Below are 112963 nucleotides of genomic sequence, written 5' to 3'. Positions count from 1 at the left end.
AGGTCACCCGAATAACCGACGGCGACGCAGATGTTGCCGTTGGCCAGGTCGGAGATGTACTTGGAAGAGTGGAAGTAGGCGACCGACGGACGGATCTTCAGGAACAGGTCTTCGGCGGCTTTCAGATCAGCCTTGTCCTTGCTGTTGGTCGGCTTGCCCAGATAGTGCAATGCCGCCGGAATCATTTCGGTCGGGGCATCGAGGAAGCTCACGCCGCAGCTTTTGAGTTTCTCGATGTTTTCCGGTTTGAACACCACGTCCCACGAATCGATCTTGTCGATGCCGAGCGCAGCCTTGACCTTGGCCGGGTTGTAGCCGATGCCGATCGAGCCCCACATATACGGGAAGGCGTGCTTGTTGCCCTGGTCGCTGGCATCGCCAACGGCCTTGAGCAGGTCTTCGTCGAGGTTTTTCCAGTTCGGCAGCTTGGACTTGTCCAGTTCCTGGTAAACGCCGGCCTTGATCTGCTTGGCGAGGAAATTGTTGGAAGGCACCACGATGTCATAACCGGACTTGCCGGCCAGCAGCTTGGCTTCCAGGGTTTCGTTACTGTCGAAGACGTCGTAGACGACTTTGATCCCGGTGGCTTTTTCGAAGTTGGCCACGGTGTCCGGCGCGATATAGTCGGACCAGTTGTAGACGTGCAGTACCTTGTCGTCCGCGTGCACCGCACCTGCCATCATGCCCGCCATGGACAGCGCGAGCAGAGTCTTGCCAGCTAGCTTTTTACCTAATGCCTTCATGCGTCATGCTCCAAATTTTTCTTTTTTGAACCACTTTGTTCAGCGGCCGAACCCGGACAACTGGAACCGCGGCTAGTCTGGCAAGATCCGAGGCGGTCTTTCAACAAAAGACCAGCCTTTCTGACAGCTTTGAGCGAGTGCGCCGCAGCTCCCCCGCTCAAAGCCTAGCACCTAGGCCTGCAGCGCACCGAGGGTCAGGTCCAGACACTTGCGTGCTTTTGTAACCAGCTCATCGATCTCGGCTTTGCTGATCACCAGCGGCGGCGCGATGATCATGGTGTCGCCCACCGCGCGCATGATCAGGCCGTTGTCGAAGCAGAACTGCCGGCAGATCATGCCCACGCCCTTGCCTTCGTAACGCTTGCGCGTGGCCTTGTCCTGCACCAGCTCGATCGCCCCCAGCAGACCGACGCCGCGAACTTCCCCCACCAACGGGTGATCGTTCAGCTCGCGCAGACGTTTCTGCAAATACGGTGCCGTTTCGTTGTGGGCGGTCTCGATAATTTTTTCATCGCGCAGGATGCGGATGTTTTCCAGGCCCACCGCGGCTGCCACCGGGTGGCCGGAGTAAGTGAAGCCATGGTTGAAATCGCCGCCTTCGTTGAGCACGGCCACCACCGAATCACGCACGATCAACCCGCCCATCGGGATGTAGCCGGAGGTCAGGCCTTTGGCGATGGTCATCATGTGCGGCTTGAGGTCGTAGAAATCGCTACCGAACCACTCACCGGTACGGCCGAAGCCGCAGATCACTTCGTCGGCAACAAAGAGGATGTCGTACTTGGCGAGGATTTCCTTGATGCGCGGCCAGTAGGTATCAGGCGGAATGATCACGCCGCCGGCACCCTGGATCGGCTCGGCAATAAAGGCACCGACGTTGTCGACGCCGACCTCGAGAATCTTTTCTTCGAGCTGATTGGCCGCCCAGATGCCGAACTCTTCCGGCGACATGTCACCGCCTTCGGCGAACCAGTACGGCTGGGCGATGTGAACGATGCCCGGAATCGGCAGGTCGCCCTGCTCGTGCATATAGGTCATGCCGCCGAGGCTCGCGCCGGCCACGGTAGAACCGTGATAACCGTTCTTGCGGCTGATGATGACTTTCTTGTTCGGCTGGCCTTTGATCGCCCAGTAGTGACGGACCATGCGCAACATGGTGTCGTTGCCTTCGGAGCCGGAACCGGTGAAGAACACGTGGTTCATGCCTTCCGGCGCCACGTCGGCAATCGCCTTGGCCAGTTCCAGTGCCGGCGGGTGTGCGGTCTGGAAGAACAGGTTGTAGTACGGCAGTTCGCGCATCTGTTTGGCGGCGGCATCGGCCAGTTCATCGCGACCGTAACCGATCGCTACGCACCAGAGGCCGGCCATGCCGTCGAGGATCTTGTTGCCTTCGCTGTCCCACAGATAAACGCCCTTGGCGTTGGTGATGATCCGCGGACCCTTTTCTTTCAGTTGCTTGAAGTCGCTGAACGGGGCCAGGTGGTGATCGCTGCTCAGCGCTTGCCACTCACGGGTTTGCGGGTTGTTGCTGGTCATGCCAATTCTCCTTGTTATCGGTGAAGGCGCGACGGCTGGCCGCCGCGCCCGGCGCATCAGACGGCGAAGAGCAGGTACTCACGCTCCCAGGAACTGATCACGCGCTTGAAGTTTTCATGCTCGGCCCGCTTGACCGCGACGTAGCCGGTGATGAAGGTCTTGCCGAGATACTTCTCGATGGTCGCGCTGTTTTCCATACGCTCCAGCGCGTCTTCGATGGTCAGCGGCAGGCGCAGGTTGCGGCGCTCGTAACCACGGCCGACCACTGGCGCGCTCGGGTTCAGGCCCTCGACCATGCCGATGTAACCGCAGAGCAGGCTCGCGGCGATCGCCAGGTACGGGTTGGCATCGGCGCCCGGCAGACGGTTTTCCACGCGGCGGTTCTGCGGGCCGGCATCCGGTACGCGCAGGCCGACGGTACGGTTCTCTTCGCCCCACTCGACGTTCACCGGTGCCGAAGTGTCCGGGAGGAAGCGGCGGAACGAGTTGACGTTCGGCGCGAACAGCGGCAACAGCTCGGGAATCAGTTTCTGCAACCCACCGATGTGGTGCAGGAACAACTGGCTCATCGTCCCGTCTTCGTTGGAGAAGACGTTCTTGCCGGTCTGAATGTCGATGATGCTCTGGTGCAGGTGCATGGCGCTGCCCGGCTCGCCGGTCATCGGCTTGGCCATGAACGTCGCCGCCACGTCGTGCTTGAGCGCGGCTTCGCGCATGGTGCGCTTGAATACCAGAATCTGATCGGCCAGCGACAGGGCGTCACCGTGACGGAAGTTGATTTCCATCTGCGCGGTGCCGTCTTCGTGGATCAGCGTGTCGAGATCCAACTCCTGCAATTCGCACCAGTCGTAGACGTCTTCGAACAGCGGGTCGAACTCGTTGGCCGCTTCAATGGAGAACGACTGCCGACCGATTTCCGGACGGCCCGAGCGGCCGATCGGCGGCTGCAACGGATAGTCGGGGTCGTCGCTGCGCTTGGTCAGGTAGAACTCCATTTCCGGCGCCACGATCGGCTGCCAGCCCTTGTCGGCATACAGCTTCAAGACTTTCTTGAGGACGTTGCGCGGCGACAGCTCGATCGGGTTGCCTTGCTTGTCGTAGGTGTCGTGGATCACCTGCGCGGTCGGCTCTATGGCCCACGGCACCAGGTACACGGCGTTCTGGTCGGGCCGGCAGATCATGTCGATGTCGGCCGGGTCGAGCAGTTCGTAATAGATGTCGTCTTCGACGTAGTCGCCGGTCACGGTCTGCAGCAGCACGCTCTCCGGCAGACGCATGCCTTTCTCGGCGATGAACTTGTTGGTCGGCGAAATCTTGCCCCGGGTAATACCGGTCAAGTCGCCGATCATGCATTCGACTTCTGTGATCTTGCGGTCTTTCAACCAATCGGTGAGCTGGTCGAGGTTGTTACTCATAAATGCCTCTGGGCTGAGTCTCCTGACGCGATGTCAGGCAATTTTGACGCTTGCGGCGTCGCGTTAAAGGGGGCTTGCTCGCGCAGTGCCGGCTTACGCCTGGCACCGCGCATAGACAATGAAAGAGGAGCTTACCTGCCCTTGACGCTGGCGTTGCATTTCCCGTGCACTTTGCGAACGTGCAGAATCACAAGCATGACGCTGAGTGCGGCACGGGCTTTGGGAGGGAAAGAGTTCTATAGTGAAAGGAGACGCCATAAAGCGGATGCTGTGCCCGACGTCCAGAATATCGGACGCTGCCGTGTTGCCGGATGTTGGCGAGCGTGTCGTCAACAGGCTGCGCGCCTTGCTGGCTGCGCTACGGACGGATTGATCGCCACTGATGTGATGAGCATGCAGACCGGACTGTTGCGAGCAGTCGGTGATGCCGATTAACGGCAGGCGAGACATGAAGCACCCCGGTATTATTGCTGTTATGGGTTTGACCGGAGCTTAGCCTTGTTCATTTTTTTACACAACACCCCCGTAAAAAATACAACACGGCCTGCTCAAGCCCGCAGCTGAGCAACGTTCAAGGTTTGAAAAAACGCCCCAAAGTGCCCCATTAATGCCCTTCAAGCGCTTTTTCGGGGCAAAAAAGGCCTCGCTTGACTTCGGCAGGCCGTTCGGGTTGACTGAAACCAGAAAAGATCAATGATTGATATTTTTAACAACAAAGGTGTTGCATCATGTCGGTACCCCCGCGTGCCGTTCAGCTTAACGAAGCGAACGCGTTCCTTAAGGAACATCCTGAGGTTCTGTACGTTGACCTTCTGATTGCGGATATGAATGGTGTGGTGCGCGGCAAGCGCATCGAACGCACCAGCCTCCACAAGGTTTACGAGAAAGGCATCAACCTGCCGGCCTCTCTATTTGCTCTGGATATCAACGGCTCCACGGTGGAAAGCACCGGTCTGGGCCTGGACATCGGCGACGCCGATCGCATCTGCTATCCGATCCCCGATACCCTGTGCAACGAGCCATGGCAGAAGCGCCCGACCGCGCAGCTGTTGATGACCATGCACGAACTCGAAGGCGATCCGTTCTTCGCCGATCCCCGTGAAGTGCTGCGCCAGGTGGTGACCAAGTTCGACGAGCTCGGCCTGACCATCTGCGCCGCCTTCGAACTCGAGTTCTACCTGATCGACCAGGAAAACGTGAACGGCCGGCCGCAGCCGCCACGCTCGCCGATCTCCGGCAAACGCCCGCACTCGACGCAGGTCTACCTGATCGACGACCTCGACGAATACGTCGACTGCCTCCAGGACATTCTGGAAGGTGCCAAAGAGCAAGGCATCCCGGCCGATGCGATCGTCAAGGAAAGTGCCCCGGCGCAGTTCGAAGTGAACCTGCACCACGTCGCCGACCCGATCAAGGCCTGCGACTACGCCGTCCTGCTCAAGCGTCTGATCAAGAACATCGCCTACGACCATGAAATGGACACCACCTTCATGGCCAAGCCGTATCCAGGCCAGGCGGGCAATGGTCTGCACGTACACATATCGATTCTGGACAAAGCCGGCAAAAACATTTTTGCCAGCGAGGATCCCGAGCAGAACGCCGCGCTGCGTCACGCGATCGGCGGTGTGCTCGAGACCCTGCCGGCGCAGATGGCTTTCCTCTGCCCGAACGTCAACTCCTACCGTCGCTTCGGCGCGCAGTTCTACGTACCGAACTCGCCGTGCTGGGGCCTGGACAACCGCACCGTGGCGATCCGCGTACCGACCGGCTCTGCCGATGCCGTACGTATTGAGCACCGCGTGGCCGGCGCCGACGCCAACCCGTACCTGCTGATGGCTTCGGTACTGGCCGGCGTGCACCACGGTCTGGTCAACAAGATCGAACCGGGCGCGCCTGTCGAAGGCAACAGCTACGAGCAGAACGAACAGAGCCTGCCGAACAACTTGCGCGATGCCCTGCGCGAGCTGGACGACAGCGAGGTGATGGCCAAGTACATCGATCCGAAGTACATCGATATCTTCGTCGCCTGCAAGGAAAGCGAGCTGGAGGAGTTCGAACACTCCATCTCCGACCTTGAGTACAACTGGTATCTGCACACTGTTTAAGCGTTGTAAAGTCCAAAGAAACGCCGTTGGCTTCGCGCCCACGGCGTTTTTTTATGGCCGAACACAAAACCTGTGGCGAGGGGATTTATCCCCGTTGGGTTGCGAAGCAGCCCCAAATCCATCCCACTCGGTGTGTCAGGAATACCCGGCTCTGAGGGTTTACGACTGCTGCGCAGCCGAACGGGGCGGTGCGACGTTTCGCTAAATCCCCTCGCCACAGGGTACCGGCAGACAACACCTGAAGCGCCTCGTACAATGCCCGCTGCCCCGCAGGAGACTTCCATGACGCGACCCGCCACCGTTCGCAAACCCCGTGCCCGCAGTCAGGCGCGGATCGATTCGATCCTCGATGCCGCGCGCACGCTGCTGGCGGCCGAGGGCGTGGCCAGTCTGTCGATCTACAGCGTCGCCGAGCGCGCGCAGATTCCGCCCTCCTCCGTGTATCACTTCTTCGCCAGCGTCCCGGCGCTGCTTGAAGCGCTGACCGCTGATGTCCACGCAGCCTTCCGCGCCTGCCTGCAAGCGCCGATCGATCACGACGCGTTACGCGACTGGCGAGATCTGTCGCGACTGGTCGAACAACGCATGCTGGAGATCTACGACCAGGATGCGGCCGCGCGACAATTGATTCTGGCGCAACACGGCCTGACCGAAGTGACCCAGGCCGACCGCCAGCACGATCTGGAACTGGGCGACCTGATGCACAAGCTGTTCGACCAGCATTTCGAATTGCCGAGGCTGCCGGACGATGTCGATGTGTTTGCCCTGGCGATGGAACTGGGCGACCGGGCTTATGCACGTTCGGTGCAGCAGCACGGGCAGATCACTCCACGCATGGCCGAAGAAGGAATGCGGGTGTTTGATGCCTATATCGGGTTGTATTTGCCGCCGTATCTACCCAAGCGCTGAGACATGATCGTTCCCACGCGCAGCAAAGGAATGCAGCCCGTGACGCTCCGCGTCACTGGACGCGGAGCGTCCCTAGAGGCATTCCCACGCGGAGCATGGGAACGATCGACAGGCACAAAAAACCCCGCAGGGCTCACACCCTCCGGGGTTGTTTTTTGTTCACCGGCTTACAACTTGGCGATCGATACCTCGGTGGATTTCACAAAGGCGATTACCTCACTGCCGACCACCAGCTCCAGCTCTTTCACAGAGCGGGTAGTGATCACCGAAGTGACGATGCCCGAAGCGGTCTGCACGTCGATTTCCGACAGCACGTCGCCGAGGACGATTTCCTTGATCGAGCCTTTGAACTGGTTGCGCACGTTGATGGCTTTGATAGTCATGGCATTTCTCCTAGGATCGAAATGAGCTGCAAGCGGCAAGCTATAAGCTGCAAGTAAAAGCACCAGGCTTGTTCTTGCGGCTTGTAGCTTGAAGCTTGCAGCTGCTTCATTGCGCCCAACGCAATTGCGCAGGCAGGGGTGAAACGGGTTCCGGCGCCGGCGGTTCGCCGGGCAGGGACAGAACACGGTTGAGCACTTCGGTTTCCAGTGCGGCGAGGCGATGCGAGCCACGCACTCTGGGGCGCGGCAGATCGACGTGCAGGTCGAGGCCGACTTCGCCGTCCTCAATCAGGATCACCCGATCGGCAATCGCCACCGCTTCACTGACGTCATGGGTCACCAGCAGCACGGTAAAACCGTGTTGCTGCCAGAGCCGTTCGATCAGTTGCTGCATCTCGATGCGGGTCAGGGCATCCAGTGCGCCGAGCGGTTCGTCGAGCAGCAGCAGGCGCGGCTGGTGAATCAGCGCCCGGGCCAGCGCCACGCGCTGCTTCTGGCCACCGGACAATGCTGCCGGCCACTCATTGGCGCGATCAGCCAGACCCACGGCTTCCAGTGCATCCAGCGCTTGCTGGCGCCAGTTGCCCTTGAGGCCGAGACCGACGTTGTCGATGATCTTTTTCCACGGCAGCAGCCGCGCTTCCTGGAACATCAGCCGCGTATCGTCGCGCGCCTGGCTGAGCGGCGCGGAGCCGGCCAGCAGCTCGCCGCCAGTCGGTTGATCGAGGCCGGCGAGCAAGCGCAAGAACGTGCTCTTGCCACAACCGCTGCGCCCGACCACGGCGACAAACTGCCCCGCCGGAATGTGCAGATCGATGTCGCGCAGCACCTGGCGCGCGCCGAAGGTTTTCTGCAGGTTGCGCACCGCCAGTGGAATCCCGCGCAACAGGCGTGGAGGTTGTTGAGCGGTCATGCCGCACCTCCCTTGGCAACCTGATAGGCCGGATGCCAGCGCAGCCACACACGTTCCAGTCCACGGGCGGCGAGGTCGGCGAGTTTGCCGAGCACCGCGTAAAGCAGGATCGCCAGCACCACCACATCGGTCTGCAAGAACTCTCGAGCGTTCATCGCCAGATAGCCGATACCGGAGCTGGCCGAGATGGTTTCGGCGACGATCAGCGTCAGCCACATGAAGCCCAAAGCGAAGCGCACGCCAACCAGAATCGACGGCAACGCGCCCGGCAGAATCACCTGCCAGAACAGGCTGAAACCGCTCAGACCATAACTGCGCGCCATCTCCACCAGCGCCGGGTCGACGTTGCGGATGCCGTGATACGTGTTGAGGTAAATCGGGAACAAGGTGCCCAGCGCCACCAGAAAAATCTTCGCTGACTCGTCGATGCCGAACCACAGGATCACCAGCGGAATCAGCGCCAGATGCGGCACGTTGCGGATCATCTGCACCGAGCTGTCGAGCAGGCGCTCGCCCCACTTCGACAGGCCGGTGATGAAGCCCAGCACCAGGCCGATGCTGCCGCCGATGGTAAACCCGAGTGCCGCGCGCCAGCCGCTGATCGCCAGGTGGGTCCAGATCTCGCCGCTGCGCACCAGACTGACGCCGGCTTCGATCACCGCCACCGGTGCCGGCAGAATCCGCGTCGACAACCAACCGGCCGACACCGACAACTGCCACACCGCCAGCAGCAACACCGGCAACGCCCAGGGCGCGAGGCTGTGGATAAATTTGTTCATGGCTGCGCCTCAGCTCTGCGATGCGGCTTTGGGCAGGATGTCGTTAGCGACCATCTCGCCGAACGGGCTGACATAACCGGCGCTCTTCGGCAGTTCCGGGCGTTCGACGTCGAGGTGCGGGAACAGCAGTTCCGCCACCCGATACGATTCTTCGAGGTGTGGATAACCGGAGAAGATGAAGGTGTCGATGCCCAGATCGGCATATTCCTTGACCCGCGCTGCCACGGTCGGGCCATCGCCGACCAGCGCGGTACCGGCACCGCCGCGCACCAGACCCACTCCGGCCCAGAGGTTCGGGCTGACTTCAAGGTTGTCGCGGCTGCCGCCGTGCAGCGCGGCCATGCGCTGCTGGCCGACCGAATCGAAGCGCGCCAGCGAAGCCTGGGCACGTTGGATGGTGTCGTCGTCCAGATGCGAGATCAGCCGGTCCGCCGCCTGCCAGGCTTCAGCATTGGTTTCACGGACGATCACATGCAGACGAATGCCGAAGCGCACGGTTCGGCCGAGCTTGGCGGCTTTGGCGCGCACTTGTGCGATCTTCTCGGCCACCGCGGCCGGCGGCTCGCCCCAGGTCAGGACCATCTCCACTTGCTCGGCTGCCAAGTCCTGCGCCGCTTCCGAGGAGCCACCAAAATACAGCGGCGGACGCGGTTGTTGGATCGGCGGATACAGCAGCTTCGCGCCCTTCACGCTGATGTGCTCGCCGTCGTAATCGACGGTTTCGCCTTCCAGCACTCGGCGCCAGATGCGGGTGAATTCCACCGAGGCCTGATAGCGTTCCTCATGGTTGAGGAACAGGCCGTCGCCGGCCAGTTCTTCCGGATCGCCACCGGTGACCAGATTGAACAGCGCACGCCCGCCGGACAAGCGATCCAGCGTCGCTGCCTGCCGCGCCGCGACCGTCGGGGAAATGATCCCGGGGCGCAGGGCGACGAGGAATTTCAAACGCTGGGTCACCGGAATCAGCGAGGCTGCCACCAGCCACGAGTCTTCGCAGGAACGCCCGGTCGGAATCAGCACCCCGCCAAAACCCAGACGATCCGCCGCTTGCGCGACCTGTTGCAGATAACCGTGATCAACCGCGCGGGCGCCTTCGGCGGTGCCAAGGTAATGGCCGTCGCCGTGGGTAGGCAGGAACCAGAAGATGTTGAGGCTCATGGAGTGGTCTCCTTGTGGATTCGAATTACTGGGCTTGGGAGCTTTGGGCCACAGCGGCCGGCGGGGTCCAGATCACATCCTTGATGCTCAACGGCTTGGGAATCAGCTTGAGCTGGAAGAACGTGTCGGCGATTTTCTGTTGCGCGGCGACCACTTCCGGGGTCAGGAACAGCGCGCCGTAGCCCTGGCGTTTCACCGAGGTCAGGGTGATGTCCGCCGGCAGGCCGAGCAATGGCGCGACCTGTTGCGTCACGTCTTCGGGATTGGCTTTCGACCATTCACCCACCGCGCGCACCTCTTCGACGAGGGTCTTGATCACCTCGGGATTTTTCTGCGCGTAAGGTTTGGTCGCGAGATAGAACTGGTGGTTGTCGACGATGCCTTTGCCGTCACGCAGGGTGTGCGCTTGCAGTTGTTTCTCGGCAGCGGCCTGATACGGATCCCAGATGACCCAGGCGTCGACACTGCCACGCTCGAACGCAGCGCGGGCATCGGCCGGCGGCAGGAACACGGTCTGAATATCGCTGTACTTGAGGCCGGCGTCTTCCAGTGCACGCACCAGCAGGTAGTGCACGTTGGAGCCTTTGTTCAGGGCGACTTTCTTGCCCTTGAGGTCGGCTACCGATTTGATCGGCGAGTCTTTCGGTACGAGGATCGCTTCGCTGTTCAGCGCTGGCGGTTCATAGGCGACGTAGAGCAGATCCGCGCCAGCGGCTTGGGCGAAAACCGGCGGGGTTTCGCCGGTCACGCCGAAATCGATCGAGCCGACGTTGAGGCCTTCGAGCAGCTGCGGGCCGCCGGGAAACTCAGTCCATTGCACGTCGACGCCTTGCGCGGCGAGGCGTTTTTCCAGCGTGCCCTTGGCTTTGAGCAGCACCAGTGTGCCGTACTTCTGATAACCGATCCGCAATGTCTCGGCTTGAGCATGGGTGATGGCGCCGAAGGTGACAGCCGCAGCAAACAGAGCGACCAGACCACGACGCAAAAATACAGTGCGCATAGCGCTCTCCTTTTTGCTGTTGGGTTTTGGCTGCACCTGCTTGCCCGTTGGCGGGCGAGTAAGGCCAGTACTTCAAATTTCGATGAGGCTTAAATGCTCCAGCGAGCACTCAACAAACGTTCGTTCAGCAGGCCCGGCTCCAGCGGTTTCGGCCGGCGCGCCATGGCGCCGATGAACTGGTCCAGGGCCTCGTGCAAGCGTTGCTCCAGGGCCGGCGCCAGTTGCGCGGTGGCACTGCCTTCGCCGTAAGCGATCTGGCTGTCCTCGGCGAAAATGCCCTGAAGCATTTCCTGCGCTTTGAGTGCCGACAGCACAGGCTTGAGCGCGTAATCGACCACTAGCATGTGGGCGATGCTGCCGCCGGTAGCCATCGGCAAGACAACCTTGTGATTCAAGGCACGCTCCGGCAGCAGATCCAGCAGGGTCTTCAGCGCACCGGAAAACGAGGCCTTGTACACCGGTGTGGCGATCAGCAGGCCATCGGCGTTTGCGATCTGTTGCAGCAGGTCGAGGACCTTCGGGCTGTCGAAGCGCGCGTGGAGCAGATCCTCGGCCGGGAAGTCCCGCACCTGATAACTCACCACTTCCACCCCTTGCTGTTGCAACCAGCGTTGCGAACGCTCCAGCAGCACCCCGGAACGGGAGCGCAGGCTGGGGCTGCCACCGAGTGAGACGACCAGCATTGCAGATTCCTTTAAGCGTTACGGGCGATTCGCAGGCTGCGATCTCGCTTCAATGGCAGTGACCTTACCAGCTGATTTATATATCCATAAATCATATTTATTCATTTGGTTATGCATTTAAGAGATATACCGCTGCGCAGAATACAGGCGAAAAAAAAGGCCGTCGAAACGGCCGAAATTCCCCTGCGTTGTAGTCACACGAAGATCGTTCCCACGCTCTGCGTGGCAATGAATCCATGGACGCTCCGCGTCCACTGTGACGCGGAGCGTCACGGGCGGCATTCCCACGCAGAGCGTGGGAACGATCAAAATCTCACTGACTTATTTGTTCGGCTGCGGCGTCAGGCGCAGGTACGGCTTCACCGCGCGATAGCCTTTCGGGAAGCGCTGCTTGATCTCGTCTTCGTCCTTGAGCGACGGCACGATCACCACTTCTTCACCGTCCTGCCAGTTGGCCGGGGTGGCGACCTTGTAGTTGTCGGTGAGCTGCAGCGAGTCGATCACCCGCAGAATCTCGTGGAAATTACGCCCGGTGCTCGCCGGGTAGGTGATGGTCAGGCGGATCTTCTTGTTCGGATCGATGACGAACAGCGAACGCACGGTCAGCGTGTCATTGGCGTTCGGGTGGATCAGATCGTAGAGATCGGAAACCTTGCGATCGGCATCGGCCAGGATCGGGAAGTTGACGATAGTGTTCTGGGTTTCGTTGATGTCCTCGATCCACTTGTGGTGCGAGTCCACCGGGTCGACCGACAGCGCGATGGCCTTGACGCCACGCTGGCTGAATTCATCCTTGAGCTTGGCGGTGAAGCCCAGCTCCGTGGTGCACACCGGGGTGAAGTCCGCCGGGTGGGAGAACAGCACGCCCCAGCTATCGCCCAGCCATTCGTGGAAACGAATCTTGCCGGCGCTGGAGTCTTGTTCGAAATCGGGGGCGATGTCGCCGAGTCTGAGGCTCATGGTGCTGCTCCTGATGAGGGATGGGAGACAACAACTTTAGCTCGGGATCGATCAGTGTGAAAAAGAATAAATAAATAGATATCTAGATGATTAGGGAATATTAAAGATCTGTTCATTGGACACCGGCCGGCATCGCGACGAACATCCAACGCAAGGTTCGAGAAGGCCTTGAGTTGCAGCAAAGAGGGAAATCGAGAAAGGCTTACGGGGGTGAGCCTGACTCGAAACGCAAAAGCCCCGTCCGGCGCGATGCCGGACGGGGCTTTTTTTGCTTCAGTTGCTCGAGCGCTATTACAACAGCGGGATCGAGTAGCTGAGGATCAGGCGGTTTTCGTCCTGGTCGCGTTGACCGGCGATGTCGGTGCGCCAGGTAGCGTTTTTCCACATTACGCCAACGTTTTTCAACGGGCCTTCCGGAACAACGTACGCCACGGTCAAATCACGTTCCCATTCGGAAGCGCCATTCGAGGTCTGGACGCGACGAGCGTTGTAAGTGTCAATGTTATCGCCACGCAGGTACACCATGCCAGCTGTCAGGCCAGGCACGCCCACCTTGGCGAAGTCATAGGAGTAGCGTGCTTGCCAGGTGCGCTCGCCGGCACGGTTGAACTTCTGGATCTGCATGTCGGTGATGGTGTAGTTCGACGAACCGTCACCTTGGTTCAGCCAAGGGAAGTCGCTGCTACCGTTGCTCACCTGATAGCCGCCACCAAAGGTGTGACCGGCAACGGTGTACAGGAACAGGCCGCTGTACAGGTTGTTGTCGACTTTGCCTTTGCCGTTTGCCGCGTGACTGTAAGCACCAGAGCTGAAGTACGCTGGGTCGTGGCCGTTCGCGCCGTCGTCGGAGCTGTTGAAGTAACGGAAGTCAGACTTCAGCACGCCTGGACCAATGGACCAGTTGTGAACCAGCCCAAGGAAGTGCTGTTTGTAGAAATCTTCCAGGTTGCCGTAGTAGTACTGGGCAGTCAGATCTTTGGTGATCTTGTAGTCACCACCGGCGTAAATGAATTTGTTGCTATCGCGGAAGTTCGGACCGCGAGAGTTGGCACCGCCAATGCTCAGCTGTTCATTGTTGCTGGAGTTACGGCCTTTGACGTGCTCGATCTGACCACCGACCAGAGTCAGGTCCTTGATCTCGCCGGATGTGATCTGGCCACCCTGCCAGGTTTGCGGCAGCAGACGACCGTCGTTGGTGACGATGACCGGGTTCTTCGGCTGCAAGGTACCCAGCTTCAGTTCAGTCTGGGAGATCTTGGCTTTGGCAGTCAGGCCCAGGCTGGAGAAGTTGTCTACGGCTTTGCCGTTGGACTCGCTCGGGAACACGGTGCCGCCGTAGGCGGTGCCGCTGTTGCCGTTGGTGCCACCGCCCGAATCAAGACGGATGCCGAGCAGGCCGATCGCGTCGAGACCGAAACCGACGGTGCCTTGGGTGTAACCGGAGATGAAACGCAGGTCGAAGCCTTGGCCCCACTCTTCGTTCTTGTTGGCGCCAGTGCCATTACGGTTGTCAGTGTTGATGTAGAAGTTACGCAGACCCAGAGTAGCCTTGCTGTCTTCGATGAAACCGGCGGCGCCTGCCTGCTGCGCCATAACCCCAACGGCCACAGCCAGGGCCAAGGTGGACTTGTTCATGTATCGCTCCTCTCGTTCTAATTCTTGTGTTCCTGGTTCGGGGTCGATTTGCCCTGAATCCTAAGATTCGCGATTAGCGCCAGACCGTGACTGCCAAGTCAATCGTAACCTTGTATGTCTACGACCATCGTCTAATCGCGAGTGATTTGGTCCCTGCAGGGTAAAGACTTCCTGATAATCCCAAAAAGAATTTATTCGTTCTTTTTCATGCCATTCAGGTATATGGCCCATTAATGGCCATCCGCGCCGGGAAACAGCGTATCGGCGCCTAAGCTCATTCCTAAATGGTATTTGTTGACCTTTTTTTAGATCGATTAGCTTTGCCGTGCTCCCAACACGTCAACTCCCATCGAAAAGGCGACGCATCATGGCGAAACGCGCACTATCAAGTCAATTTGTTACAGTTTGTGTGTCGGCACTGTTTTCTTTTTCCGCACAGGCCGCCGGTCTGACTGTGGGCTATCAAACCGGCATTGATCCAAGCAAAGTGCCGCAGGCCGACGGCGTCTACGAGAAAACCATTGGCGAGAAGATCGACTGGCGCCGCTTCAACAGCGGCCCGGAAGTAGTGACTGCCATTGCTTCTGGCGACGTGCAGATCGGCAACCTTGGCTCAAGTCCACTGGCAGCAGCTGCCTCACGCAATCTGCCGATCGTGGCGTTCATCGTTTCGGCACAGATCAATGCCGCAGAAGCCTTGGTGGTGCGCAACGGCAGCGGCATCGACAAACCGCAGGACCTGATCGGTAAAACCATCGCCACGCCGTTCGTGTCGACCTCGCACTACAGTCTGCTTGGGGCGTTGAAGCACTGGGGCCTGAATACTTCGCAAGTCAAAGTGGTCAACCTGCAACCGGCGGAAATCGCCGCCGCGTGGAAGCGTGGCGACATTGACGGGGCGTTTGTCTGGTCGCCGGCGCTGGGCGAGATCCGCAAGACCGGCAAGACCCTGACCGACGCCGCCCAGGTCGGCCAGTGGGGTGCGCCGACTTTCGAAGTCTGGGTGGCGCGCAAGGACTTTGCCGAGAAGCATCCCGAGGTCGTGGCCAGGTTTGCCAAGGTCACCCTGGACTCGTTCGCTGACTACGCCGCGCACAAGGACAGCTGGACGGCCGACTCGGTGCCTGTGCAGAAAATCGCCAAATTGACCGGTGCCAACGCGACGGATGTGCCGGATCTGCTGGCCGGTTCGGCGTTCCCGGATGCCAAGGCGCAGCAAACCACGGCGCTGCTGGACGGCGGCACCGCCAAGGCCATTTCCGAAACGGCGAAATTCTTGAAGGAACAAGGCAAGGTCGAGACGGTGCTGGCGGATTATTCGCCGTACGTCAGCGCCAAATTCATCACTGACTGAATGCAGAACCTGTGGCGAGGGGATTCATCCCCGTTGGGTCGCGTAGCGGCCCCCTATGTTTTCACTTGGAAACGCAAGGGGACTGCTGCGCAGTCCAACGGGGATGAATCCCCTCGCCACAGACCTCGCTGTTGTTCAGAGGGTCTTTTCGAAGATCTTCGAATTGCGCTGATAGTTGTACAGCGACGCCCGTGCCGCTGGCAGGCGTTCCACGCTGCTCGGCTCGAATCCGCGCTCGCGGAACCAGTGCGCGGTGCGCGTGGTGAGCACGAACAGCGTTTTCAAACCCTGCGCCCGCGCGCGGGTTTCAATGCGTTCGAGCAATTCGTCGCCGCGTCCGCCATGGCGGTATTCCGGATTCACCGCCAGACACGCCAGTTCACCAGCATCGGAGTCGGCAATCTGATACAGCGCCGCACAGGCGATGATCATGCCTTCGCGCTCGACCACGCTGAACTGCTCGATCTCGCGCTCCAGCACTTCCCGCGAGCGGCGCACCAGAATGCCCTGCTCTTCCAGCGGACTGATCAGGTCGAGCAAACCGCCGACGTCTTCAATCGCTGCTTCGCGCACCAGTTCGAACTGCTCCTGCGCCACCAGCGTACCGCCACCGTCACGGGTGAACAGCTCGGTCAGCAGCGCGCCGTCTTCGGCGTAACTGACGATATGACTGCGCGCCACGCCGCCACGGCAGGCTTCGGCGGCGGCATCGAGCAACTCCGCTTGGTAATTGCTCATGCCGAGGCGCTGCAAATGTGCCGGCACTTGTTGCGGGCGCAGTTCGCGTACCAGTTTGCCGTTTTCGTCGATCAGGCCGAGCTCGGCGCCGAACAACAGCAGCTTGTCCGCGCCCAGATCAATCGCGGCGCGGGTGGCGACGTCTTCGCAGGCAAGGTTGAAGATTTCGCCGGTCGGCGAATAGCCCAGCGGCGACAGCAATACGATCGAGCGTTCATCGAGCAGGCGATTGATGCCCTTACGGTCAACCCGACGCACTTCACCGGTGTGGTGATAGTCGACACCTTCGAGCACACCGATCGGCCGTGCGGTAACGAGGTTGCCGCTGGCCACGCGCAGGCGCGAGCCCTGCATCGGCGACGAAGCCATGTCCATCGACAGCCGCGCTTCGATAGCGATGCGCAACTGGCCGACCGCGTCGATCACACATTCCAGGGTCGCGGCATCGGTGATGCGCATGCCGTGATGGTAATGCGGGGTCAGGCCACGAGCGGCGAGGCGGGTTTCGATCTGAGGGCGCGAGCCGTGCACCAGCACCAGACGCACGCCGAGGCTGTGCAACAGGACCAGGTCGTGGACGATGTTGCCGAAATTCGGATGCTCGACGCCGTCGCCGGGCAGCATGACGACGAAGGTGCAATCGCGGTGGGCATTGATGTATGGAGACGCGTGGCGAAGCCAATTGACGTATTCGGGCATGAACCTGGGCCTGTAATAAAGAGCAGCCGAAAAAAGGGGCGAAACGAAAAACGCACAGCGGGCTGATGGTTATCGTCGGAACAGGCTTGGCGACACGCGCGCTCTCCTCATGAATACGGGTTGGGGTGCAGGCAATTTACCGGGTTGATGCAAGACATTTAACCCTGTGGGAGCGAGCCTGCTCGCGAAAGCGGTGGATCAGGTTCATCAATGGCGACTGACAAAACGCTTTCGCGAGCAGGCTCGCTCCCACACAGGGCCGTCATCGTTCGTCTGTCGTCAGGCAGTAATGTTCAATCAACTGCCGAATCAGATGCACGGTAGGCTGCAAACGTGACATTTCAAGGTACTCGCCGGGTTGATGCGCGCAGGCAATGTCGCCGGGGCCGAGGACGATGGTTTCGCAGCCGAGGCGCTGAAGATAAGGCGCTTCGGTGCCGAACGCTACTGCTTCGGCGCGATGGCCGGTGAGCTTTTCGGCGATGCGCACCAGTTCGGCATCCTCTGACTGTTCGAACGGCGGCACTTCCGGGAACAGCGGTCGGTAGTCGATCTTCACCTTGTGCCGCTCGGCCACCGGGTTGAGCTTGCGCAGGATTTCCGCACGCAGCAGGTTCGGGTCCATGCCCGGCAGCGGCCGCAGGTCGAACTCCAGCGAACACTGGCCGCAGATGCGATTGGGATTGTCGCCGCCATGAATGCAACCGAAGTTCATCGTCGGTTGCGGCACGCTGAATTGTGGATTGCTGAATTCGCGCTGCCACAACAGGCGCAAACCACGCAGTTCGCCGATGGCATCGTGCATCGCTTCAAGCGCGCTGTGGCCCAGACGCGGATCAGACGAGTGGCCGCTCTGCCCGAGAATGTCGATGCGCTCCATCATGATGCCTTTGTGCATGCGGATCGGCTTGAGCCCGGTCGGCTCGCCGATCACCGCCGCGCGGCCCAACGGTTGCCCGGCCTCGGCCAGTGCGCGGGCGCCGGACATCGAGCTTTCTTCGTCGCAGGTGGCGAGGATCAGCAGCGGTTGCTTGAACGGCTGATCGAGCAGCGGCCGTACGGCTTCGATGATCAGCGCAAAAAAGCCCTTCATGTCGCAGCTGCCCAGTCCGACCCAGCGACCGTCGACTTCGGTGAGCTTCAGCGGGTCGGTCTGCCACAACGCGTCGTCGTACGGCACGGTGTCGCTGTGCCCGGCCAGCACCAGGCCGCCGGGGCCGCTGCCGAAACTGGCGAGCAGATTGAATTTGCCGGGGCTGACCTGCCGGATATCGCAGCTGAAACCCAGGTCACCGAGCCAGCCCGCCAGCAGATCAATGACGGCGCGGTTGGACTGGTCCAGGTTCGGTTGAGTACAGCTGACCGATGGCGCGGCAATCAGCGCGGCGAACTGGTCTTGCATGGACGGCAATGGCATCACTGACTCCAGGTCCCGGATTGAGGCCCACTATAGAACCATCCGGCGCGCGGAATAAACCGCCGCAGGGCGTAGGAAGTTTGACTCCTGTACACTGCACGGCCTTGGCAGCCACCCATTCCCCCGGCTGCGCTCCCGATTCTGGATGTTCCGGCCATGCAAAAAGAAACTGAAATCAAACTCCGCGTCAGCCGCGAAACCCTCGCTGCCCTGCGCGAGCACCCGCTGCTGAAGAAACGCAACAAAAGTGGCTGGGAACGCCGTGAGTTGATGAACCAGTACTTCGACACCCCCGAGCGCGACCTCGCCCAAGCCAAAGTCGCACTGCGCCTGCGCAAGGACGGTGACGAAGTGATTCAGACCCTCAAGACCCGTGGCCAAAGCGTCGCCGGTCTGTCCGAGCGTAACGAGTACGACTGGAAACTGGCGAAAGCCAAGCTCGATGTGAAGAAACTCGACGGCGAATGCTGGCCCGAGGCACTGGCCGAGCTGGACAAGAAAACCCTCAAGCCGATCTTCACCACCGATTTCGTCCGCGAGCGCGCCGAAATCGCCTGGGGCCGTGGCAAGACCAAAGTGGTCATCGAAGCCGCGTTGGATCTCGGTCACGTAGTGGTCGGCAAGCAGAAGGAAGAAATCTGCGAGCTGGAACTGGAGCTGCGCGAAGGCGAGCCTGCCGCGTTGCTGGAACTGGCTGCCGAACTGGCCGAAACCCTGGCGCTGATGCCATGCGATATCAGCAAGGCCGAGCGCGGTTATCGTCTGCACGACGCCAACAGCTACTCGCTGAGCCTGCCAGCGCCGCAGCTGACCACCGAAACCCGTCTCGACGACGCCTTCGCCGCGCTGAGCTGGCATCTGCTCGGCAGCAGCCAGCGTCTGGCCGAACAATATCGCTTCAACGGCCACTGGCGTCTGCTGCAGGACTGGGTCGAGAACCTCGCGGAAATGCGCGCACTGCTCAGCAGCCTCGGCCAAGCGGCGCCGCGTCAGTCGACCCACGATCTGCGCGTGGCCCTCGATGCCTTGCTGGAAGACTGGCGCCCGTTGGTGCAGGTCGGCATCGAGGACGAAGACGTGCGTAAAGCCGCGCCTGAGCAGTTCCTCGAAGAACTGGAAGACCCGCGCTGGGGGCAGTTCTCGCTGAACGCTTCACGCTGGCTGCTGGCCCGCACCTGGACCGCCGACCGCAACACTCGCGGCAATCGTCAGGGTGACGCGCAACTGCACAGCTGGTTGCCGCGTCTGCTGGGCGAAGAAGCCACTGCTCTGCAGTTGCAGCGCTATCAGCAGCAGCCGGAAGATCTTGCTGAACAACTGCCGCGTATCGAGCGCATCCAGGTCTGGTTGCACCATGCGCGCAACGTGCTGGACATCCCGGAAATGGATCGCCTTTACGGTGAGCTGAACAAACTGGCGCAACTGGCCAACGAGCCGACCATCACCGACGAACTGCTCGATGCACGCAAGCATCAGGCGATTGCGGTGTACCAGAACCGCGCCTGGAAAATCCTCCTGCGCATGTGATGCCCCTGTGGCGAGGGGATTCATCCCCGCTGGGTCGCAAAGCGGCCCCGCTCTTGAAAAAGCGGGGACTGCTGCGCAGTCCATCGGGGATAAATCCCCTCGCCACAGTAAATACCCCCGCCACAGTAAAATCCCCTCGCCACGAAGGCCATCCGCACTAGACCGGCAGGCTGGTGGTGGACTTGATCTCCGACAGCGCCACGATCGAATTCACTTCCTGTATCCCCGGCACCAGCGACAGCTTCTCGAAGAAGAACCGCTCGTACGCCTCGATATCCGCCGCGACAATGCGCAGCATGAAATCCACCGCCCCCATCAGCACATAACACTCCAGCACTTCCGGAAAGCCGCGAATCGCCTCGGTGAATTCGGTGAAGTTCGAACGCCCATGAGCGTTGAGTTTGATCTCGGCAAAAATCTGCGTGTTCAGGCCGATCTTCTTGCGATCCAGCAAGGTCACCTGGCCGCGAATGATGCCCTCCTCCTTCATCCGCTGAATCCGCCGCCAGCACGGCGATTGCGACAGGCCGACCTGCTCGGCGATCTGCGCGCTCGACAGCGAAGCGTCTTCCTGCAGCAAGGCGAGGATCTTGCGGTCGTAGGCGTCCAGCTCGCTATGCATAAAAAATCCTCAAAGATCAGCTTTTACGAATCAACTCTTTCGATAAATCCGTTCAGACGCCGATCATAGCCAAGAAATACCCCGCACCGAATGTAAAAATTTCTCCAGTAATTTTGGAGACTCGCCATGCCGCACCTTGAAGCCGTGAACAGCCCCGCTGCCCGCGCCGATGTCTGGAACGTCAACAACGCCCACTGCCTGGCGCAGTACCGGATCCTCGCCGAGGCCGAGCCGGATCTGCTGGTGCGGGTGCTGAATCTGTTCGCCTTGCAGTTTCTGACGCCGGAGCAGGTCAAGGTCCAGCGCCAGGACGATCTGCTGTCGATCGATCTGCTCATGAGCGGCCTGAGCTGGCATCGCGCGCAAGTGATCGCGGAGAAACTGCGTAACCTGATCAGCGTCTGCGCAGTGGATCTGCACAACGCCGACGCGGCGTGGCAGGCGCCCGCCCAAGCGGCCGGCTGACAAATCCGGCAACGGCTTCGTCGGGTAGTGGCCCAACGGTCAGCGGGGCCACGACTATCCTTTTGCGCATGACGCTTAAAAAGGAAAGCCGCATGTCCGTTCAATTTGTCACTCAGGACCGCTGGCTGGACCTCAACGATGTGTTACGGGAACTGGTCGCCCAAGGCTTCATCTGCCAGGACGCGGCGGAACAGGCGCTCAATGCCCGCCGTCGCCATGCTGCTCACGGGCAGATGCATCCGCTGGAATTCATCGCCAGCCAGCAACTCGACGACCTCAGCCGTCCGGGCAAACATCTGGATCTGGAAAGCCTGACCCTGTGGCTGGCGCAACAGGCCGGTCAGCCGTATTTGCGCATTGATCCGCTGAAAATCAATGTCGCGGCGATCACGCCGCTGATGTCCTATGCCTTCGCCCAGCGTCACAAGATTCTCGCCGTCGCCGTGGACCGCGACTCGGTCACCGTGGCCAGCGCTCAGCCCTACGTCAGCGGTTGGGAAGCTGACCTGACCCACGTATTGAAGCTGCCGATCAAACGGGTCGTGGCCAACCCGGTCGACATCCAACGCTTCAGCGTCGAGTTTTTCCGGCTGGCCAAATCGGTCAGCGGTGCCAGCAATGCCGACGCCCAAAGCGGCAACCTCGGCAACTTCGAACAACTGCTCAACCTCGGCGCCAGCGACCAGGAGCCGGACGCCAACGACGCGCACATCGTCAACATCGTCGACTGGCTGTTCCAGTACGCCTTCCAGCAGCGCGCCAGCGATATCCACATCGAACCGCGCCGCGAGCACGGCACCGTGCGCTTTCGCATCGACGGCGTGCTGCACAACGTCTATCAATTCCCGCCGCAGGTGACCATGGCGATCGTCAGCCGCCTGAAAAGCCTCGGCCGCATGAACGTCGCCGAAAAGCGCAAACCCCAGGATGGCCGGGTCAAGACCAAGACCCCGGACGGCGGCGAAGTGGAGCTGCGGCTGTCGACTTTGCCGACGGCGTTCGGCGAAAAAATGGTCATGCGGATTTTCGATCCGGAAGTGCTGCTGAAGAATTTCGACCAGTTGGGTTTCAGCGCCGACGACCTGCGCCGCTGGCAGGACATGACCCGCCAGCCAAATGGCATCATTCTGGTCACCGGGCCGACCGGTTCGGGCAAGACCACCACTCTGTACACCACGCTGAAAAAACTGGCGACGCCGGAGGTTAACCTCTGCACCATCGAAGACCCGATCGAAATGGTCGAGCCGGCTTTCAACCAGATGCAGGTGCAGCACAACATCGAACTGACCTTCGCCGCCGGGGTGCGCGCGCTGATGCGGCAGGACCCGGATATCATCATGATCGGCGAGATCCGCGATCTGGAAACTGCGGAAATGGCGATTCAGGCCGCGCTCACCGGGCACTTGGTCCTGTCGACGCTGCACACCAACGATGCGCCGAGCGCCATCAGCCGTTTGCTCGAACTCGGCGTGCCGCATTACCTGATCAAAGCGACCGTATTGGGCGTCATGGCACAGCGTCTGGTGCGCACTTTGTGCCCGCACTGCAAGGCGCCGCTGACGCTCGAAGATGAAGATTGGCAAACCCTGACCCGGCCCTGGCAAGCGCCGCTGCCGAGCAATGCGCAGCAGGCGATCGGCTGCCTGGAATGCCGCGACACCGGCTATCGCGGCCGCGCCGGCGTGTACGAAATCATGCAACTGAGCGACAGCCTCAAAGCGTTGATCACTCCGGATACCGACCTCACCGCGATCAGGCGTCAGGCCTTCAAGGAAGGCATGCGCAGCCTGCGCCTGTCCGGCGCGCAGAAAGTCGCGGCGGGGCTGACCACGGTGGAGGAAGTGCTGCGGGTGACACCGCAAAGTGAGTTGAAATAATTCAGCACGGAACTGGATCGGGGATCGGCTATCCAACGCCGTAGTCAATCCCAGGAGTCACCTCATCATGCGTCTCAAACTCGCTGTCGCCACCTTGGCCCTGCTGTCGCTTCCCGTTGGTTCGGCCATGGCGGACAGCTTTTGGCGTAACGTCATCTCCTCCGGTGCCACCACCGGCTCGACCTACCTGACCTTCAAGGATCACAAGCTGATCGTCGCCGCCCAGGACGACGCCGGCAGCTTCGTCGCCAGCGACGGCGGCATCCGTGGCCCGTACCTGGAAGCAGCGATGCAGAAAGTCCGCGCCGACAACCCTGGCCTGCAGGCTTCGGACATGGAACTGGCGAACGCGATTCTGGCGAAGAACGCCGTGGCTTCCGAGTAAGCCTCGCACCCTCAAAAATGCCGCTCGATCGAGCGGCATTTTTTTGCCCGGATTACCGCCTCACCACCATGCCTTGTGGGAGCGAGCCTGCTCGCGAAAGCGGTGAGCCAGTCACCGCAAATGCCGGCTGGACGATTGCTTTCGCGAGCAGGCTCGCTCCCACAGGGGCGGTGGTGGATTTAGAGATCAGCGGTAATCATCCACCGGCACACAGGCGCAATACAGATTGCGATCGCCATAAACGTTATCCACCCGATTCACCGCCGGCCAATATTTGTGCAAGCGTGTGTGCGCATCCGGGGTGATGGCCTGTTCGACACTGTAGGGTCGCTCCCAGACTCCAGTGACATCGGCCAAGGTATGCGGGGCGCGTTTGAGCGGGTTGTCTTCGCCCGGCCAGTTGCCCTTCTGCACTTCATTGATCTCGGCGCGAATGCTCAGCATCGCCGCGATGAAGCGGTCGAGCTCTGCCTTGGACTCGCTCTCGGTCGGCTCGACCATCAACGTCCCTGGCACCGGGAAGGACATGGTCGGCGCGTGGAAACCGTAATCCATCAGACGCTTGGCGACGTCCTCCTCGCTGATGCCGGTCTGCGCCTTGAATGGGCGCAGATCAAGAATGCATTCATGGGCCACGCGGCCATTGCGCCCGGTGTAGAGCACCGGGAACGCGCCGGATAAATGCTGCGCCAGATAATTCGCCGCCAGAATCGCCACCTCGCTGGCGTCCGCCAGTTGCGGGCCCATCATGGCGATGTACATCCAACTGATCGGCAAAATGCTCGCACTGCCCCACGGCGCTGCGCTGACTGCGCCGTTCTGTGCCAGCGGCCCGTCAATCGGCACCACCGGATGGTTGGCGACGAACGGCGCCAGATGCGCACGAACGCCGATCGGGCCCATGCCCGGCCCGCCGCCGCCATGGGGAATGCAGAAGGTCTTGTGCAGGTTCATGTGCGACACGTCGGCGCCGATGTCCGCCGGCCTGGCCAGGCCGACCTGGGCGTTGAGATTGGCGCCATCCATGTACACCTGGCCGCCATGCTGGTGGATCACTGCGCAGATGTCGCTGATGCCTTCCTCGTAAACCCCGTGGGTCGACGGATAGGTCGCCATCAGGCACGACAACTTATTCCCCGCCTCGGCGGCTTTCAGCTGCAGATCATCCAGATCGACATTGCCCGCCTCATCGCATTCGACAATCACCACACGCATCCCGGCCATCTGCGCCGAGGCCGGGTTGGTGCCGTGGGCCGACGATGGAATCAGACAGATGTCCCGAGCGCCCTCCCCCCGGCTCTCGTGATATTTACGGATCGCCAGAAGCCCGGCGTATTCGCCCTGGGCCCCGGAGTTGGGCTGCATACAGATCGCATCGAAACCGGTAATCGCACAGAGCCAACGCTCAAGCTCCTCGATCATCAGCGTGTAACCGACAGCCTGCTCCCTCGGCACGAACGGGTGCAGATGGGCGAACTGCGGCCAGGTGATCGGGATCATCTCGCTGGTGGCGTTGAGCTTCATCGTGCACGAGCCCAGCGGGATCATCGATTGGTTGAGTGCCAGATCCTTGTTTTCCAGCTGTTTGAGGTAACGCAGCATCTCGGTTTCGCTGTGGTGAGCGTTGAACACCGGATGTTGCAGGTACGGCGTACTGCGCTGGAGTTCGTCGGGAATTCCCGAGGCGATGTCCTGCGCATCAAGCGCATCAACGCTCAGGCCGTGATCGGCGCCGAGCAGCACATCGAACAGCTTCGCCACGGTGTGTTCATCACAGGTCTCGTCCAGACTCAGACCGACGCGGCCACGACCAAGAATACGCAGGTTGATCTGCGCTGCCTGAGCACTTTCGATGATCGCCGTTTGCGCACCGCCGACCTCCAGAGTCAGCGTGTCGAAGAACTGCCTGTTGAGCCGTTTGATGCCGTTGCGCTCGAGTCCCGCCGCGAGGATGCAGGTCAGGCGATGCACGCGCTGGGCGATACGCTTCAAACCCTCCGGGCCGTGATACACCGCATAACAACTGGCGATATTGGCCAGTAGCACCTGCGCGGTGCAGATGTTCGAATTGGCTTTCTCGCGGCGGATATGTTGCTCGCGGGTTTGCAGGGCCATGCGCAGCGCGACGTTGCCGCGAGCATCTTTCGACACACCGATGATCCGCCCCGGAATCGCTCGTTTGTATTCCTCGCGGCTGGCGAAGAACGCCGCGTGCGGGCCGCCATAACCCATCGGCACACCGAAACGCTGGGACGAACCGAACACCACATCGGCACCCAACTCGCCCGGCGGCGTCAGCACCAGCAGGCTGAGCAAATCGGTGGCGACGCAGGCCAGGGCCTGTTGTGCGTGCAGGTGGTTGACCAAGGGTTTGAGATCGCGGATTTCGCCGTGGGTGTCGGGGTATTGCAACAGCGCGCCGAACACCTCGTGCTGCGCCAGGTTATCCACCGCGTCGACGATCAGCTCGAAGCCGAAACCTTCGGCGCGGGTCTGTACCACGGAGAGGGTTTGCGGATGGCAATTTTCATCCACAAAAAACAGATTGCTCTTGGACTTCGCCACGCGCTTGGCCAAAGCCATGGCTTCGGCCGCTGCGGTAGCCTCATCGAGCAGCGAGGCGTTGGCCAGTTCCAGGCCGGTAAGGTCGATGGTCAGTTGCTGAAAATTCAGCAGGGCTTCGAGCCGGCCTTGGGCGATCTCTGGTTGGTATGGGGTGTACGCGGTGTACCAACCGGGATTTTCCAGCACGTTGCGCAGGATCACGGTTGGCGTGACCGTGCCGTGATAGCCCATGCCGATCAGGCTGGTGAACAGCTGATTCTGCTCGGCATAACCGCGTAATTTCGCCAGCGCAGCCTGTTCGTTGAGGGCCGGCGGCAGATCCAGTGCGCGATTGAAGCGAATGCCCGGCGGCACGGTCTGCTCGATCAGCTCGGCGCGACTGCCCAGGCCAAGGCTGTCGAGCATCGCTTGCTGCTCGGCGGCATCCGGGCCGAGGTGGCGGCGCAGAAAGGCTTCGGGATCGCGTAACTGGCTCAGGGACGGCGACTGGGACATGACGGGCTCTCCTGGCTGGCGCTTGGCGTCAATCGACACGGTCAAACCAGCATAGCAGGCGAGTTTTCAAGATCACGCCGCCCCTGTGGGAGCGAGCCTGCTCGCGAAAGCGGTGTTTCAGAAACCTTGGCATTGACTGATATGGCGCTTTCGCGAGCAGGCTCACTCCCACAAAGGGATATTCGTCGCCCATAAAAAAGCCCCGACGAATCGGGGCTTTGGGGCGCGCCGGCAAGTTACTCGCCGATGGCAGCCTTGTAAGCCGCCGCATCCAGCAGCTTGTCCAGCTCGGCCTTGTCGCTTGGCTTGAGCTTGAAGATCCACGCGACGTACGGGTCGGAGTTCAGCAGTTCGGGCGAGCCGCTCAGGTCTTCGTTGATCGCGATGACCTCACCGCTGACCGGGGCGTAGATGTCGGAGGCGGCTTTCACCGACTCGACCACGCCGGATTGATCACCGGCGGCGAACACCTTGCCGACTTCGGTCAGTTCGACGAACACCACGTCGCCCAGCGCTTCCTGCGCGTGATCGCTGATGCCCACAGTGACGGTGCCGTCGGCTTCCAAACGCGCCCATTCATGACTTTCGGCAAAACGCAGTTCGGCAGGGATATCGCTCATCTTCGGTTCCTCGGAAATTGGTCAGCGGTCATACCCGCCAGAAAAGGTTAGATCAAGGTTTTGCCATGGCGCACGAAGGTCGGTTTGACCACCCGTACCGGGTACCACTTGCCACGGATTTCCACTTCGGCGCGGTCGGCGGTTGCCATCGGTACACGCGCCAGGGCAATCGATTTGCTCAGCGTAGGAGAGAAACTACCACTGGTGATCTCCCCTTCGCCAACATCGGCGATGCGAACCACCTGGTGAGCACGCAAAACCCCGCGTTCTTCCAGTACCAGACCGACCAGTTTGTGCGCCACACCGGCGGCTTTTTCCGCCTCCAGCGCCGCGCGGCCGATGAACTGCCGCGAGGCCGGCTCCCAGGCGATGCTCCAGGCCATGTTCGAGGCCAGCGGTGAAACGTCCTGATGAATGTCCTGACCGTACAGGTTCATCCCAGCCTCGACCCGCAAGGTGTCACGGGCACCGAGGCCAATCGGCGAAATGCCGGCGCCGACGAGGTCGTTGAAGAAACCCGGCGCCTGATTCGCGGGCAGGCAGATTTCCAGGCCATCCTCGCCGGTGTAACCGGTACGCGCGATGAACCAGTCGCCGTCGATGGCGCCTTCGAAAGGTTTGAGTTGCTGGATCAGCGTGGCACGGGACTGGGTGACCAGTTCGGCAATCTTGTGCCGGGCCTGCGGGCCCTGGATGGCGAGCATCGCCAGCTCGGCGCGCTCGTGCAGTTGCACGTCGTAGGCGCCGAGCTGGGCGTTCATCCAGGCCAGATCCTGATCGCGGGTCGAGGCGTTGAACACCAGCCGGTACGCGTCGTCGAGGCGATAGACGATCATGTCGTCGACGATGCCGCCGCGCTCATTGAGCATGGTGCTGTACAACGCCCGGCCGGTGCGGTGCAGACGTTCGACGTCGTTGGCCAGCAAATGCTGGAGCCAGGCTTTGGCCTGGACGCCGGTGACATCGATCACGGTCATATGGGAAACATCGAACACCCCGCAATCGCGGCGCACTTCGTGGTGCTCCTCGACCTGCGAGCCGTAATGCAGTGGCATGTCCCAACCGCCAAAATCGACCATCTTCGCGCCGAGCGCGAGGTGCAGGTCATACAGAGGCGTACGCTGTCCCATGGGTTTCTCCTTCCGGGCGTGGCGAGGGTGCGGACCGCCGCTATACGGCGGAAAGCCTTGATGAATAAGGCTTTCAGCCGATTCCAGCGCACGGGTCTGTCAGACGAACCGCACCGAATGCCGCGCATTGTAGCCGCATGATGTAGGACTGACGACTACGGGGGCGTTCTCAATTGGTTTCCCCACCGCGTTGTCGCCTAAAAGCGAGCCAGGCAAGGCGCAGGCCGCTGGGAATGGTATTCCCTTTTCAAGGCCTGCAACGCAGGCTGGCTCGCTTTTAGGCACAACCCGGAGGGCCGGGCCTGCTGTTGTGCAGGGCTGCGTTGCTCGAAGCTTATTTGGAACAACCAAACCACGCTTCTCGCGTCTTGCCCTGCACAACAGCAGGCCCGGCGCGGTGGGGAAACCAATCGAGAACGCCCCCTAGTTTCGGTGCGCCGAACGTCGAATCAATCCGATCACCGGCAACAACCCGACCAGCACCAGCGTCAATGCCGGCAATGAGGCGCGCGCCCATTCGCCTTCACTGGTCATTTCAAAGATGCGCACCGCCAGCGTGTCCCAGCCAAACGGGCGCATCAGCAGGGTCGCGGGCATTTCCTTGAGCACATCGACGAACACCAGCAACGCCGCGCTCAAGGTGCCGGGCAGCAACAGCGGCAGATACACTTTGAAAAACAGTCGCGGCCCACTGACACCCAGGCTACGTGCCGCTTCAGGCAAAGATGGCCGTATACGCGCCAGACTGCTTTCCAGCGGCCCGTAGGCGACGGCAATGAAGCGCACCAGATAAGCCATCAGCAACGCCGCGAGGCTGCCGAGCAGCAACGGTTTGCCGGCACCACCGAGCCAGGCGGAGAGCGGAATCACCAGTTCACGATCCAGATAACTGAAGGCGAGCATGATCGACACCGCCAGCACCGAACCGGGCAAGGCGTAGCCGAGATTGGCCAGACCGACCCCGGAGTTGATGGCTGGGGTCGGCGCCAGACGCCGGGCAAACGCCAGCAACAGCGCAACGCTGACGGTGATCAGCGCGGCCATCGCCCCCAGATACAGCGTGTGCAGGATCAGCCCGGCGTAGCGTTCATCCAGATCGAAGCGCCCACGCTGCCAGAACCAGACGATTAGTTGCAGCACCGGGATAACGAAGGCGCAGGCGAATACCAATGCACACCAGCCTGTCGCCGCCAACGCCTTGAGCCCGCGCAGGTGATACAGCGCTTTCACCCGTGGCCGCTCATTGCTTGCCCGATTCGCCCCGCGCGCACGGCGCTCGCCGTACAGCACCAGCATCACCACCAGCAGCAACAGACTGGCCAGTTGTGCGGCGCTGGGCAGGCTGAAGAAGCCGTACCAGGTCTTGTAGATTGCCGTGGTGAAGGTGTCGAAGTTGAACACCGACACCGCGCCAAAATCGGCCAGGGTTTCCATCAGCGCCAGCGCCACGCCCGCGCCGATCGCCGGACGCGCCATCGGCAGCGCAACCCGCCAGAACGCCTGCCACGGCGACTGCCCGAGCACCCGCGCCGCTTCCATCAGGCCTTTGCCCTGAGCCAGGAATGCGGTGCGCGCCAGCAGATAAACGTAGGGATAAAAAACCAGCACCAGCACCACGATCACCCCGCCGGTGGAACGCACCCGTGGCAGGCGCAGGCCGCTGCCGAACCATTCGCGCAACAGGGACTGCACGGGGCCGGCGAAATCCAGCAGGCCGACGAAGACGAACGCCAGTACATAGGCAGGGATGGCGAAGGGCAGCATCAGCGCCCAGTCGAGCCAGCGCCGACCGGGGAATTCACAGAGGCTGGTCAGCCACGCGAGGCTGACACCCAGCAGGGTCACGCCGACACCGACGCCGAGGATCAGCGTCAGGGTATTGCCGAGCAGTCGCGGCATCTGGGTTTGCCACAGATGCGACCAGATCTGCTGATCGATGGTCTGCCACGACAACAGCAGCACGCTCAGCGGCAACAACACCAGCGCGGCGATGGCGAAGACGATGGGGTACCAGCGGCGTTGGGCGGGGTGGGCCAAGGAAACAATCTCGTTCAAATGATTGTGCCCACGCTCTGCGTGGGCACACATCCTGTGACGCTCCGCGTCACGCTTTCAGCGGCACAACGCAGAGCGTCGAGGGCTGCATTCCCACGCGGAGCGTGGGAACGATCGACAGTTACACGAAACGCTTCAATTCCACCCCGCCCGATCCATCATCCGGATCGCCTCGGCCTGACGCTTGCCCGCCACCTCAACCGGCAAGGTATCGGCGACAAACTTGCCCCACGCCGCCACTTCTTCCGAAGGCGCCACCGCCGGGTTGGCCGGGAATTCCTGGTTCACGTCAGCAAAAATCTTCTGCGCCTCAGGCGTGGTCATCCATTCGACCAGGGCCTTGGCCGCTTCCGGGTGCGGTGCATGTTTGGTCAGGCCGATGCCCGACAGATTCACATGCACACCGCGATCGGCCTGATTCGGCCAGAACAGCTTCACCGGCAATTCAGGCTTCTGCTTGTGCAGGCGACCGTAGTAGTAGGTGTTGACGATGCCAACGTCGCACTGCCCGGCGTTGATCGCTTCCAGCACTGCAACGTCATCGGAGAACACGTCAGTGGACAGGTTGTTGACCCAGCCCTTGAGGATTTTCTCGGTCTTCTCGGCGCCGTGGACTTCGATCATGGTCGCGGTCAGCGACTGGTTGTAGACCTTCTTCGCCGTGCGCAGGCACAGGCGGCCTTCCCAATTCTTGTCGGCCAGCGCTTCATAGGTGGTCAGTTCGCCCGGCTTCACCCGCTCGGTGGAGTAGGCGATGGTCCGCGCGCGCAGGCTCAGGCCGGTCCAGGCGTGGGTGGACGAGCGATATTGCGCTGGAATGTTGGTGTCGATGGTTTTCGAGGTGAATGGCTGGAGGATGCCCATCTGCTCGGCCTGCCACAGGTTGCCGGCATCGACGGTGAGCAGCAGATCGGCTGTGGCGTTTTCACCTTCGGCCTTGATGCGCTGCATCAGCGGCGCTTCCTTGTCGGTGATGAACTTGATCTTCACCCCGGTCTTGGCGGTGTAGGCATCGAATACCGGTTTGATCAGCTCATCGATACGCGACGAGTAAACCACCACCTCATCGGCGGCCTGGGCAGTGGTGCTGCCGATCAGGGTCAAGGCCAGTGCGGTCAGAAGACGCTTGGGTGCCAACATGGGAGTGGTCTCACGGTCGGGAAAGGTGGGCCAAATGATAAGGACTCACATTTACCACCACAATCGAACACTGGGGGAAGGCGTTACCAGATGTTGCACGACTCAAAACTGCGGTAAGTGGGCGGACGCTTTCGCGAGCAGGCTCGCTCCCATATTGGAATGCATCTCAACTGTGGGAGCCTGCTCGCGAAGGGGCCATCAGCCTCAATGAGGCGGTCAGGGCTTTGCCAGAGCTGGAAGATCCCCGGTCAACCCCAGCGCCTCGCGCACAAACAACGCCTTCGCCTCGGGCATCTGCTCGACCAGCTTCAACCCGGCATTGCGCAACCAGCGCAGCGGCAGCGGGTCGGCCTGGAACAACCGCTCGAAGCCTTCCATCGCCGCCATCAGCGCCAGATTGTGTGGCATGCGCCGACGCTCGTAGCGGCTCAGCACCTTCACGTCTGCCAGGCGCTCACCGCGCTCATGCGCTTGCAGCAACACTTCCGCCAGCACCGCCGCATCGAGGAAACCAAGGTTCACACCCTGCCCGGCCAAGGGGTGAATGGTGTGCGCCGCATCACCGATCAAGACCAGGCCCTCAGCGACGTAGCGCTTGGCGTGACGCTGACGCAACGGCACGCACAGACGCGGGTCGGCGCTGATGACTTCACCGAGGCGCCCCTCGAAGGCTCGCTCCAGCTCAGCGCAAAACGCAGTCTCTTCCAGCGCCATCAAGCGCTCGGCTTCAGCCGGTGTGGTCGACCAGACGATCGAGCACCAGTCCTGCTGACCGTCACGCTCCAGTGGCAAAAACGCCAGCGGCCCGTGATCGGTAAAGCGCTGCCAGGCGGTTTTGCGGTGCGGCTGGCTGCAGCGCACGCTGGTGACGATGGCGTGATGCAGATAATCCCACTCGCGGGTCGCCACGCCGGTCAGACGGCGCACCGCTGAATTGGCGCCGTCCGCCGCGATCACCAGCGGCGCGCGCAAGGTGCGGCCATCGGCCAGGGTCAGCAGCCAGTCGTCGCCGGAGCGACGCATCTGCTCCAGCCGCGCATTGGCCAGCATGCCCAGGTCGCAATCATGCAAACGCTCGAGCAGCGCATCCTGGACCACGCGGTTTTCGACGATGTGGCCGAGCACATCGGCATGTACGCTGCTCGCCGAGAAATGAATCTGCCCGGTGCCGCTGCCGTCCCAGACGTGCATGTCGGTGTACGGGCTGCTGCGCCGCTGGGCGATGCCGTCCCAGACGCCGAGGCGTTCGAGAATGCGCTGGCTCGCCGCCGACAACGCGCTGACGCGCGGTTCGAACGCCGCTTCGGCATCGAACGGCTTCACGCTCAACGGGCTACCGTCGAGCAACAGCACTTCCAGCCCACTGTCCTGTAGCGCCAGCGCCAGGGCGCTGCCGACCATTCCGGCTCCGACAATCAGCAGATCTGCGCGCATTTCCATGCTTTAGGCCTGTCTCGCTTGCGGCTTGAGCCGCACGTAAAGGGTTTTACCGACCCGCGCCACAAGGTTGCCGGCGCCGTCATGAATGTCGACCTGCAACTGCGGCAGGTATTTATCGCCGTTGGCGGTCTGCCGGCGGATCTCGTCGAGCAGGGTCTGGTCGATGTTGAACCGGGCGAACACCAGGCCTTTGCCCGGCGCAATGAAATCGATGTCGGCGGCCTTGTCCCAGACGATGTACTTCGGACCGAGGTTTTCCATGAGCATCAACATGAAGAACGGGTCGACCATCGAATACAGACTGCCGCCAAACTGGGTGCCGACGTAGTTGCGGTTGTACCAGCCCAACCCCATGGACACCTGCACATCGCGAAAGTCGCCACTGATGTGTCGAACGCGCACTCCGGCGCCGAGATACGGCGGGTAGAAGGTCATTACCCAGCGCATCAATCGTGCCTTGCCGAATTTTTTGCTCAGCCACTCAAGCATCCGGACGGGTTCCCAGGCCCATCGCCTGCCGGGCGAACCAGCGTTTGGCTGGCGGCAGCAGGTCGAGGCCGAGCAGGCCGAGATTGCGCCCCAGCGACACCAGCGGCTGGGTGCTGCCGAACAGGCGCGTGACCTGATCGGAGAAGCCCACCGTCAGGTCCTGATCGAGGCGCTGCCGTTCGCGATAGGCCTGCAACGTGGCGAAGTCGCCCAGCGGCTTGTCGCTGGCCAGCAGCGCGGCAGCCAAGGCGTCGGCGTCACGCAGCGACAGGTTGAAGCCCTGGCCGGCGATCGGGTGCAGGCTGTGTGCGGCGTTGCCGAGCACGGCCAGATGCGAACGCACCTGTTCTTCAGCTTCGATCAGTGACAGCGGATAAAGATGCCGTGCGCCGACCTGTTTCAAAGTGCCGAGGCGGTAACCGAACACACCTTGCAGCTCGCTGAGAAAATCACGCTCGCTCAATTCAGTCAGACGCTGCGCGTCCATGCCCAGCCGCGTCCACACCAATGCGCATCGATTGTCCGGCAGCGGCAGCAGGGCCATCGGCCCCTCATCGGTAAAGCGCTCGAAGGCCATACCGTTGTGCGCTTCGCTCGGGGTGATGTTGGCAATCAGCGCGCTCTGGTTGTACGGGCGCTTGCGCACGTTGATGCCCAACTGTTCGCGCAACCCGGAGCGGCCGCCATCGGCGAGCACCGCGAGGTCGCATTCAAGGGTGGTTTCATCGTTGAGGGTCAGGCGATAGCCATCGGCCAACGGCTCCATGCGCATGACTTCCGCCGGGCAGCGCCACGTGATCACGTCTTTGTCGAGGTGCTGCCACAGGCACTGGCCGAGCCAGGCGTTTTCCACCACGTAACCGAGCGCTGGCACACCCTCTTCCATCGCCGACAAGCGCGCGGTGGAGAAGCGGCCACGGTCGGAGACATGAATCTGTTTGATCGGCTCGGCGCGGCGGGAAATTTCCTGCCACACGCCCAGGCGCTGATAAATCTGCCGCGAGCCGAACGACAGCGCCGAGGAGCGGGCGTCGTAGCTCGGCTGCCAGCTGTCGCCGGGGGCGAACGGTTCGATCAGGACGATCTTCCAGCCCTGCGCCTTGGCCCCGGCCTTCAACGCCAACGCCAGACTGGCGCCGACCAGACCGCCACCGATGATTGCCAGATTGACTCGACTCATGCTGCGTGTGTCCTTGCTTGTGCCATCAGCGCTTCGATCTCGGCGACGGTTTTCGGCACGCCGCTGGTGAGGATTTCACAACCGGATCGGGTCACGACCACGTCATCCTCGATACGCACGCCAATACCGCGCCATTTCTTCGCCACGTTCTGATTGTCCGCGGCGATGTAGATGCCCGGCTCCACGGTCAACGCCATGCCGACCTCCAGCACGCGCCATTCGCCGCCGACCTTGTACTCGCCGACGTCATGCACATCCATGCCCAGCCAGTGGCCGGCGCGGTGCATATAGAAAGCTTTGTAGGCTTCGCTCGCAATCAACTCGTCGACCTCGCCTTGTAGCAAACCGAGTTTCACCAGCCCTGTGGTAATCACTCGAACCGTGGCTTCGTGCGCCTGATTCCAGTGCTTGTTAGGGGCGATCTCGGCAAATGCCGCTTCCTGGGAAGCCAGCACCAACTCGTAGATCGCCTTCTGCTCCGGCGAAAACTTGCCGTTGACCGGCCACGTACGGGTGATGTCGCTGGCGTAGCAGTCGATCTCGCAACCGGCGTCGATCAACACCAGATCGCCGTCCTTGAGCAACGCGTCATTCTGCTGGTAATGCAGGATGCAGCTGTTGCGCCCGGCGGCGACAATCGAACCGTAGGCCGGCATCTTCGCCCCGCCCTTGCGGAATTCGTAATCCAGTTCGGCTTCGAGGCTGTATTCATACAGCCCCGGACGACTGGCCTGCATCGCGCGGATATGCGCCTGCGCCGAAATCCGCGCGGCTTCGCGCATCACCTTCACTTCTGCCGCCGATTTATACAGGCGCATGTCGTGCAGCAGATGATCCAGGGCAACGAATTCATTCGGCGGCTGCGCGCCGAGGTGCGCCTTGGAGCGGATCACGTTGATCCAGTCCATCAGGTGCCGATCAAATTCGGGGTTGCTGCCCATCGCCGAATACACCCGGTCGCGGCCTTCGATCAGGCCCGGGAGAATGTCGTCGATGTCGGTAATCGGAAAAGCATCGTCGGCGCCATATTCGCGGATCGCGCCTTCCTGCCCGGCGCGCAGGCCATCCCACAATTCGCGTTCGGCGTTGCGTTCACGACAGAACAGGATGTACTCGCCGTGCTCGCGGCCGGGCATCAGGACGATGACGGCTTGTGGCTCGGGAAAACCGCTGAGGTACTGGAAGTCGCTGTCCTGACGGTAGACGTGCTCGACGTCGCGGTTGCGGATGGCCACCGCGGCGGCGGGCAGGATCGCGATGCTGTTGGGTTCCATCTGCGCCATCAGGGCCTTGCGGCGACGGCTGTATTCCGCTTTGGGGATATGGGTCATGGGCAGATGGCTTTCCCTGGCACGCGATTAATGCAACGACGGCTTGGCGGCTGGCGGCACATCGGCTTTTTTGGTTTCCGAGAACAGCAGCAACGGCGCGACGCGCAGGTATTCCATGACTTCCATGTAGTCGGATTCGCCGTCTTCGGATTCTTCCAGCGCGTCCTGCACCTGGGAAATGGCGGCCAGATCCTGCAGCACTTCGGTGGCTTCGGTGCTGAGCATGCTGCTGTCGCGGCAGTTCAGGCCGAAACCGCTGAGGAAGCCCTGGCACCACTCGCCCAGTGCGGCAGCGCGGTCCGCCAGCGGTGCATCGTCGGTCGGCAGCAGCAGAACGACGGTGACGTCGTCGCCGGTCAGCTCGCCTTTGACCATCTCCTGCAGGCCGATCAGGGCGTTGCGGACGTTGTCCTGGATCTCGCCTTCGAGCAGTTCGGCGGCGTCGATCAGCCAGCCTTCGTGATCGAAGCCGGCCCCGGCGCAACTGCGCCCGAGCAGCACGCCGTGCAGTTCGGCAGGCGAGACGTTGTGGCCGCTGGCAGTCAGCAGGGTGGCAAAGGCTTGGTACGGGGAATTCGCAATGGTCATGGGCAGCTAGGCGCCAGACGGCGCTATGTCTAGAATGAAGGCCTTGTATCCTACATCGACAGCCCCGCCAAGACCATTAAAGGCTGTCCGCCAGTCACCACCCATCAGACGAACACGTGGACCCAATGGAAGACACCGACCTGCAAGCGCTGATGGCCAGACTCGAACTGCTGATTGGCCGAGTCGAGCAACTTAAGAGTCAAAACGCACTCTTACTAGCTCAGGAAAAAACCTGGCGCGAGGAACGCGCTCACCTCATTGAAAAAAACGAAATCGCCCGGCGTAAGGTCGAATCGATGATTTCGCGCCTCAAGGCCCTGGAGCAAGACTCATGAGTTCAAGCAATAGCGTTACCGTGCAGATCCTCGACAAAGAGTATTCGATCATCTGCCCGCCGGAGGAACGCAGCAATCTGGTCAGCGCCGCCCGCTACCTGGATGGCAAGATGCGCGAGATCCGCAGCAGCGGCAAAGTCATCGGCGCCGACCGCATTGCCGTGATGGCCGCGCTGAACATCACCCACGACCTGTTGCACAAAGAAGAGCGCCCGGACATCCAGGCCAGCGGTTCGACCCGCGAACAGGTACGCGACTTGCTCGATCGTGTCGATCTGGTCCTGGCCGACGATCAGAACACCGCCAAGGGCTGATTCGACTGACAGCTTGAGGTATACTCGCGGCACTCCCTGGGGTGCTTGCCAGTTGACGATGTCCCGGAGCCGATTCGCACTACCCTGGAAGTTGCACGTTGGGCTGGTGTGCATGTCCGCTAGACGGAAAGCCTTAAAGTCTACTGCTTCTTCCACCTTGAACTTTCGGGTTCAAGGGCTGAGTTGACAGCGGTTCATCCGGGGAGCCTGATTCGAATCCGATGTCGGTGTATGCCGACATCGGATTTTTTATGCGTATCGTTTTTGCATCCACCTGCCGAAGCCGAACCATGACCGAACCCGCGCTGCTGCCCCGCCCGCAACTCCGCCGCCTGCTGCGCAAGGCGCGCCGCGCACTGACGCCGGGCGAACAACGGCAGGCTGCCAAAGGCCTGTTCCGGCAATTGGCGCAAGACCCGCACTTTCGCCGGGCGAAACATATCTCCCTGTACTTGCCCACCGACGGTGAAATCGATCCGCGCCTGCTCCTGCGCGAAGCCCAGCGTCGTGGCAAGGCGACTTATCTGCCGGTACTCAGCGCGTGGCCACGAACGAAAATGGTCTTCCAGCGCATCCGCCCCGGCGAAAAGCTCACACCCAATCGCTTCCGCATCCTCGAGCCCCGGGCCAATCTGGCTCGGCAACGCAAGGTCTGGGCGCTGGATCTGGTGCTGTTGCCACTGGTGGGGTTTGATGATGTCGGCGGGCGCCTGGGCATGGGCGGCGGGTTTTATGATCGCAGCCTCGCCTATCTGGCCCGGCGCAAGAACTGGCGCAAGCCGACGCTGCTGGGCCTGGCCCACGAGTGTCAGAAGGTCGAGCGTTTGGCGCAGGCGAGCTGGGATGTGCCGTTACAAGGCACGGTCACCGACAAGGCGTGGTATTTCGCAGAGTAGACGCCGCATGGAACAGCGGCGTCGAAGAGACAGGTTCAGCGTTTGAAAGCGGTCGACTGTTGCACCTGTTGCGCCACTTCAATCGGCGCGTCGGTCTTGTTCGCCCACAGGCTCTGCGCGTAACCGGTGGTTACCACGCCCAGGCCAAACAAAATTACCAAAGTCCATAGCAAATCCGGTTTGCGTTTCATCGATTGCCCCCCTCAAGGCACATCATCACGATGACAGCAGCGGTTTCCGTTCGTAGGCCGTGCAGCAGCGTCAAGCTTTAAAGGCCGGCATTTTGCGGCAACGTGAACCTGTGCGCAAACGCTGACGTCAACCGACTGTCGGTTTGTCATAAAATTGCCCGACAACCTGCCCAATGACCGCTTCAGGAGCACACGACATGGCCTACTGGCTGATGAAATCAGAGCCCGACGAACTCTCGATCAAGGGCCTGGAAAAGCTCGGCAAGGCGCGCTGGGACGGGGTTCGCAACTATCAGGCGCGCAATTTCCTGCGGGCGATGGCGGTCGGTGACGAATTCTTTTTCTACCATTCCAGCTGCCCGGAACCGGGGATTGCCGGGATTGGCAAAATTATCGAAGCAGCGTATCCCGATCCGACGGCGCTGGAGCCCGACAGTCACTACTTCGATCCGAAAGCTACGCCGGAGAAAAATGCCTGGAGCGCGATTGATGTCGAGCATGTCGAGACGTTCGAGCGGGTGTTGAAGCTGGATTATTTGAAGAAGCAGACGGCGCTGGCGGAGCTGCCGCTGGTGCAGAAGGGCTCGCGGTTGTCGGTGATGCCGGTGACGGCGGAGCAGTGGGCGGCAGTCATCGCGCTCAAACCCTGATTCATTTTTGCCTGATAAATAGCTTTCGCGAGCAGGCTCGCTCCCACAGGAACATGCAGTCGAATGTGGGAGCGAGCCTGCTCGCGAAGAGGCCTGCCCGGACAGCGAATGACTTACTGAATGATCAGGTTGTTGAACAACAGATCTTCAACAACAGGCTTGCCGGTCTCGTCATTCATCACTTGCTGGGTCTGCTTCAACGCTTCCTGACGCAGCTTTTCCTTGCCCTCGATGCTGCCCATCGCCTCGGTCGACTGCTGAGTGAACAACGCCACCAGCTGATTGCGGATCAACGGCTCGTTGGCCTTGACCAGTTTGGTCGCCTCCTCACCAGTCACACGCAATGCCACATCGGCCTTGTAGACCTTGAGCTTCGGCGTGCCGTCGAGGCCGTAATTGCCGACGAACGGCGGGCTCAGGGTGATGTAATTGACTTTCGGCGCCTCGCCTTCTTTGGCTTCTTCGGCCAGTGCTGCCACAGGCAGAGACAGGGCCAGCAACAACATGATCCACGCTTTCACAATTCGCTCCTTATCCGGTTTGCGGCCTAGCATAACGACCCGCCGCGCAAGCACAAGCTTATGGCTGACTATCAGGGCCGGGCATGCTCGTTGACCCGTTGATTCACACACCTACACTTATCGGCCATCACTCCCAAAGGAATAGCCCTGATGAAAGCCGTGCTGTGCAAAGCCTTCGGCCCTGCCGAATCGCTGGTGCTGGAAGACGTCGCCAGTCCCGCCCTGAAAAAGAATGAAATCCTGCTGGACGTGCACGCTGCCGGAGTCAATTTCCCGGACACGCTGATCATCGAGGGCAAATACCAGTTCAAACCGCCCTTCCCGTTTTCGCCAGGCGGTGAAGCGGCGGGCGTGGTGCGCGAAGTCGGGGAAAAGGTCAGCCATCTGAAAGTCGGCGACCGGGTCATGGCCTTGACTGGCTGGGGCAGTTTTGCCGAGCAGGTTGCGGTGCCGGGCTACAACGTCCTGCCGATTCCGCCGTCGATGGACTTCAACATTGCCGCTGCATTCAGCATGACCTACGGCACGTCGATGCACGCGCTCAAGCAACGCGCCAACCTGCAACCGGGCGAAACCCTGCTGGTGCTCGGCGCGTCGGGCGGCGTCGGCCTCGCCGCTGTGGAGATCGGCAAAGCCATGGGCGCCCGGGTGATCGCCGCCGCCAGCAGCGCCGAGAAGCTCGCGGTGGCCAAGGCTGCCGGCGCCGATGAGCTGATCAACTACAGCGAAGCCAGCCTCAAGGACGAGATCAAACGCCTCACCGACGGCCAGGGCGCCGACGTGATCTACGACCCGGTCGGCGGCGACCTGTTCGACCAGGCCATCCGCGCCATCGCCTGGAACGGCCGCCTGCTGGTGGTCGGCTTCGCCAGCGGACGCATCCCGGAACTGCCGGTCAACCTCGCCCTGCTCAAAGGCGCGGCGGTGCTCGGCGTGTTCTGGGGCTCCTTTGCCCAACGCCAGCCCCAGGACAACGCAGCCAACTTCCAGCAGCTGTTCGCCTGGTTTGCCGAGGGCAAACTCAAACCGCTGGTGTCGCAGGTGTATCCGCTGAGCAATGCCGCGCAGGCGATCGATGATCTTGGCCAGCGCAAGGCTGTGGGCAAGGTTGTCGTTCAGGTTCGTTAACAACATGGAGCGATCCGGAGCAACCATCCGGATCGCTTTAGCGTTGAGGTCTGCCTCTTCCATACGTCAAACCGCAGAAACCCACCCGAGCCACCATCCCCTCAGCGCCGCCTTCTTATCTCAGAGCGACATGTTCATAAAGGAACGCTCATCTGCCCAAATTTCCGCTGTTTTGCCGACGTGAAGCGATGCTATTTTCGGTAACGAAACTGTAACATTCGCATCCGCAGTCAAAACAAGAAAACTGGAGCTCTTGAATGTTTGCTTTCTTTCGTCCTGCCGCACATCAGGCTCCATTGCCTGAAGAAAAAATAGACAGCACCTACCGCCGCCTGCGCTGGCAGATCTTCGCCGGCATCTTTATCGGCTACGCCGGTTACTACCTGCTGCGCAAGAACTTCTCCCTGGCCATGCCGTACCTGATCGACGAAGGCTACAGCCGTGGCGACCTCGGCTTGGCGATGTCGGCTATCGCCATTGCTTACGGTCTGTCGAAGTTCCTCATGGGCCTGGTGTCCGACCGTTCCAACCCGCGCTTCTTCCTGCCGTTCGGTCTGCTGGTCTCGGCCGGGGTGATGTTCATTTTCGGTTTCGCGCCGTGGGCAACGTCCAGCGTGACGATGATGTTCATTCTCCTGTTCATCAACGGCTGGGCGCAGGGCATGGGCTGGCCGCCGAGCGGGCGGACCATGGTGCACTGGTGGTCGCAGAAGGAACGCGGCGGCGTGGTCTCGGTGTGGAACGTGGCGCATAACGTCGGCGGCGGTCTGATCGGCCCGCTGTTCCTGATCGGCATGGGTCTGTTCAACGACTGGCACGCGGCGTTTTACGTCCCGGCAGCGGTCGCGCTGGGCGTGGCGGTATTCGCCTTCATCACCATGCGCGACACCCCGCAATCGGTCGGCCTGCCGCCGATCGAGCAGTACAAGAACGACTACCCGGAAGGCTACGACGCCAGCCACGAAGACGAATTCAGCGCCAAGGAAATCTTCGTCAAATACGTGCTGCGCAACAAAATGCTCTGGTACATCGCTCTGGCCAACGTCTTCGTCTACTTGCTGCGCTACGGCGTGCTGGACTGGGCGCCGACGTACCTGAAGGAAGCCAAGGGCTTCACCGTGGATAAAACCTCGTGGGCCTATTTCTTCTACGAGTGGGCAGGCATTCCGGGCACGCTGCTGTGCGGCTGGATGTCGGACAAGATCTTCCGTGGCAACCGTGGCCTGACCGGCATGGTGTTCATGGCCCTGGTGACTGTGGCGACTCTGGTGTACTGGCTGAATCCGGCCGGCAACCCGATGGTCGATATGATCGCCCTGTTGTCGATCGGCTTCCTGATCTACGGCCCGGTGATGCTGATCGGCCTGCAAGCGCTGGAACTGGCGCCGAAGAAAGCCGCCGGTACCGCAGCGGGCTTCACCGGTCTGTTCGGTTATCTGGGGGGGTCGGTCGCAGCCAGTGCGGCGATGGGCTACACCGTTGACCACTTCGGCTGGGATGGCGGTTTCGTCCTGCTGGTCGGCGCTTGCCTGCTGGCGATGGCCTTCCTTGCGCCAACGCTGTGGCACAAGCAAGTCGCCAGTCAGAGCCGTGAAGCGGTCGCCTGATCGCTGTGTGATTTACAGCGCTTGAGCCGCGCCTCCAGATTGCGGTCTGGCATGGCGTGGCTGCGCAGGGCATGCGCGGTCTGCTCGACATAATCGCGAGTAGTGCCGTAGCGCCCGCTGGCGCTGGCGAACACCTGGCTGAGCACATGATCCGGCAAGTTGCCGGCATAGCTCGGCAGGTGGCGCTCCAGCACGAAGCCCAAGGCCTGCACCTGAGTGCCATCTTCGAGCCGGCAATTGAGCCAGTGTGGTCGATACGACGGAAACGGCATCTCACGTTTCCACAGCGCATACAGCGCGGTATCGAGATTGTCTTCCGGCAAGCGGTAGGCAAAGCCACTGCACGAACCGCCGCGATCCAGACCGAACACCAGGCCGGGCATTTCCGGCGTGCCCCGATGCTCGTGGGACCACAGGTACAAGCCGCGATGGTAGCCATGCACCCGACCGCGCATGCGCTCGACTGCCGTGCATTCCGGGCGCCAGATCAGCGAACCATACGCGAACAGCCACACCGGCCCGCCCTTGTGGCGCGCCATGGTCGATTGCATGGAAGCGAGAAGTTGTTCGTGCGTCAGCTGCGGCCCAAGATCGAGCCGCGGAGGGTAAGCCAGGTTCAGAATTGCGTTTTCAATGGCGCTCATGGCGAATAGCGTTCAGCTCCCCGCGGGTGAAGAATTACTTAATAGAACGCACCGCTGTAACAATAAGGCACATATGTTTTAAGGCAATTTAAGTGCCACTGATTAATCGCCTGATTGATATATAACCTAGCGGTATTTACTGTTTAACGTAAATACCGATCGGCTATATACCAAGTTATAATTATCAGGAGCGCGGCGCGTAGGCGAACACATCGGCGCGCATCTGATGCGCATCCATGCCCGCCTCGACCAGCGCGTCCAAGGTGCCGTAAACCATCGCTGGCGACCCGCTGGCATAGACATGCAGCGGTTTCAGATCAGGGAAATCTTCGCAAACCGCCTCGTGCAACATCCCGCAGCGCCCTTCCCAGCCGCACTGGTCGCTGACCACTTTGTGCAGGAACAGATTGGGCAGCTTCAGCCATTCGTCCCAGTGCTCGATCTCATAAAAATCTTCTGGACGGCGTACGCCCCAATACAGATGCACTGGATGCTTGAAGCCTTCGGCGCGGCAATGTTCGATCAGGCTGTGAATCTGGCCCATGCCGGTGCCGGCGGCGATCAACACCAGAGGACCGTCGGGCAGCTCCGCAAGATGTGTGTCACCGAACGGCAACTCGACACGCACCATCGGGTTGCGTTGCAACTGCTCGATCAGGTTCAACGCACTGGTTTCGCGCGCCAGCACATGGATTTCCAGATCACGTCCGCCGTGGGGTGCCGAGGCCATGGAGAACGCCGATTTCTCGCCGTTCTCGCGCTCGATCATCAAATATTGCCCGGCGTGATAGCGCGGCGGCTTGCCCGCCGGCGCCCGTAGACGCACGCGCCAGGTGTCGCCGCCGACCTCGCGGCACTCGATGACCTGACACGACAGGCTGCGCACCGGCAATTCACCGAGTGCGAGCACGCCATCCCACAACAGCACGCAGTCTTCCAGCGGTGCGGCGATGCAGGTGTAGAACTCGCCATGATCGTGGACTTTGCCGGCCTGCTCGACGCGGCCCTCCACCAGCAGCGCTGCACACACGTGGCAATTGCCGTTGCGGCAGCTTTGCGGGCAGTCATAGCCCAGGCGCCGCGCACCGTCGAGAATCCGCTCACCGGGCTGTATCTCGAGCACTGCTCCGGAAGGCTGCAGGGTTACACGCATCAATCTATTCCTAACTGATTCCAGATGGCATCGATCCGTTGGGTGACGGCGTCGTCCTTGACGATCACGCGGCCCCACTCGCGGGTGGTTTCGCCCGGCCACTTGTGGGTGGCATCCAGGCCCATTTTCGAGCCCAGCCCGGAGATCGGCGAGGCGAAGTCGAGGTAGTCGATCGGCGTGTTATCAATCATCACCGTGTCGCGCTTGGGGTCCATGCGCGTGGTGATGGCCCAGATCACGTCGTTCCAGTCGCGGGCGTTGATATCGTCGTCAGTGACGATAACGAACTTGGTGTACATGAACTGTCGCAAAAACGACCAGACACCGAGCATCACGCGCTTGGCATGCCCCGGATACGACTTCTTCATCGTCACCACGGCCATGCGGTACGAGCAGCCTTCCGGCGGCAGGTAGAAGTCGGTGATCTCCGGGAACTGCTTCTGCAGGATCGGCACGAACACTTCGTTCAGCGCCACGCCGAGAATCGCCGGCTCATCCGGCGGGCGGCCGGTGTAAGTGCTGTGATAGATCGGTTTGATCCGGTGGGTGATGCGCTCGACGGTGAACACCGGGAAGCTGTCGACTTCGTTGTAGTAACCGGTGTGGTCGCCATACGGACCTTCGTCGGCCATTTCGCCGGGATGGATCACGCCTTCGAGGATGATTTCGGCGGTGGCCGGCACTTGCAGATCGTTGCCCCTGCACTTGACCAGTTCGGTGCGGTTACCGCGCAAGAGCCCTGCGAAAGCATATTCGGAGAGGCTGTCAGGTACCGGCGTCACGGCACCGAGAATCGTTGCCGGATCGGCGCCAAGGGCCACGGACACCGGGAACGGCTGGCCCGGATGCTTCTCGCACCACTCGCGGAAGTCGAGAGCACCGCCACGATGGCTGAGCCAGCGCATGATCACCTTGTTGCGGCCAATCACTTGCTGGCGGTAGATACCGAGGTTCTGGCGTTCCTTGTTCGGGCCTTTGGTGACCGTCAGGCCCCAAGTGATCAGCGGACCGACGTCGCCGGGCCAGCAGGTCTGCACCGGCAACATCGCCAGATCGACGTCGTCGCCTTCGATGACCACTTCCTGGCACACCGCGTCTTTGACGACTTTTGGCGCCATCGAAATGATCTTGCGGAAGATCGGCAGTTTCGACCACGCGTCCTTCAAGCCCTTCGGCGGCTCCGGCTCCTTGAGGAAGGCCAGCAGCTTGCCGATTTCGCGCAGTTCGCTGACCGACTCGGCGCCCATGCCCATGGCCACGCGCTCGGGGGTGCCGAACAGGTTGCCGAGCACCGGAATGTCGTAACCGGTGGGCTTCTCGAACAACAATGCCGGGCCTTTGGCCCGCAGCGTGCGGTCGCACACCTCAGTCATCTCCAGCACCGGCGAGACGGGAATCTGGATGCGTTTCAACTCTCCGCGCTGCTCAAGCTGCTGCACGAAATCCCGAAGATCCTTGAATTTCATTGATGATGGCACCCTCAAAATAGGCGTACATCCTACCTGCTCTGACGGGCAAACAGCAGCCCGTCAGAGTCCGACAGTACTCAATGCCGGTTTGTGCCCAGCAATACCGGAGCAAAAAGCGGGCTCAGTCTGGCGCTGCCAATGTCCGAGAGATGGTCCTCATCCTTGTACTGCGAGTGGCCGTTGACCTCGATGCTGCAGACCCCGTCAGCACACATCATCGGCGTCGGATCGATAACGTGAACACCCGGATCGGCTTCGCTCATGGACGTGAACAAGCTGCCGAGAAAATGCTGGCGCGCCAGGTGTTCCTCAAGCGGACGACCCAGTCCCTCGGCGGAACGGCCGACTCTTGCCAGACTGGTCAGGCGGTTAATGGTGCCCTTGCGTTGCAGCGGCACCTCCTTGAACAGCCAGACCTGGACGCCGGCTGCGCGCAAGGCGGCCACCCGCGCGCGCAACGCGGCGGCCATGCGTTGCTCAGCCTGGGCGGTATCGTCATGGGCGTTGAGCAAAACCTTCTTGTCGCCATCCTCGCGACCATAGACGTAAAGACTCCAATTGGACGCCAATACCACGTCCTTGATGCCAAGGCTGAGCACTTTGTCCATGGTCTGCTGATTGAAGTCCTTGCACCGCTGGCGCGGCTCGTCGCTGAGAATCGGCGGACAGGCGCTCATACTGAACAGCCACACCGAACGACCGTCGCGGCGGGCATTGGCCTCGATGGCCGGCATCAACGCAGCAGCATGGCTGTCACCCCAGAACGCCTGGGTCGGCGGCGTGTCCTGTTCACCGCCGACCAGACAGGCCTTGTCGATCGATTTGTCTTGCGTCACCACCATGCATTTCATTTGCCCGGCGCGCCACTCGCGGGCCTGGGCATATTCCAGAGCCTTACCGCTCAGGCGCCCGGGGATACCATCGGCCGAGCGAATCGCTGAACCGACCGCGACCAGTACAGCAATCGCCACCACTGCCCCCGCCAGTATCGATTTACGTTCGCCCAGCAAACGCTTTTCCCGAAATGGCAATTCGACGTAGCGCAGGCTCAGCCACGCCAGGGCTAGCGCCAGCGCAATCCAGGCGAGCGCCTCCAGCGGCTGGATACCGTCGATGGAAATGGCGTTGGCGTACACGTAAATCGGCCAGTGCCACAGGTACAGCGAATAGGACAGCAGGCCGATCCAGACCAGCGGCCGCAGACTCAACAGTCGTGCGGCCCAGCTCGGGCCCTGAGCGCCTGACCAGATCAGTGCAGTGGTGCCCAATACCGGCAGCAACGCCGCCCATCCAGGAAACACTGTTGAGCGGTCAAACGTGAATACGGCGACCAGCACCGCCGCCAGACCGGCAATGCCGACCATCTGGTACAGCCACGGTCGTACGGCCTGTCTCGGCGCAGGCATTACCGCGAGCATCGCCCCGCTCAACAATTCCCAGGCACGAGTCGGCAAGGCAAAAAAAGTGAATTCCGGCTTGTGCTCAATCCAGGCGATGTTCAGGCCAAAGGAAATCAACAGCAATCCCAGCAACATCCAGCGCCATTGTCTGAAATAGCGAACCAGCACCGCCATCAGTAACGGGAAGAAAATGTAGTACTGCTCTTCAACCGCCAGCGACCAGGTGTGCAATAACGGCTTCAGATCGGAGGCCGGCTGAAAGTAGCCGTCCTCGCGCATGAAAAGAATATTGGAGATGAACAGCGACTGATAACGCACCGTTCGGCCAAGTTCGGAAAAATCCTTCGCCGTCAGCAGCAGCCAACCCAGCGCCAGTGTCACCAGCATGACCACCGTCAAGGCAGGAATGATGCGGCGGGCACGGCGCGCCCAGAAATCGACAAAGCTGAACCGCTTGGCGCTGATTTCACGAAACAGGATCGAGGTGATCAGGAATCCGGAGATGACGAAGAAAACATCCACGCCGACGAAGCCGCCGCTGAATGTATTGAATCCGAAATGAAACAGCACGACGGGAAGTACCGCCAGTGCCCGTAAGCCGTCAATATCACGGCGATTGCCAAACGTGTGCATTAAAAACCTTACCTGTTCTGGGTACAGAATCCCTTGAAGGCGCGACGTTAGCAGCCGCGCAAATTTCAATCCAGATACAAATAAATCGCGGACAAAAAAAAGCGCCCCTCGCGGAGCGCTCCTTTTATCAGCTGCGTACTATTTACGTTTCATCGACAAGAAGAACTCGTCGTTGGTCTTGGTCGTTTTCAGCTTGTCGACCAGGAACTCGATGGCGGCGACTTCGTCCATCGGGTGCAGCAGCTTGCGCAGAATCCACATGCGCTGCAGTTCGTCGTCGGCGGTCAGCAACTCTTCGCGGCGGGTGCCGGAGCGGTTGATGTTGATGGCCGGGAACACACGCTTCTCGGCGATCTTGCGATCCAGAGGCAGTTCCATGTTGCCGGTACCCTTGAACTCTTCGTAGATCACTTCGTCCATCTTCGAGCCGGTTTCAACCAGCGCGGTGGCGATAATGGTCAGCGAGCCGCCTTCTTCGATGTTACGCGCGGCACCGAAGAAGCGTTTTGGCTTCTCGAGGGCGTGGGCATCGACACCACCGGTCAATACCTTGCCGGAGCTCGGGATCACGGTGTTGTAGGCACGGGCCAGACGAGTGATGGAGTCGAGCAGGATCACCACGTCTTTCTTGTGTTCGACCAGGCGCTTGGCCTTCTCGATCACCATTTCAGCAACCTGCACGTGACGGGTCGGCGGCTCGTCGAAGGTCGAGGCAACCACTTCGCCGCGCACGGTGCGCTGCATTTCGGTCACTTCTTCCGGACGCTCGTCGATCAACAGCACGATCAGGTGAACTTCAGGATTGTTACGGGCGATGTTCGCTGCGATGTTCTGCAGCATGATCGTTTTACCGGCTTTCGGCGGTGCGACGATCAGGCCACGCTGGCCTTTGCCGATCGGTGCGCACAGGTCGATCACGCGCCCGGTCAAATCTTCGGTGGAACCGTTGCCGGCTTCCATCTTCATGCGCACGGTCGGGAACAGCGGCGTCAGGTTCTCGAAGAGAATCTTGTTTTTCGCGTTCTCCGGACGATCGAAGTTGATCGTGTCGACCTTGAGCAGGGCGAAATACCGCTCGCCTTCCTTCGGAGGGCGGATCTTGCCAACGATGGTGTCACCGGTGCGCAAGTTGAAGCGGCGGATCTGGCTCGGCGAGACGTAGATGTCGTCAGGGCCGGCGAGGTAGGAAGCGTCTGCGGAGCGCAGGAAGCCGAAGCCGTCCTGGAGAATCTCCAGCACGCCATCACCGGAGATTTCCTCGCCGCTTTTCGCGTGCTTTTTCAGCAGGGAGAAAATCACGTCCTGCTTGCGCGAACGGGCCATATTTTCTATGCCCATCTGTTCGGCCAATTCGAGCAGTTCGGTAATCGGCTTTTGCTTGAGTTCAGTCAGATTCATATAGGAATGACGTAATCATTTATGGAGGGGGGGGGAAATTAAGCTTTTGGCTTAATGAGGCCGCGCCGCGGAGAAGGCGACAGGATCGCGAACTAATTCGAAAAGGAGTGCGTCGGCGACGGCTAGCAGGGGGCATTGGAGAAACCAGTGCGGGGCCGAATGTACCACCTGAGTTTCGGAGCGTCTAGCCCTGAATACGCAAAAAGCCCCGCGATTTGCGGGGCTTTTTTTCAGCTTTTTACTGCGACGCTCAGATGTTGGCGTCGAGGAACGCCGCCAGCTGCGACTTCGACAGTGCGCCGACCTTGGTCGCTTCAACGTTGCCGTTCTTGAATAGCATCAGCGTCGGGATACCACGCACGCCATGCTTGGCCGGGGTTTCCTGGTTTTCGTCGATGTTCAGTTTGGCGACGGTCAGCTTGCCTTTGTAAGTCTCGGCAATCTCGTCCAGAACCGGTGCGATCATTTTGCAAGGGCCGCACCATTCAGCCCAGTAGTCGACCAGGACAGCGCCTTCGGCCTTGAGTACGTCGGCTTCGAAGCTAGCGTCGCTAACGTGTTTGATCAGATCGCTGCTCATGGAATTCTCCAGGTTGTAAGCAAAAAAACGTGGCCCATCATAGCCGCCCTTCCCTTGTTCAGGAAGCCGCAGATGATTGAGTGTTGCTATGGCCCTTGATGAGTTTGGGTATAGCTCAAGTCACGCCGTGGCGGGAGCGATGAAGGCGATTCCGGTACGCAGGGCGGCGTTGCGTACATGTTCCTGCATGGCTTTTTGCGCTGCTCCCGACGCACGGCGGGCCAGGGCACGGAGGATCTTGCGGTGTTCCTGCCAGGTTTCCATGGCGCGTTCGGCGCGGATGAACGGCAGTTTCTGGCTCTCGAGGAAAATCTCGGCGCTGGCGGTGAGGATGCTCAGCATCGCCTGATTGCCGCTGGCGAGGAGGATGCGCCGGTGGAATTCGAAGTCGAGTTTCGCCGCTGCTTCGAAGTCGCCGCCGCGCAATTGCTCGCGCATCGCCGCGACGTTGTCTTCCAGCGCATCCAGATCAAATGTACTCAAGGTTGTCGCGGCGAGCCCGGCGGCAAAGCCCTCCAGCGCGTAACGTAACTGGAAGATGTCCAGCGGCGATGCCTGCGCCGCGAACGGCCAGCCCGGCGCTTCGCCGCGCGACAATTCGACCGGCGACTGCACGAACACGCCTTTGCCCGGCTGGATGCTGACCACGCCCAGTGCACTGAGCGACGACAGCGCTTCACGCAACGATGCCCGGCTGACGCCCAGTTGCAGCGCCAGATCCCGTTGCGACGGCAACGCATCACCAGCGCCGAAGCCCTGTTCGGTGATCAGTTTGCGGATCGCTTGCAGCGCCACTTCGGGTACGGCGCGGGAGATCGAATTCATGATGTGCGGACGCGTCAGGGCCAAGGTGCGGCTAGTTGTAAAGCTATTCGTCGAGTCCGGCAAGTCGTGCCCCAGCGGAGTTCGGCGCGTGCAGCGGATGCGCCATCGCAGTGCGAAAACCGAGTTGACTGTTCAGACCAGTAAGACCGAACGAAGCCGCTGCTACTGCGGCCTGCCGGGGCGAAATCCGCCTGTTGGCACGGCCCATGCTCTGTCCGATCGCAGCAACCACTTCCCGCCGATCCGGAGATTGTCCATGACCCAGCGTTACAGCGCCCTCCTCGCTTCCCTGTTTGCCGGCCTGCTGCTGTGCCAGGCCCCCGCTCACGCCGACGGTCTGGACGACGTGGTCAAACGCGGCACGCTCAAAGTCGCCGTGCCCCAGGACTTCCCGCCGTTCGGCTCGGTCGGCCCGGACATGAAGCCGCGCGGCCTGGATATCGACACGGCGAAACTGCTCGCTGACCAACTCAAGGTCAAACTCGAACTGACCCCGGTCAACAGCACCAACCGCATCCCGTTCCTCACCACGGGCAAAGTCGATCTGGTGATTTCCAGCCTCGGCAAAAACGCCGAGCGCGAGAAGGTCATCGACTTCTCCCGCGCCTATGCGCCGTTCTACCTCGCCGTGTTCGGCCCGCCAGACGCTGCGATCACCAGCCTCGACGACCTCAAGGGCAAGACCATCAGCGTCACCCGTGGCGCCATTGAAGACATCGAGCTGAGCAAAGTCGCCCCCGAAGGCGTGACCATCAAACGTTTCGAAGACAACAACTCGACCATCGCCGCTTATCTGGCAGGCCAGGTCGATCTGATCGCCAGCGGCAACGTGGTGATGGTGGCCATCAGCGAGAAGAACCCCAAGCGCGTACCGGCGCTGAAGGTGAAGCTCAAGGATTCCCCGGTCTATGTGGGCGTGAACAAGAACGAAGCGGCGCTGCTGACCAAGGTCAACGACATCCTCAACACCGCCAAGGCTGACGGCGCACTGGAAAAGAACTCGCAGACCTGGCTGAAAGAGCCGCTGCCGGCCGATCTCTGATCGACTGCGCGGGAGACCTTCATGGCTTATCAGTTCGATTTTTTGCCGGTGGTGGAAAACACCGACCTGCTGCTGCGCGGCGCGCTGTTCACCCTTGAGCTGACCGCCATCGGCGCGCTGCTCGGGGTCGGCGTGGGCATTGTCGGGGCGCTGGTGCGGGCGTGGCAGATTCGCCCGTTCTCGGCGATCTTCGGCGTCTACGTCGAGTTGATCCGCAACACGCCGTTTCTGGTGCAACTGTTCTTCATCTTCTTCGGCCTGCCGTCGCTCGGCATGCAGATCTCCGAGTGGCAGGCGGCGGTGCTGGCGATGGTGATCAACCTTGGCGCCTATTCGACCGAAATCATCCGCGCCGGCATCCAGGCGATTCCGCGCGGGCAACTGGAAGCGGCTGCGGCACTGGCGATGACCCGCTTCGAAGCGTTCCGCCACGTCGTCCTGCTGCCGGCGCTGGGCAAGGTCTGGCCGGCGCTGAGCAGCCAGATCATCATTGTCATGCTCGGTTCGGCGGTGTGTTCGCAGATCGCCACGGAAGAATTGAGCTTCGCCGCCAACTTCATTCAGTCACGCAACTTCCGCGCCTTTGAAACCTACGCGCTGACCACCCTGATCTACCTGTGCATGGCGCTGCTGATCCGCCAATTGCTCAACTGGTTCGGCCGGCGGTTCATTGCGAGGAGCAGCCAATGAGCGATTTCACTTTCTGGGACATCCTGCGCAACCTGCTCACCGGCCTCCAATGGACGCTGGCGCTGTCGCTGGTGGCATTCATCGGCGGCGGCCTCGTCGGCCTGCTGATTCTGGTGATGCGCATCTCCAAGAACACACTGCCCAGCAGCATCGCCCGCACCTGGATCGAGCTGTTTCAGGGCACGCCGCTGCTGATGCAGCTGTTTCTGGTGTTCTTCGGTGTGGCGCTGGCCGGGATCGAGATCTCACCGTGGATGGCCGCAGCCATAGCGTTGACGCTGTTTACCAGCGCCTATCTGGCAGAGATCTGGCGCGGCTGCGTCGAGGCCATTCCCCACGGTCAGTGGGAAGCTTCGTCGAGCCTGGCGCTCAATCCGCTGGAGCAGCTGCGCTACGTGATTCTGCCGCAAGCGCTGCGCATCGCCGTGGCGCCGACCGTAGGCTTCTCGGTGCAAGTGGTCAAAGGCACAGCGGTGACCTCGATCATCGGCTTCACCGAACTGACCAAGACCGGCGGCATGCTCGCCAACGCCACGTTCGAACCGTTCATGGTCTACGGCCTCGTCGCCCTCGGCTACTTCCTGCTCTGCTACCCCTTGTCCCTCAGTGCGCGCTACCTGGAAAGGAGACTGCATGCCTCTGCTTAGAATTTCCGCCCTGCATAAATACTATGGCGATCACCACGTACTCAAAGGCATCGACCTCAGCGTCGAGGAAGGCCAGGTCGTGGCGATCATCGGCCGCAGCGGCTCGGGCAAATCGACTCTGTTGCGCACACTCAACGGTCTGGAGTCGATCAACGACGGCGTGATCGAAGTCGACGGCGAATACCTCGACGCCGCCCGCGCTGATCTGCGCAGCTTGCGACAGAAGGTCGGCATGGTCTTCCAGCAGTTCAACCTGTTCCCGCACCTGACCGTCGGGGAGAACGTCATGCTCGCGCCGCAAGTGGTGCAAAAAGTACCCAAGGCCAAGGCTGCCGAACTGGCGCGGGAAATGCTCGAGCGAGTCGGGCTCGGGGAGAAATTCGATGCCTTTCCGGATCGCCTGTCCGGCGGGCAGCAACAGCGGGTGGCGATTGCCCGGGCTTTGGCGATGTCGCCGAAAGTGCTGCTGTGCGATGAGATCACCTCGGCGCTCGACCCTGAGTTGGTCAATGAAGTGCTCAGCGTGGTTCGGCAACTGGCCAAGGAAGGCATGACGCTGATCATGGTCACGCATGAGATGCGCTTTGCCCGGGAAGTCGGCGATAAATTGGTCTTCATGCACCATGGCAAGGTGCACGAGGTGGGCGATCCGAAGGTATTGTTTGCCAATCCGCAGACGGCGGAGCTGGCGAACTTTATTGGCACGGTGGAGGCGACAGCCTGAAGCAGCCTCATCCTGATCATTCCCACGCTCCGCGTCGGAATGCCTCACCGGACGCTCTGCGTCCGCTTTTGGGACGCGGAGCGTCCCGGGCTGCATTCCCACGCAGAGCGCAGGAACGATCAGGTTTGAACCATGCGCGTTGGCGCCAGCGTTTGATCGTGGCACGATGTCGGGGTTATCGACCGAGACCCCCTGACCATGCCGCAATCCCAAGCCAAGAATCTGTCCCTGATCGCCGCAATCGACCTGGGCTCCAACAGCTTTCACATGGTCGTGGCCAAGGCCCAGAACGGCGAAATCCGCATTCTCGAACGCCTCGGCGAGAAGGTGCAACTGGCCGCCGGCATCGATGACGCGCGCCAGCTCAACGAAGAATCGATGCAGCGCGGCCTCGATTGCCTCAAGCGCTTTGCCCAACTGATCAACGGTATGCCGCTCGGCGCCGTGCGCATCGTCGGCACCAACGCCCTGCGTGAAGCGCGCAATCGTGGCGAATTCATCCGCCGCGCCGAAGAAATCCTCGGCCACACGGTAGAAGTCATCTCCGGCCGTGAAGAAGCGCGCCTGATCTATCTCGGCGTTTCGCACACGCTCGCCGATACCCCAGGCAAACGTTTGGTCGCCGACATCGGCGGCGGCAGTACTGAATTCATCATCGGCCAGCGCTTCGAGCCGTTGCTGCGCGAAAGCCTGCAAATGGGCTGCGTGAGTTTCACCCAGCGCTATTTCAAGGACGGCAAGATCACTCCGGCCCGCTACGCCCAGGCTTACACGGCGGCGCGCCTGGAAATCATGAGCATCGAGCACGCCCTGCATCGCCTGACCTGGGATGAAGCCATCGGCTCCTCCGGTACGATTCGCGCCATCGGCCTGGCCCTGAAGGCTGGCGGCCACGGCAGCGGCGAGGTCAACGCCGAAGGCTTGGCGTGGCTCAAGCGCAAACTGTTCAAGCTCGGCGACGCCGACAAGATCGATTTCGAAGGCATCAAGCCTGACCGCCGCGCGATCTTCCCGGCGGGCCTGGCGATTCTCGAAGCGATCTTCGACGCCCTCGAACTGCAACGCATGGATCATTGTGAAGGCGCGCTGCGTGAAGGCGTGCTCTACGACCTGCTCGGCCGCCATCATCACGAAGACGTGCGCGAACGCACCCTGACCTCGCTGATGGAGCGCTATCACGTCGATCTGGAACAGGCGGCGCGGGTCGAGCGCAAGGCCCTGCACGCGTTCGATCAGGTCGCCGTCGACTGGGAGCTGGATGACGGCATCTGGCGCGAACTGCTCGGCTGGGCCGCGAAAGTCCACGAAGTCGGCCTCGACATCGCTCACTATCACTACCACAAGCACGGGGCCTACCTGATCGAGCACTCCGATCTGGCCGGCTTCTCCCGCGAGGATCAGCAGATGCTCGCGCTATTGGTGCGCGGGCACCGGCGCAATATTCCCAAGGACAAGTTCGCCGAATTCGGCGATGACGGCATCAAGCTGATTCGCCTGTGCGTGCTGCTGCGGTTCGCCATTCTGTTCCATCACATTCGCGGAACCCAGGCGATGCCGCAGGTGGTGCTGCATGCCAATGGCGACCATCTCGATGTGGAATTCCCGGAGAACTGGCTGGATGAAAATCAGCTGACCCAGGCGGATTTCGGGCTTGAGGCGGACTGGTTGACGCGGGTGGGGATTGTTCTCACGGTGCATTGACACTGATTGTGGCGAGGGGATTTATCCCCGCTGGCCTGCGCAGCAGGCCCGATTTTGACTCAAGGGGTCGCTTCGCGCTCAACGGGGATAAATCCCCTCGCCACAGGTCGGAATCAGTGTAGGAACAAAAAAGGCGATCCCGAGGGATCGCCTTTTTATTGGGCTGAAGGTCAGCTGCTCACCGGCAAGATCGGGCTGCCCAACCGCTCCAGCAACGTCGCCTGCGCACTGCGCGGGTTCTGGTTGCCGGTTGGCGTGTTGCGAATGTAGCGGCCGTCCGACTGCAGGCTCCAGCTGTGGGTGTTGTCGGTCAGGTACAGCTCCAGCTCCTTCTTGACGCGGGTCAGCAGCTTCTTGCCTTCCACCGGGAAGCAGGTCTCGACGCGCTTGTCGAGGTTGCGCTCCATCCAGTCGGCGCTGGAAAGGAACATCTGCTCGTCGCCGCCGTTGAGGAAGTAGAACACCCGCGTGTGCTCGAGGAAGCGGCCGATGATCGAGCGCACATGAATGTTGTGCGAGACCCCGGCGATGCCCGGACGCAGGCAGCACATGCCGCGCACCACCAGATCGATGCGCACGCCGGACTGGCTGGCCTTGTACAGCGCGCGGATGATCTTCGGATCGGTCAGCGAGTTGAACTTGGCGATGATGTGCGCTGGTTTGCCTTCGAGGGCGAACTGGGTTTCGCGGGCAATCATGTCGAGCATGCCCTTCTTCAGGGTGAACGGCGCATGCAGCAGCTTTTTCATGCGCAGCGTCTTGCCCATGCCGATCAACTGGCTGAACAGTTTGCCGACGTCTTCGCACAAAGCGTCGTCGGAGGTCAGCAGGCTATAGTCGGTGTAGAGCTTGGCATTACCGGCGTGGTAGTTGCCGGTACCGAGATGCGCATAACGGACGATCTCGCCAGCCTCACGGCGCAGGATCAGCATCATCTTGGCGTGGGTCTTGAAGCCGACCACGCCGTAGATCACCACCGCACCGGCCGCTTGCAGACGGCTGGCCAGTTGCAGGTTGGATTCCTCGTCAAAGCGCGCACGCAGCTCGATCACCGCGGTGACTTCCTTGCCGTTACGCGCGGCGTCGACCAGCGCATCGACGATCTCGGAGTTGGCGCCGGAGCGGTAAAGCGTTTGCCGTACGGCCAACACATGCGGGTCTTTCGCGGCCTGACGCAGCAGGTCGACCACCGGGGTGAACGACTCGAACGGGTGCAGCAGGAGGATGTCCTGCTTGCTGACCACACTGAAGATGTTTTCGCTGTTTTGCAGCAGTTTCGGGATCTGCGGGGTGAACGGCGTGTATTGCAGCTCCGGATGGCTGTCCAGACCGGTGATGCTGAACAGGCGCGTCAGGTTGACCGGGCCGTTGACCTGATACAGCTCGGTCTCGCTCAGGTTGAACTGCTTGAGCAGATAGTCCGAGAGGTGTTTCGGGCAAGTGTCGGCGACTTCCAGACGCACCGCGTCACCGTAGCGCCGCGAGAACAACTCGCCACGCAGAGCGCGGGCCAGGTCTTCGACGTCTTCGGAATCGAGCGCCAGGTCGGCATTTCGGGTCAGACGGAACTGGTAGCAGCCTTTTACCTTCATGCCCTGGAACAGGTCATCGGCGTGGGCGTGGATCATCGACGACAGGAACACATAGTTGTCGCCGGCGCCGCCGACTTCTTCCGGCACCTTGATGATCCGAGGCAGCAGACGCGGTGCCGGAATGATCGCCAGACCGGAGTCGCGCCCGAAGGCGTCGATGCCTTCGAGCTCGACGATGAAGTTCAGACTCTTGTTCACCAGCAGCGGGAACGGGTGCGTCGGGTCGAGGCCGATCGGGGTGATGATCGGCGCGATCTCGTCGCGGAAATAGCGCCGGACCCAGGTCTTGAGCTTGGTCGTCCAGTTGCGCCGACGGATGAAGCGCACCTGATGCTTTTCCAGCTCCGGCAGGAGGATGTCGTTGAGGATCGCGTACTGGCGGTCAACGTGACCGTGAACCAGTTCGCTGATCCGCGCCAGCGCCTGATGCGGCTGCAAGCCGTCAGCGCCGGCCTGTTCGCGGGCAAAAGTGATCTGCTTTTTCAGCCCGGCGACGCGGATCTCGAAGAATTCGTCGAGGTTGCTGGAGAAGATCAGCAGGAACTTCAGACGCTCCAGCAACGGGTAGGACTCGTCCAGCGCCTGTTCCAGCACGCGGATGTTGAACTGCAATTGCGAAAGCTCGCGGTGGATGTACAGGCTGCTGTCATCCAGGCCGGGAATGGCGATCGCCGGTACCGCCACAGCGGTTTCGGCAACCGGCGCGGGTGGCGCAGGCTCCAGTTCCGGCGGGGTTTCGGTGATTTGCTCGACCACCGGCTGAGCTTCTTTTACGGCAACTTCAGTGAGTCCTTCGGTATTCATGGAATGTTCCTGGGAGGGCTATTTCTGCTCTCGTAACAATTGAGCGGCACGAACGGCAAAGTAAGTCAGGATGCCATCTGCACCGGCACGTTTAAAGGCGGTCAGTGACTCGAGGATCACCGCTTCGCTCAACCAGCCATTCTGGATAGCGGCCATGTGCATGGCGTATTCGCCACTGACCTGATAGACGAAGGTCGGCACCTTGAAGGCATCTTTGACGCGAAAAAGAATGTCCAGGTAGGGCATGCCCGGCTTGACCATGACCATGTCCGCACCTTCGGACAAGTCGGCACCGACTTCGTGCAGCGCTTCGTCACTGTTGGCCGGGTCCATCTGATAAGAAGCCTTGTTGGCCTTGCCGAGGTTCGACGCCGAACCCACGGCATCGCGGAAAGGCCCGTAGTAGGCGCTGGCATACTTGGCCGAGTAGGCCATGATGCGCACGTTGACGTGGCCGGCAATTTCCAGCGCCTCACGAATCGCCTGGATGCGGCCGTCCATCATGTCCGACGGCGCCACCACCTGCGCGCCGGCGTCGGCGTGGGACAGCGCCTGACGCACCAGCGCATCGACAGTGATGTCGTTCTGCACGTAGCCGTCTTCGTCGAGAATGCCGTCCTGACCGTGGGTGGTGAACGGGTCCAGCGCGACGTCAGTGATCACGCCCAGCTCCGGGAAACGCTCGCGCAGGGCGCGAGTGGCGCGCTGGGCGATGCCTTCAGGGTTCCAGGCTTCGACGGCATCGAGGGATTTCAGCTCAGGCGGGGTGACCGGGAACAGCGCCAGCGCCGGAATGCCCAGCTCGACCCATTTCGCCGCTTCTTCAAGCAGCAGATCAATGGTCAGTCGCTCGACGCCCGGCATCGAGGCCACGGCTTCGCGGCGGTTTTCACCGTCGAGCACGAACACCGGCAGGATCAGGTCATCGACCGTCAATACGTTTTCACGCACCAGGCGCCGCGAAAAATCATCACGACGATTGCGGCGCAGACGAGTGGCAGGGAACAGACGATTGGCGGGGGTAAAGCTCACGGCAGACTCCTGAGCCCGGGCAAACGGGCGAGCGTGACAGTTATAGACGGCCATTATGACTAACAGATGACAGTTATGTGTGCTCTGTGACAGGTAGCCGCAATCCATTGTCGATGTAGGAAATGTTCACGTCGAGACACATTTGGACACTTTCATGAATGTGCCCGAAGGGTTAGGCTGCGCGTTCATTTCGCCAGCACCCAGACAATGCTCCAACAATTTCTGCACGACTTTGGCTACTTTGCCTTGTTTCTCGGCACGTTCTTCGAAGGCGAAACCATTCTGGTGCTCGCAGGCTTCCTTGCGTTCCGTGGATACATGGACATCAACCTGGTGGTAGTCGTGGCGTTCTTCGGCAGTTATGCCGGTGATCAGCTGTGGTACTTCCTGGGGCGCAAGCACGGGCGCAAATTGCTCGCGCGCAAGCCGCGCTGGCAGATGATGGGCGACCGTGCGCTGGAGCACATCCGCAAACATCCGGACATCTGGGTCCTGAGCTTCCGCTTCGTTTATGGCCTGCGCACGGTGATGCCGGTGGCGATCGGCCTGTCCGGTTATCCACCGGGACGTTACTTGCTGCTCAACGGCATCGGCGCGGCGATCTGGGCCACCGCCCTGGCTGCGGCGGCTTACCACTTCGGCGCAGTGCTGGAAGGCATGCTCGGCAGCATCAAGAAGTACGAGCTGTGGGTGCTCGGCGCCTTGCTGATCCTCGGCTTGGGCCTGTGGCTGCGGCGCCGCTTCAAGAATGCGCAACTGGCGAAGAAAATCTATCAGGACGAGCTGCTCGCCAAGGCCGCCGAGGCAGAGCAGTTGCGATTGGCCGAAACGCCCCCTCCTGCCGGGCCGAAAACGCCAGCCGAATAAGCCATTCGCTGGCGACTGCCATGCGCAGCCCAGGCAAATAATGAACACCCCGCCGCCGTTGCGATCCATTGAGAGAGCGCTCTGCCCCCGCGCGCGTCAGCCATGCCCCTATGGCCACGCGCGACGATTTGAGGGACATTGAGCGCCATGAATCTGGAGAGAAGCCCATGAGCAAAAAAGTTGCAGTGATCCTGTCCGGCAGTGGCGTGTACGACGGCGCCGAAATCCAGGAAAGTGTCATCACCCTGCTGCGCCTCGACCAGCGCGGCGCACAGGTGCAGTGCTTCGCGCCGAACATCGCGCAATTGCATGTGATCAACCACCTGACCGGCGAAGAAATGCCGGAATCGCGCAACGTGCTGGTGGAATCGGCGCGCATTGCCCGGGGCAACGTCAAGGATATCCGCGACGCCGACGTCGAAGACTTCGATGCGCTGATCGTGCCCGGCGGTTTCGGCGCGGCGAAGAACCTGTCGAACTTCGCCATCGAAGGCGCCGGCTGCACCGTGCAACCCGAAGTGCTGGCCCTGGCCGAAGCATTTGCCGAAGCGGGCAAACCGGTCGGGCTGATCTGCATCTCCCCGGCGCTGGCGGCGAAAATCTATGGCCCGGGCGTGACCTGCACCATCGGCAACGACGCCGACACCGCTGCGGCGATGAACAAGATGGGCGCCACCCACGAAGAGTGCGCCGTCACCGAAATCGTCGAAGACAAGGCGCGCAAACTGGTCACCACCCCGGCGTACATGCTGGCGCAGACCATCAGTGAAGCGGCTTCGGGGATCAACAAACTGGTCGACCGCGTGCTCGAACTGACTCACGAAAACGACGCTTGAAATCAAAAGATCGCAGCCTTCGGCAGCTCCTACAGGTTCCGTGTCGCGCCGTGATATTGCGGCATACACCGCCCCGGTAGGAGCTGCCGCAGGCTGCGATCTTTTCAGGGCTTGCGGGTGAGCCGGGTCAGAATCCGGTCCAGCGCATTGGCAAACGCCTGCTTCTCACGCTCGCCAAAGGGTGCCGGGCCGCCGCTCATCTGGCCCTGCTCCCTGAGATCGGTGAACAGATTCCGCACCGCCAGACGCTCACCCATGTTCTGCGCATCGAACTCCTTGCCGCGCGGATCCAGCGCCGCCACGCCCTTCTTCACCAGCCGATCGGCCAGCGGAATATCGCTGCAGATCACCAACTCGCCCGGCACCGCATGCTCGACCAGATAATCATCCGCCGCATCCGGCCCGCTCGGCACCACAATCAATTTGACGATGGCCAGCCCCGGCTTGACCTGCGGCTGCCCGGCCACCAGCACCACTTCGAACTGGCGCTTTAACGCGAACTTCACCACCAGATCCTTCGCCGCCCGCGGACAGGCGTCGGCATCGATCCATACACGCATGTTCTTGCCTCCAAAAAATTCGCGAGCAGGCTCGCTCCCACAGGATACATACCGAACCTGTGGGAGCGAGCCTGCTCGCGAATATGAGCGCAGCGAATGCCTTTATGCAGCCGAAACCCGACGTTTCTCCGCCACCCAACTGCGCCCATACAGCACAGCAATCGCCACAATCGCCACCACCTGCGCGGTCAGCGAATAGGCATCGGCATGGATTCCCAGCCAGTCGAATTCAAAGAACGCCACCGGCCGTGTGCCGAAGATCCCGGCTTCCTGCAAGGCCTTGACGCCATGCCCGGCAAACACCACCGACAACGCGCACAACAGCGCGGCGTTGATGCTGAAGAACAGCGTCAGCGGCAGTTTCGCCGAGCCGCGCAGAATCACCCACGCCAGACCGACCAGCAGCACCAGCGCCGTCGCACCGCCAGCCAGCACGGCGTTGTGCCCGGCAGGCCCGGCCTGCAGCCACAGGGTTTCGTAGAACAGGATCACTTCAAACAACTCGCGATAGACCGAGAAGAACGCCAGGATCGCAAAACCGAAACGACCACCGCCGCCGACCAGGCTGCTCTTGATGTAATCCTGCCAGGCCGCCGCGTGACGGCGGTCATGCATCCACACGCCGAGCCACAACACCATGACGCTGGCAAACAGCGCGGTGGCGCCTTCCAGCAACTCACGCTGCGAACCGCTGACGTCGATCACATACGCCGCCAGCGCCCAGGTGCCCAAGCCCGCCAGCAAGGCCAGGCCCCAGCCAACGTTGACACTGCGAACGGCCGATTGCTGACCGGTGTTGCGCAAGAAGGCGAGGATCGCCGCCAGCACCAGAATCGCTTCCAGGCCTTCGCGCAGCAGAATCAGCAGGCCGGAGATGTAGCTCAGCGACCAGCTCAGGCCGTCACTGCCCAGCAGGCCGGCGGATTCCTTGAGCTTGGCCTTGGCCGCATCCAGACGCTGCTCGGCCTGTTCGACCGGCAGACCGTCCTGCAGCGACTGCCGGTAAGCCATCAGCGATTTTTCGGTGTCCTTGCGCACGTTGGCATCGACGTTGTCCAGCGAGCTTTCGACCAGTTCGAAGCCTTCCAGATACGCCGCTACCGACAGGTCATAGGCCTGATCATGTTCCCCGGCGCGGTAGGCCGCGAGGCTCTTGTCCAGCGTGGCGGCGGTGTAATCAAGCAACTGTGCCGGCCCGCGTTTGACCTGCGGTGGTTGCGCGCGCTGAGCCCGGAACGTTGCCGCGACCTCTGCGCCCTCGGCAGCCTGCACCTCGGCCGGGGTCTGCCGGGCCAGGTCGGCGATGTTGTAGACCTTGTCGGACTTGGCGGCCGCCGCATCGGCACTGAAGCCAGCGATGTAGGTGGCCAGATCCCAGCGCTGGCGATCATCGAGCTGATCGGCAAACGCCGGCATGTCGGTGCCTTCGACACCTTGGCCAAGGGTGCTGTAGATCGCGTACAGGCTCAGGTGATCCATGCGCGCAGCGTCGCGCAGGTTGGCTGGCGCGGGAGTCAGACCTAGGCCGGCCGGGCCGTCGCCAGCGCCAGTGTCGCCGTGGCACACCGAGCAGTTCTGCGCATACAACGGCGCGCCGCGTGTCGGGTCCGGGGTGATGATCGGTGCCTGACTGACTTCATAAGCCACCGCCAGTTTCGCCCCCAGCTGTCGGGCCTGACGGGCGACATCAGCGCCGTCCTGCTTCGCAGTGATGGCGGCGTGCAAAGATTCGACGCCCTGTTCCAGCGCGGCTTTTTCCGGTTTGGCCGGTAATGCAGTGATCAAGCCTTGCAGAACCCGGGTGAATTCCAGCTGCTCGCGGTATTCGCCATCGTCGATGACTTTGCCTGCCGCGACCGTTGGCGGGTAATCGGCACTGATGTAATCGAGCAGGTGCAACGCTTGCGGCGCGCCTTCCACGGTATCGGCCAGCAGCGGCAGGCTGCTCAGGGACAATAACGGGAACAGCAGCCAGGCCAGCAATCGGGACGAGGCAGTCATGAACGAATCTCAAATGGAAATGCGAAGTTACATATTGTTCACTTCGAAGACATTTCTCTCAAGCTTTGTCGGCGTTTCGCTTTGATTGGCAGGAAATACCCGGCAGACGGCATCAGCGTTTGTCGCCGAGTATTGCCGCACTGCCCGCTGCCGATTGAGCCTCGACAGGTTCGATCAAGATCGCAGCCATTTGCCATCATCCACTTTATACTGCCCGCCCCAGAGCATTTGCGCGCAAGGAATCAACCTCAATGCGGAGTCTTCCGTTCGTTTTGCTGCTTTGCGTTGCTGTTCAGTTGAGCGGTTGTGCCGCCTATCGCAACTACGATCTTGAAATGCAGCAGACCACCGAGCAAATGACCCGGGGCAATCTGACCGGGGCTCTGGCACTGGTGGAAATGAACAACCCGTGGGAAGACAAGGATCTGCTGTATTACCTGGAAAAAGGCGCGATCCTCAGCGCTGGCAGTGCCCTGCCCGACAGCCAGGACGCCTGGCGCAATGCCGACCGGATGATCTTCCAGCGCGAGGAAGCCAACCCGTCCGGCGCGATGAAATTACTGGCGCGTTTCGGTGATGAAATGGGCACGATGCTGGTCAACGACAAGCTGCGGCGCTATGAAGGCTACGATTACGAAAAGGTCATGTTGACTACGCAAATGGCCTTGAACCAGCTATCCGTCAATGACTTTGCCGGCGCCCGCGCAGACATCAGGAAAACCCACGAACGCGAAGCATTGATCGCCCGCCAGCGTGAAAAGCAATACGAAGCGGCCGAGGAACAGGCAAAAGCTCAGGGCAAGATTCCCCATTACAAAGAACTGGAAGGCTACCCGGTCGCCTTGCTTGATGCGCCGCAGGTCGTTGAGCTGAAAAACGGCTATCAGAGTGCGTTCAGCCACTATCTGGCCGGATTCACCTATGAAGCCCTCGGCGAACGCGCCCTCGCGGCGGCCGGTTATCGTCAGGCGATCGAACTGCGGCCGGACATGCCCTTGCTGCAAAAGGCCCTGCGCAATCTCGACAAACCGCCAGCGAACGCCGATGAAAGCGATGTGTTGCTGATTATCCAGAGTGGCCTGGCCCCGGCTCGCAGCTCAGTGCAAGTGCCGATCCCGGTTCGTCTGAACGAAACGCTGGTCATCATTGCGCCCATTTCATTCCCGGTGATGGTGCCGGACGCGGTCATGCCCAACTTCAGCCATATCACCGTAGACGGTCGCAAACAGCCGTTGGTAGTGATCAACAGCGTGACTGACATGTCCATGCGCACACTGCGCGACGACATGCCGCAAATCATCTCGCGGGCGATGTTCCGCGCCAACATGGCCGCCATCGGTCAAGCGCAGGAAAACGAGCGCAACCCGGCTAAAGCCTCGTTGGTCGTCACTCAGCATGATCCGTTCGAAGAAGCCGACACCCGCACATGGCGAGCGTTGCCGGACAAGACGCTGGTCGCCCGCCTGCGCTTGAAGAAAGGCCTGCATACCTTCCGTTTTGCGCCTGCGTCCATCGACCACCCTTTTGAAATGCGCGTCGACCAGGACCGCCAGATTCTGCACCTGCGGGTATTCCGGGATCAGGTCTATACCGTCGGATCAGCCTTTGTACCGAATCAAAAACCCGGGTCGGATAAACCCGCTTCTGCGGAGAAGTGATGGCACCGCATCTGAAAATGCACCCAAAAAGCTATTACATAGCCATCACCCCACGTTTATAATGCCGCGCCCTCGCCCAACGAGCCGGCATCAAAAGCTCCTCACGCATGAGGAATTGGCAGGAGGCCAGCGCCGCCGTCGATAGGTCACACCAGCCCGACCAGCACACGCGGCTGCAAGTTTTGTTACTCAGGGAAGAAGTACCCATGGCATTCCGCGCTCCCATGCTGCTCGCGCTCAGCGCTGTCACGCTGTTGTCCGGCTGCGCAGCGTTTCGCAACTACGATTCCGAACTGGCCCAGACCAATCAGCAACTGGCATCCGGCAACGTCGACGCCGCGCTGACCCTGCTGGAAAAGAACAACACCGGCACCGACAAAGACCTGCTCTATTACTTCGAGAAAGGTGAACTGCTGCGCGCCAAGGGCGACCTGTCGGGCAGCCAGAACGCCTGGGGCAGTGCCGATCAGGTGGTCGGTCAGTGGGAAGACGCGGTCAAGCTCGACTCGGCCAAGTACCTGGCACAGTTCGGCAGCTTCATCGTCAACGACAAGGTGCGTCGCTACGAAGGCTATGACTACGAAAAAGTCATGCTGACCACGCAGATGGCCCTGAACCTGTTGGCGGTCAACGATTTCGATGGCGCCCGCACGGCGATCAAAAAGACCCACGAACGCGAAGCAGTGATCGCCGATCTGCGCGACAAGGAATACCTCAAGAGCGAAGAAGAGGCCGAGAAAGAAGGCATCAAGACCCAGTACAAGGATCTGCAGGGTTATCCGGTGGCCAGCCTCGACGCGCCGGAAGTGGTCGGCCTGAAGAACAGCTACCAGAGTGCGTTCAGCCATTACCTGGCCGGTTTCGTTTACGAAGCCCTGGGCGAGAAGGATCTGGCCGCGCCGGGTTATCGCAAGGCTGCCGAACTGCGTCCGAACACGCCGCTGCTCGAGCAGGCGCTGGTCAATCTCGACAAGCCTTCCAAATCCGATGACAGCGACATTCTCATCGTCGTGCAGAGCGGTCTGGCCCCGGCCCGCGACTCGATTCGCGTGCCGCTGCCGCTGCCGATTTCCAACAACGTGGTGATCACTCCGCTGTCGTTCCCGATCATCAAACCGGACACCTCCACCGCGCCGTTTGCGCAGATCGGTGTCGACGGCAAGCAAGTCGACCTGACCGCGCTGAACAGCACCACCGCCATGTCCCGCCGCGCTCTGCGCGATGACATGCCGGGGATCATCGTGCGCACCACCGTGCGCGCAATCACCAAAGGCGTGGCGCAAAAGCAGATCAACGAAACCAACCCGCTGGCCGGTCTCGCCGTGGGGATTTCTTCAGCGGTGCTCGAAGGTGCCGATACCCGTACATGGCGCACCCTGCCGGACAACACCCAAGTGGTGCGTCTGCGCCTGAAAAAAGGTGAGCATCAGGTTACCCTGCCGAGCGCCGTCGGCGGCTCGGTGGTCAAGGTCACTGTCGACCAGCGCTACCAAGTGATCAGCCTGCGTGCCGTGGGCAACCAGGTATTCGCTGGCGGCATCGCTGCTCACGTAATGCCGAGCGCTGCCGCGACCAACGTCGCCAGCCTCAAACAACCTTAAGAACGGAGTCTTTGCAATGCGCTTGAAGATCATCGCCGTCGCCGCCCTCGCCTTGCTGGCAGGCTGCGCCACCCCGCCACCGCCGGAGCCGGGCAGCGCCGCGAGCAAAGTCGTGGCCATGGGCCCGCAGAAACACATCGTCGTCGGCGCCATGCGCGTGGCTCGTGAAAACGGCTTCATGACCGTCAACGTGCAGTTGAGCAATACCCTCAACAGCAACAAGATTTTCTACTACCGCTTCGCCTGGCTTGGTGCCGAAGGTTTCCCGGTTGCCGAAGAAGAAGTGTGGAAAAGCCAGATGATGTACGGCGCCCAGACCAGCTTCATTCAGGCCATCGCGCCGACCCCGAAAGCCGTGGATTTCCGTCTGGAAATCAAGACGCCTTAAGCCCGCCACCCTATTTCTGATTGAGAGAGCTTTCTCATGTTTGCACGCTTTTCCTGCATCGCCGTCATCGCCCTGCTCGCCTCCGGTTGCGCCAACACCTCGCCGACCCTGGGCAGCAAGAACATCAGCTACGGCGACACCAAAGCGGTTGAAACCGTGACCAACGAATTCGGTTCGACCGACTTGCAAATGATCGCCGAGTCGATGACCCGCTCGCTGGCCCAGTCCGGCATCCTGCAGGGTCGTCCGGTAGTTCAGGTCTACGATGTGAAGAACAAGACCAGCGAGTACATCGACACCCGCGAAATCACCACCAGCATCAAGACTCAGTTGATGAAGACCGGTGTTGCGCGCTTCGCCAGCGACAACAATGCGATGCAGAGCCAGGTTGACCAGCTCAAGCTGCAAAACCAGAGCGGCCTGTACAAGAAAAGCACCGTGGCCAAGACCGGCAACATGGTTGCCGCCAAGTACCGCATCGAAGGCTCGATCAGCTCGATCGTCAAGCGCAGCAGCGACTACAAGGACGTCTTCTACAAATTCAGCCTGCAGTTGATCGACGTCGAAAGCGGTCTGGCCGAGTGGATGGACGAAAAAGAGATCCGCAAAACCACGGAGCGTTGATCGATGCGCACATGGATTGGCATGATGGCCCTGGCTTGCGCGTTCAGCGCGCAGGCGGCCCCGAAAGTGGCGGTGACGGATCTGGCGTATCAGGAGCGCGTGGAGCAATACATCCACATCGTTTCGGCGCAGAGCAATCACCGCGAGAGTTACTACAGCGCCAGCGGTTCTTCGAGCTACAACGAGATCGAAGCGACCACCAGCTACATCGAACAGGGCGAGTTGCGCAAATTCACCGGCGACATCAAGGGTGAAATCCTGCGTACCGGCATGTTCCAGCTGGTGCAGGGCACGCCGTATACCGCCTCATCCAAAGGCGATGTGTATGACGTGATCAAGCGCATCAAGGCCGGCAACTTCAAGGGTGCCGACTATGTGCTGTTCGGCACTGTGTCCGACATCGACTTCACCCAGGACATCAACGAGCTGGCGCACACCGACAGCTACTCGGCGGTGCTGGGCCTGACGCTGGTGGCGGATTTCAGCCTGATCAACACCAAGACCTACGAGATCACCTCGGCCTTCACGGCGATGGGCGAAGCGCAGGACACCAAACTGGTGAACCATCGCGACATCAAGATCTCGCTGAACCGTCCGCGGGTGGTGCGTGAGGTGTCGAAGGCGTTGGGCGAGGACGTGGCCGGGCAACTGAGCATGCAGCTCGGTGGCGGTGACGGTTATGAGCAGCCGCGTGAAGCGCCGCAGCGCAACAATCTGCCGCGTGATACGGCGCCGGTGATTTTACGCTGAGCCGGATCTGAGGACTTTTGTGGCGAAGGGCTCTGTGGCGAGGGATTTATCCCCGTTGGGTCGCGAAGCGGCCCTCGCTATTGATTCAAGAAAAGCTCGCTTGCCCCGATGTCTCGGTAGAAATGAAAAAGGCGACCTCTTGAGGTCGCCTTTTTTCTGCCCGAGCGTTTTACGCCGCCGCTTTGCGCAACGTCGCCATAAACGCCGCTGCGCCGATGAACAGCCCGGCAAAGGTGCGGTTCATGCGTTTCTGCTGCTTGGGCGTGCGCAACAGGCGCAGCACCTTCGACGCCAGCCCGGTGTAACCGGCCATGACAATCAGGTCGACGAACACCATGGTCACGCCGATCACCAGATACTGAATCAGCAGCGGCGCATGGGGATTGATGAACTGCGGCAACACCGCGAGCATGAACACCAACGCCTTGGGGTTGCTGATGTTCACCAGAAAGCCGCGAAACACCAGGGCCAGTGGCTTGCCGATCGGCCGCACTGCGGCGTCATCGCTCATGTCCATGGGCAGCGCGCGCCATTGCTTGATCGCCAGATAAACCAGATAGGCGACACCGAACCATTTGATCGCATGGAACGCTGTGGCCGAAGCGGTGAGCACAGCGCCAACACCCGCGCCGACAATCGCGATCTGCACCGCCAGACCGATCTGCAGGCCCAGTGCGTTCCAGTAGCCGCGCCAGAATCCGTACTGCAAACCGCTGGACATCGACGCGATGGCGCCCGCGCCCGGGGACAGGCTGATCACCCAGCAGGCGGCAAAAAATGCCAGCCATGTTTGAAGCTCCATCGCACACCTCGGCTGATGCTTGTGACAAGTCGTCAAAACTAATGCTGTTTGGGGCTAAAAGCAAAAGATCGCAGCCTTCGGCAGCTCCTACAGGGATCGTATTCCAAATGTAGGAGCTGCCGAAGACTGCGATCTTGCTGAAAAAGCTACTTCTCGAACCCGCTGGAAGGAAACACATCCGTCCCGCGCCAACGCCGCACCGATCGCTGGAAGAACAGACTGTTCGGCACCTGCACCATGGCGCTGCCGGTGCCGAGTTCTTCGGCCTCGACCAGCGTGGTGTAGAGCAGATTGATTGCGATCACCCGGCCTTTGACGCCAGGCTTGTCGGTGGTGTCGACCAGTTCGACCACGTCGCCGAGGCGGAACGGCCCGACGGTGAAGATGAGAATGGCGCAGAGCAGGTTCGACAGCACGCTCCACATGGCGAAGAACGCCACCGCCGCCACTGCGACAAATCCCGACAGCGCAGTCCACAGCACCGTGGCCGAAACGCCGAGGCGCTCGAGCACGAAGAGCAGCGCGCTGCCCATGATCAGCCAGCGCAACACGCCACGCAGCGGCATCAGCAACTGCGGCGGAAACGGATAGCGCTCACCGAGGCGAGTGAGGCCTTTGGCGACGAAACGCTGGGTCAGGTAACCGGCCAGCAGAATCAGCAGAATCTGCGCGGTGAACCAGAGCGGTTCGACCCACACCGCCGCAAAGGGCAGCTTGAAGGCTTCCATCAGGACAACGCCTCCAGCTCCGCCTGCATGCTTTCCAGGGTTTCCAGCGCTTCCATCCAGGCTTCTTCCAGCTCGGCTTCACGCACCTTCAATTTCGCCTGTTCGGCGAGCAGATCACGCAATTCATTCTTGCGTGCCGGCTCGTAGATATCGCTGTCACCGAGGCTGGCATCGACCTTGGCCAGTTTCTCGTGAAGCTTGCCCAGCTCGGCTTCAAGCTTGTCAGCCTCGCGCTTGTGCGGCGCCAGTTGCTGACGCAACGCTGCCGCCGCTTGGCGTTGCGCTTTCTTGTCGGTCTTGTCCGGGTTGACCGGCGTATTGCTGACCGGCGCATTGCGCTGACGGTATTCCACCAGCCAACGTGCGTAGTCTTCGAGATCGCCGTCGAACTCTTCGACCTTGCCGTCGGCGACCAGATAGAAGTTGTCGGTGGTGCTCTTGAGCAAGTGCCGATCGTGAGAAACCACCAGCACCGCACCGCTGAATTCCTGCAGGGCCATGGTCAGCGCCAGACGCATTTCCAGGTCGAGGTGGTTGGTCGGTTCGTCGAGCAGCAACAGGTTCGGCCGCTCCCAGGCGATCAGCGCGAGGGCCAGACGGGCCTTCTCGCCACCGGAGAAATTCAGCACCGGCTCATCGATGCGTGCGCCCCGGAAGTCGAAGCCGCCGAGGAAGTCGCGCAGGGTCTGCTCGCGCTCACCCGGCGCCAGACGCTGCAAATGCAGCAATGGGCTGGCCTTGGAATCCAGCGAGTCGAGCTGATGCTGGGCAAAGTAGCCGACCACGGTGTTTTCGCCACGGGTCAGGCGCCCGGCCAGCGGTTCGAGCTCGCCGGCGAGGTTCTTGATCAGCGTCGATTTACCCGCACCGTTCGGCCCAAGCAGACCGATCCGCGCACCCGGGGTCAGTTGCAGCTTGACCTTCTCGAGGATGGTCTTGTCGCCATAACCCAGGCGCGCATCGGACAAGTCGATCAGTGGGCTGGAGATCTTGGTCGACTCGCGGAAAACAAAGTCGAACGGCGAATCGACGTGGGCCGCCGACAATTCTTCCATGCGCTCCAGCGCCTTGATCCGGCTCTGCGCCTGACGGGCCTTGGTCGCTTGCGCCTTGAAGCGGGCGATGTAGCTTTCCATGTGCGCACGCTGCGCCTGCTGCTTCTCGTAGGCCTGTTGCTGCTGGGCCAGACGCTCGGCGCGGGCGCGTTCGAACGCGGTGTAGCCGCCCCGGTAGAGGGTCAGTTTGCGCTGATCGACATGGGCGACGTGGTCGACCACTTCGTCGAGGAAATCCCGGTCGTGGGAAATCAGCAGCAAGGTACCCGGATAACTCTTCAGCCACTCTTCGAGCCAGATGATCGCGTCGAGATCCAAGTGGTTGGTCGGTTCATCGAGCAGCAGCAGATCCGACGGGCACATCAGTGCCTGCGCCAGATTCAGACGCATCCGCCAGCCACCGGAGAAATCGCCTACCTGACGATCCATCTGCTCATTGGTGAAACCAAGACCGGCGAGCAGCTTGCGCGCCCGCGCATCGGCGGTGTAGCCGTCGGCGCTGTCGAGTTCGGCGTGCAGGCGCGCCAGTGCGGTGCCGTCATGGGCCTCCTCGGCGGCGGCAAGCTCGCGTTGCACCTCGCGCAGACGCAGGTCGCCATCGAGCACATAATCGACCGCCAGGCGCTCGAGGGTGTCGACCTCCTGACGCATGTGCGCGATGCGCCAGTCGGCCGGCAGCAGGCAGTCGCCCGAATCCGGGTGCAACTCGCCGCGCAGCAACGCGAACAGGCTGGATTTGCCGGCACCGTTGGCGCCGATAAGGCCGGCTTTGTGGCCGGCGTGCAGGGTCAGCTCGGCGTCTTCTAGCAGACGTTGCGGGCCACGCTGTAAAGTCAGGTTCTGAAGTCGGATCATAATGGCGGCGGAGTCTACCAGCTTCGCTCACAACTGGCGCGAGTAGCACGATGTCCTCTGACCTGTGGAGCTTTGCCCTTGATGTCTACGCCCGGCCGGGCGTGGAAGATGCCTGCCTGCGATTGCAAACGGCGGGCGCCAATGTCTGCCTGCTGCTCTGCGGTTTATGGCTGGAGCAGCGCGCGGTGGCGTGCGATGAACCGCGCGTACGTCTGCTCAAGGCCTTGACCGCGCCGTGGGATATCGAAGTGGTGCAGCCGCTGCGAACCCTGCGCATGCAATGGAAAGCGCGGGCCGTCGACGATGCGGTGGTGGCCGGCATGCGCGAGCAGATCAAATCACTGGAGCTTGAAGCTGAGCGCACCTTGCTGTCACGGCTCGAAGGTGTGGCGCAGGAGTGGACGCGCAACGATGCAGGTTCGGTGACCTGGCTTGAAGACCTGGCCGGCAATGCCGCCAGCCTGAACCGCGACGCGCTGCAAGTGCTGCGCGTCGCGGCAACCGGCACTTAGGAAGCGCTGGTCGGGGTGCTGCTGACGTTCGACGAAGCGGCTGGTGCTGGCGCAGTCGAAGGGGTCGAGTGATTGGCGGACGACGGTGCCGAGGCAGCCGGGGTCGCCACAGGTGCAGGCTTGGCTGCTGGAGCGGCAGCCGGTTTGGTCGCGGCTGGCTTGGCAGCTGCAGGCTTTTTCACCGCTGGTTTTGCGGCTGGCTTGGCGGCCGGTTTCGCAGCGGTTTTTGCCGCAGGTTTTGCTGCCGATGTTGCGGCTGGTTTGGCAGCCGGTTTTACCGCCACATTCGCAGCAGGTTTGGCGGCGGCCGGCTTGGCCGCAGTCTTGGCAGCAGGCTTCGCAGCGGCAGTCTTGGCAGCAGGTTTTGCTGCTGGTTTCGCTGCTGCTTTGGCAGCAGGTTTGGCGGCTGCGGTTTTCGCCGGTGCAGCTTTGCTCGCGGCCGGTTTTGCAGCGGCTTTGGCAGGGGTGGCTTTCACTGCTGGCTTGGCTGCAGCAGGTTTGGCTGCGGTGGTTTTAGCCGCCGGTTTTGCCGCGCTCGCCGCCGGCTTCTTCGCTGCAGTTTTCGCCGCTGGTTTGGCAGCCGCTTTCACTGGCGCCTTGGCCGCTGGTTTGGCGGCGGTTTTCGCAACAGCAGGTTTCGCCGCAGCGGTCTTCGCCGGGGCTTTGCTTGCAGCAGGCTTGGCAACAACTTTCTTCGCTGGTGCTGCTGCGGGTTTGGCCGAGCGCGACGACAGAACTTTGCCCACTGCTTCCTGAACGCGGCCAACACCCTGGGCCAGTTTCAGGCTTTCCTGGGCATCGCGCTTGAGTTGCAAAATGTAGCTGCGGGTTTCGGACTGACGATCTTTCAAAGCGTCGAGCAGGTCTTCGAGTTCTTTCACGGCAGCCTTGGCTTTGTTCTGTGCCTTGGCTTTGCCGGCGGTGGCGGCGTCCTGCAATTTGGTGCGCGATTTATGCAGTTTTTCCTGCGCCTTGCCGCGTTGCTTTTCCAGCTTGGCGAGCAGTTTTTCAGCATCAGCCAAGGCTTGCGAGCAAGCGTTTTCCAAATGCTCGAGCAGGCTGCCCGACAACTGTTGGAGTAAGTGCAACGGAGTATTTACAGGCTTCTTGGTGGCCGACATGGTTTACCTCCTGGCTGACGTGAGTGCGGCTCATACTAGACCTCTGCTGATACCGCCGCTAGGGCATGTTGACAGTATCTGCACCGTTGCGTTGCACCGAAGCCGAAATGTTGTGCACGCGGGAAAAAGCAGTTCACCGATGCAGACGTTTGCACTGGCATAATCCCCCGCATCCCAGGTCGGAGAGTGCCCATGTCGCGCTACTTTATTTTGTCCCTCTGCGTGTTTTTTTCGACGGCGCATGCCGATGAAAAAAACACAGCGAACGATGCTCATGATCTGGCTTACAGCCTCGGTGCCAGCCTCGGCGAACGGCTGCGCCAAGAGGTGCCGCAGTTGCAGATCCAGGCGCTGATCGAAGGTCTGCAACAGGCGTATCAGGGCAAGCCGCTGGCGCTGAGTGAAGCGCGTATCGAACAGATTCTGGCCGACCACGAATCGCGCAATGCCGAGCAGGCATCACGGCAATCGAGCGATGCGGCGATGGAAAACGAGCAACGCTTTCTCAGTGCGGAAAAAGCCAAACCGGGGGTGAAGGAACTGGCCGACGGCATCCTTCTGACTGAACTGGTTCCGGGCACTGGCGCCAAGGCCGGCCCGGACGGCAAAGTGCAGGTGCTGTATGTCGGCAAGCTGCCGGATGGCACCGTGTTCGATCAGAACACCCAGCCGCAATGGTTCAACCTCGACAGCGTGATCGCCGGTTGGCGCACCGCCTTGCAGAACATGCCGGTGGGGGCGAAATGGCGGCTGGTGATTCCATCGGATCAAGCCTATGGCGCCGACGGTGCCGGCGACCTGATCGCGCCGTTCACGCCTCTGGTTTTCGAAGTGGAATTGCGTGGCGCGACGAGCTGATCAGGCATAAAAAAACGGTGCGCTTTCGGGCGCACCGTTTTTTCATGAAGGACGTGGATCAGGCCTGAACCGGATCTTCTGCCTTGTGTGCCGTGTGCAGCACTTCGATCAGGCAGTCTTCAAGTTCGAAGCGCTCATGCAGCAAGCCGCCCAATTCCTTGAATTTCTCCGCAACGCATTTGCCTTCATCGCACAGGTCGTTGAACGCGAGCAGCTTCTCGGTAATGACGTCGATGCGCGGGTAGATGGTCTCGGCGAGTTCCAGACCGCGCTTGTCGTTGAACGCCTTGGCTTCGCCAGTCAGCTGTTCATAGATTTCGAAGTGCCCCGCCGATACGTAATCGACCAGCACGCCGCAGAATTCCTGCAAAGGCTTGCGGCTCTCGGACAGCGACTCAGGCTGCGCACCGAGCTTGTCGTAGGCGCCGATCAGCTCTTCACGCTCCTGCAACCAGCGGTCGATCAGCAGATGAACCCCACCCCAACGTTCCTGAGCATTCTGACAACTTTCGAGCATGGCGATCTCTCTTCCCTTGTGGGTCATGCTGCTCTACACCCGCGCCCCTGTTCTGATTTGACTGGAGGACGATCGGGCAGAGCGTCATCGAGCAACATAAATCCAATGACACGTGCCGGCCAGATTATGCCCGCACGCCTATGGCTTCAAGGTACGCAGGAGATAAAGTTCATACAAGTGTTTAATCCCTGACCAGCTGGTGGTGCGACGCTTCGTCGCTGACCGGTCGTTGCAGAGCGCTCCAGATCAGACGCAACAACTGATAAACCGCAAGGATGGACACGCCGACAAAAAACAGCAGGCTCCATTCCGGGATGCTCAAATCGAACAGTGTCCAGGAGATGTCCGCACAATCGGCGCCGCCGTTGAACATCCGTTGCAAGGCGCAGATCCACGGCAGGTCGCTGAACAGCGACTCCACGGTTGGCGAGCATTTGACCAGTTGCAGCATCGAGTCACTCTGGATCAACACCTGCCGCCACGCAGCGGTGGTTCCCCCCAGACTGGCGCCGAGTGCAAACAGCCAGTACCACCATAAGCCAACGCGCCGGGGGCCATGCACCGCCGCCACGCCGCAGCCGATGCACAGCAATGTGAGGAACAATCGCTGCACCAGGCACAGACTGCAAGGCGTCAGTCCGACCGCATATTCGAGGTAATAGGAAGCTCCCAGAGCAAAGGCCCCCGCAATGAAAGCCATGAAGAACAAGGAGCGTGAGCAGGCCAACGACATGGCTTTTCCGTAACAGTAGAGACAGACGGTTACGGTAGAGGAAAGCGTGTCAGCCTTTCAAGGCAAGGGCCTGCCGACAGTTCACCGCAGGTGTAGGGAAAACCCGACAGGCTCGATAGGAAACGGTGAAGAGCTCTGTAGGACTTTGTCTCTAGAGCGCAAAGAAGGGGAATTTTCGGACAGCGAAGTTCACGAGGGAGCAACCTCCCTCGCCATTCAGACCTTCGCCGCAACCGGCAAAGGCGCCGCGAGCAGGCGTTCATCCAGCAGCCCCAGACCTTCCTGGAACAACTGATTGCTGCGCTCGGTATCGCCAAGCTGTGCAAGCAGACGGGCCAACTCCGCACAGGTCTCCGGATTGCGCTGCACGCGCAGACTGCTTTCCAGATAGTCGCGAGCTTTGCCCCACAGACTGGTTTGCAGACACAACCGCCCGAGGGTCAGCAGCAGACTCGGATCGGCCGGATGCTCCTTGAGCCAGCCTTCGGCAATCTGCAACTGACGCGCAGGATCACTGCCACGAACCAGACCATAAAGCCGCGCCAGATGACTGTCGTACTTGCGTTTGAGCGCTGTGCGCAGCACTTCTTCGGCTTCGACCTGAGCGCCCAACTGGCGCAGTTGCTCGGCATAGGCCAGTACCAAAGGTGCTTCCTGACGCTGCGCCGAAGTCAGCTGTTCCCACGCCCGCTTGAGCGATTGCAGACCCACCGCACCGTCTTCTTCGCGATGCGCTGCCAAGGACAGGTTCTCACCCCAGGCGCGGCGCTCGAGTTCGGCCAGCTCGGCTGGCGGCAGCACTTTGTCCTTGCGCAGCTCCGGCAGCAGACGAATCACCGCCGGCCATTCGCCACGCTGCTGATGCAGACGTTGCAATTGACGCAATGTCTGCGCGCTGCGCGGATGCCGTTCATGCATTGCCTGCAAGGTCACCAGCGCACCGTCGGTGTCGCCACGATCGGTCTGCAATTGTGCGTGACTCAGGGCGATCGCCAATTCGGCTTGCGGCTGACGCTCCAGCGCACGTTCGAGCAAACGATCACTTTCTTCGTACTGACCTTGCTCGTTCGCCGCACGGGCGGCGCCGAGGTAATACAGCAGTGGCTGGCGCTCGGCTTCCGCTGCGCGGGTCAAATGCCGCTGCGCGCTGGCCCAGCGACCTTCAGCCAGATCCAGTTGGCCGTGTTCGATCGCCACTTGCACCCGGCGGCTGCGATTGCGCCGCGACCACGGATTGACCACGCCGGTGGAGGTCATCACCAGCTCGACCAGTACCTTGATGCCCCAGAACAGCAGCCACAGCACCGCGATCACCGCGAGTGTCGCCCACAGGCTCGATTCGTAGCGGAAGCTCTTGTACGCCACCAGCACGTAACCGGAATGCTCGGCAATCGCCAGGCCCAGCGCTGCCGTCGCGGCGATGACCAGAAACACGATTACATAGAGGCGCTTCATGGGGTCGCCTCCTGCGCAGCATTGGCGGCAGGCTTGGCGAACGGTTTCACCGATTCCTCGGCATTGACGTTACGTCGCTCCAGATATCCCTGCACCGCACTCAAGGTGCCGGCCAGATCCGGCGTCTTGACGGTGACCGGTTCCTTGCTCAGCTCGGCGACCTGTTCCAGCATGACTTTGCTTTGCGGATTGTCCGGGTTGAAATTGCCTTTGAGCACATCGCGTGCCTCGGCCAGCGCCTGGGTGTACACCGCCGCCTGACCGTTGAGCGCGGCCCACTGCGCCTGCTCCAGCGCCAGGCTCAGGGCCAGGCGCACCTGGCTCAGGCTCTGTCCGGCCAGCAGCGGTTTGACGTTTTTGTCAGCATTGAAATCGATGCGGATATAGCGCGACACCTTGTCCCACCACTGCGCCCAGCGACTGGCGCCATCGCCATCGTTGGTCAGGCCCAGCAGCGATTCGCCGCGATCCTTGTACTCCGGCGCAAGCTCCGTGAGGTCGATAACCTGATCGCGCAGCGCGCCAAGGCGCAGGAACAGCCCGGTGCGATCCGGCTGTTCGGTGCTGCGCAAGGCGACCAGGGTTTTCGCCACTTGCTCGCGCGCGGCGAAGGAGCCCGGATCGTTCTGTTCACGGAGAATCTCATCGGCGCCTTGCACCAATGCCTGGGCGCTGCTGACGTCCTGCAACGCTGAAAGGCGCAGACTGGCCAGACGCAGCAAGTGTTCGGCCTCGGCCAGACGCCAGTCCTTGCGGCTGGCGCCAAGGACGGTTTCCAGACGTTGATTGAGGCGCTGTTGATCGCCCTGCAGTTGCGTGACCAGACGCTGGCGCTCGGCGAGTTCGTCCGCACCGGGCAACTGTGCAAGACGCTCGGTCAGACGCTGTTCGTTGAGCTTCAGACTTTGCGCCTGATCGTTCAAAGCCTGCACCTGACTCGACTGTTGCTGCGTGTTGTTCTGCAGGTGGCGCACCTGCCAGACACCCCAGCCGCCGATGGCGACACCGGCGGCGCCGAGCAGCAGGGCGACAATCGCCAGTCCATTGCCTCGGCGCGGCTCTTGGGCCGGTGGTGGAGTTTCAACCTGGGCATCGAGCGCAGGCTGGACGTCATCTTTTGGCAAGGCTGTTTCGCTCACGTATCCATCCTTTGCATTAGAAAACGGCACGGGACATTCCCGTAACGCCGTCAGCAAAGCCGCGGCACTTGCGCCGCGGCAATCCACAACTGTTTGAGCCCCGGCGGCACGTGCCAGCTCGGCGACCCTCGGGCTTGGAACAAACAACGGCAACTGCGCGATCTTCGGCCAGGCATCGCCGGCCATCTGCCGCAGGTGCTCGAAACCCTGTCCACTGCTGACCACCAGCCCGTTCAAGCGTTCCGCTTCGATCCGCCGTGGCAGCTCGTTTGGCGGGTAGGCTGGCAGGTCGCGGCGATACAACTCCAGATACTCGACACTAGCACCAAGCGCGCGCAGGCGCTCGGCGAGCAGTTCACGACCGCCCTCGCCGCGCAGGATCATCACCTGCGCGCCGGACTGGTCGAGCGCCTCGCGCAGACGCGGCAATTGCAGCAGGGCTTCACTGTCATCGCCGTCAGCCGGGAAGCTGACATCGAGCCCGTGTTTGCGAAGAATGCCTGCGGTCGCCGCACCGACGCTGAACCACGGCATGCTCAATGGCGCCGTGCCTTCGGACTTGAGCAGATCCACCGCAATCCGCGCCGCCGGTTTGCTGACCACAATCACTGCGCTACAGGCGGGCAATCGCGAAATCGCCTGGCGAATAGTGTCAGAGAGCGGCAGCGGAACAATGTCCAGAAGCGGCAGACAACTGCTGAAAATCCCGTGCCCGGCCAGCTGTTCGGCCAGCGCCGCGCAGTCGTCTGCCGGGCGCGTCAGCAGCAGGCGCCAGGCTGTCACTCGTGACCCGCCTCGCCGTAGACAGCTTTGAGAATGTCGTCAGCGCCTTGCTTGAGCAAGTCTTCAGCGACCTGCACGCCCAAGGTCTCGGCGTCCGCGCGCGGCGCGCGGGCTTCGGCGCTGAGCAGCTTGCCACCACTCGGCTCGCCGACCAGACCGCGCAACCACAACTGCCCGCCTTCAAGCACGGCGTAGCAGGCGATCGGCACTTGGCAGCCGCCGTTCAAATGTTTGTTGAGGGCGCGTTCGGCGTTCACCCGCGAAGCGGTATCGGCGTGATGCAAAGGCGCGAGCAAGGCGTGAATTTCGTGGTCGGCGCTGCGGCATTCGATGCCGACCGCGCCCTGGCCACCGGCCGGCAGGCTGTCATCGACACTGATCGCCGATGTGATGCGCTCCTCGAAACCCAGGCGGATCAGACCGGCCGCGGCGAGGATGATCGCGTCGTACTCGCCGGCGTCGAGTTTGGCCAGACGGGTGTTGACGTTGCCGCGCAGGAAACGGATCTGCAAGTCGGGACGCCGCGCCAGCAATTGCGTTTGCCGACGCAGGCTCGAGGTGCCGACGATGGCCCCGGCAGGCAGCGCTTCAAGACTGGCGTAGGTGTTGGAGACGAAAGCATCGCGCGGGTCTTCACGCTCACAGATGCAGAACAGACCCAGGCCTTGCGGGAAGTCCATCGGCACGTCTTTCATCGAATGCACAGCGATGTCGGCCTGGTTTTCCAGCAGCGCGGTTTCCAGTTCCTTGACGAACAGACCCTTGCCGCCGATCTTCGACAGTGGCGAGTCGAGCAGCTTGTCGCCGCGACTGACCATGGGCACCAGCGTCACCAGCAGGCCCGGGTGGGCCGCCTCGAGACGGGCTTTGACGTATTCGGCCTGCCAGAGGGCCAACGCACTTTTACGGGTGGCGATGCGGATTTCGCGAGGGGACATGGAACAATCCGTACTGAATAGATACGGCGGATAATAACAGCTCAGTCAATTTCACTTTGATTTGAATCAGAACCGGCGCGGCCTCCCTGGCCTGCCATGCCGGATAAAAGAACACGAAAAAGCCCGGTGAGGACCAGGTCAAAGCCCCTGCATCATCTTGCGCACACCGGCAACATGCCGCCGGCTGACAATCAGTGCGTCGCCATTGAGGCCTTTGAGGAACAACTGGAAATGTCCCAGTGGCGTGCGTTGCAATCGCTCGATGCGATCACGAGCGACCAGCGCGTTGCGGTGGATACGCACAAAGCGTTCGCCGAATTCGTCTTCAAGGGCTTTGAGGGGTTCGTCGAGCAGCACCTCGCCGGCTTCGTGACGCAGGGTCACGTACTTGTGGTCGGCGATGAAGTAGACTACCTGATCCAGCGGAATCAGCTCGATGCCTTTACGGGTCCGTGCGCTGATGTGGCTGCGTGGGCCGTTGCCACTTTCGGCAGCGGGACGGGTCAGGGCCGAGAGTTGCGCCCGGTTGGGACGTTCAGCCCGCTTCAGGGCTTCATTCAAGTGTTCGGTTCGCACAGGTTTCACCACATAGCCCACGGCGCTGGCCTGCAGGGCTTCCACGGCAAATTCATCGGGACTGGTGCAAAACACCACGGCCGGCGGCGTCTCTCGTTCGCACAGTCGGGCAGCAACCTGCAGGCCATCGAGGCCCGGCATGCGGATATCGAGCAGCACGATATCCGGCTTGTGGCTGTCGATCAGCGCTAACGCCTCCTCGCCATTCGTGGCACTGGGCTCCAGGACTGTGTAACCCTCGAGCTCGCTCACCATACGGCTTAGGCGCTCGCGAGCCAGGGGTTCGTCATCAACGATCAGGACATTCATATTGCGCTGGATTCCTGCGTGAGTCTCGCACAAGGATAGCGTAGACAGGTGTAGTGACCTCCGTCACCGCGATCCACGCTAAGACTAGCCCGAGCGCCAAAAAGTGCCGTACGTCGGCCAGCAATATTTGCCAGCGTCCGGGTCGTACCGCTCGGAGCCCAGTGTTTCCTGCGTTTCTCACGGTGGGTGACCGTTGTACAACTCACCCGCCCCCTCTTCTTATAGCCAGTGGCCGGACCTTTGCATGATCCGCATTCGCACCGACCCTTATGTCCACTGTAGACGTTCGTCGGAACGATATTGCTCAATCAAAAAATATCCTTTTGTAAATTCCTTGCAGACCGCGCCGGACATGCCTGACACATCCGCGAAAAAACGTATCGACCGGTGTCAGCGACAGGATTGGCAACCCTGTTATTATCCCCGCCAGCGTTTCACGCCATTTCTTCAAGCCGATACGAGCGAATTCATGAGCACTGACAAGACCAATCAGTCCTGGGGCGGCCGCTTCAGTGAACCCGTCGACGCCTTCGTCGCCCGCTTCACCGCCTCCGTCACTTTCGACCAGCGCCTGTATCGCCACGACATCATGGGCTCGATCGCCCACGCCACCATGCTGGCCAAGGTCGGCGTGCTGACCGATGCCGAGCGCGACAGCATCATCGATGGACTGAAGACCATTCAGGGCGAAATCGAGGCCGGCCAGTTCGACTGGCGCGTCGACCTCGAAGACGTGCACATGAACATCGAAGCGCGCCTGACCGACCGCATCGGCGTCACCGGTAAAAAGCTCCACACCGGGCGCAGCCGCAACGACCAGGTCGCCACCGATATCCGCCTGTGGCTGCGCGATGAAATCGACCTGATCCTCGCCGAGGTCACCCGCCTGCAAAAAGGCCTGCTGGAGCAGGCCGAACGTGAAGCGGCGAGCATCATGCCCGGCTTCACCCACCTGCAGACCGCACAGCCAGTGACTTTCGGGCATCACATGCTGGCCTGGTTCGAAATGCTCAGCCGCGACTACGAGCGTCTGGTCGACTGCCGCAAGCGCACTAACCGCATGCCGCTGGGCAGCGCCGCGCTGGCCGGCACCACTTACCCGATCGACCGCGAATACACCGCGCAACTGCTCGGCTTCGACGCCGTCGGCGGCAACTCGCTGGACAACGTTTCCGATCGCGACTTCGCCATCGAATTCTGCTCGGCCGCAAGCATCGCGATGATGCACCTGTCGCGCTTCTCCGAAGAGCTGGTGCTGTGGACCAGCGCGCAGTTCCAGTTCATCGATCTGCCGGACCGTTTCTGCACCGGCAGCTCGATCATGCCGCAAAAGAAAAACCCCGACGTGCCCGAGCTGGTGCGCGGCAAGACCGGCCGTGTGTTCGGCGCGCTGATGGGCCTGCTGACCCTGATGAAAGGCCAGCCACTGGCCTACAACAAGGACAATCAGGAAGACAAGGAGCCGCTGTTCGACGCCGCCGACACCCTGCGCGATTCGCTGCGCGCGTTTGCCGACATGATCCCGGCGATCAAGCCGAAACACGCGATCATGCGTGAAGCGGCACTGCGCGGTTTCTCCACCGCGACCGACCTGGCGGATTATCTGGTGCGCCGTGGCCTGCCGTTCCGCGACTGCCATGAAATCGTTGGCCACGCGGTGAAATACGGCGTCGACACGGGTAAGGATCTGGCCGAGATGAGCCTGGAAGAACTGCGTCAGTTCAGCGATCAGATCGAGCAGGACGTGTTTGCCGTGCTGACCCTGGAAGGCTCGGTGAATGCCCGCGACCATATCGGCGGGACTGCGCCGGCGCAGGTCAGGGCTGCGGTGGCGCGCGGTCAGGCCCTGCTGGCCAGCCGCTAGAAGGATCGCGGGCAAGCCCGCTCCCACAGGGTTCTTTGTGGAACACAATTTTGCGTTCGCCCCATAGCCCTGTGGGAGCTGGCTTGCCAGCGATGACTGACTTCAGAGCGTTACAAAATTCACTTCTTGGCAGCAATCATCGCCAAAAACGCCGGCATCGCCGCGTCCTTGTCCGCCGCAATCTTCTGCACATGCGGATTCTGTTCTAACCGTTCCAGCAGCGCTTTCGCCTGCGGCATCTCAGCCAGCAGATCAACCCCGAACAACTTCTGCACGACCGCACAGGCCAGCGGCACGCTGTAGAGGAAATACAAATCGGCAATGCTCAGGCTGTCACCCGCCACGTACGGGGCGAACTTGCCATGACGGCCCAGCGCCGCGAAGCCCAGCAACAGCTCGGTCCGGGTCTTCTCCTTGATAGCCTCCGGCAATGTCACACCGAAAAACGCCTCGCCATAGCAGGCACGCCCCGGCAACTCGATGTACAACTCGATTTCCTTGGCAATTGCCAATACCTGCGCGCGCTCGAACGGGTCGCTGGGCAGGAGTGGCGTGCCCTTTTGTGCTTGTTCGAGGTATTCGAGGATGATCGCGGTTTCGTTGATATAACCGGCGTCGACACCCAGCACCGGGACCTTGCCACGCGGACTGATTGCCAGTGACTCCGGGGTCTGCGTCGGATAGAAAGTTACCTCTTCGAAGGGCAGGCCTTTTTCCAGCAGTGCCAGTTTGACCATGTTGTAGTAGTTGCTGACAGCGAATCCGTAGAGCTTGAACATCACAGAGCCTCCAGGCCGTGCGGGGTGGGCAGTGCCTGTTTATAGATCGCCGCGGCGTTTCCCGCCAGCAGCATCACGCCGCTGAATGCGGGTAAACTGGCGCCTTTCCCTGAGGAGCCTGCCATGAGCGAGCCGACAGATATCGTCAACGATGACGACGAAGAAGCATTCACCGAAGCGACCCTGATCGAAGCCATCGAGAACCAGATTGAAAGCGACAACCCGCCGGCGGCGAAGGCGACGTTGAACAAGCTGACTTTGGTCGGTATGGACCGTGAGGAGATCCTCAATTTGATGGCCCATGTGCTGGCTTTCGAAATTGACGCGATGCTCGATGAAGATCGCCCGTTCGACACCCAGTGGTACGAAGCGGCACTGCGCGCTTTGCCAGAGCTGCCACCGGAAAAGCAGTAACCACATCATTCCTGTGGGAGCGAGCAGGCTCGCTCCCACAAGGTTTGTTACGCATCCATCCAGCCATCTGCTGCCGCCCGACTACACTGGAATTCGCCTCAAGACAAAATCCCCTGATCCGAGCACTGGACATGCTGCACCAGCGGGTTCACCTTAGAGGCGCTGTCGTCCAATTCCTAGAAAGTCTGGAGTCCTTATGTCGCTTACCCCTGAGTTGGTTGCCGAACTGGAAGTCCTTGCACTCTTCAACCTGGACAGTTCCCAGGAAGGTCTGAAAATTCATCAGACCGCTGCCCCGAAACACATCGCTGCTGCCCAGCGCCTCTTTGAAAAAGAACTCACCGACCAGCCCGATGGCGGTTATCTGACCAGCCTCGGTCGCGATGCCGCGCAAAACGTGCAGACCGTACTGACGATTTTGAAAGAACAGGAAACCGCCTGATTTCTCTGACTTTGCCCACGGGAACTCCTGCCACGGGATTTCCGCGGGCCCGCCCGATCGCTGTCGATAAAAAACTGACGTCAAAAAACAAATTCAGCTTAAACGTCCTGCCGCGCAGCGGCTAAACTGCGGCCATTCCGAGACCCTCTACGTCCGAGCCTGCAAGCCGGTTTGAGCTGACATGACCCGCACCCACGAAATCCGCCCCGACCTGGACGAAGGCATCGACCGCAAGGTACTCAGCCAACTGCGCGCACGTTTTCTCAAACTCAATGAAGGCCGCCTCGGCCGCGCTCTCGAAGGCTTGTCGACGCGCCAGCAAAGCGTGTTGACGCTGTTGCCGCTGTTCTTTCACGTCAATCATCCGTTGCTGCCCGGCTATGTCTCGGGCAGTACGCCGGCGGGGCTTTCGAATTATGAGCCGGACGCCAATGCGCTGACTGAGGCGCAGCGCCTGACTCGCTCGTTCTCTTACAGGCCGCGCCATGGCAGTAACCCGCCGCGACCGATCCACGGCCTGTTCCTGATGGGCAGCCTCGGCACGCTGGCCCAGGCCGATCAGAGCGATATGGACGTGTGGGTCTGCCATGGGCCGGATCTGAGCGAAAGCGAGCTCGCCGAGCTGAGCAAGAAGTGCCAATTGCTGGAAGCCTGGGCTGCAAGCCAGGGTGCCGAAGCGCATTTCTTCCTGATCGACCCGGCGCGCTTCGTCAAAGGCGAACGCGATTCCCAGCTCAGTTCGGACAACTGCGGCAGCACCCAGCACTATCTGCTGCTCGACGAGTTTTACCGCACGGCGATCTGGCTGGCCGGGCGCACGCCGATCTGGTGGCTGGTGCCGGTTTATGAAGAAACAGCCTACGACGCCTACACCCACACCCTGCTGTCCAAACGCTTTATTCGCGCCGACGAAACCCTCGATCTCGGGCCGATGGCGACCATTCCGCCCGGAGAATTCATCGGCGCCGGGTTGTGGCAGTTGTTCAAAGGCATCGAGTCGCCCTACAAGTCGGTGCTCAAACTGCTGCTGACCGAGGTGTACGCCAGCGAACACCCGCACGTGCAGTGCCTGAGCCTGCGCTTCAAGAAAGCCGTGTTCGCCAATCAGCTCGATCTTGATGAACTGGACCCGTACATGGTCGTGTACCGGCGTATCGAGGAATACCTGATCGCCCGCAACGAACCGGAGCGTCTTGAACTGGTGCGCCGCGCGCTGTATCTGAAGGTCAACCGCAAGCTCACCGGCAACAGCCGCAGCCAGGGCTGGCAACGCACACTGCTCGAACGCCTGGCTGGCGAGTGGCATTGGGATCAACGGCAACTGGCGCTGCTCGACAGCCGCAGTCAGTGGAAAGTCCGCCAGGTCAGCGCCGAGCGCCGCGCGCTGGTCAATGAACTCAACTACAGCTATCGCTTTCTGACCCAGTTCGCCCGCAGCGAACAGACTGTCAGCCTGATCAACAAGCGCGACCTCAATGTCCTCGGCCGGCGCCTCTACGCAGCGTTCGAGCGCAAGGCCGACAAGGTCGAGTTCATCAATCCGGGCATCGCCCCGGACTTGGCGGAAGACACCCTGACCCTGGTGCAGTCGCCGAACAAAAAGGAGCCGGGGCATACCCAGTGGGGCTTGTACAACGGTAGCCTGACGGCACTGGAGTGGGAACACTTCGCGCCGATCAAGCGCAGTCGCGAGCTGCTTGAACTGCTGACTTGGTGCCACCGCAACGGCGTGATCGACAGCAGCACACGTCTGGCCCTGCATCCGGGCACCAGCGACTTGAGCGAGTTCGAGCTGTTCAACCTGCTCGGCAGCCTGCAGCAGTGCATCGCCCTGCCCTTGCCCACCGTTGCCGAAGAGCCATTGCTACGTGCCGCTGTGCCCAGCGAAGTGCTGCTGCTGATCAACGTCGGCGTCGACCCGCTCAAGCATCACCGTGATCTGAACATCCTGATGACCACCGAACGCACCGACTCGCTGAGCTATGCCGGTGTGCGCGAGAACCTGGTGCTGACCCTCGATCAGGTCACGCTCAACAGCTGGAACGAAGTGCTGGTCAATCGTTTCGACGGCCCGCATGCACTGCTCGATTGCCTGCGCGATTATCTCAACAACCTGCCGCGCGGCTCGGTGCAGCCGTCGCTGAAAGTGCGCTGTTTCTGCCACAACCGCGCGCAATTCATTGCCCGTCGCGTCGAAGAAATCGTCGACACCGCGCAGACCCTGTTGCTCAGTGACTTGAATCACCGCTACCTGATTCAGGTGCAGCAGCACTACCACGTGCTGGAGCTGGTGCCAGGTCAGGTCAACCATGTCGCCCTCGCCACCCTGCCGGCACTGCTCGATTATCTGGGCGAAGAACTACCGCGCTACAGCCCGCTGCACCTCGACCCGATGGCGTTGGAAGATCACGATCTGGCGCTGATCCTGCCGATGGGTCAGCCGGAGTGCATTCAGGTGTTTTATCGCATCAGCGAGCAGCAGGCCGAGCTGTACGTGCTGGATGAATTCAATGCGCTGTGGCAACAGCAGCTTCCGTACCATGACGAGCAGAGTCTGCTGGTACCGCTGCAGCGTTTTCTGCAATCGATCCAGTATCGGCGGGAAGCGCAATTGCCGATGGACAGTGGCCCTGCCGGCAGCCCCCAGACTTTGTATTACCAGCTGTTGCCGTCAGGCCCGGGGCGCTCGCGCAGGGTCGAAACCCGGCCGGCACCGCAGACCCCGGTGAACAAACCGTTCTATGACGTACAGGCGATCATCGGCAAAGCCGCGCCCGGCGAAGTGCAGGTCACCCTGTATTGCAATCAGCGCGAATTCAGCGAGCTGGAGCATGGCGACCAGTTGTTCAGCGTGGTCGCCCGAGAGATCGTCGAGCAGCGCCGCGAGACCGAACGCTATCGCTGCTACATCACCGACCTCGACCTCTCGGGGTTGCTCGGTGACGGGCACAGTTCAAGCAATCTGTATCTGCGCTACAAGGCGGACCTGGAGCGCTCGTTGAATGAAGCGCTCGAACAGGTTTGAAGCGGGGAGTTATTCGGGAAAGGCGCCGCCGTTGACCGGTTGCGATTCCACTTCCAGCAAGGTCAGTTTCAGCGACTTGCCACCCGGGGCCGGCCAATCGATGTGCTGACCGACCTTCAGACCCAGCAGCGCACTGCCGACCGGCGCCAGAATGGAAATCTTGCCTTCATCGGCGTTGGCGTCCTTGGGATAGACCAGCGTCAGGTGGTAATCCTTGCCACTGCCTTCTTCGCGGCAATGCACACGGGAATTCATGGTCACGACATCGGCGGGCACTTCATCGTGGCCGACCACGGTATCGGCGCGGTCCAGTTCGGTTTGCAGCGCAATCACGCCCGGCGCAGCCTGGTCTTTCTCGCTCAGACTGTCGATCAGGCGCTCCAGACGTTGCACGTCCAGACGGGTAAGGGTGATGGAAGGTGCGGTCATGATCCAGGCAGACTCCTTTCTTCTGCACAAAAAAAGCAAAACCCCGCCAAAAAAGACGGGGTTTTCACCGTGCCTCGGTGGTTTGAGGCGTTCGCGGACACTATCACAGCTCAAAAAATATACAAGTCACGCCCTTTATTGCCTGGGTGAAACCCTTGTGACGAGGGGATTTATCCCCGTTCGGCTGCGCAGCAGCCGTATAGATTTTGGGGCCGCTACGCGACCCAACGGGGATAAATCCCCTCGCCACGATATCAACAGGCTTGGGATTTTCGTGCGGCAGCCTGCTGGCAAATCACCCGGCGCCGTTGATCATCGGCCGAGCGCCATTCGCGAATGTCTTCAACGTGGCGCGCGCAGCCGAGGCAGACTTTCTGTTCGTCCAGTCGGCATACGCCCGTGCACGGCGAAGGCACCGCCGGGCTGACGTTGCTGTAGAGCGGTTTCGGCGGGCGAACAGGCGCGGCATCCGTCACGAATCACAGACCTTCGAAATCGAATTCGGCGCCAGCCTGCTGCTTGACGAGGCGCTGAAGCATTTCGCCCAATTGCTCTTCGCTCTTGTCGCACATCCAGCGCTCGCTTTCTTCGTCGTAGTCGAAGTGGAAACCACCGGACACTGCCGCCAGCCACAGCTGACGCAATGGCTCCTGGCGGCTGAAGATCAACTGGCTGCCGTTTTCGAATTTGACCGTCAGCACGCCGGCCGAGCTTTCCAGATCGATGTCCAGATCGCTTTCGTCAAATATGTCTTCCAGTTTTTCCTGGGTTTCATCGACCAGATCGTGGAAACGGGCTTCGGACAAACTCATTGCGGCAACCTCAAAAATGTCTGATCAGGCTCAAGCGCCGAAAGATACGGACGCTGCCGGCCGATTGCAAAGATTAACGACCAAGCACCTGTCGGCCCATCCAGCACCGCCCCCGTGGGAGCGAGCCTGCTGGCGAAAGCGGTGTGTCAGGCAACGAGCCTGTTGAATTTGCCGACGCCTTCGCGAGCAGGCTCGCTCCCACAGGGATGATGCGCATCACAGGAGCCCCGCCGGACGGGAACCCCCTCGCATAGGCAAGCTGCCGGGTGGCCGGTATACTCCGGCGCAATTAACGCATTTTCAAGGATTTCGCCATGAAGCGCCTGATCTCTTCCCTTGCTGCGCTCGTCGCGGTTGCCTGCCTGGTTTCGGCCTGTGGTCAAAAAGGCCCGCTATACCTGCCCGATGACGACCAGGACCCGGCCGAACAAGCCCAGTCTTCGCAGAAGCAGCCGTCCAAGGCTCACAAGCACGACGTTTACTAAGGGATCGCCATGGACGCTTTTAACTACCGTGGCGGGGAGCTGTTCGCGGAAGGTGTGGCGCTGTCCGCCATCGCCGACCGCTTCGGCACGCCCACCTATGTCTACTCGCGCGCCCACATCGAAGCGCAGTATCTGGCCTACGCCGATGCGCTGGCCGGCATGCCGCATCTGGTCTGCTTCGCGGTCAAAGCCAACTCCAACCTCGGTGTACTGAATGTCCTGGCCCGTCTCGGCGCCGGTTTCGACATCGTTTCCCGTGGCGAGCTGGAACGTGTACTGGCCGCTGGTGGCAGCGCCGACAAGATCGTTTTCTCCGGCGTCGGCAAGACCCGTGACGACATGCGCCGCGCCCTCGAAGTCGGCGTGCACTGCTTCAACGTCGAATCCACCGACGAGCTCGAGCGCCTGCAAGTAGTCGCCGCCGAGCTGGGTGTTCGCGCCCCGGTTTCGCTGCGCGTGAACCCGGACGTAGATGCCGGCACCCATCCGTACATTTCCACCGGTCTGAAAGAGAACAAGTTCGGCATCGCCATTGCCGATGCCGAAGACGTGTACGTGCGCGCCGCGCATCTGCCGAACCTGGAAGTGGTCGGTGTCGACTGCCACATCGGTTCGCAACTGACCACCCTGCCGCCATTCATTGACGCCCTGGATCGCTTGCTCGATCTGGTCGACCGTCTGGGCGATTGCGGCATTCACCTGCGCCACATCGATCTTGGTGGTGGCCTGGGCGTGCGTTATCGCGATGAAGAGCCGCCGGTGGCTGCCGACTACATCAAAGCCGTGCGCGAGCGTCTCGACGGGCGTGATCTGGCGCTGGTGTTCGAACCGGGTCGCTTCATCGTTGCCAATGGCGGCGTGTTGCTGACCCAGGTCGAATACCTCAAGCACACCGAGCACAAGGATTTCGCCATCGTCGACGCGGCGATGAACGACCTGATCCGCCCGGCGCTGTATCAGGCGTGGATGGACGTCACCGCAGTGAAACCGCGCGACAGCGCTGCACGCAATTACGACATCGTCGGCCCGATCTGCGAAACCGGCGACTTCCTCGCCAAGGATCGCGAGCTGGCGCTGGAAGAGGGCGACTTGCTGGCAGTGCATTCGGCCGGTGCCTACGGTTTCGTCATGAGCTCCAACTACAACACTCGCGGCCGTGCCGCTGAAGTGCTGGTGGATGGTGATCAGGTTTTTGAAGTGCGTCGCCGCGAAACCGTGGCCGAGCTGTTTGCCGGCGAAAGCCTGCTGCCGGAGTAACCCATGCTGCTGCGTTTTACCAAAATGCACGGCCTGGGCAACGACTTCATGGTCCTCGACCTGGTCAGCCAGCACGCGCACATTCAGCCCAAACACGCCAAGCAATGGGGCGACCGCCACACCGGGATCGGTTTCGACCAGTTGCTGATCGTCGAAGCGCCGAGCAACCCGGATGTGGATTTCCGCTACCGGATCTTCAACTCCGACGGTTCGGAAGTGGAGCAGTGCGGCAACGGTGCGCGCTGCTTCGCCCGCTTCGTGCTCGACAAGCGTCTGACCGCCAAACGGCAGATCCGCGTCGAGACCAAGGGCGGCATCATCGAACTGGACGTGCGTAACGACGGCCAGATCGGCGTGAACATGGGCGCGCCGCGCCTGGTGCCGGCGGACATTCCGTTCCAGGCGCCAGCCCAGGCCACCAGTTATCAGCTGGATGTCGATGGCACCACGGTCGAACTGGCCGCCGTGTCGATGGGCAATCCCCATGCGGTCATTCGCGTGGACGACATCAACAGCGCACCGGTGCATGAGCTGGGGCCGAAGATCGAGCACCATCCGCGCTTCCCGGCGCGGGTCAATGTCGGCTTCCTTCAGGTCATCGACCGCCATCGCGCGCAACTGCGTGTTTGGGAACGCGGCGCCGGGGAAACCCAGGCCTGCGGCACCGGCGCCTGTGCGGCGGCGGTGGCAGCCATCAGTCAGGGGTGGATGGATTCGCCGCTGTTGATCGACCTGCCCGGCGGGCGTCTGTCCATCGAGTGGGCCGGCCCGGGCGAACCGGTGTTGATGACCGGTCCGGCAGTGCGTGTATACGAAGGACAAGTGCGTCTTTGAGCGAGCAGAAATCATGACCGACAAGCCACAGGTACCCGCCCGACCAGCCGACGAATCAGCGTCCGAGAGCCTCGAGGCAGCCGCAGTTGCCGCCTACCTTGAAGCTCATCCGGACTTTTTCGTCGAGCACGAAGAGCTGCTGCCGTCGTTGCGCATTCCGCACCGACGCGGCGACACCGTGTCGCTGGTCGAGCGGCAGATGACCATCCTGCGCGACCGCAATATCGAGATGCGCCATCGCCTTTCGCATCTGATGGACGTGGCCCGCGACAACGATCGCCTGTTCGAAAAAACCCGCCGCCTGATTCTCGCGCTGATGGATGCATCGACCCTGGAAGACGTGGTCATCAGCGTTGAAGACAGCCTGCGTCAGGATTTCCAGGTGCCCTTCGTCAGCCTGATCCTGCTCGGCGACAACCCGGCCCCGGTCGGCCGCTGGGTGACTCACGCCGACGCGCAAACCGCGATTGGCGGCTTGCTCACCGAAGGCAAAAGCGTCAGCGGCAGCCTGCGTGAGCATGAGCTGGATTTCCTCTTCGGCGAAGAACAGCGCCAGCAGATCGGCTCGACCGCCGTGGTTGCCGTCAGCCATCAGGGCATTCACGGCATTCTGGCCATCGCCAGCCGTGACCCGCAGCACTACAAGAGCTCGGTCGGCACCCTGTTCCTCAGTTACATCGCCGAGGTCATGGGCCGTGTGCTGCCACGGGTCAACAGCTCGCTGCGCTCGGTACGCTGACCATGGAACGACAACTGGACGCTTACTGCGAACATCTGCGCAGTGAGCGACAGGTGTCGCCGCACACCCTGTCGGCTTATCGCCGCGACCTCGATAAAGTCCTCGGCTGGTGCATCAAGCAGAACATCGGCAGTTGGGCCGCGCTGGATATCCAGCGCCTGCGCAGCCTGATCGCCCGGTTGCATGCGCAAGGCCAGTCCTCGCGCAGCCTCGCCCGCCTGCTCTCGGCGGTGCGCGGGCTCTATCACTACTTGAATCGCGAAGGCCTGTGTGACCACGACCCGGCTACCGGCCTGGCCCCGCCAAAAGGCGAACGGCGCCTGCCGAAGACCCTCGATACCGACCGCGCCCTGCAATTGCTGGAAGGTGCGGTCGAGGACGATTTTCTCGCCCGGCGTGATCAGGCGATTCTCGAGCTGTTCTATTCCTCTGGCCTGCGCCTGTCCGAGCTGACCGGGCTCAATCTCGATCAACTCGACCTCGCCGACGGCATGGTTCAGGTGCTCGGCAAGGGCAGCAAGACCCGGCTGTTGCCGGTTGGCACCAAGGCTCGCGAAGCCTTGGAACAGTGGTTGCAGCTTAGAGCCATGACCAACCCGGCGGACGATGCGGTGTTTGTCAGCCAGCAAGGTCGGCGTCTCGGCCCCCGGGCGATTCAGGTGCGGGTCAAACTGGCTGGCGAGCGCGAGCTGGGGCAGAACCTGCATCCGCACATGCTGCGGCACTCGTTCGCCAGCCATTTGCTCGAGTCTTCACAGGATCTGCGCGCGGTGCAGGAATTGCTCGGCCACTCCGATATCAAAACCACGCAGATCTATACCCACCTCGACTTCCAGCATCTGGCGGCGGTCTACGACAGCGCCCATCCCCGGGCCAAACGCATGAAAGGCGATGATTCATGAGCATTCAGTTGATCACCTTCGACCTCGACGACACTTTGTGGGATACCGCGCCAGTGATCGCCAGCGCCGAAACCGTGTTGCGCGAATGGCTGAGCGAGCATGCGTCGAACCTGGGCGTGGTGCCGGTGGAGCATTTGTGGTCGATTCGCGAGCGAGTGCTGGCGGGCGAACCGGGTCTCAAACACCGCATCAGCGCGCTGCGCCGACGTGTGCTGTTCCATGCGCTGGAGGAAGCCGGGTACGCCCACGGCGAGGCGTCGGAGCTGGCTGACAAGGCTTTTGAAGTGTTCCTGCATGCGCGGCATCAGATCGAAGTGTTCCCGGAAGTCGAGCCGCTGCTGGAGCTGCTCGCCAATCACTATGCCCTCGGCGTCGTCACCAATGGCAACGCCGATGTACGCCGGTTGGGGCTGGCGGATTACTTCAAATTTGCCTTGTGCGCCGAAGACATCGGCATCGCCAAGCCGGATGCACGGCTGTTTCATGAAGCCCTGCAACGCGGGGGCGTGAGTGCCGAAGCAGCGGTGCATGTCGGCGATCATCCCGGCGATGACATTGCTGGCGCTCAGCAGGCAGGCTTGCGCGCGGTGTGGTTCAACCCGACGGGCAAGGGCTGGGAAGCGGAGCGCTTGCCTGATGCGGAAATTCGCAGCCTGATAGAATTGCCCGCCGTCCTCTCCCGCTGGAATGCTTCCTCGAACTGATCTACAGCCCTGTGGGAGCGAGCCTGCTCGCGAATGCGGTGTGTCATCCAACATGTATGTCGGCTGACATGCCCCCTTCGCGAGCAGGCTCGCTCCCACAGGGGACTGCATTTGTTTTCAACGCATCTATTCCAGGCATGAAAAAGCCCGCAGCGACGGCGGGCTTTTTCAGCAAGCGAGCGACGCGCCTCAGATAGGACGGCTGCCGTACTTGTTGTCCGGCTTCTTGGGCGGATCGGCGACCACGTTGGCCTCCACTTCCTGCACCTTGCCGCCGCGCGCAAGGAATTCTTCCATGGCCTTGGCCAGGGCGTCACGCTCCTTGTTCTTGGCTTCGATGCTCGGCAACTCGTCGACCGAGACCGCAGCCTTGGCTTTGCCTTTGGCAGCCGGGGCCGGCGTGTCGTCACCGCCATCGTCTTCGGCAACGTCTTCCGCTGCCGCTTCCAGGCCTTCCTCGGCCTCGTCTTCGTCGCCTACTTCGAGGTCGTCGTTTTCCAGATCATCGTCGCTCATGTTCTACCTCATGACTTGCCAAAAGCAGATTAGTTATAGACCAGCTTTGGCGGCTGTCGAAGCCGCCGTTGAAAAATCTTCTGCCGCTGCCCGGCAGCGGCTCATGCCTGTTCACCGTGCAAGGTGGCGAGGACTTTACGGGCACCGCCATGATCACGGTGCTCGCCCAGATAGATCCCTTGCCAGGTACCCAGTGCCAGCCGCCCTGCCGCAACCGGCAGACTGATCTGGCAACCGAGCACGCTGGCCTTGAAGTGCGCCGGGAGATCATCCGGGCCTTCGTCGTTGTGCTCGTAGCCGTCTGTTCCTTGTGGGATCAGACGATTGAAAAATCGTTCGAAGTCGCGACGAACTGCCGGATCGGCGTTCTCGTTGATGGTCAACGACGCCGACGTGTGCTGCAGCCACAAATGCAACAGACCGACCCGACAGGCCTTGAGTTCAGGCAAGCCTGCGAGCAACTCGTCCGTCACCAGATGAAAGCCCCGGGGCCTTGCCCGCAGGGTTATCAGAGTCTGTTGCCACACACAGTTCTCCGCTCGTTCGGGGCGCATTCTAGCGTGCTCTGAAAAAAAACAAAGGCCCTAATATTCCTGCAGCGATGTAAGCGATTGCCCGCAGAAAAAGCCTCGTCGTAAAGACGACCAAAGCCGTAAGAAAAATCCTTTCCGCCGCTCCCTGAATGACAAATCCCGGACAAAAAAATGCCCGGCGAACCGGGCAATTTTTTTATCGCGCGTACTTACAGGTTGTAGCCGCGTTCGTTGTGTTGTGCCAGATCGAGGCCGACCGACTCTTCTTCCTCGGTTACGCGCAGACCCATGACGGCGTCCAGCACCTTGAGGATGATGAAGGTGACGATCGCGGTGTAGATCACCGTGAAGCCGACGCCTTTGATCTGGATCCAGACCTGCGCGCCGATGTCAGTCACGGTGCCGAAGCCGCCCAGTGCCGGTGCGGCAAACACACCGGTGAGGATCGCGCCGAGGATACCGCCGATGCCGTGCACGCCGAAGGCGTCCAGGGAATCGTCATAGCCGAGTTTGCGTTTCAGGGTGGTGGCGCAGAAGAAGCACACCACGCCTGCGGCCAGACCGATCACCAGTGCACCCATCGGGCCCACGGTGCCAGCGGCCGGAGTGATCGCGACCAGACCGGCGACCACACCCGAAGCGATGCCCAGTGCGCTTGGCTTGCCGTGGGTGACCCACTCGGCAAACATCCAGCCCAGTGCGGCAGCGGCAGTGGCGATCTGGGTAACCAGCATGGCCATACCGGCAGTGCCGTTGGCAGCCGCAGCGGAACCGGCGTTGAAGCCGAACCAGCCGACCCACAGCATCGCCGCGCCCATCAGCGTGTAGCCGAGATTATGCGGAGCCATTGGTGTGGTCGGGAAGCCTTTGCGCTTGCCCAGCACCAGGCACGCGACCAGACCGGCGATACCGGCGTTGATGTGCACCACGGTGCCGCCAGCGAAGTCGAGCACGCCCCAGTCCCACATCAGGCCGCCGTTACCGGACCAGACCATGTGCGCGATCGGTGCATAAACCAGAGTGAACCAGATACCCATGAAGATCAGCATCGCGGAGAACTTCATGCGCTCGGCGAACGCACCGACGATCAGCGCCGGGGTGATGATCGCGAAGGTCATCTGGAAGGTGATGAACACCGCCTCAGGGAACAGCGCCGCCGGGCCGGTGATGCTCGAAGGCGTGACACCAGCGAGGAACGCCTTGCCCATGCCGCCGAAGAACGAATTGAAGTTGACGACGCCCTGTTCCATGCCGGTGGTGTCGAAGGCAATGCTGTAGCCATAAATGACCCACAGGATGCTGATCAGGCCGGTAATGGCGAAGCACTGCATCAGCACGGAAAGAATGTTTTTCGAGCGAACCATACCGCCGTAGAACAGCGCCAGGCCGGGAATGGTCATGAACAGCACGAGCGCTGTCGAGGTGAGCATCCAGGCGGTGTCGCCGGAATTGAGGGCTGGCGCTGCCACTTCGTCTGCCGCCATGGCGATGCCGGGCATTACGATGGACAACAGGGCGCCTAGCCCTGCGAATTTACGCAGAGTCATATTGTTTTCTCCTGGGGCGTTGGGTTTGTGGCGGCGCTTAGATCGCGTCGGTATCGGTTTCGCCGGTACGGATGCGGATCGCCTGTTCCAGATTGACCACGAAGATCTTGCCGTCACCGATCTTGCCGGTGTTGGCCGCTTTGGTTATCGCCTCGATAACCCGATCCAGATCCTTGTCGTCGATGGCCACGTCGATTTTCACCTTGGGCAGAAAATCGACCACATATTCCGCGCCGCGATACAGCTCGGTGTGACCCTTCTGCCGGCCGAAGCCTTTGACTTCAGTGACGGTAATGCCCTGCACGCCGATTTCGGACAGCGACTCGCGCACGTCGTCCAACTTGAACGGCTTGATGATGGCAGTGACTAGCTTCATGAAACTCTCTCCCGAATTGGTGGACTTGCCCCAGGAAAACAAACCCGTCTCAAGTCTAAGCGCAGTGCCTGGCTTTGTAACGCATCGTTGACGCCAGCTAACCGCATCAGACGAAACTCCCCGCTTCGTCTGCCGCACTGCATTCGTCACAGCGACTGCATCAGTGCATGGGTCGAGGGTGACTAAGCAGAAACCTTGCCAGCTCGGCAAAAACCCTGCATTTCAATCTCTTGGCCCGTGTTGCACGCGCTCGGGCAGAAAAGCTTTTGCCGATACGCACAACAACGGTGCGCCACCGTCCGTCCCCCTGCGCGAAAAGCGTGCATCCGTGCAACGGGATTGACTATAGACACTGCGTGATACACTGCCGGCCATTGTTTCCAGGACATTTCCCATGCTCGCGCCCAAAGACTTCCTCGACGCCCTGAGCGGCACCGCCTCCCGCCTGTTCAGCGGCGATACCCCGCTGCCGAAAGCCGAAATCGAAAGCCAGTTCAAAATGCTGCTGCAAAGTGCCTTCAGCAAACTCGATCTGGTCAGCCGGGAAGAGTTTGATAGTCAGATGGTGGTGTTGGCTCGCACGCGCGCCCGCCTCGAAAGCCTCGAAGCCAAAGTCGCCGAGATGGAAGCGAAACTGACACCGCCCGCTGAATAATTCGCGCCTCCTGGAGCTGCCGAAGGCTGCGATCTTTTGATCTTCAGCCCTTCAACCATCCCCGCAACGTGCTACAACCTTTATGACCGCCGTCCGATTGCGCCAAAAGCCCAAGTTTCTAAGCTCATCTGATGCTGAATGTTCAGCAGCGGGTTTGGCGCCCCGGGCAGGGCCATGGTGGAAAAGGGCTTCGCGGATGCTGCAATCGCTATAAGCCCGCATGCCGGAGCTGGGCCCTGCGCAAATCGTAAGTCGATTGGAGATTCATCCAGAACTCAGGCGTAGTGTTGAGATGAGTGGCAAGGCTGATTGCCAGATCGGTGCAGATCCTGAGCTGGCATTTCACAAGCTCTTCGATCTCGCTTTCGGGCCATTTCGTGGGCATGGCCAGATCCATGACGGTCATGCTCAACGGCTCCATGAATTCCTTATTCAGAACCTCGCCCGGATGAATCGGGCGCATACCATTGCGGTCCATTTTTCGCCTCCAGAAGCTGCATTGAGTGGCCAAACTGGAGCATCCGACTCCGCGATACCAGACCGTCGAAACCTTTCGCCGGCGTCCTACATCTATTAGGGCATAGTCCTACAAACATCAGCGTTTGCGCCCAGTTACGCAGCCCTTACGCATGTCATTACATTGGCAAACGAAATACGCCCATCAAGATGGAGATATCTGAAGGATAAGAAGAGGAAGGAAAAGCTATTTCAGATTGTTGATTTGCACCTCGAAGCACTCCGTTTGGCTGGAAATATGTCAGCCAACCAACGGCGATTTATTGAAGTTGCTGTTACATGTGGGCCAGCGCTTGAGCCAGGCGGCGCGCTGGCCGGTAGAAGCCCAATAAGATCGAATCAAGCATCCCGGCACGTGAGGTGTTTATGAAGCAGAAGAAGCAGAAAACCCAACCGGCACGGGTTTCCAAACCAGGTACCGGGGCACTCGGTTTGCCGGACAGAGTTTCAGCCAGCCAGCGGCATTTTCTGAAAGTAGCCGCGACCTATGGCAAGGAAATGGAGCCCGATGGTTGGCTCGCCGGTGGTGGAACCTGAGTACCGCAAAAATGACCGCCTGACAGGCGGTTTTTTTATGCCTGAGGATTAGTGCCTTCAGCAACATCCAGTGAAAGTTCGCCCTTAAAACTGTCCGACCAACGCTCTCTCCCCAGACTACCCTTCAAAAACCCGCAGGAAGCGGCTCCCCGATTCAGCTCAAGGAACGACCATGTCCCTCTCCATTGTCCACAGTCGCGCCCAGATTGGCGTGGAAGCCCCCGCTGTCACCGTCGAAGTCCATCTGGCCAACGGTCTGCCGTCGCTGACCATGGTCGGCCTGCCCGAGGCGGCGGTGAAGGAGAGCAAGGATCGGGTGCGCAGTGCGATCATCAATTCCGGGCTGCAATTTCCGGCGCGGCGGATCACCTTGAATCTGGCGCCGGCGGATCTGCCCAAGGATGGCGGGCGCTTCGATCTGGCAATTGCCTTGGGGATTTTGTCGGCCAGCGTGCAGGTGCCGTGTCTGACGCTGGACGAGGTGGAATGTCTGGGTGAATTGGCATTGTCCGGTGCCGTGCGACCAGTGCGTGGCGTGCTGCCGGCGGCACTGGCGGCGCGCAAGGCCGGGCGGGCGTTGGTGGTGCCTCGAGCGAATGCGGAAGAGGCGTGCCTGGCTTCGGGGCTGAAAGTGTTCGCAGTCGATCACTTGCTGGAAGCGGTGGCGCATTTCAATGGGCACACGCCGGTCGAGCCGTACACATCAGATGGCTTGATGCATGCCGCCAAACCCTATCCCGACCTCAACGAGGTGCAGGGGCAGACAGCCGCCAAACGCGCACTGCTGATTGCCGCAGCGGGGGCGCACAACTTGTTGTTCAGCGGGCCTCCGGGAACCGGCAAGACGCTGCTGGCCAGTCGTCTGCCAGGATTATTGCCGCCGCTATCCGAATGCGAGGCGCTGGAAGTGGCAGCGATTCAATCGGTGGCCAGCGGGGTTCCCTTGACTCACTGGCCGCAGCGGCCGTTCAGGCAACCGCACCATTCGGCTTCAGGGCCGGCATTGGTCGGTGGCAGCTCGAAACCGCAACCCGGCGAAATCACCCTCGCCCACCATGGCGTACTGTTTCTCGATGAGTTGCCGGAGTTTGATCGCAAGGTTCTGGAAGTGCTGCGCGAGCCGTTGGAGTCCGGGCATATCGTCATCGCTCGGGCCAAGGATCGCGTGCGTTTCCCCGCACGGTTTCAACTGGTGGCAGCGATGAATCCGTGTCCCTGTGGATATCTTGGCGAACCCAGCGGCAAATGCTCGTGCACACCGGACATGGTCCAGCGCTATCGCAACAAGCTGTCAGGGCCGCTGCTGGATCGGATTGATCTGCACCTGACCGTCGCGCGGGAGGCAACCGCCTTGAATCCGGCAGCCAAGCCAGGCGAAAACAGCGCCAGCGCTGCGGCGTTGGTGGCGGAAGCGCGGGAGCGTCAGCAGAAACGTCAGGGCTGTGCCAATGCGTTTCTCGATCTGCCGGGGCTCAAGCGTCACTGCAAGTTATCCACAGCTGACGAGATATGGCTGGAGGCGGCCTGCGAGCGACTGATCCTGTCGCTGCGCTCGGCGCATCGCCTGCTCAAGGTCGCGCGCACGCTGGCGGATCTTGAACAGGCCGATGCGATTACCCGCGAGCATCTGGCCGAGGCACTGCAATACCGGCCGGCGACACCTTAATGCTCAGTCAGATCAACCAGCGGTGCCTGGCGCACTTCAGTGTCGCGCCCGGCCTGAATCTCGGTCACGCGCTTGAGGGCCTTGTCCACCGCCCCTTTGTCGGCCAGCAGGCTGTAGCTGATCTGGAACTGTTTATGTTCTTTCGGCGCAATGGTCGGCACCAGATTCAACGGCCGCTGATAGCGACGGTTGTAGGAAAAACTGGTTCCCGGCTCCAGCCCGGTGACGTAGCCCTGCCCTTGGGTGTCGGTGTTTTTCCACAGCGAAAACACTGGCAACTGCTGAGTGTTGAAGCCAACGGATACGCCGAGGCTACCGGCCTTGTTGTGCAGCACGGTGAGGGTGTCACCCTTGGCGTCCGCATACGGCACGACGTTGTAGACAGTTTCGTCGTAGTCCTTGGTTGGCCCGCGATAGGTCTGCCAGTCGGGCAGATCGCCCTTGGCCTTGTCGTTGAACGGCGAAACCTGCTTCACCGGCGCTGCGAATTTTGCGCCCTGCTCGAGAAACGGCGTGCTGAAGTTGCTGTGATACAGCGCCTGATATTCCTTCGCATAGTCGCCGTTGTTGGTCAGGGTGTCGTTGAGGGCGAAGCTGGCGCTGCCCGGTTCGGTGACAAGTTCGGTCGCTACCGAGAAATCGACTTTCTTGAATGCCTGCTCTTTCAGCTCGCCACGCAGCGTGATGGCATACGGCGGCTTCTCGTCGATGTGCAAAGTGACGGTGCTGGCCGGGATGTTGGCGGCGCGACCGTGCAAGGTCAGCAATTCGCCGTTGTCCATGCCGGGATGGCCAACCCACTCGTAACCGCAACGGGTGACCAGTTCATTGAAACCTTCGAGCCAGCCCAGGCCACCGCGACCGTTGAGTTCGATGAACGCCGGGTTGACCACGTCCTTGACCGGCGAGTCCCAGCCCATCCGCACGTCGCCCACCGAAGCCTGCAACACGTTCATGCCACGGGTCGGCACTACCGAGAGTTTCATCGTGCCGTTATCGATATCGACAATGCTGACGCCCTCCTGACGACCACCATGCAGGGTACGCAGGGTCACGGAAAACGGTTTGGCGGTTTTTACGCCGAGTTGCTCACTGGTGATCGTCCAGTTTTTTGCCGGAGTGTTGGCGTCGAGCAGGACATAGTCCCAGGCCACGGCGTGGGAAGCGGCAGAGAATGCGCCGAGGGCGACGAGGAGTTTGAGCGGGGTCATGGCAGCAGCCTTTATTGGAGTTGTGCCATTTTTATAGCGCTGCGGAAACGTTTCAGCAAGTGCAAAAACCGGTTTGTGCCGGAGCATTCGCGAGCAAGCTCGCTCCCACCGGATTTTCGGCTGCTCACACGATTTGTGAACGACCGCGGAAACTGTGGGAGCGAGCTTGCTCGCGAAAACTGTTTCAACGACACATCAGCGGAAGCGGTCAACCTCGGAACGCAGATCCGCCGCCAGCTTCTCCAGCTCTTTAGCGGTGACAGCCAGGTTTGACACCACCTCACGCTGCTCGCTGTTGGCCAAGGCGATGCTTTGCAAATTGCTGCTCAGCAACGTCGCAGTGCTGCTTTGTTCCTGAGTGGCGGTGGTGATCGCGGCGAACTGCTGGCCTGCCGAACGGCTCTGCTCATCGATCCGCGCCAGCGCCGAGGCGACGTTGGCGTTGCGCGACAGGCCTTCCTGCATCAGCACATTGCCCTGCTCCATGGTGCTGATCGCGTTGCCGGTTTCCTGCTGAATGCTGTGGATCATGCTGGAAATTTCATCGGTCGCCTGACGGGTACGCGAGGCGAGGCTGCGCACTTCGTCCGCGACCACGGCAAAACCGCGCCCCTGCTCACCAGCACGGGCAGCTTCGATTGCTGCGTTAAGTGCCAGAAGGTTGGTCTGCTCGGCGATGGAGGTGATCACACCCACGATGCCGCCGATTTCCTGCGAGCGCTGCCCCAGCGTGTTGATCACGCTGGCGGTGCTGTTCAGCGCGCCGGCGATCTGCTCCAGCGACGACGACGCTTCTTCCATCGAGCTGCGGCCGATCTGGGTCTGCTGAGCGTTTTCCTGCGCCAGGCGCTGGGTCGCGCCCATGTTGTCGGCAATGTTCAGCGAGGTGGCGCTGAACTCTTCCACGGCGCCGGCCATGCTGGTGATTTCGCCCGACTGCTGCTCCATGCCTTCATACGCACCGCCGGACAAACCGGACAGCGCCTGCGCACGGCTGTTGACCTCTTCCGAAGCGCGGCGGATGTGCTCGACCATGGTCGACAGCGCCTGGCTCATCTGGTTGAACGCGCGGGACAGCTGACCGATTTCATCGTGGCTCGATACGTTCAGCCGCACACTCAGATCACCCGCGCCCAAGGCTTCGGCCTGACGCACCAGATCGCCCAGCGGTGCGAGTTTGCTGCGCAGCAGCCAGACCACGGAACCGACCGCGAGCAACATCGCCAGCAGGCTGCCGATCGCCAGTTGCGTACCGACGCTCCAGGTCACCGCGCGGATCTCGGCTTTCGGCATGCTCGCCACCACCGACCACGGGCCACCTTCGAACGGCACGGCGATGCTGTAGAAGTCCTCACCCTTGTCGCTCCAGAACTCACCCTTGCCCGGGGTTTTCACCAGGTTGTTGATGGTCGGGGCGGCTTGATCCAGGTTTTCGACCCCGGCAATCGGCACCAGCCATTTGTTCTGCTCGTCGAGCAGCGCCAGCGAGCCGGTCTTGCCAATGCGGAAGCGCTTGAGATTGGCGAACTGCGCGTTCTGCGCGTCGGTGTAGTCGAAGCCGACGTACAGCACGGCGATGATCTTGCCGCCCGCATCGCGCACCGGGGTGTACTGCGACATGTAGTAGCGCTCGAACAGCAACGAGCGGCCGACATAACTCTGCCCCGCCATCAGTTTCGCGTACGCCGGGTTGGCATGATCGAGCACGGTGCCGATGGCACGGGTGCCGTCCTGCTTGCTGACGTTGGTGCTGACGCGAATGAAGTCTTCGCCGCTGCGCACGAATACCGTGGCCACACCAGCGGTCATCTGCTTGAACTCGTCAACTTCCTTGAAGTTGTTGTTCAGCACCTCGTTGCCCAGGTGCAGACCCGGAGTCTGCACGCCGGCCACGGTCACTGGCTGATCGGGGTGCACACTCAAACCACTGCCGAAGCGCTTTTCGAACAGCCCGCTCAGGCGCAGGGTGCTTTCACGCAGCGTACCGTGAAAGGTACTCAGTTGATCGGCCAGCAGCCGGGCCTCACTGGCCAGATGCTCTTCACGGGTGGCGAGGTTGGCGGAATCCAGCGAACGCAAGGCGAACACCGTACTGCCGCTGATGACTATCGCCAGTATCACAGCAAGGGCAAGGCCCAGCTGCGAGGCGATCCGAGCACGAGGTTGAGACATGAACAGCTCCTGGCCGAGCCACCGAATCCTCCTTGATCGCGGTAATTGCCCGGAAAATATTCTAATAATGGGGGTAGCGCGGAACCGGCACGACGGTTCCACATGCTCGTAGTCGGCGGAAAATCCGAATACTTGAGCGGATTGCGTGGGTATGGCGCAGTAGTGGCATTGTGCCGGCTCGAACGTTTCAGCTCAAGCGCTCTACCGCCGGCAATTGCATGGCGCGGACTTCGCCTTGGAGAAAGTCGCTGAGGCGGCGCAAACGTTCACCTCCCGGACGCGGTTTCGGCCACACCAGGTAATAATTCAGGCCACTGGCGACGGCGGTTGGCCATGGCAGGCTCAAGCGCCCTTGCGCGACATCTTCGGCGACCATCAACAGATCACCCATCGAAACGCCGTAGCCGCGCGCCGCGGCGATCATGCCCAGTTCCAGCGTATCGAACACTTGTCCGCCCTTGAGCGAGACCTGATCGGACAGGCCCATGCGCTCCAGCCAACTGCGCCAGTCACGGCGATCCGGGGTCGGGTGCAGCAGTTCAGCCGTCGCCAGACGCGCTACATCCCAAGGTTGATCATTGAGCAGGTTCGGCGCGCCGACCGGAATCAATTCCTCGGGAAACAGCAGGCTCGCTTCCCAGTCCGGCGGGAAATGCCCGTCACTGAGCAAAACTGCGCAATCGAATGGTTCGTTGTTGAAGTCCACCGAATCGATATCCATCCATGCGCTGGTCAGTTGCACCTCATTGCCCGGCTGCAAATGGCGGAAGCGACTCAACCGCGCCAGCAGCCAACGCATGGTCAGGGTCGATGGCGCTTTCATGCGCAGGATGTCGTCCTCGGCGCGCAAGGTATTGCAGGCGCGCTCAAGGGCGGCGAAGCCTTCGCGGATACCGGGTAACAGCAGCCGCGCCGATTCGGTCAGTTGCAGGTTGCGTCCGCTGCGATGAAACAGCCGGCAGGCGAAGTGCTCTTCAAGGGTGCGCATGTGCCGACTGACCGCGCTCTGGGTGATCGACAGTTCTTCCGCCGCGCGGGTGAACGAGCTGTGTCGCGCGGCCGCTTCGAATGCGCGCAGGGCATACAACGGCGGAAGGCGTCGGGACATACACAAAGCTCCAATAGCGGGGATACAGCCAATTCGGCAGGACGATTCAGGATGAGTATTAATCATGCCACCCATCCTTTTTATCCCTTTGTGCAAAGCCTGCCAAGCGCCGAGAATCGACGCTCTTCTGCTTCCTCTGATATTTGGGTGGTGATGACCATGCAGCATCCTGTGCGTACCGAACTCTGGGCCATTCTGCGGTTGGCGGGGCCGCTGATTGCTTCGCAGTTGGCGCACATGCTGATGGTGCTGACCGACACCCTGATGATGGCGCGCCTCAGCCCCGAAGCGCTGGCCGGTGGCGGCCTCGGTGCCGCGAGCTACTCGTTCGTGTCGATTTTCTGCATCGGCGTGATTGCAGCGGTCGGCACATTGGTGGCAATCCGTCAGGGTGCCGGCGACATCATCGGTGCCGCACGCCTGACCCAGGCCGGACTGTGGCTGGCCTGGCTGATGGCCCTCGGCGCCGGGCTGTTGTTGTGGAACCTCAAACCCGTGTTGCTGCTGTTCGGCCAAACCGAAACCAACGTCAACGCCGCCGGGCAATTTCTCATCGCCCTGCCCTTCGCCCTGCCCGGTTACCTGAGCTTCATGGCCCTGCGCGGTTTTACCAGTGCGATTGGCCGGGCGACGCCAGTGATGGTCATCAGCCTCGCCGGTACGGTGGCCAACTTCCTGCTCAATTACGCGCTGATCACCGGCATGTTCGGCCTGCCCCAACTGGGCCTGACCGGTATCGGCCTGGTCACGGCGATTGTCGCCAACTGCATGGCACTGGCGCTGGCCTGGCATATCCGCCGGCATCCGGCGTATGACGCTTATCCGTTGCGCGCCGGCCTGTCGCGGCCGAACCGGCAATACCTGAAAGAACTGTGGCGTCTGGGCCTGCCGATTGGCGGCACCTATGCAGTGGAAGTCGGGCTGTTTGCCTTTGCCGCGTTGTGCATGGGCACCATGGGCAGTACGCAGATGGGCGCGCATCAAATCGCCCTGCAGATCGTGTCGGTGGCGTTCATGGTCCCGGCCGGGATGTCCTATGCCATCACCATGCGCGTCGGCCAACACTATGGCGCCGGGCAATTGGTCGATGCGCGCATGTCCGGGCGTGTCGGCATCACTTTCGGTGCCGTGGTGATGCTCGGCTTTGCCCTGGTGTTCTGGCTGTGGCCGAACCAGTTGGTCGGCCTGTTCCTCGACCACAACGATCCGGCGTTTGCCGAAGTGATCCGTCTGGCGGTGAGCCTGTTGGCAGTAGCGGCGTGGTTCGAGCTGTTCGACGGCACGCAGACGATTGCCATGGGCTGTATTCGGGGGCTCAAGGATGCCAAGACTACGTTTCTGGTCGGGCTCGCTTGCTATTGGCTGATCGGCGCACCGGCGGCGTGGTGGATGGCGTTCCATCTCAATTGGGGACCGACCGGCGTCTGGTGGGGTCTGGCGCTGGGCCTGGCGTGCGCGGCGGTAAGCCTGACGCTGGCGTTCGAATGGAAGATGCAGCGGATGATTCGGCGCGAGCCAGTTGCAGAGAGGTTCGAGGCCATCGGCGCGGATTAAGATCAAAAGATCGCAGCCTTCGGCGGCTCCTACAAAGGAACACATTCCAAGGTAGGAGCTGCCGAAGGCTGCGATCTTTTAAATGGCTTCCACCGAAGCCTGCTGACTGGCTCCAAAGGTCAGATATTCCACCAACTCATCCAGCGGCAGCGGTCGGCTGATCAGGTAACCCTGCACCTGATCGCAGCCGAACCCGCGCAGCAACTCCAGTTGCTCCGGCGTCTCGACCCCTTCGGCAACTACTTCCAGGTGCAGGTTGTGCGCAAGGTTGATCATCGCGTGCACCAGTTTGCGGTTCTCTTCGCGCTGTTCCATGCCGCCGACAAAACTCTTGTCGATCTTCAGCAAGGTGATCGGCAGGCTGTTGAGGTGCACGAACGAGGAAAATCCGGTGCCGAAATCGTCCAGCGAGAAGCGCACACCGAGGCGGCCGAGGGCGTCCATGGTCTGCTTGACCAGATCGCTGCGCCGCATAACCGCGGTTTCGGTCAGTTCGAATTCCAGCCACTGCGCCTCGACGCCGCGCTCGGCGATCAGGCGGCTAAGTGTCGGCAGCAACTGGCTGTCCTGAAACTGGCGGAACGACAGATTGATCGCCATGTGCAGCGCCGGCAGCCCCTGCTCGCGCAAGGCCTGCATATCGCGCAAGGCGCGGGAAATCACCCAGTAGCCCAGCGGCACGATCAGACCGCTCTGCTCGGCCAGCGGCACAAATTCACTCGGTGGCAGCAGACCGCGCTCACCGTGGCGCCAGCGCACCAGCGCTTCGAGGCCGACAATCTGGCCGTCTTCAAGATTCAGGCGTGGCTGGTAATGCAGTTCCAGCTCATCGCGGCGCAACGCCCGGCGCAGTTCGCTCTCAAGGTCGGCCATGCTCCGCGCGTTGCGGTTGATGCGTTCGTTGAAGATATGAAAAGTGCAGCCCTGTGTGCTCTTGGCCTGCTGCATGGCGATATGGGCGTGCCACATCAGTGGATCGGCACCGCCGTTGGCACGGGCATGGGCGATGCCGAGGCTGGAACCGATCAGCAGGCTTTCGCCGTCAACCCAGTAAGGTTCTGCCAACGCCTCAGTGATGCGTTCGGCCATCCACTCGGCGCGTTGCGGTGCACGACGGGTATCGATCAGCAGAGCGAATTCATCGCTGCCCAGCCGTGCCAGTTGATCGCCGGCCTCCAGCTGACTTTTCAGCCGCGCGACAACTTGCAGGATCAAGCGATCGCCGGCCTGATGACCAAGGGCATCGTTGGCATGGCGGAAGTTGTCGAGATCGAGATGGCCGAGGGCGAGACCGCGACCGTCGCCTTCGGCAAGGCGCGCAGTGAGCAGGGTCTGAAAGCCCTGGCGATTGGCGATGCCGGTCAGCGGATCCTGTTCGGCGAGGCGCTGCAAGGTGTTTTCCAGCACGCCGCGCTCGCGCACATGGCGCAGGCAGCGCTGGAGCATGCCGGCGTCGAGAGCGTCGAACACCAGCCAATCGCTGACACCGACCGGCGCAGTGGCCGGTTCGTGCTCCAGCAGCAGAACGGTCGGCAGGCTGCAACGACCGGGCGGCGGTTGCAACGCTGGCAGGGTCAGCAGTACCGCGTGGCGGTTGTCCTCGAACAGGCGGCTGACCGAATCCCAGTTCGGCGCACTGATCAGCACCGCCGCGCTCCCCATCGGAGCCAGACACTCACGCAACAACGCTGTCCACGCTGGCTCTTCGGCCAGTAGCAGCAAACGCAAGGGTTCGACAGGCGTAGACAAGCTGACTCCCTAGACTCTGCAATGATGTAGGCGGGGCATTATGCCGGTGTGCTGAACAATGACCAATGCGTTGTCTGATGACAACGGCATCGAAACGTTATTTTGTGTCACGAATGAGAACATTAGCCGCAAAATCCCCGCGTATCCTGCGTGAAAGTAACAAAAGCGGCAAATCTGAATCGCGTGCTGCGTCACAAGTCGGACAGAGCAGCAGAAATCGCTGAGCCTGTTAAAATGCCGGCCCATTTCGTCAACGACTCCCGAATTTTCGTATGTCCCGACTCAATCCCCGGCAGCAAGAAGCCGTGAACTACGTCGGCGGCCCTCTATTGGTGCTCGCCGGTGCTGGCTCCGGCAAGACCAGCGTGATCACGCGCAAGATCGCGCACCTGATCCAGAACTGCGGCATCCGCGCCCAGTACATCGTCGCCATGACCTTTACCAACAAGGCCGCGCGCGAGATGAAAGAGCGGGTCGGCACCCTGTTGCGTGCCGGCGAAGGACGCGGCCTGACCGTCTGCACCTTCCACAACCTGGGCTTGAACATTATCCGCAAGGAGCATGCGCGGCTGGGCTACAAACCCGGTTTCTCGATCTTCGACGAGACCGACGTCAAAGCCCTGATGACCGACATCATGCAGAAGGAATACGCAGGCGACGACGGCGTCGACGAGATCAAGAACATGATCGGCGCCTGGAAAAACGACCTGATCCTGCCCGCCCAGGCCTTGGAAAACGCGCGCAACCCGAAGGAGCAGACCGCCGCCATCGTCTACACCCACTATCAGCGCACGCTCAAGGCGTTCAACGCGGTGGACTTCGATGACCTGATCCTGCTGCCGGTAAAGCTCTTCGAAGAACACGCCGACATTCTCGAAAAATGGCAGAACAAGGTCCGTTACCTGCTCGTCGACGAATACCAGGACACCAACGCCAGCCAGTATCTGTTGGTGAAGATGCTCATCGGCAAGCGCAACCAGTTCACCGTGGTCGGCGACGACGACCAGTCGATCTACGCCTGGCGTGGCGCGCGCCCGGAAAACCTGATGCTGCTCAAGGACGACTATCCGTCCTTGAAAGTGGTCATGCTCGAGCAGAACTACCGCTCCACCAGCCGCATCCTGCGCTGCGCCAACGTGCTGATCTCGAACAACCCGCACGAATTCGAAAAACAGTTGTGGAGCGAGATGGGCCACGGCGACGAGATCCGCGTGATCCGCTGCCGCAACGAGGACGCCGAAGCCGAGCGCGTGGCCATGGAAATCCTCAGCCTGCACTTGCGCACCGACCGCCCATACAGCGATTTTGCGATTCTTTATCGCGGTAACTACCAGGCCAAGCTGATCGAATTGAAGCTGCAACACCATCAGGTGCCGTATCGCCTGAGCGGCGGCAACAGCTTCTTCGGTCGCCAGGAAGTGAAGGACCTGATGGCCTACTTCCGCCTGATCGTCAATCCGGATGACGACAACGCCTTCCTGCGCGTGATCAACGTGCCGCGCCGCGAGATCGGCTCGACCACCCTGGAAAAGCTCGGCAACTACGCCACCGAGCGCAAGATCTCGATGTACGCCGCCACCGACGAAATCGGTCTCGGCGAGCATCTGGACAGCCGCTTCACTGATCGCCTGGCGCGCTTCAAGCGCTTCATGGACAAGGTCCGCGAGCAGTGCGCCGGCGAAGATCCGATCTCGGCGCTGCGCAGCATGGTCATGGACATCGACTACGAGAACTGGCTGCGTACCAACAGCTCCAGCGACAAGGCGGCGGACTACCGCATGGGCAACGTCTGGTTCCTGATCGAGGCGTTGAAAAACACCCTTGAGAAGGACGAGGACGGCGAAATGACCGTCGAGGACGCCATCGGCAAACTGGTGCTGCGTGACATGCTCGAGCGCCAGCAGGAAGAAGAGGACGGTGCCGAAGGTGTGCAGATGATGACGCTGCACGCCTCCAAAGGGCTGGAGTTTCCCTACGTGTTCATCATGGGCATGGAAGAGGAAATCCTCCCGCACCGTTCCAGCATCGAAGCCGACACCATCGAAGAAGAACGCCGCCTGGCCTATGTGGGCATCACCCGCGCCCGCCAGACCCTGGCCTTCACCTTCGCAGCCAAGCGCAAGCAGTACGGTGAAATCATCGACTGCGCGCCCAGTCGCTTTCTGGATGAGCTGCCGCCGGACGATCTGGCCTGGGAAGGCAACGACGACACCCCGACTGAAGTCAAAGCCGTGCGTGGCAATAGCGCATTGGCCGACATACGCGCGATGTTAAAGCGCTAGAATCGACTACTTTTTAATCTACCTTCGGCGCCCATCGCGCCAACAGAGGAAGCTGTTGTGGAAGCACTGCACAAAAAAATCCGCGAAGAAGGCATCGTGCTTTCCGATCAGGTCCTGAAAGTCGACGCTTTCCTGAACCACCAGATCGACCCGGCCCTGATGAAGCTGATCGGTGACGAATTCGCCGCACTGTTCAAAGACTCGGGGATCACCAAGATCGTCACCATCGAAGCCTCGGGCATCGCCCCGGCGATCATGACCGGTCTGAACCTCGGCGTGCCGGTGATCTTCGCCCGCAAGCAACAGTCGCTGACCCTGACTGAAAACCTGCTCTCGGCGACCGTCTACTCGTTCACCAAGAAGACCGAAAGCACCGTGGCCATCTCCCCGCGCCACCTGACCAGCAGCGACCGCGTGCTGATCATCGACGATTTCCTGGCCAACGGTAAGGCCTCGCAAGCGCTGATCTCGATCATCAAACAGGCCGGCGCCACCGTTGCCGGTCTGGGCATCGTCATCGAAAAGTCGTTCCAGGGCGGCCGCGCCGAACTGGACTCGCAGGGCTACCGCGTCGAGTCGCTGGCTCGCGTGCAATCGCTGAAGGATGGCGTCGTCACCTTCATCGAGTAACCAGCGGCCCCTAGTTATCCCCTGTGGGAGCGAGCCTGCTCGCGAATGCATTGTGTCAGTCACCCTGTTGAGTGAATGACACACCGCTTTCGCGAGCAGGCTCGCTCCCACAATGGGTTCTGGGGGTGGTCAGTTATTGCGCGGTAGCTTTGAGGCCTGTGAGCAGCAGGCGTTGGAAAAGGTCCTCCTTCAGACCCTCCGGATTCGTCAGTTGCATCCGCTCAAGATGTTCCGGGAACACTGAGGCCTCCGGCGCATCCAGCGCTGCCTTGCCCAAGTCGAGAATCTCGGTCAGCTTGAACTTGCTCTTCAGCCAGTTCAGCGCCCGCAGCAGATCCCGTTCGATGGCGGTGAAATCACAGCCCAGCGGATACTCCGGAAACAGGTTCGGATGCCGTGCGGCAATCGCCCGCAAGCGTTGCGGTGTGTTGTCGGCAAACCGTGGATCGAGACGGAAGTCCTTCGGCAGCTTACCGACTGTCTGCGCCTGCTCGATCAACCCCGGCTGGAACCGCGAGTCGCTGATATTGAGCAACGCTTCGATCACCGCCGCGTCGGATTTTCCGCGCAGGTCGGCGATGCCGTACTCGGTGACGACGATGTCGCGCAGGTGCCGCGGGATCGTGCAGTGGCCGTAGTCCCAGACGATATTGGAGCTGACCTCGCCGCCGGACTCGCGCCAGCTGCGCAGGATCAACATCGATCGCGCGCCTTCCAGCGCGTGGCCCTGAGCAACAAAGTTGTACTGCCCACCGACACCGCTGAGCACGCGTCCGTCTGCCAATTGATCAGCCACGCCGGCGCCGAGCAGAGTCATGGTGAACACGGTGTTGATGAAGCGCGCATCGATGCGCTGCAAGCGCTTGAGCTCTTCCTGGCCGTACAGTTCGTTGATGTAGCTGATGCGGGTCATGTTGAATTCAAGCAGCCTGCTTTGCGGCAACTCGCGCAGACGTTCATAAAAGCTGCGCGGGCCGAGGAAGAAGCCGCCGTGGACGCAGATACCGTCAGGCTGTGCCGCTTCATCGAGGGTGCCAGCGTTGGCCTGCTCCTGGGTCGGCACATCCTGATAGACCTTGCGCCGGATGATCCCGGCATCCGCCAAAACCAGCAGCCCGTTGACGAACATCTCGCTGCAACCGTAAAGGCCTTTGGCAAATGGCGTGGTGCCGCCCTCGCGCTGGATCAATTGCGCCCATTGACTGAGGTTGATGTCACCGAGCAACGCCTGATAACCGGCGTTATCGGCCTGACGGGCAAGTAGCGCAGCAGTCAACGCATCCCCCATCGAGCCGATACCAATTTGCAATGTGCCGCCATCGCGCACCAGCGTACTGGCGTGCAAGCCAATGAAATGATCCTGAAAGCCTACGGGCATGTTAGGCGTTGAAAACAGCGTGCTGCTGTCTTTCTCGTCGATCAGCAGATCAAACGTGTCGATATCGACTTCCGCATCGCCGGGCATGTACGGCAGATCCGTATGCACCTGGCCGACCAGCACAATGGTCTCCCCCGCTTCGCGACGCTTGGCGATCATCGGCAACAGGTCGAGGGTGATGTCCGGGTTGCAGCTCAGGCTTAAGCGATCAGGGTATTCGCTGCTGCTGGCGAGCAATTGCGCCACCAGATTGAGACCCGCTGCGTTGATGTCGCGAGCGGCATGGCTGTAATTGCTGCTGACGTAATCCTGCTGCGCCGGCGCGCTGTTGAGCAGACTGCCAGGCTGCATGAAAAACTGCTGGATACGGATGTTGGCGGGCAGGCTGTCGCGCTGCAGATCGGCGAGGAAATCGAACTCCGGATAATCACCAAACACCCGCTCTACAAAGGGCTCGATAAAGCGCTTCTGCAAGCCATCGCCCAAATTCGGCCGACCGAGGCACAGCGCGGTATAGATCGTCAGCTGCCGCTCGGGCAGGTCCTTGATGCGCCGGTACAGCGCGTTGACGAAGTGATTCGGCTTGCCCAGCCCCAGCGGCAGGCCCATGTGGATGTGCGCAGGCAAACGCGCCAGCACATCGTCCACCGCCTGTTCGATCGAACACAACTGCACCATCTGAAGCCTCCCGCCCGTTCCGTTGATAGGGGTAGACCGAGATTGCCTTGAGTTTGCTGCAAAGGACAGCATTTGGTTTGGAGGGATCAGGGCCTGAATGAATCGGAAACCAGAAACCACAGGCACAAAAAAACCGTCCGAAGACGGTTTTTTTCAAAGCCGGCGCTGATTACAGACCGGACATCTCTTTGATCGCGCCCTTGAGCTCTTCATCGGAGCAATCGGCGCAGGTGCCTTTTGGCGGCATGGCGTTGATGCCGGTGATGGCCTTGGCGAGGATGCCGTCCAGACCACCCTGATGATCGGCCCGCTCCTTCCAGGCTGCCTTGTCGCCGATCTTCGGCGCGCCGAGCAGGCCCGTGCCGTGACAAGCGTTGCAGTGCTTGGCGATGACGTCTTTAGGGGCCTTTGCTCCGCCGCCCCCGCCAGCGGTAGCAGCCACTTCCATACCCTTGCATTCCTGCCCTTGAACACACACCTGGCCGACGGGCTCGAGGCGTTTGGCGATGTCGTCATTTGTCGCAGCTTGAGCGCTGACAGCCCAGAGGGCCAGTACGGTTGCTGGTGCAGCCAGCATTTTCATAATTAGGTTCACGCGTTCACCCTCAATGGTGGCTATTCACGCCTGCGGCCACGGTTCGCAGGCGGGCGCAAGTATAGCGGGTAGGCCGCTGTACTGAAACAACCCCATGGTTAGAGGGGTCTTGTTGCCCATCGGTAAATCGGTTCGGGGGCCTTTGCCATATCGGCCTGGCGCCTTCTGCTTAAAAATTCGCCGGCGTGGCTGCGCTGATTAGTCGCGCCGGCACGTCGAACGGGTTACGGAAACGATGCGGCTTGGTACTTTCAAAATAGTAGCTGTCGCCGGCTTCGAGGATAAAAGTTTCCAGACCCACCACCAGTTCGAGGCGACCTTCCACCAGAATCCCGGTTTCCTCGCCCTCATGGGTGAGCATTTCTTCGCCGGTGTCGGCGCCCGGCGGGTAGATTTCGTTGAGGAAGGCGATGGCGCGGCTCGGGTGCGCGCGGCCGACCAGTTTCATGGTCACGGCGCCGTCGGAGATGTCGATCAGCTCATTGGCCTTGTAGACGATCTGGGTCGGTTGGTCCTGCAGGATCTCTTCGGAAAAGAACTCGACCATCGACATGGGAATGCCGCCGAGCACCTTTCTCAGCGAACTGATCGAAGGG

106 protein-coding genes, 1 other RNA gene and 2 pseudogenes (2 of these 109 cut by a window edge) are annotated in these 112963 nt (G+C 61.1%); 44 read left to right on the top strand and 65 right to left on the bottom strand.

Going from position 1 to position 112963, the window contains the following annotated elements:
- The 3 genes from JWU58_RS02080 to JWU58_RS02070 all read right to left on the bottom strand — a co-directional run.
- Positions 1 to 743, bottom strand: the 5' portion of a protein-coding gene (locus tag JWU58_RS02080) for a polyamine ABC transporter substrate-binding protein (RefSeq protein WP_016772660.1). The gene continues 370 nt to the left of window position 1, outside the view; only the first 743 of its 1113 coding nucleotides appear in the window; the start codon lies at positions 741 to 743; its stop codon lies off the left edge, out of view.
- 171 nt (positions 744 to 914) lie between these two features.
- Positions 915 to 2279 carry an aspartate aminotransferase family protein gene (locus JWU58_RS02075; RefSeq protein ID WP_122698631.1) on the bottom strand — a complete coding sequence of 455 codons (1365 nt, stop codon included), beginning with the start codon at positions 2277 to 2279 and terminating at the stop codon, positions 915 to 917.
- Between the two features lie 56 nt (positions 2280 to 2335).
- Positions 2336 to 3694: a glutamine synthetase family protein gene (locus tag JWU58_RS02070; RefSeq protein ID WP_016772658.1), complete on the bottom strand. Its 1359-nt coding sequence runs from the start codon at positions 3692 to 3694 to the stop codon at positions 2336 to 2338.
- 728 nt (positions 3695 to 4422) lie between these two features.
- Between JWU58_RS02070 and JWU58_RS02065 the strand changes: the two genes are divergently transcribed.
- On the top strand, positions 4423 to 5799 hold the full coding sequence (locus JWU58_RS02065; protein WP_016772657.1) for a glutamine synthetase family protein: 1377 nt from the start codon (positions 4423 to 4425) through the stop codon (positions 5797 to 5799).
- Positions 5800 to 6081: 282 nt separating this feature from the next.
- Positions 6082 to 6708: a TetR/AcrR family transcriptional regulator gene (locus tag JWU58_RS02060; RefSeq protein ID WP_206421415.1), complete on the top strand. Its 627-nt coding sequence runs from the start codon at positions 6082 to 6084 to the stop codon at positions 6706 to 6708.
- 167 nt (positions 6709 to 6875) lie between these two features.
- Here JWU58_RS02060 and JWU58_RS02055 read toward each other — a convergent pair whose 3' ends face one another.
- The 8 genes from JWU58_RS02055 to JWU58_RS02020 all read right to left on the bottom strand — a co-directional run bounded on the left by JWU58_RS02055 (position 6876) and on the right by JWU58_RS02020 (position 14219).
- A complete protein-coding gene (locus JWU58_RS02055) occupies positions 6876 to 7091 on the bottom strand; it encodes a TOBE domain-containing protein (protein ID WP_003229256.1) in 216 nt (71 codons plus the stop codon).
- Between the two features lie 106 nt (positions 7092 to 7197).
- On the bottom strand, positions 7198 to 8004 hold the full coding sequence (gene ssuB, locus JWU58_RS02050; protein ID WP_206421414.1) for an aliphatic sulfonates ABC transporter ATP-binding protein: 807 nt from the start codon (positions 8002 to 8004) through the stop codon (positions 7198 to 7200).
- Entirely contained in the window at positions 8001 to 8783 is a 783-nt protein-coding gene (gene ssuC, locus JWU58_RS02045; RefSeq protein ID WP_027610511.1) for an aliphatic sulfonate ABC transporter permease SsuC, read from the bottom strand. The genes ssuB and ssuC overlap by 4 nt, the downstream gene beginning before the upstream one ends.
- A gap of 9 nt (positions 8784 to 8792) precedes the next feature.
- Complete coding sequence (gene ssuD / locus JWU58_RS02040) at positions 8793 to 9941, bottom strand: FMNH2-dependent alkanesulfonate monooxygenase (protein WP_016772653.1); 1149 nt, start codon at positions 9939 to 9941, stop codon at positions 8793 to 8795.
- A 25-nt stretch (positions 9942 to 9966) separates the two neighbouring features.
- Positions 9967 to 10941 carry a sulfonate ABC transporter substrate-binding protein gene (locus JWU58_RS02035; protein WP_206421413.1) on the bottom strand — a complete coding sequence of 325 codons (975 nt, stop codon included), beginning with the start codon at positions 10939 to 10941 and terminating at the stop codon, positions 9967 to 9969.
- Between the two features lie 89 nt (positions 10942 to 11030).
- Complete coding sequence (gene ssuE / locus JWU58_RS02030) at positions 11031 to 11624, bottom strand: NADPH-dependent FMN reductase (protein ID WP_039757455.1); 594 nt, start codon at positions 11622 to 11624, stop codon at positions 11031 to 11033.
- 321 nt (positions 11625 to 11945) lie between these two features.
- The gene (locus JWU58_RS02025; RefSeq protein WP_024014725.1) at positions 11946 to 12584 is read right to left on the bottom strand and encodes a peroxiredoxin; all 639 of its coding nucleotides are present in this window, start codon (positions 12582 to 12584) and stop codon (positions 11946 to 11948) included.
- Between the two features lie 291 nt (positions 12585 to 12875).
- Positions 12876 to 14219, bottom strand: a complete 1344-nt coding sequence (locus JWU58_RS02020; protein WP_042607063.1) for an OprD family porin — start codon at positions 14217 to 14219, stop codon at positions 12876 to 12878.
- A gap of 367 nt (positions 14220 to 14586) precedes the next feature.
- On the opposite strand from JWU58_RS02020, the gene tauA reads away from it, so the two are divergent.
- The gene (tauA, locus tag JWU58_RS02015; protein WP_263295770.1) at positions 14587 to 15573 is read left to right on the top strand and encodes a taurine ABC transporter substrate-binding protein; all 987 of its coding nucleotides are present in this window, start codon (positions 14587 to 14589) and stop codon (positions 15571 to 15573) included.
- A 135-nt stretch (positions 15574 to 15708) separates the two neighbouring features.
- Here tauA and argA read toward each other — a convergent pair whose 3' ends face one another.
- Positions 15709 to 17010, bottom strand: coding sequence for an amino-acid N-acetyltransferase (gene argA / locus JWU58_RS02010; protein WP_016772647.1), 1302 nt, complete (start codon positions 17008 to 17010; stop codon positions 15709 to 15711).
- A gap of 262 nt (positions 17011 to 17272) precedes the next feature.
- On the bottom strand, positions 17273 to 18427 hold the full coding sequence (gene argE, locus JWU58_RS02005) for an acetylornithine deacetylase (protein WP_122748321.1): 1155 nt from the start codon (positions 18425 to 18427) through the stop codon (positions 17273 to 17275).
- 156 nt (positions 18428 to 18583) lie between these two features.
- Here argE and JWU58_RS02000 point away from each other — a divergent pair, with 156 nt between their 5' ends.
- A complete protein-coding gene (locus tag JWU58_RS02000) occupies positions 18584 to 19954 on the top strand; it encodes a CYTH domain-containing protein (RefSeq protein WP_206421412.1) in 1371 nt (456 codons plus the stop codon).
- Between the two features lie 157 nt (positions 19955 to 20111).
- Here JWU58_RS02000 and JWU58_RS01995 read toward each other — a convergent pair whose 3' ends face one another.
- A complete protein-coding gene (locus JWU58_RS01995) occupies positions 20112 to 20576 on the bottom strand; it encodes an Lrp/AsnC family transcriptional regulator (protein WP_024014730.1) in 465 nt (154 codons plus the stop codon).
- Positions 20577 to 20702: 126 nt separating this feature from the next.
- On the opposite strand from JWU58_RS01995, the gene JWU58_RS01990 reads away from it, so the two are divergent.
- The 3 genes from JWU58_RS01990 (at position 20703) to JWU58_RS01980 (ending at position 23303) form a co-directional block, all read left to right on the top strand.
- Positions 20703 to 21041, top strand: a complete 339-nt coding sequence (locus JWU58_RS01990) for a hypothetical protein (protein WP_123441782.1) — start codon at positions 20703 to 20705, stop codon at positions 21039 to 21041.
- Positions 21042 to 21133: 92 nt separating this feature from the next.
- Positions 21134 to 22918, top strand: a complete 1785-nt coding sequence (gene tfpB / locus JWU58_RS01985; protein WP_123441783.1) for a type IV pilus assembly ATPase TfpB — start codon at positions 21134 to 21136, stop codon at positions 22916 to 22918.
- Between the two features lie 64 nt (positions 22919 to 22982).
- Entirely contained in the window at positions 22983 to 23303 is a 321-nt protein-coding gene (locus JWU58_RS01980; protein ID WP_172667868.1) for a DUF2388 domain-containing protein, read from the top strand.
- Between the two features lie 186 nt (positions 23304 to 23489).
- Here JWU58_RS01980 and gcvP read toward each other — a convergent pair whose 3' ends face one another.
- From gcvP to JWU58_RS01930, 10 genes are all read right to left on the bottom strand, one after another.
- A complete protein-coding gene (gene gcvP / locus JWU58_RS01975) occupies positions 23490 to 26363 on the bottom strand; it encodes an aminomethyl-transferring glycine dehydrogenase (protein ID WP_206421411.1) in 2874 nt (957 codons plus the stop codon).
- A 236-nt stretch (positions 26364 to 26599) separates the two neighbouring features.
- On the bottom strand, positions 26600 to 26983 hold the full coding sequence (gene gcvH, locus JWU58_RS01970; protein ID WP_123441785.1) for a glycine cleavage system protein GcvH: 384 nt from the start codon (positions 26981 to 26983) through the stop codon (positions 26600 to 26602).
- A 47-nt stretch (positions 26984 to 27030) separates the two neighbouring features.
- Positions 27031 to 28113: a glycine cleavage system aminomethyltransferase GcvT gene (gene gcvT / locus JWU58_RS01965; protein ID WP_024014735.1), complete on the bottom strand. Its 1083-nt coding sequence runs from the start codon at positions 28111 to 28113 to the stop codon at positions 27031 to 27033.
- A 423-nt stretch (positions 28114 to 28536) separates the two neighbouring features.
- Positions 28537 to 30150, bottom strand: coding sequence for an ABC transporter permease (locus JWU58_RS01960; protein ID WP_206421410.1), 1614 nt, complete (start codon positions 30148 to 30150; stop codon positions 28537 to 28539).
- 153 nt (positions 30151 to 30303) lie between these two features.
- The gene (locus JWU58_RS01955; protein WP_073470981.1) at positions 30304 to 31308 is read right to left on the bottom strand and encodes an extracellular solute-binding protein; all 1005 of its coding nucleotides are present in this window, start codon (positions 31306 to 31308) and stop codon (positions 30304 to 30306) included.
- 216 nt (positions 31309 to 31524) lie between these two features.
- On the bottom strand, positions 31525 to 32742 hold the full coding sequence (locus JWU58_RS01950; RefSeq protein WP_177433303.1) for a 2-octaprenyl-3-methyl-6-methoxy-1,4-benzoquinol hydroxylase: 1218 nt from the start codon (positions 32740 to 32742) through the stop codon (positions 31525 to 31527).
- Positions 32743 to 32751: 9 nt separating this feature from the next.
- Positions 32752 to 33237: a DUF4442 domain-containing protein gene (locus JWU58_RS01945; RefSeq protein WP_206421409.1), complete on the bottom strand. Its 486-nt coding sequence runs from the start codon at positions 33235 to 33237 to the stop codon at positions 32752 to 32754.
- Entirely contained in the window at positions 33230 to 34417 is a 1188-nt protein-coding gene (ubiH, locus tag JWU58_RS01940) for a 2-octaprenyl-6-methoxyphenyl hydroxylase (protein WP_206421408.1), read from the bottom strand. The genes JWU58_RS01945 and ubiH overlap by 8 nt, the downstream gene beginning before the upstream one ends.
- Positions 34414 to 35748 (bottom strand): Xaa-Pro aminopeptidase, encoded by a 1335-nt coding sequence (gene pepP, locus JWU58_RS01935; protein WP_206421407.1) that lies wholly within the window; start codon positions 35746 to 35748, stop codon positions 34414 to 34416. The genes ubiH and pepP overlap by 4 nt, the downstream gene beginning before the upstream one ends.
- A 27-nt stretch (positions 35749 to 35775) precedes the next feature.
- The gene (locus JWU58_RS01930) at positions 35776 to 36336 is read right to left on the bottom strand and encodes a YecA/YgfB family protein (RefSeq protein ID WP_123441789.1); all 561 of its coding nucleotides are present in this window, start codon (positions 36334 to 36336) and stop codon (positions 35776 to 35778) included.
- Between the two features lie 125 nt (positions 36337 to 36461).
- Between JWU58_RS01930 and JWU58_RS01925 the strand changes: the two genes are divergently transcribed.
- The 4 genes from JWU58_RS01925 (at position 36462) to JWU58_RS01910 (ending at position 37881) form a co-directional block, all read left to right on the top strand.
- Positions 36462 to 36671 (top strand): TIGR02449 family protein, encoded by a 210-nt coding sequence (locus tag JWU58_RS01925; protein ID WP_007911197.1) that lies wholly within the window; start codon positions 36462 to 36464, stop codon positions 36669 to 36671.
- On the top strand, positions 36668 to 36985 hold the full coding sequence (locus tag JWU58_RS01920; RefSeq protein WP_016772632.1) for a cell division protein ZapA: 318 nt from the start codon (positions 36668 to 36670) through the stop codon (positions 36983 to 36985). The genes JWU58_RS01925 and JWU58_RS01920 overlap by 4 nt, the downstream gene beginning before the upstream one ends.
- Before the next feature lie 30 nt (positions 36986 to 37015).
- A non-coding RNA gene (gene ssrS, locus JWU58_RS01915) (6S RNA) lies at positions 37016 to 37194 on the top strand.
- 81 nt (positions 37195 to 37275) lie between these two features.
- Positions 37276 to 37881: a 5-formyltetrahydrofolate cyclo-ligase gene (locus JWU58_RS01910; protein ID WP_024014742.1), complete on the top strand. Its 606-nt coding sequence runs from the start codon at positions 37276 to 37278 to the stop codon at positions 37879 to 37881.
- A 35-nt stretch (positions 37882 to 37916) separates the two neighbouring features.
- Here the strand turns inward: JWU58_RS01910 and JWU58_RS01905 are convergent, their stop codons facing one another.
- Positions 37917 to 38072 carry a hypothetical protein gene (locus JWU58_RS01905; RefSeq protein WP_024014743.1) on the bottom strand — a complete coding sequence of 52 codons (156 nt, stop codon included), beginning with the start codon at positions 38070 to 38072 and terminating at the stop codon, positions 37917 to 37919.
- Between the two features lie 197 nt (positions 38073 to 38269).
- Here JWU58_RS01905 and JWU58_RS01900 point away from each other — a divergent pair, with 197 nt between their 5' ends.
- Complete coding sequence (locus JWU58_RS01900) at positions 38270 to 38722, top strand: EVE domain-containing protein (RefSeq protein WP_024014744.1); 453 nt, start codon at positions 38270 to 38272, stop codon at positions 38720 to 38722.
- 113 nt (positions 38723 to 38835) lie between these two features.
- On the opposite strand, the gene JWU58_RS01895 is transcribed toward JWU58_RS01900, so the two are convergent.
- Positions 38836 to 39243: a flagellar basal body-associated protein FliL gene (locus JWU58_RS01895; protein WP_041476900.1), complete on the bottom strand. Its 408-nt coding sequence runs from the start codon at positions 39241 to 39243 to the stop codon at positions 38836 to 38838.
- Between the two features lie 150 nt (positions 39244 to 39393).
- Here JWU58_RS01895 and JWU58_RS01890 point away from each other — a divergent pair, with 150 nt between their 5' ends.
- Positions 39394 to 40371, top strand: a complete 978-nt coding sequence (locus tag JWU58_RS01890) for an NADPH:quinone oxidoreductase family protein (protein ID WP_206421406.1) — start codon at positions 39394 to 39396, stop codon at positions 40369 to 40371.
- A gap of 257 nt (positions 40372 to 40628) precedes the next feature.
- The gene (gene glpT, locus JWU58_RS01885; RefSeq protein ID WP_024014747.1) at positions 40629 to 41978 is read left to right on the top strand and encodes a glycerol-3-phosphate transporter; all 1350 of its coding nucleotides are present in this window, start codon (positions 40629 to 40631) and stop codon (positions 41976 to 41978) included.
- On the opposite strand, the gene JWU58_RS01880 is transcribed toward glpT, so the two are convergent.
- The 7 genes from JWU58_RS01880 to JWU58_RS01850 form a co-directional block, all read right to left on the bottom strand.
- Positions 41954 to 42622: a gamma-glutamylcyclotransferase gene (locus JWU58_RS01880; RefSeq protein ID WP_024014748.1), complete on the bottom strand. Its 669-nt coding sequence runs from the start codon at positions 42620 to 42622 to the stop codon at positions 41954 to 41956. The two genes, glpT and JWU58_RS01880, sit on opposite strands and share 25 nt — an antisense overlap.
- A 184-nt stretch (positions 42623 to 42806) precedes the next feature.
- Positions 42807 to 43775 (bottom strand): CDP-6-deoxy-delta-3,4-glucoseen reductase, encoded by a 969-nt coding sequence (locus JWU58_RS01875; protein ID WP_206421405.1) that lies wholly within the window; start codon positions 43773 to 43775, stop codon positions 42807 to 42809.
- Positions 43775 to 45241, bottom strand: a complete 1467-nt coding sequence (ubiD, locus tag JWU58_RS01870; RefSeq protein WP_039757427.1) for a 4-hydroxy-3-polyprenylbenzoate decarboxylase — start codon at positions 45239 to 45241, stop codon at positions 43775 to 43777. Before ubiD ends, JWU58_RS01875 begins: the two co-directional genes overlap by 1 nt.
- Positions 45242 to 45321: 80 nt before the next feature.
- The gene (locus JWU58_RS01865; RefSeq protein WP_206421404.1) at positions 45322 to 47277 is read right to left on the bottom strand and encodes an acyltransferase family protein; all 1956 of its coding nucleotides are present in this window, start codon (positions 47275 to 47277) and stop codon (positions 45322 to 45324) included.
- A gap of 138 nt (positions 47278 to 47415) precedes the next feature.
- Positions 47416 to 48675, bottom strand: coding sequence for a transcription termination factor Rho (gene rho / locus JWU58_RS01860; RefSeq protein WP_003229334.1), 1260 nt, complete (start codon positions 48673 to 48675; stop codon positions 47416 to 47418).
- Positions 48676 to 48925: 250 nt separating this feature from the next.
- Positions 48926 to 49255, bottom strand: coding sequence for a thioredoxin TrxA (gene trxA, locus JWU58_RS01855; protein WP_003206727.1), 330 nt, complete (start codon positions 49253 to 49255; stop codon positions 48926 to 48928).
- A 120-nt stretch (positions 49256 to 49375) separates the two neighbouring features.
- On the bottom strand, positions 49376 to 50080 hold the full coding sequence (locus JWU58_RS01850) for a FadR/GntR family transcriptional regulator (protein ID WP_064364764.1): 705 nt from the start codon (positions 50078 to 50080) through the stop codon (positions 49376 to 49378).
- A gap of 256 nt (positions 50081 to 50336) precedes the next feature.
- On the opposite strand from JWU58_RS01850, the gene JWU58_RS01845 reads away from it, so the two are divergent.
- The 5 genes from JWU58_RS01845 to ppx all read left to right on the top strand — a co-directional run bounded on the left by JWU58_RS01845 (position 50337) and on the right by ppx (position 54884).
- Positions 50337 to 51122 (top strand): transporter substrate-binding domain-containing protein, encoded by a 786-nt coding sequence (locus JWU58_RS01845; RefSeq protein ID WP_076564506.1) that lies wholly within the window; start codon positions 50337 to 50339, stop codon positions 51120 to 51122.
- 21 nt (positions 51123 to 51143) lie between these two features.
- Complete coding sequence (locus JWU58_RS01840) at positions 51144 to 51812, top strand: amino acid ABC transporter permease (RefSeq protein ID WP_016772622.1); 669 nt, start codon at positions 51144 to 51146, stop codon at positions 51810 to 51812.
- Entirely contained in the window at positions 51809 to 52459 is a 651-nt protein-coding gene (locus JWU58_RS01835; RefSeq protein WP_016772621.1) for an amino acid ABC transporter permease, read from the top strand. Before JWU58_RS01840 ends, JWU58_RS01835 begins: the two co-directional genes overlap by 4 nt.
- A complete protein-coding gene (locus JWU58_RS01830) occupies positions 52446 to 53183 on the top strand; it encodes an amino acid ABC transporter ATP-binding protein (protein ID WP_007911148.1) in 738 nt (245 codons plus the stop codon). The genes JWU58_RS01835 and JWU58_RS01830 overlap by 14 nt, the downstream gene beginning before the upstream one ends.
- 198 nt (positions 53184 to 53381) lie before the next feature.
- Complete coding sequence (ppx, locus tag JWU58_RS01825; RefSeq protein ID WP_101161519.1) at positions 53382 to 54884, top strand: exopolyphosphatase; 1503 nt, start codon at positions 53382 to 53384, stop codon at positions 54882 to 54884.
- Positions 54885 to 55054: 170 nt separating this feature from the next.
- Here ppx and ppk1 read toward each other — a convergent pair whose 3' ends face one another.
- Both ppk1 and hemB read right to left on the bottom strand, forming a co-directional pair.
- Positions 55055 to 57280 (bottom strand): polyphosphate kinase 1, encoded by a 2226-nt coding sequence (ppk1, locus tag JWU58_RS01820; RefSeq protein WP_016772619.1) that lies wholly within the window; start codon positions 57278 to 57280, stop codon positions 55055 to 55057.
- Positions 57281 to 57298: 18 nt separating this feature from the next.
- Positions 57299 to 58312 carry a porphobilinogen synthase gene (gene hemB, locus JWU58_RS01815; protein WP_206421403.1) on the bottom strand — a complete coding sequence of 338 codons (1014 nt, stop codon included), beginning with the start codon at positions 58310 to 58312 and terminating at the stop codon, positions 57299 to 57301.
- Between the two features lie 207 nt (positions 58313 to 58519).
- Between hemB and JWU58_RS01810 the strand changes: the two genes are divergently transcribed.
- Both JWU58_RS01810 and elbB read left to right on the top strand, forming a co-directional pair.
- Complete coding sequence (locus tag JWU58_RS01810; protein WP_206421402.1) at positions 58520 to 59179, top strand: DedA family protein; 660 nt, start codon at positions 58520 to 58522, stop codon at positions 59177 to 59179.
- A gap of 167 nt (positions 59180 to 59346) precedes the next feature.
- Positions 59347 to 60015, top strand: a complete 669-nt coding sequence (elbB, locus tag JWU58_RS01805; RefSeq protein WP_016772616.1) for an isoprenoid biosynthesis glyoxalase ElbB — start codon at positions 59347 to 59349, stop codon at positions 60013 to 60015.
- A 104-nt stretch (positions 60016 to 60119) separates the two neighbouring features.
- On the opposite strand, the gene JWU58_RS01800 is transcribed toward elbB, so the two are convergent.
- Positions 60120 to 60575 (bottom strand): YaiI/YqxD family protein, encoded by a 456-nt coding sequence (locus tag JWU58_RS01800; RefSeq protein ID WP_186569443.1) that lies wholly within the window; start codon positions 60573 to 60575, stop codon positions 60120 to 60122.
- Positions 60576 to 60677: 102 nt separating this feature from the next.
- Positions 60678 to 62576 (bottom strand): FTR1 family protein, encoded by a 1899-nt coding sequence (locus JWU58_RS01795; protein ID WP_206421401.1) that lies wholly within the window; start codon positions 62574 to 62576, stop codon positions 60678 to 60680.
- 251 nt (positions 62577 to 62827) lie between these two features.
- Here JWU58_RS01795 and JWU58_RS01790 point away from each other — a divergent pair, with 251 nt between their 5' ends.
- The 5 genes from JWU58_RS01790 to JWU58_RS01770 all read left to right on the top strand — a co-directional run bounded on the left by JWU58_RS01790 (position 62828) and on the right by JWU58_RS01770 (position 67597).
- Positions 62828 to 64234: a COG3014 family protein gene (locus JWU58_RS01790; protein WP_206421400.1), complete on the top strand. Its 1407-nt coding sequence runs from the start codon at positions 62828 to 62830 to the stop codon at positions 64232 to 64234.
- Positions 64235 to 64440: 206 nt separating this feature from the next.
- Positions 64441 to 65835 carry a COG3014 family protein gene (locus JWU58_RS01785; protein ID WP_016772612.1) on the top strand — a complete coding sequence of 465 codons (1395 nt, stop codon included), beginning with the start codon at positions 64441 to 64443 and terminating at the stop codon, positions 65833 to 65835.
- A gap of 16 nt (positions 65836 to 65851) precedes the next feature.
- Complete coding sequence (locus tag JWU58_RS01780; protein ID WP_016772611.1) at positions 65852 to 66223, top strand: YcfL family putative periplasmic lipoprotein; 372 nt, start codon at positions 65852 to 65854, stop codon at positions 66221 to 66223.
- A 36-nt stretch (positions 66224 to 66259) separates the two neighbouring features.
- A complete protein-coding gene (gene lpoB, locus JWU58_RS01775; RefSeq protein WP_016772610.1) occupies positions 66260 to 66847 on the top strand; it encodes a penicillin-binding protein activator LpoB in 588 nt (195 codons plus the stop codon).
- Between the two features lie 3 nt (positions 66848 to 66850).
- On the top strand, positions 66851 to 67597 hold the full coding sequence (locus JWU58_RS01770) for a hypothetical protein (RefSeq protein WP_016772609.1): 747 nt from the start codon (positions 66851 to 66853) through the stop codon (positions 67595 to 67597).
- 169 nt (positions 67598 to 67766) lie between these two features.
- On the opposite strand, the gene rhtB is transcribed toward JWU58_RS01770, so the two are convergent.
- The 3 genes from rhtB to JWU58_RS01755 form a co-directional block, all read right to left on the bottom strand.
- The gene (gene rhtB, locus JWU58_RS01765; RefSeq protein WP_016772608.1) at positions 67767 to 68399 is read right to left on the bottom strand and encodes a homoserine/homoserine lactone efflux protein; all 633 of its coding nucleotides are present in this window, start codon (positions 68397 to 68399) and stop codon (positions 67767 to 67769) included.
- 146 nt (positions 68400 to 68545) lie between these two features.
- Positions 68546 to 69127 carry a mechanosensitive ion channel family protein gene (locus JWU58_RS01760; protein WP_024014760.1) on the bottom strand — a complete coding sequence of 194 codons (582 nt, stop codon included), beginning with the start codon at positions 69125 to 69127 and terminating at the stop codon, positions 68546 to 68548.
- Positions 69127 to 71037: an ATP-binding cassette domain-containing protein gene (locus JWU58_RS01755; protein WP_016772606.1), complete on the bottom strand. Its 1911-nt coding sequence runs from the start codon at positions 71035 to 71037 to the stop codon at positions 69127 to 69129. Before JWU58_RS01755 ends, JWU58_RS01760 begins: the two co-directional genes overlap by 1 nt.
- 50 nt (positions 71038 to 71087) lie before the next feature.
- Between JWU58_RS01755 and JWU58_RS01750 the strand changes: the two genes are divergently transcribed.
- Positions 71088 to 71549, top strand: a complete 462-nt coding sequence (locus JWU58_RS01750) for a TIGR02444 family protein (protein ID WP_160768034.1) — start codon at positions 71088 to 71090, stop codon at positions 71547 to 71549.
- Here the strand turns inward: JWU58_RS01750 and JWU58_RS01745 are convergent.
- Positions 71546 to 72670 (bottom strand): AlgP family protein, encoded by a 1125-nt coding sequence (locus JWU58_RS01745; RefSeq protein ID WP_206421399.1) that lies wholly within the window; start codon positions 72668 to 72670, stop codon positions 71546 to 71548. The genes JWU58_RS01750 and JWU58_RS01745 overlap by 4 nt on opposite strands.
- Before the next feature lie 192 nt (positions 72671 to 72862).
- Here JWU58_RS01745 and JWU58_RS01740 point away from each other — a divergent pair, with 192 nt between their 5' ends.
- A complete protein-coding gene (locus tag JWU58_RS01740) occupies positions 72863 to 73528 on the top strand; it encodes an FKBP-type peptidyl-prolyl cis-trans isomerase (RefSeq protein ID WP_160768032.1) in 666 nt (221 codons plus the stop codon).
- 58 nt (positions 73529 to 73586) lie between these two features.
- Here the strand turns inward: JWU58_RS01740 and JWU58_RS01735 are convergent, their stop codons facing one another.
- The 8 genes and pseudogenes from JWU58_RS01735 to JWU58_RS27185 all read right to left on the bottom strand — a co-directional run.
- The gene (locus tag JWU58_RS01735) at positions 73587 to 74045 is read right to left on the bottom strand and encodes an Rsd/AlgQ family anti-sigma factor (RefSeq protein WP_016772602.1); all 459 of its coding nucleotides are present in this window, start codon (positions 74043 to 74045) and stop codon (positions 73587 to 73589) included.
- Between the two features lie 181 nt (positions 74046 to 74226).
- Complete coding sequence (locus JWU58_RS01730) at positions 74227 to 74778, bottom strand: disulfide bond formation protein B (RefSeq protein ID WP_130900315.1); 552 nt, start codon at positions 74776 to 74778, stop codon at positions 74227 to 74229.
- A 216-nt stretch (positions 74779 to 74994) separates the two neighbouring features.
- Complete coding sequence (locus JWU58_RS01725; RefSeq protein WP_206421398.1) at positions 74995 to 76233, bottom strand: heme biosynthesis protein HemY; 1239 nt, start codon at positions 76231 to 76233, stop codon at positions 74995 to 74997.
- Positions 76230 to 77372 (bottom strand): uroporphyrinogen-III C-methyltransferase, encoded by a 1143-nt coding sequence (locus JWU58_RS27195; protein WP_223630514.1) that lies wholly within the window; start codon positions 77370 to 77372, stop codon positions 76230 to 76232. Before JWU58_RS27195 ends, JWU58_RS01725 begins: the two co-directional genes overlap by 4 nt.
- 36 nt (positions 77373 to 77408) lie before the next feature.
- Positions 77409 to 78155, bottom strand: a pseudogene (locus JWU58_RS27190) (uroporphyrinogen-III synthase); the annotation flags it as partial.
- Positions 78152 to 79093: a hydroxymethylbilane synthase gene (gene hemC, locus JWU58_RS01715; protein WP_206421396.1), complete on the bottom strand. Its 942-nt coding sequence runs from the start codon at positions 79091 to 79093 to the stop codon at positions 78152 to 78154. The gene hemC and the pseudogene JWU58_RS27190, both read right to left, overlap by 4 nt.
- A gap of 138 nt (positions 79094 to 79231) precedes the next feature.
- Positions 79232 to 79978 carry a LytR/AlgR family response regulator transcription factor gene (locus tag JWU58_RS01710; protein WP_016772598.1) on the bottom strand — a complete coding sequence of 249 codons (747 nt, stop codon included), beginning with the start codon at positions 79976 to 79978 and terminating at the stop codon, positions 79232 to 79234.
- Positions 79975 to 80133: pseudogene (locus JWU58_RS27185) on the bottom strand (sensor histidine kinase); the annotation flags it as partial. The gene JWU58_RS01710 and the pseudogene JWU58_RS27185, both read right to left, overlap by 4 nt.
- Positions 80134 to 80447: 314 nt before the next feature.
- Here JWU58_RS27185 and argH point away from each other — a divergent pair.
- Positions 80448 to 81842, top strand: coding sequence for an argininosuccinate lyase (argH, locus tag JWU58_RS01705; protein ID WP_206421395.1), 1395 nt, complete (start codon positions 80448 to 80450; stop codon positions 81840 to 81842).
- Between the two features lie 119 nt (positions 81843 to 81961).
- Here argH and JWU58_RS01700 read toward each other — a convergent pair whose 3' ends face one another.
- The gene (locus tag JWU58_RS01700; RefSeq protein WP_206421394.1) at positions 81962 to 82621 is read right to left on the bottom strand and encodes a glutathione S-transferase family protein; all 660 of its coding nucleotides are present in this window, start codon (positions 82619 to 82621) and stop codon (positions 81962 to 81964) included.
- Between the two features lie 123 nt (positions 82622 to 82744).
- Here JWU58_RS01700 and JWU58_RS01695 point away from each other — a divergent pair, with 123 nt between their 5' ends.
- The 3 genes from JWU58_RS01695 to JWU58_RS01685 all read left to right on the top strand — a co-directional run bounded on the left by JWU58_RS01695 (position 82745) and on the right by JWU58_RS01685 (position 86502).
- Entirely contained in the window at positions 82745 to 83035 is a 291-nt protein-coding gene (locus JWU58_RS01695) for a hypothetical protein (RefSeq protein WP_122698690.1), read from the top strand.
- Positions 83036 to 83231: 196 nt separating this feature from the next.
- Entirely contained in the window at positions 83232 to 83477 is a 246-nt protein-coding gene (locus tag JWU58_RS01690) for a TIGR02647 family protein (protein ID WP_016772594.1), read from the top strand.
- Positions 83478 to 83658: 181 nt separating this feature from the next.
- On the top strand, positions 83659 to 86502 hold the full coding sequence (locus JWU58_RS01685; protein ID WP_206421393.1) for a class I adenylate cyclase: 2844 nt from the start codon (positions 83659 to 83661) through the stop codon (positions 86500 to 86502).
- Positions 86503 to 86511: 9 nt separating this feature from the next.
- On the opposite strand, the gene rnk is transcribed toward JWU58_RS01685, so the two are convergent.
- The 3 genes from rnk to cyaY form a co-directional block, all read right to left on the bottom strand.
- Positions 86512 to 86931: a nucleoside diphosphate kinase regulator gene (gene rnk / locus JWU58_RS01680; protein ID WP_039757397.1), complete on the bottom strand. Its 420-nt coding sequence runs from the start codon at positions 86929 to 86931 to the stop codon at positions 86512 to 86514.
- Between the two features lie 254 nt (positions 86932 to 87185).
- Positions 87186 to 87407, bottom strand: a complete 222-nt coding sequence (locus JWU58_RS01675) for a DUF1289 domain-containing protein (protein WP_110599860.1) — start codon at positions 87405 to 87407, stop codon at positions 87186 to 87188.
- A 3-nt stretch (positions 87408 to 87410) separates the two neighbouring features.
- A complete protein-coding gene (gene cyaY, locus JWU58_RS01670) occupies positions 87411 to 87743 on the bottom strand; it encodes an iron donor protein CyaY (protein WP_041476930.1) in 333 nt (110 codons plus the stop codon).
- A 314-nt stretch (positions 87744 to 88057) separates the two neighbouring features.
- Between cyaY and lptM the strand changes: the two genes are divergently transcribed.
- The 6 genes from lptM to JWU58_RS01640 are packed head-to-tail and all read left to right on the top strand — an operon-like array spanning position 88058 to position 92664.
- A complete protein-coding gene (lptM, locus tag JWU58_RS01665) occupies positions 88058 to 88228 on the top strand; it encodes an LPS translocon maturation chaperone LptM (protein WP_016772589.1) in 171 nt (56 codons plus the stop codon).
- Positions 88229 to 88237: 9 nt separating this feature from the next.
- Positions 88238 to 89485: a diaminopimelate decarboxylase gene (gene lysA, locus JWU58_RS01660; protein WP_206421392.1), complete on the top strand. Its 1248-nt coding sequence runs from the start codon at positions 88238 to 88240 to the stop codon at positions 89483 to 89485.
- A 3-nt stretch (positions 89486 to 89488) separates the two neighbouring features.
- Entirely contained in the window at positions 89489 to 90319 is an 831-nt protein-coding gene (gene dapF, locus JWU58_RS01655) for a diaminopimelate epimerase (RefSeq protein ID WP_122506201.1), read from the top strand.
- Between the two features lie 13 nt (positions 90320 to 90332).
- Positions 90333 to 91058, top strand: a complete 726-nt coding sequence (locus tag JWU58_RS01650) for a DUF484 family protein (protein WP_042607115.1) — start codon at positions 90333 to 90335, stop codon at positions 91056 to 91058.
- A gap of 2 nt (positions 91059 to 91060) precedes the next feature.
- On the top strand, positions 91061 to 91960 hold the full coding sequence (gene xerC / locus JWU58_RS01645; protein ID WP_206421391.1) for a tyrosine recombinase XerC: 900 nt from the start codon (positions 91061 to 91063) through the stop codon (positions 91958 to 91960).
- Positions 91957 to 92664, top strand: a complete 708-nt coding sequence (locus JWU58_RS01640; protein WP_206421390.1) for an HAD family hydrolase — start codon at positions 91957 to 91959, stop codon at positions 92662 to 92664. Before xerC ends, JWU58_RS01640 begins: the two co-directional genes overlap by 4 nt.
- A 189-nt stretch (positions 92665 to 92853) precedes the next feature.
- On the opposite strand, the gene sutA is transcribed toward JWU58_RS01640, so the two are convergent.
- The 4 genes from sutA to glnK all read right to left on the bottom strand — a co-directional run bounded on the left by sutA (position 92854) and on the right by glnK (position 95636).
- Positions 92854 to 93180, bottom strand: a complete 327-nt coding sequence (sutA, locus tag JWU58_RS01635) for a transcriptional regulator SutA (RefSeq protein ID WP_016772583.1) — start codon at positions 93178 to 93180, stop codon at positions 92854 to 92856.
- A gap of 101 nt (positions 93181 to 93281) precedes the next feature.
- Entirely contained in the window at positions 93282 to 93707 is a 426-nt protein-coding gene (locus tag JWU58_RS01630; protein WP_016772582.1) for a secondary thiamine-phosphate synthase enzyme YjbQ, read from the bottom strand.
- Positions 93708 to 93922: 215 nt separating this feature from the next.
- Positions 93923 to 95260, bottom strand: coding sequence for an ammonium transporter (locus tag JWU58_RS01625; RefSeq protein ID WP_122506204.1), 1338 nt, complete (start codon positions 95258 to 95260; stop codon positions 93923 to 93925).
- Positions 95261 to 95297: 37 nt separating this feature from the next.
- Positions 95298 to 95636 (bottom strand): P-II family nitrogen regulator, encoded by a 339-nt coding sequence (gene glnK, locus JWU58_RS01620; RefSeq protein WP_002555808.1) that lies wholly within the window; start codon positions 95634 to 95636, stop codon positions 95298 to 95300.
- Positions 95637 to 96030: 394 nt separating this feature from the next.
- Here glnK and JWU58_RS01615 point away from each other — a divergent pair, with 394 nt between their 5' ends.
- Complete coding sequence (locus JWU58_RS01615; RefSeq protein WP_007920416.1) at positions 96031 to 96291, top strand: accessory factor UbiK family protein; 261 nt, start codon at positions 96031 to 96033, stop codon at positions 96289 to 96291.
- Between the two features lie 208 nt (positions 96292 to 96499).
- On the opposite strand, the gene JWU58_RS01610 is transcribed toward JWU58_RS01615, so the two are convergent.
- A complete protein-coding gene (locus JWU58_RS01610; protein ID WP_123441812.1) occupies positions 96500 to 96769 on the bottom strand; it encodes a HigA family addiction module antitoxin in 270 nt (89 codons plus the stop codon).
- A gap of 404 nt (positions 96770 to 97173) precedes the next feature.
- Between JWU58_RS01610 and JWU58_RS01605 the strand changes: the two genes are divergently transcribed.
- Both JWU58_RS01605 and JWU58_RS01600 read left to right on the top strand, forming a co-directional pair.
- Positions 97174 to 97344, top strand: coding sequence for a hypothetical protein (locus JWU58_RS01605; protein ID WP_185015296.1), 171 nt, complete (start codon positions 97174 to 97176; stop codon positions 97342 to 97344).
- A 172-nt stretch (positions 97345 to 97516) separates the two neighbouring features.
- Positions 97517 to 99010 (top strand): YifB family Mg chelatase-like AAA ATPase, encoded by a 1494-nt coding sequence (locus JWU58_RS01600; protein WP_122698697.1) that lies wholly within the window; start codon positions 97517 to 97519, stop codon positions 99008 to 99010.
- Here JWU58_RS01600 and JWU58_RS01595 read toward each other — a convergent pair.
- The 3 genes from JWU58_RS01595 to JWU58_RS01585 all read right to left on the bottom strand — a co-directional run bounded on the left by JWU58_RS01595 (position 99007) and on the right by JWU58_RS01585 (position 103501).
- Complete coding sequence (locus JWU58_RS01595) at positions 99007 to 100221, bottom strand: aldose 1-epimerase family protein (RefSeq protein ID WP_123441831.1); 1215 nt, start codon at positions 100219 to 100221, stop codon at positions 99007 to 99009. The genes JWU58_RS01600 and JWU58_RS01595 overlap by 4 nt on opposite strands.
- Before the next feature lie 195 nt (positions 100222 to 100416).
- A complete protein-coding gene (locus JWU58_RS01590) occupies positions 100417 to 102393 on the bottom strand; it encodes a methyl-accepting chemotaxis protein (protein WP_016772578.1) in 1977 nt (658 codons plus the stop codon).
- Between the two features lie 187 nt (positions 102394 to 102580).
- Positions 102581 to 103501, bottom strand: a complete 921-nt coding sequence (locus JWU58_RS01585; RefSeq protein WP_024014781.1) for a LysR substrate-binding domain-containing protein — start codon at positions 103499 to 103501, stop codon at positions 102581 to 102583.
- Positions 103502 to 103660: 159 nt separating this feature from the next.
- Here JWU58_RS01585 and JWU58_RS01580 point away from each other — a divergent pair, with 159 nt between their 5' ends.
- On the top strand, positions 103661 to 105055 hold the full coding sequence (locus JWU58_RS01580) for a NorM family multidrug efflux MATE transporter (RefSeq protein ID WP_206421389.1): 1395 nt from the start codon (positions 103661 to 103663) through the stop codon (positions 105053 to 105055).
- A 78-nt stretch (positions 105056 to 105133) separates the two neighbouring features.
- Here the strand turns inward: JWU58_RS01580 and JWU58_RS01575 are convergent, their stop codons facing one another.
- Positions 105134 to 106804, bottom strand: coding sequence for a putative bifunctional diguanylate cyclase/phosphodiesterase (locus JWU58_RS01575; protein WP_016772575.1), 1671 nt, complete (start codon positions 106802 to 106804; stop codon positions 105134 to 105136).
- Positions 106805 to 107076: 272 nt separating this feature from the next.
- On the opposite strand from JWU58_RS01575, the gene rep reads away from it, so the two are divergent.
- Complete coding sequence (gene rep, locus JWU58_RS01570; protein ID WP_016772574.1) at positions 107077 to 109086, top strand: DNA helicase Rep; 2010 nt, start codon at positions 107077 to 107079, stop codon at positions 109084 to 109086.
- Positions 109087 to 109143: 57 nt separating this feature from the next.
- A complete protein-coding gene (locus tag JWU58_RS01565) occupies positions 109144 to 109716 on the top strand; it encodes a xanthine phosphoribosyltransferase (RefSeq protein ID WP_016772573.1) in 573 nt (190 codons plus the stop codon).
- Between the two features lie 133 nt (positions 109717 to 109849).
- Here the strand turns inward: JWU58_RS01565 and JWU58_RS01560 are convergent, their stop codons facing one another.
- From JWU58_RS01560 to JWU58_RS01550, 3 genes are all read right to left on the bottom strand, one after another.
- Positions 109850 to 111772 (bottom strand): acetyl-CoA hydrolase/transferase family protein, encoded by a 1923-nt coding sequence (locus JWU58_RS01560; RefSeq protein WP_206421388.1) that lies wholly within the window; start codon positions 111770 to 111772, stop codon positions 109850 to 109852.
- A 169-nt stretch (positions 111773 to 111941) separates the two neighbouring features.
- Positions 111942 to 112355, bottom strand: a complete 414-nt coding sequence (locus JWU58_RS01555; RefSeq protein WP_039757383.1) for a c-type cytochrome — start codon at positions 112353 to 112355, stop codon at positions 111942 to 111944.
- Positions 112356 to 112536: 181 nt separating this feature from the next.
- Positions 112537 to 112963, bottom strand: the 3' portion of a protein-coding gene (locus tag JWU58_RS01550; protein WP_016772566.1) for a cupin domain-containing protein. It continues 122 nt past the right edge of the window; the window shows 427 of its 549 coding nt (coding positions 123-549); its start codon lies off the right edge, out of view — the gene reads right to left on this strand; the stop codon is at positions 112537 to 112539.

Source organism: Pseudomonas atacamensis (assembly GCF_017167965.1).
In the GTDB taxonomy this organism is placed as follows: Bacteria; Pseudomonadota; Gammaproteobacteria; order Pseudomonadales; family Pseudomonadaceae; genus Aquipseudomonas; species Aquipseudomonas atacamensis.
This window is presented reverse-complemented; position numbering and strand designations above follow the sequence as displayed.

What these genes read in the sequence shown, in the direction of transcription:
- JWU58_RS01755 (WP_016772606.1), bottom strand. Translation starts at nt 71,037, where the DNA reads ATGATCCGACTTCAGAACCTGACTTTACAGCGTGGCCCGCAACGTCTG.
- JWU58_RS01700 (WP_206421394.1), bottom strand. Translation starts at nt 82,621, where the DNA reads ATGTTCAAGCTCTACGGATTCGCTGTCAGCAACTACTACAACATGGTC.
- JWU58_RS01845 (WP_076564506.1), top strand. Translation starts at nt 50,337, where the DNA reads ATGACCCAGCGTTACAGCGCCCTCCTCGCTTCCCTGTTTGCCGGCCTG.
- JWU58_RS01890 (WP_206421406.1), top strand. Translation starts at nt 39,394, where the DNA reads ATGAAAGCCGTGCTGTGCAAAGCCTTCGGCCCTGCCGAATCGCTGGTG.
- rep (WP_016772574.1), top strand. Translation starts at nt 107,077, where the DNA reads ATGTCCCGACTCAATCCCCGGCAGCAAGAAGCCGTGAACTACGTCGGC.
- JWU58_RS01605 (WP_185015296.1), top strand. Translation starts at nt 97,174, where the DNA reads ATGAAGCAGAAGAAGCAGAAAACCCAACCGGCACGGGTTTCCAAACCA.
- lysA (WP_206421392.1), top strand. Translation starts at nt 88,238, where the DNA reads ATGGACGCTTTTAACTACCGTGGCGGGGAGCTGTTCGCGGAAGGTGTG.
- ppk1 (WP_016772619.1), bottom strand. Translation starts at nt 57,280, where the DNA reads ATGAATACCGAAGGACTCACTGAAGTTGCCGTAAAAGAAGCTCAGCCG.
- JWU58_RS02065 (WP_016772657.1), top strand. Translation starts at nt 4,423, where the DNA reads ATGTCGGTACCCCCGCGTGCCGTTCAGCTTAACGAAGCGAACGCGTTC.
- JWU58_RS01695 (WP_122698690.1), top strand. Translation starts at nt 82,745, where the DNA reads ATGAGCGAGCCGACAGATATCGTCAACGATGACGACGAAGAAGCATTC.
- JWU58_RS02070 (WP_016772658.1), bottom strand. Translation starts at nt 3,694, where the DNA reads ATGAGTAACAACCTCGACCAGCTCACCGATTGGTTGAAAGACCGCAAG.
- JWU58_RS01930 (WP_123441789.1), bottom strand. Translation starts at nt 36,336, where the DNA reads ATGACCATTGCGAATTCCCCGTACCAAGCCTTTGCCACCCTGCTGACT.
- JWU58_RS01790 (WP_206421400.1), top strand. Translation starts at nt 62,828, where the DNA reads ATGCGGAGTCTTCCGTTCGTTTTGCTGCTTTGCGTTGCTGTTCAGTTG.
- JWU58_RS01865 (WP_206421404.1), bottom strand. Translation starts at nt 47,277, where the DNA reads ATGCACACGTTTGGCAATCGCCGTGATATTGACGGCTTACGGGCACTG.
- JWU58_RS01875 (WP_206421405.1), bottom strand. Translation starts at nt 43,775, where the DNA reads ATGCGTGTAACCCTGCAGCCTTCCGGAGCAGTGCTCGAGATACAGCCC.
- JWU58_RS01640 (WP_206421390.1), top strand. Translation starts at nt 91,957, where the DNA reads ATGAGCATTCAGTTGATCACCTTCGACCTCGACGACACTTTGTGGGAT.
- JWU58_RS01745 (WP_206421399.1), bottom strand. Translation starts at nt 72,670, where the DNA reads ATGTCGGCCACCAAGAAGCCTGTAAATACTCCGTTGCACTTACTCCAA.
- JWU58_RS01625 (WP_122506204.1), bottom strand. Translation starts at nt 95,260, where the DNA reads ATGACTCTGCGTAAATTCGCAGGGCTAGGCGCCCTGTTGTCCATCGTA.
- tauA (WP_263295770.1), top strand. Translation starts at nt 14,587, where the DNA reads ATGGCGAAACGCGCACTATCAAGTCAATTTGTTACAGTTTGTGTGTCG.
- JWU58_RS02000 (WP_206421412.1), top strand. Translation starts at nt 18,584, where the DNA reads ATGCAAAAAGAAACTGAAATCAAACTCCGCGTCAGCCGCGAAACCCTC.
- JWU58_RS01710 (WP_016772598.1), bottom strand. Translation starts at nt 79,978, where the DNA reads ATGAATGTCCTGATCGTTGATGACGAACCCCTGGCTCGCGAGCGCCTA.
- JWU58_RS01810 (WP_206421402.1), top strand. Translation starts at nt 58,520, where the DNA reads ATGCTCCAACAATTTCTGCACGACTTTGGCTACTTTGCCTTGTTTCTC.
- JWU58_RS01600 (WP_122698697.1), top strand. Translation starts at nt 97,517, where the DNA reads ATGTCCCTCTCCATTGTCCACAGTCGCGCCCAGATTGGCGTGGAAGCC.
- JWU58_RS01730 (WP_130900315.1), bottom strand. Translation starts at nt 74,778, where the DNA reads ATGTCGTTGGCCTGCTCACGCTCCTTGTTCTTCATGGCTTTCATTGCG.
- JWU58_RS01595 (WP_123441831.1), bottom strand. Translation starts at nt 100,221, where the DNA reads ATGACCCCGCTCAAACTCCTCGTCGCCCTCGGCGCATTCTCTGCCGCT.
- JWU58_RS01610 (WP_123441812.1), bottom strand. Translation starts at nt 96,769, where the DNA reads ATGGACCGCAATGGTATGCGCCCGATTCATCCGGGCGAGGTTCTGAAT.
- JWU58_RS01905 (WP_024014743.1), bottom strand. Translation starts at nt 38,072, where the DNA reads ATGAAACGCAAACCGGATTTGCTATGGACTTTGGTAATTTTGTTTGGC.
- JWU58_RS01835 (WP_016772621.1), top strand. Translation starts at nt 51,809, where the DNA reads ATGAGCGATTTCACTTTCTGGGACATCCTGCGCAACCTGCTCACCGGC.
- JWU58_RS01780 (WP_016772611.1), top strand. Translation starts at nt 65,852, where the DNA reads ATGCGCTTGAAGATCATCGCCGTCGCCGCCCTCGCCTTGCTGGCAGGC.
- argE (WP_122748321.1), bottom strand. Translation starts at nt 18,427, where the DNA reads ATGCCATTGCCGTCCATGCAAGACCAGTTCGCCGCGCTGATTGCCGCG.
- JWU58_RS01580 (WP_206421389.1), top strand. Translation starts at nt 103,661, where the DNA reads ATGCAGCATCCTGTGCGTACCGAACTCTGGGCCATTCTGCGGTTGGCG.
- JWU58_RS01925 (WP_007911197.1), top strand. Translation starts at nt 36,462, where the DNA reads ATGGAAGACACCGACCTGCAAGCGCTGATGGCCAGACTCGAACTGCTG.
- dapF (WP_122506201.1), top strand. Translation starts at nt 89,489, where the DNA reads ATGCTGCTGCGTTTTACCAAAATGCACGGCCTGGGCAACGACTTCATG.
- JWU58_RS01685 (WP_206421393.1), top strand. Translation starts at nt 83,659, where the DNA reads ATGACCCGCACCCACGAAATCCGCCCCGACCTGGACGAAGGCATCGAC.
- JWU58_RS01955 (WP_073470981.1), bottom strand. Translation starts at nt 31,308, where the DNA reads ATGTTGGCACCCAAGCGTCTTCTGACCGCACTGGCCTTGACCCTGATC.
- JWU58_RS01725 (WP_206421398.1), bottom strand. Translation starts at nt 76,233, where the DNA reads ATGAAGCGCCTCTATGTAATCGTGTTTCTGGTCATCGCCGCGACGGCA.
- JWU58_RS02075 (WP_122698631.1), bottom strand. Translation starts at nt 2,279, where the DNA reads ATGACCAGCAACAACCCGCAAACCCGTGAGTGGCAAGCGCTGAGCAGC.
- JWU58_RS01555 (WP_039757383.1), bottom strand. Translation starts at nt 112,355, where the DNA reads ATGAAAATGCTGGCTGCACCAGCAACCGTACTGGCCCTCTGGGCTGTC.
- JWU58_RS01920 (WP_016772632.1), top strand. Translation starts at nt 36,668, where the DNA reads ATGAGTTCAAGCAATAGCGTTACCGTGCAGATCCTCGACAAAGAGTAT.
- ubiH (WP_206421408.1), bottom strand. Translation starts at nt 34,417, where the DNA reads ATGAGTCGAGTCAATCTGGCAATCATCGGTGGCGGTCTGGTCGGCGCC.
- JWU58_RS01690 (WP_016772594.1), top strand. Translation starts at nt 83,232, where the DNA reads ATGTCGCTTACCCCTGAGTTGGTTGCCGAACTGGAAGTCCTTGCACTC.
- JWU58_RS02020 (WP_042607063.1), bottom strand. Translation starts at nt 14,219, where the DNA reads ATGAACAAGTCCACCTTGGCCCTGGCTGTGGCCGTTGGGGTTATGGCG.
- gcvH (WP_123441785.1), bottom strand. Translation starts at nt 26,983, where the DNA reads ATGAGCGATATCCCTGCCGAACTGCGTTTTGCCGAAAGTCATGAATGG.
- gcvP (WP_206421411.1), bottom strand. Translation starts at nt 26,363, where the DNA reads ATGTCCCAGTCGCCGTCCCTGAGCCAGTTACGCGATCCCGAAGCCTTT.
- argA (WP_016772647.1), bottom strand. Translation starts at nt 17,010, where the DNA reads ATGCCCGAATACGTCAATTGGCTTCGCCACGCGTCTCCATACATCAAT.
- JWU58_RS02060 (WP_206421415.1), top strand. Translation starts at nt 6,082, where the DNA reads ATGACGCGACCCGCCACCGTTCGCAAACCCCGTGCCCGCAGTCAGGCG.
- hemC (WP_206421396.1), bottom strand. Translation starts at nt 79,093, where the DNA reads ATGTCCCCTCGCGAAATCCGCATCGCCACCCGTAAAAGTGCGTTGGCC.
- JWU58_RS01560 (WP_206421388.1), bottom strand. Translation starts at nt 111,772, where the DNA reads ATGGTGCAGTTGTGTTCGATCGAACAGGCGGTGGACGATGTGCTGGCG.
- elbB (WP_016772616.1), top strand. Translation starts at nt 59,347, where the DNA reads ATGAGCAAAAAAGTTGCAGTGATCCTGTCCGGCAGTGGCGTGTACGAC.
- JWU58_RS01740 (WP_160768032.1), top strand. Translation starts at nt 72,863, where the DNA reads ATGTCGCGCTACTTTATTTTGTCCCTCTGCGTGTTTTTTTCGACGGCG.
- JWU58_RS01785 (WP_016772612.1), top strand. Translation starts at nt 64,441, where the DNA reads ATGGCATTCCGCGCTCCCATGCTGCTCGCGCTCAGCGCTGTCACGCTG.
- JWU58_RS01585 (WP_024014781.1), bottom strand. Translation starts at nt 103,501, where the DNA reads ATGTCCCGACGCCTTCCGCCGTTGTATGCCCTGCGCGCATTCGAAGCG.
- pepP (WP_206421407.1), bottom strand. Translation starts at nt 35,748, where the DNA reads ATGACCCATATCCCCAAAGCGGAATACAGCCGTCGCCGCAAGGCCCTG.
- JWU58_RS01795 (WP_206421401.1), bottom strand. Translation starts at nt 62,576, where the DNA reads ATGACTGCCTCGTCCCGATTGCTGGCCTGGCTGCTGTTCCCGTTATTG.
- trxA (WP_003206727.1), bottom strand. Translation starts at nt 49,255, where the DNA reads ATGAGCAGCGATCTGATCAAACACGTTAGCGACGCTAGCTTCGAAGCC.
- ubiD (WP_039757427.1), bottom strand. Translation starts at nt 45,241, where the DNA reads ATGAAATTCAAGGATCTTCGGGATTTCGTGCAGCAGCTTGAGCAGCGC.
- rho (WP_003229334.1), bottom strand. Translation starts at nt 48,675, where the DNA reads ATGAATCTGACTGAACTCAAGCAAAAGCCGATTACCGAACTGCTCGAA.
- xerC (WP_206421391.1), top strand. Translation starts at nt 91,061, where the DNA reads ATGGAACGACAACTGGACGCTTACTGCGAACATCTGCGCAGTGAGCGA.
- gcvT (WP_024014735.1), bottom strand. Translation starts at nt 28,113, where the DNA reads ATGGGACAGCGTACGCCTCTGTATGACCTGCACCTCGCGCTCGGCGCG.
- JWU58_RS01590 (WP_016772578.1), bottom strand. Translation starts at nt 102,393, where the DNA reads ATGTCTCAACCTCGTGCTCGGATCGCCTCGCAGCTGGGCCTTGCCCTT.
- JWU58_RS01615 (WP_007920416.1), top strand. Translation starts at nt 96,031, where the DNA reads ATGCTCGCGCCCAAAGACTTCCTCGACGCCCTGAGCGGCACCGCCTCC.
- rnk (WP_039757397.1), bottom strand. Translation starts at nt 86,931, where the DNA reads ATGACCGCACCTTCCATCACCCTTACCCGTCTGGACGTGCAACGTCTG.
- argH (WP_206421395.1), top strand. Translation starts at nt 80,448, where the DNA reads ATGAGCACTGACAAGACCAATCAGTCCTGGGGCGGCCGCTTCAGTGAA.
- JWU58_RS01950 (WP_177433303.1), bottom strand. Translation starts at nt 32,742, where the DNA reads ATGCGCGCAGATCTGCTGATTGTCGGAGCCGGAATGGTCGGCAGCGCC.
- sutA (WP_016772583.1), bottom strand. Translation starts at nt 93,180, where the DNA reads ATGAGCGACGATGATCTGGAAAACGACGACCTCGAAGTAGGCGACGAA.
- JWU58_RS01995 (WP_024014730.1), bottom strand. Translation starts at nt 20,576, where the DNA reads ATGCATAGCGAGCTGGACGCCTACGACCGCAAGATCCTCGCCTTGCTG.
- JWU58_RS02025 (WP_024014725.1), bottom strand. Translation starts at nt 12,584, where the DNA reads ATGAGCCTCAGACTCGGCGACATCGCCCCCGATTTCGAACAAGACTCC.
- JWU58_RS01770 (WP_016772609.1), top strand. Translation starts at nt 66,851, where the DNA reads ATGCGCACATGGATTGGCATGATGGCCCTGGCTTGCGCGTTCAGCGCG.
- JWU58_RS01800 (WP_186569443.1), bottom strand. Translation starts at nt 60,575, where the DNA reads ATGCGTGTATGGATCGATGCCGACGCCTGTCCGCGGGCGGCGAAGGAT.
- rhtB (WP_016772608.1), bottom strand. Translation starts at nt 68,399, where the DNA reads ATGGAGCTTCAAACATGGCTGGCATTTTTTGCCGCCTGCTGGGTGATC.
- JWU58_RS01840 (WP_016772622.1), top strand. Translation starts at nt 51,144, where the DNA reads ATGGCTTATCAGTTCGATTTTTTGCCGGTGGTGGAAAACACCGACCTG.
- JWU58_RS01760 (WP_024014760.1), bottom strand. Translation starts at nt 69,127, where the DNA reads ATGGAAGCCTTCAAGCTGCCCTTTGCGGCGGTGTGGGTCGAACCGCTC.
- ssuE (WP_039757455.1), bottom strand. Translation starts at nt 11,624, where the DNA reads ATGCTGGTCGTCTCACTCGGTGGCAGCCCCAGCCTGCGCTCCCGTTCC.
- JWU58_RS01900 (WP_024014744.1), top strand. Translation starts at nt 38,270, where the DNA reads ATGGCCTACTGGCTGATGAAATCAGAGCCCGACGAACTCTCGATCAAG.
- JWU58_RS01910 (WP_024014742.1), top strand. Translation starts at nt 37,276, where the DNA reads ATGACCGAACCCGCGCTGCTGCCCCGCCCGCAACTCCGCCGCCTGCTG.
- JWU58_RS01945 (WP_206421409.1), bottom strand. Translation starts at nt 33,237, where the DNA reads ATGCTTGAGTGGCTGAGCAAAAAATTCGGCAAGGCACGATTGATGCGC.
- lpoB (WP_016772610.1), top strand. Translation starts at nt 66,260, where the DNA reads ATGTTTGCACGCTTTTCCTGCATCGCCGTCATCGCCCTGCTCGCCTCC.
- JWU58_RS02055 (WP_003229256.1), bottom strand. Translation starts at nt 7,091, where the DNA reads ATGACTATCAAAGCCATCAACGTGCGCAACCAGTTCAAAGGCTCGATC.
- JWU58_RS01750 (WP_160768034.1), top strand. Translation starts at nt 71,088, where the DNA reads ATGTCCTCTGACCTGTGGAGCTTTGCCCTTGATGTCTACGCCCGGCCG.
- cyaY (WP_041476930.1), bottom strand. Translation starts at nt 87,743, where the DNA reads ATGAGTTTGTCCGAAGCCCGTTTCCACGATCTGGTCGATGAAACCCAG.
- ssuB (WP_206421414.1), bottom strand. Translation starts at nt 8,004, where the DNA reads ATGACCGCTCAACAACCTCCACGCCTGTTGCGCGGGATTCCACTGGCG.
- JWU58_RS01880 (WP_024014748.1), bottom strand. Translation starts at nt 42,622, where the DNA reads ATGAGCGCCATTGAAAACGCAATTCTGAACCTGGCTTACCCTCCGCGG.
- glpT (WP_024014747.1), top strand. Translation starts at nt 40,629, where the DNA reads ATGTTTGCTTTCTTTCGTCCTGCCGCACATCAGGCTCCATTGCCTGAA.
- JWU58_RS01830 (WP_007911148.1), top strand. Translation starts at nt 52,446, where the DNA reads ATGCCTCTGCTTAGAATTTCCGCCCTGCATAAATACTATGGCGATCAC.
- JWU58_RS01650 (WP_042607115.1), top strand. Translation starts at nt 90,333, where the DNA reads ATGACCGACAAGCCACAGGTACCCGCCCGACCAGCCGACGAATCAGCG.
- ssuC (WP_027610511.1), bottom strand. Translation starts at nt 8,783, where the DNA reads ATGAACAAATTTATCCACAGCCTCGCGCCCTGGGCGTTGCCGGTGTTG.
- JWU58_RS01850 (WP_064364764.1), bottom strand. Translation starts at nt 50,080, where the DNA reads ATGAATTCGATCTCCCGCGCCGTACCCGAAGTGGCGCTGCAAGCGATC.
- lptM (WP_016772589.1), top strand. Translation starts at nt 88,058, where the DNA reads ATGAAGCGCCTGATCTCTTCCCTTGCTGCGCTCGTCGCGGTTGCCTGC.
- glnK (WP_002555808.1), bottom strand. Translation starts at nt 95,636, where the DNA reads ATGAAGCTAGTCACTGCCATCATCAAGCCGTTCAAGTTGGACGACGTG.
- JWU58_RS01735 (WP_016772602.1), bottom strand. Translation starts at nt 74,045, where the DNA reads ATGCTCGAAAGTTGTCAGAATGCTCAGGAACGTTGGGGTGGGGTTCAT.
- ppx (WP_101161519.1), top strand. Translation starts at nt 53,382, where the DNA reads ATGCCGCAATCCCAAGCCAAGAATCTGTCCCTGATCGCCGCAATCGAC.
- tfpB (WP_123441783.1), top strand. Translation starts at nt 21,134, where the DNA reads ATGTCCGTTCAATTTGTCACTCAGGACCGCTGGCTGGACCTCAACGAT.
- JWU58_RS01990 (WP_123441782.1), top strand. Translation starts at nt 20,703, where the DNA reads ATGCCGCACCTTGAAGCCGTGAACAGCCCCGCTGCCCGCGCCGATGTC.
- ssuD (WP_016772653.1), bottom strand. Translation starts at nt 9,941, where the DNA reads ATGAGCCTCAACATCTTCTGGTTCCTGCCTACCCACGGCGACGGCCAT.
- JWU58_RS02035 (WP_206421413.1), bottom strand. Translation starts at nt 10,941, where the DNA reads ATGCGCACTGTATTTTTGCGTCGTGGTCTGGTCGCTCTGTTTGCTGCG.